Origin of the sequence: Hydrogenophaga sedimenti, from assembly GCF_051857515.1 — a bacterium.
Classification (GTDB): domain Bacteria; phylum Pseudomonadota; class Gammaproteobacteria; order Burkholderiales; family Burkholderiaceae_C; genus Hydrogenophaga.
In genome coordinates this window covers 109,352-193,561 of sequence record NZ_JBPZHA010000011.1, presented here as the reverse complement: position 1 = coordinate 193,561, position 84,210 = coordinate 109,352, and the positions used below count along the sequence as shown (strand labels likewise).

Here is an 84,210-nt window from a genome sequence, read left to right as displayed (position 1 = left end):
GAACAACGCCAACCCGACGGTGCAGCAGCTCGCTCCTGGCGAGACGCTGGCCGAGACGTACACGTACGTGCTGACGGACAAGGACGGTGACACCTCGACGGCCACGCTGACGATCACCATCACGGGCACGGACGACTTCCCGTCGGCCACGCCCAACACCAACAGCATCAACGAAGGTGCGGCGCAGGTTTCTGGCAACGTCAAGACCGATGGCACGGCCGACACCAACGGTGACGGCACCCCGGCGCAGAACACGACGGCCCTGACCGGCTCGGGCACGGGCAGCTACGGCACGGTGAGTCTGAACGCGGACGGGACGTACACGTACCAGCTGGACAACACCAACACGACGGTCAACCAGTTGCTGCCGGGCCAGACGCTGCAGGAGACCTACACCTACCGCCTGACGGACGAAGACGGTGACACCTCGACGGCCACGCTGACGATCACGATCGTGGGCACGGACAACGTGCCGATCGCGGTGGACGACACCAACACGATCGCCGAGGACACCCCGACGGTCAACGGCAACGTCAAGCTCAACGACACCAACGGTGACGGATCGCCAGTGCAGAACACGGTGGCCATCAGCGGCTCGCCCACGGGCAACTTCGGCACGGTGAGCCTGAACCCGGACGGCACCTACACCTACACGCTGAACAACGCCAACCCGACGGTGCAGCAGCTCGCTCCTGGCGAGACGCTGGCCGAGACGTACACGTACGTGCTCACGGACGGAGCGGGTGAGACGGAGTCGGCGACGCTGACGATCACGATCACGGGCACGGACGATCTGCCGGTGGCGGTCAATGACACGGCCACGATCGGGGAAGAGACGCCCACGGTCACGGGCGGTGTCAAGACCAACGACACCAATGGTGACGGCACCCCGGCGCAGAACACGACGGCGCTGAGCGGTTCGCCCACGGGCAGCTACGGCACGGTGAGTCTGAACCCGGACGGCACGTACACGTACACGCTGAACAACGCCAACCCGACGGTGCAGCAACTCGCCCCTGGCGAGACGCTGGCCGAGACGTACACGTACGTGCTCACGGACAAGGACGGCGACACCTCGACGGCGACGCTGACCATCACCATTACCGGGTCGGAAGACCTGCCGGTGGCGGTGAACGACACGGCCACGATCGGGGAAGAGACGCCCACGGTCAACGGCAGTGTCAAGACCAACGACACCAACGGTGACGGCACGCCGGTGCAGAACACCGTGGCGCTGCAAGGCTCCCCGACAGGCGGTTTCGGCACGGTGACGCTCAATGCCGATGGCACCTACAGCTACGCGCTCAACAACGCCGACCCGGCGGTGCAAGCGCTGGGCGTCGGCGAGACGCTGTCTGACACGTTCACCTATGTGCTGACGGACAAGGATGGTGACACCTCGACGGCCACGCTGACGGTCACCATCACCGGTACCAACGACCTGCCGGATGCCCGCAACGACGTCAAGACGACGTCGCAGGACATCAACGTGAGCGGCAACCTGATCACCGACAACACCGGCGACGGCGTCGACTCCGATGTGGACGGCGACACGCTGACGGTCAGCGGCTTCACGGTGGGGGGGACCCCCGGTTCCGTGGGCACGCCGCTCAACATTCCTGGTGTGGGTCAGCTCACCATCAACCCGAACGGCAGCTACACCTTCGATCCTGTGCCTGACTTCGTGGGCGACATTCCCACCGTGGTCTACACGATCTCCGACGGGCATGGCGGCACCGACTCGGCGACGCTGACGATCACCGTCGATCCGGTGAGCCTGACACCGTCCGTGGTGGACGATGGCGCGACCACGCCGGAAGGCACCCCGGTCACCATCGATGTGCTCAACAACGACGACCCGGGCAGCGAAGGACCGCTGACCATCACCGAAGTCAACGGACAGCCGATCGTCGTGGGTACGCCGGTTTCACTGACCGACCCGGTGACGGGCCTGCCGATCGGCGAGGTCAGCCTCAACAACGGCGGAACGCCGCTGGATCCGACCGACGACGTGCTGGTGTTCACGCCGGTGCCGGGCTTCACCGGTCCGGTGGACTTCACCTACACCGTGGAAGACCAGCTGGGCAATCCGCTGGACGGCACGGTGACCGTGGACGTGACACCGGTCAACGATCCTCCCGTGGCGACGAACGACTCGACCGTCACGCCGGCGGGCTCGCCTGTGACCGTGAATGTGGTGGGCAACGACAGCGATCCGGATGGCGATCCCCTCACCATCTCGGCGGTGGATGGTCAACCGATCACCGAAGGTGGTGCGCCGATTCCGGTGAATCACGGCACGGTGGCGCTGGTGGGCGGCCAACTGGTGTTCACACCGGAAACCGGTTACACGGGCCCCGCCGATTTCGACTACACGGTACGGGACCCGAGCGGCGAAACCGCTTCGGCCACGGTGACGGTCACGATTGGCGTGCCCAACCAGCCCCCGGTGGCGCAAAACGACACCAATGCCACCAGCGAAGACACCCCGTTGTCGGTGACGCCGGCCAATGGCGTGATCCAGAACGCAGGTGGCCTGGACAGCGATCCCAACGGTGACTCCCTGTCGGTCAGCGCCGTCGATGGCGCTGCGGGCGACGTGGGCCAGCCGGTGCTGGGAACCTATGGCACGCTGGTTCTCAACCAGGACGGCAGCTACAGCTACACGCCGACTTCCGGCGCCCAGGCACTCCAGCAGGGCGAGACGGCCGCCGACGTGTTCACCTACACGATCAGCGATCCAAGCGGTGCCACGGCAACGGCGACCCTGACCATCACGATCACCGGTGTCAACGATGCGCCGGTGGCCGAAGACAACAGCGTCATCACCCTGCCCAACACGCCGGTGAGCGGCAATCTGCTGACCGACGACGGCAACGGAACCACACCGGGCGGCGTGGACCGCGATCCCGACGGCGACCTGCTGACGGTGGACGGCTTCACCGTGGGTGGCGTTCCGGGCAGCGTTGGTGTGACCATGACCATCCCGAACGTGGGTGACCTGACCATCGGCGCCGACGGCTCCTACACCTTCGTTCCGGTTGCCGGCTTCGAAGGCCCGGTGCCGCCGATCGTCTACACCATCAGCGATCCGAGCGGAGCGACCGATACCGCGACGCTCAACATCCTGGTGGACGCGGTCAATGACCCGCCTGTGGCCCAGGACGACCGCGTGACGGGTCAGGAAGACCAGCCGGTCACGTTCAATCCGTTGACCAACGACAGCGATCCGGAAAGCGAGCCGCTGACGATCACCGAAATCAACGGCCAGCCGATCGTGCCGGGCACACCGGTGGACATCACCGATCCGGCCACCGGAGACGTGATCGGTCAACTGGTCCTGAACCCGAACGGCACCCTGACGTTCACGCCAGAGCCGGACTTCAACACCACCACGCCGATCCCGATCCACTACACGATCAGCGATCCGCATGGTGCGACCTCGTCGGCCACCATCGGGCTGGTGATCAACCCGGTCAATGACGCGCCGGTGGCCACGGACAACGGTCCTGTGCCGGTGGCGCCTGGCGCACCGGTGTCGGGCAACGTGCTGACCGACAACAGCGGCAGCGGCGTCGACAGCGATGTGGACGGCGACCCGCTGACCGTCACCGGGTTCACGCTGGACACCAATGGCGACGGAACGCCCGAGAGCTTCGTGGCAGGTCAGACGGCCACCATCACCGACAGCACCGGCCAACCGGTCGGCACGCTGGTGATCGGCCCGAACGGCAGCTTCACCTTCACGCCTGCACAGGGCTACGAGGGTCCGGTGCCGAGCGCGACCTACACCATCAGCGATGGCCATGGCGGTACCGACTCGGCCGTGCTGAGTTTCGGCGACGTGCCGAACCAGCCGCCGGTCGCGGTCGACGACGGCCCGACCCCGACCTCGGTGAACACCCCGGTGACGGGCAACGTGCTCACCAACGACTCGGACCCGAACGGCGATCCGCTGACGGTCACCGGTTTCACCGTGACGGGCGTGCCTGGCACGTTCAATCCGGGCGATACCGCGACCATCCCGGGCGTCGGTACGCTGGTGATCAATCCGGACGGCAGCTTCACGTTCACCCCGGTGACTGGCTACACGGGCCCCATCCCGAGTGCCACCTACATCGTCACCGACGGCACATCGACCAGCACCGCCGTGCTGTCGTTCGCGGCGATCCCGGCTCCGCCGGCGCCTCCGGCGGCTCCTGCGCCCGCTCCGGCTCCCGCGCCTGCACCGGCGGCCCCCGTGGACGAAACGCGGCCGACCTGGCCAGCGCCGACTCCGGCAGCACCGGCTCCCGTCAGCCCGCCGCCGCCGGAGCCGGCCGCTCTGCACGTGCTGTATGCCGTTGCCGATGCGCACAACGTCAGCGATCTGACCAGCTCGCCGCTGGGCATCGTGCAAGGTGGTGCACCGCTGATGGGCGAAGCCCAGTCCCAGCTGCCCGATAGCCTGCTGTTCGCCAACAACTCGCACGGCGAGCACATCGGTCTGATCAAGGAGCGTGCGTTCGGCCAGGTGCAGGAAGTGCGTCCGGACCTGTACGTGCAACTGGCGGTCCGCCACCAGCAGATCACGACCGATCCGAGCCTGTGGGTCCAGCACGCGGTGCGTTCGTCGCAGCTGGAATCGCAGCTGCGTGGCGCCAGCCTGGAAGCCAGCAACTCGGCCACGGCGGGTTACAGCAGCCTGATGGATCCGTTCGCGCTGGGTACGCCCCAGCCGGAAGGTTCTCCTGTCAAGGTGGCCGACGCCGGTACCGACCAGACCCGCCAGGAAACGGTGGCCAAGGTCGCACCGGAGCCGGTCGCGAAACCGGAAGTGGTGAAGGCCGTGAGCCACGCACCCGAGAAGGTGGTGGACAAGCCCCGTGCCGCCGCAGGATTGCGCAACCAGCTCCAGCATTTTGCGAAGGACCGCGCGTCCAGCGCTCGCCCCATTACCCGTTCCACTGTCAACAGCTGAACAACATTCTGAAAGAGGACCTCAAGATGAGCACACAAAAAACGACCTTCTCCGGCGCTGTTCAACTGTTGCCGCGCACCCTGGTGGCGCTGGCGGTCACGGCGGCGGTGGCGGGTTGCTCGGTCACGCCCAAGGCCATCACGGCCGACGAGGTGCGTGACCGGGTCAAGTCCGACACCGCCAAGATGTATGTCGATCAGGCGCCCATCAGCGCGCCGATCACCATGGAAGAGGCCGTGGCCCGGGCCCTGAAGTACAACCTGGACTACCGTCTCAAGAAGATGGAATCGGCACTGGCACTGGGCCTGACCGATTACGCCAGCTACGACATGCTGCCGCAGATGGTCGCTTCTGCCGGTTACCGCCACCGCAACAACGATTCGGGCGGCGTCAGCGTCGGCATCCTCGACGGCGAAATGTCGGAGCGCCCGACCACGTCGGACGAGCGCAGCCGCACGCTGCGTGGCATCGAGTTCTCCTGGAACGTGCTGGACTTCGGTGTCTCGTACTACCGTGCCCGCCAGCAGGGTGACCAGTTCCTGATCGCCGAAGAGCGCCGCCGCAAGGTGGTGCAGAACCTGCTGCAGGACGTGCGTGCCGCCTACTGGCGCGCCCTGGGTGCCCAGCGCCTGAACGCGCAAGCCGACGACATCCTGCAACGCGCCTCGCTGGCCATGAGCCGTTCGCGCGAAGCCGAAACCCAGAAGATCATCCCGCCGGGCCTGGCCCTGGCCTATCAGCGCGCCCTGCTGGACGCCACCACGCTGCTGAACCAGCGCCGCCAGGACCTCGAGTTCGCCAAGCGCGAACTGGCCGCCCTGATGAACGTGCCGCCGGGTGCCGACTTCAAGGTCGCCGAAGCCAACGAAACCGCGTTGCCCGGTGTGCCGCGCGATGTGACCAAGCTGGAAGAAATGGCTCTGCTGCAGCGCCCTGAACTGCGCGAGGAAGACTTCCGCAAGCGCATCACGGCCGATGAAGCCCGCAAGCAGATCCTGGGCGTGCTGCCCGGCATCACCCTCAACTACGGCCGCAAGTACGACTCCAACGTCTTCACCTACAACAACAACTGGTCCGAAGGCGGCGTGAGCCTGGCCTGGAACCTGATGCGCCTGGTGTCCCTGCCGGCCCTGCGCGATGCCCAGAAGTACCAGGAAGCCACCGACGAAGCCCGTCGCATGGCCCTGTCGATGGCCATCCTGACGCAGACCCGCGTGAGCGCCGAGCGCTACAAGATGGCGCTGGAGGACTTCCGCCTGGCCGATCAGGCCGCCCAGGTCGACACCCGTCTGGCCGCCTTCACCAAGGCCTCGGTCACCGCCAAGCTCGACAGCGAACTCGAAGCCATCCGCACCCAGGCCCGTGCCGTGCTGGGCCAGTACCAGCGCGCCAACGCGTATGCGAACGCCCACATCGCCTTCGGCCGCCTGTACAACACGCTGGGCTTCGACCCGATCGCCGACGACTTCGACGGCAACGACCTGGGCAAGCTGACCGAGCGCGTCAAGGGTCACCTGCAAGCCACCGAGAAGGACGCCTTCGCCCTGACGTCGAACCTGTTCGGCCGCGCCGCGACGGTGAACGTCAATCTGGCCGGCATCCAGGACCCGGTGCAACAGGTGCGCATGAAGGCGCTGGTCACCGAACTGCTGGGTCGCCACCACATCGCCACCGACGCCAAGGACGGCGTGCCGCTCAAGTTGGAGTTCGCTTCGGCCGAAAACAACGGTGTGGAAAAGGCCTCCTGGACGGTCAAACTGACCGATGAGTCGGGCAAGCCCCAGCAGGCCCGCTTTGCGACTACCATCCCGGCCAACGCCCGTTCGTCGGTCTACGAGTCCAGCCTGATGGCTGCACTCAATGCCAATCTTGGCGACATCAAATCCTGGCTGAATGTTGACTGATCTTTCTCTCCATCGTCCCCTGCGCGCCGCCGGCGCTGCACTGTTCCTCGGTGCGTGTGCCCTGAGCGCTTCTGCGCAGACTGGTCCTGCGGCAGCACCGGCCAAGGCGCCTGCGCCGGTCGTGGCTCCGAAGCCGGCCGTTGCGGCCCCGGCCGCTGCGGCGAGCGAGTCGGTGCGCGTGCTGGTGCTGCCGGCCGGTGAAACCGTGCTGGCCAGCCCGGTGCCGGGCCGCATCTCCAAGCTGCATGTGGGCCTGGGCATGGCCTTCCGGCAGGGCGAGGTGCTGGTCTCCATGGACTGCGACGAGCCGCAAGCCCGTCTGGCCATGGCCAAGGCCGATCAGGCTGCGGCGACCGACCAGTACGAGGCCAAGCTGCGCATGCAGGGCCTGGAACAGGCGAGCGACGTCGAGGTCGCGCTGGCCGCCAGCTCCGTGGCCAAGACCAAGGCCCAGGTCGAGCTCTACAAGTTCCAGATTTCCCAGTGCTCGATCCGGGCGCCCTGGGATGGCCGGACCGCCAAGCTGCATGTGCGCAGCTTCATGACCGTCAACGCCGGGCAGCCCCTGCTGGACCTGGTGCGCAGCGGCCTGTTGCTGATGAAGCTCAATGTGCCCTCGGCCTGGATTCCCTCGCTGAAGATGGGCCAGAAGTTTGACGTCACCATCGACGAAACCGGCCAGACCTACGCCGCGCAGGTGCACCGCATCAACGGCCGCGTCGACCCGGTGAGCCAGACCATCGAACTCGAAGCCACCATGACCAAGGCTTACCCGGACCTGCTGCCCGGCATGAGCGGAGTCGCGAAATTCACCGGCATGCGGTGAGCTGACCATGAGCGATTCGTCGGATCTGGGCATCCTGCTGCAGATCGAAACCAGGGCGCTGGAAGCGGCAACGCTGCCGGCGCTCCGTTTCACCATCGTCAATGAAACCCACGCGCTGACACCCTACCGTCAGGCCGCCATGTTCGAGCTTGAGGGCGAGAAAATGCGGCTGGTGGCGGCCTCGGGACTGGTCAGCGTGGCCACCGACTCGCCGTTCGCGGTCTGGCTCAGCCGTTTTGCGCAGCGCCTGCCGCGCGACGGCACCATCCACCGCCTGGACTTTGCCGATGCGTCGCCCGACGACGCGGCGGGCTGGGGCGAATGGCTCCCGGAACATCTGGTGCTGGTGCCGCTGCGCGACCGCAAGGGCGGCATGCAGGCCATGGTGCTGTACGCCGCAGAAACGCCCTGGAGCGACCAGGCCTGCGCACTGCTGGGGCGCTTGCACGCGACCTACGGTTACTGCTTTGCGGCCATGCAGCAGACGGTGCAGGACCGCTGGGGCTGGCTGCGGAAGCTGTTCAAGAAACGCAACCGCTGGCTGATCGCGGGCGCGCTGTTGCTGAGCCTGTTGCTGCCTGTGCGGTTGTCGGTGCTGGCTCCGGCCGAGGTGGTCGCGCTCAACGCCATGGCCGTGGCGGCACCGCAGGATGGTGTGGTGGGTTCTTTTGCCGTCACGCCCAATGCGCGGGTGAAAGCCGGTGACCTGCTGTTCTCGCTGGACGACTCGGCCCTGCTCAACCGACTGCAGGTGGCGCGCAAGTCGCTGGAGATCGCCCAGGCCGATGCCCACGTCGCCGAGCAGCGGGCCTTCGACGATGCCCGCAGCAAGGCCGATGTGGCGGTGGCCCAGGGCCGTGTGCGCGAGAAAGAGGCCGAACTGGCCTCGGTGCAGACGCAGGCGCAGCGCGTGGAAGTGCGTGCCGACCGCGACGGCATCGCGATCTTCTCCGACACCAACGACTGGATCGGCCGCCCGGTGCAGACCGGCGAGCGCGTGATGCAGCTGGCGCAGCCCGAAGACGGTGGCATCCAGGTCTGGCTGGCGGTGGCCGACGCGATCAATCTGGAACTGGACTCGCCCGTGCGGCTGTTCCTGCACACCGAACCCCTGAGCCCGCGTTCCGGGCGCCTGATCGAGGCCAGCTACCAGGCCACGCAGGGGCCCGAAGGCGTCGCGTCCTACAAGCTGCGCGCCCGGTTCGATGAGGGCACCGAGCTGCCGCGCATCGGCCTGCGTGGCACGGCGCGGATCTCCGGTGACTGGGTGTTGCTGGGCTACTACCTGTTCCGCCGCCCGCTGTCGCACCTGAGGGAATGGAGCGGGCTGTGACCGCCGGCGTTGCGGTGTCTGTCGGCGGGGCCGTGGTGCCCACCGCGCCGCCCCGCAAGATCCCGTTGCCGCCGATCCGCGACGAGTTGATCCTGTTCGCGGCGGCCCCCAACGAAGACGGCACGCCGGCCTGGATGATCCAGGACCCGGTGACCAACCGCTTCTACCGCATCGGCTGGCTGGACTTTGAGCTGCTGGTGCACTGGGCCGACAACGACGCCGCGTCGCTGGTCAATACCGTCAACGAGCAGACCCCGCTGAACGTGACGGAAGACGACGTCCGGGCGCTGGTGAAGTTCCTGGCCGACAACCAGCTGCTGAGGGCCACCAACAAGGCCGACGTCATGCGCATGCTCGGGCGTGCGCAGATGATGAAGCGCTCGCTGTTCGAGACGGTGCTGCACAACTACCTGTTTTTCCGCCTGCCGCTGCTGCGGCCGCAGGCCTGGCTGGCGGCGCTACGACCCTACCTGGCGCGGATCAACATGCCGCTGGTGGCGGCGCTGATCCTGGCGATCACGCTGGTGGGCGTCTATCTGGTGTCGCGGCAATGGGATGTGTTCACCCACACCCTGGTCGACAACATGACCTGGAAGGGCATGTTCGGCTACGGCTTCGCGCTGGTGTTCGCCAAGGCCATGCACGAGATGGGACATGCGCTGGCCGCGACACGCTACGGCGTGCGGGTGGCGCACATGGGGGTTGCCTTCCTGGTGATGTTCCCGATGCTCTACACCGACACCGGGGAGAGCTGGCGGCTGCGGGACTCGCGCCAGCGGCTGGCGATCGCCGCGGCCGGCATCGCGGTCGAGCTGGCGCTGGCGGGCATCGCCACGCTGGCCTGGACGCTGGCGCCGGAAGGGTCGTTCCGCAACGGCATGTTCTTCCTGGCGACCACCAGCTGGGTGATGACGGTGCTGATCAACGCCAGCCCGTTCATGCGCTTCGACGGCTATTTCATTGCCAGCGATGTGCTCGACCTGCCCAACCTGCACGAGCGCTCGGGCGCCCTGGCCAAGACCTGGATGCGGCGCACCCTGCTGGGGTTTGACGACAAGTGGCCCGAGGCCTTCGGCGACCACAAGCGCCGTGTGCTGATTGGCTTCGCGCTGTTCACCTGGGTGTACCGTCTGACCGTGATCACCGGGATCGCGATCACGGTGTATTTCTACTTCTTCAAGCTGCTGGGCATCGCGCTCATGCTGGTCGAAGTCATCTGGTTCATTGGAAAGCCCGTGATGCGCGAACTCGAGGTCTGGAAAAAACGCCGCACCGAAATCCATGCCAGCCGCAAGCGCTGGCTGGCCGGCATCGTGCTGGCGTTGCTGGTGCTCTTGCTGTTTCCGTTCAGCAGCCGGGTGTCCGGCCATGGCTGGTACCACGCCCAGGAGCAGCAGACGATCCACGCACCCTTTCCGGCACAGATCGTGGCCATGCCGGCGCAGAAGCAGTTCAAGGCGGGCGACGTGCTGTTCGTGCTGGACTCGTCCCAGCTGAGCATCGCCAGCGGCAAGTCGCGCCAGATGGCCAAGGCGCGCGAGGCGCAGATCGCCGGCCTGCTGGGCCTGCCCGACGGCGAGTCGCAGCGCCAGTCCCTCAACTCGCAGAAGGCCTATTACGAGGCCGAGGAAAAGATGAACGAGGACGAGCGTGGGCGGCTGACGCTGCGCGCGCCGTTCGACGGCGAACTGCGCGACATCGACCATGGCCTGGCGCCCGGCGTCTGGGTCAAGCCGCGCGAGCCGCTGGGCGTGCTGGTGGACCACGGCCAGTGGGTGATCGACGCCTACATCGCCGAAGCCGACATGGGCCGCCTGAAGGTCGGGCAGGAAGTGCGTGCCGGACTCATGGCCAATGCGCTGTCCTGGGCCAGCGGACGGATCGAGTCGATCGACGTGTCGCGCACGCAGGTGCTGCCCACCACCATGCTGGACGCGAACAACGGCGGTCCGATCCCGACGGTGACGGAAGCGACCAAGGAGGGCCAGGAGCGCACCCAGGTGGTCCGCGATGCCCTGTACCGCGTGCGCATCGCGCTCGACAAACCCTTGCCGACGCACCAGGCCTCGACCGTGCGGGTGGCGATCGAAGGCCGGGCCGAGTCGGTCGCGGCCGGGTTCTTCCGCCGGGTGGCCTCGATCTTCATCCGGGAGAGCGGGTTCTAGAAGAACAGGCTCATGCGATCATTCGCGCATGAGCCTGCTGCGCGTTGCCACCTACAACATCCACAAGGGCGTCCAGGGCCTGGGGCCGGCGCGCCGGCTGGAGATCCACAACCTGGCGCATGCGGTGGAGCAGTTCGACGCCGACATCGTCTGCCTGCAGGAAGTCCGGCGCCACCACCGCAAGCTGGAAAAGCATTTCACCCGCTGGCCCGACCTGGAGCAGGCCGATTACCTCTCGCCCGAGGGCTACGAGTCGGTCTACCGCACCAACGCGGTCACGCGCCACGGTGAACACGGCAACGCGCTGCTCTCGCGCTGGCCGGTGCTCGACACGCGGCATTCCGACGTTTCCGACCACCGCTTCGAACAGCGCGGCCTGCTGCACGTGCATCTGCTGGTCGACGGTCGCGAGCTGCATGTGGTGGTGGTGCACTTCGGGCTGATCCACGCCAGCCGCGAGCGCCAGGTGCAGCGCCTCGGGCGCTACGTGGCCAACGAGGTGCCGGCCGATGCGCCGCTGATCGTCGCGGGCGATTTCAACGACTGGGGCGCGCAGCTGCTCAAGCCGATGGCGGCGCTGGACCTGCGCACCTTCGACGGCATCCGCCTGCCGACCTACCCGGCGCGCCTGCCGATGCTGCACCTGGACCGCATCTACATGCGCGGACTCACACCGGTGAGCGCCCACGTGCCGCACGGCCGGGCCTGGACGCGCATGTCCGACCACCTGCCGCTGATCGCCGAGCTGGAGCTGTGATCCCCGAGGTCGACACCCAGCCGCCGCCGCTGCACCGCAACATCTCGGTGCCGCGGCCCGGGCACCAGCTGCTGCTGCTGGAAGGTGGCGATGCCTTGTTCCCGGCGCTGGTCGAGGCCATGGACGCGGCGCGGCGGGTGGTGCACCTGGAAACCTACATCTTCCATTTCGCGGGCTCGGCGCTGACCGTGGCCGAGGCGCTGGAGCGGGCCGCGCAGCGCGGCGTGCTGGTGCGCCTGGTGGTGGACGGCGTGGGCACGCCCAAGGTGCCGGTCGAATGGCAGCAACGTTTCACCAGGGCCGGCGTGCGCTGGCGCGTGTACGCCCCGATGGGCAGCCTGGGCCTGCTGATCCCCAGCCGCTGGCGCCGCCTGCACCGCAAGCTCTGCGTGGTCGACGGCATGGTGGGGTTCTGCGGCGGCATCAACATCATCGACGACCGCGACGACGTGGCCCTGGGCAGACTCAGCGCGCCGCGGCTGGACTTTTCGCTGCGCGTGGCCGGGCCGCTGGTGGACGACATGGTCGAGACCATGGAACAGCTCTGGTGGCGCCTGCAGGCGGTGCGCAAGGCACGCCAGCGCGAGTTCAAGGCGGCCTGGGAAGCGTTGCGCGAAACCCGGCCGATCGGCGACTTCACGCGGCTGCTGCGCAAGATCGAGATCTACACCGGCATGGGTTCGCGGGTGAACACCGACGCCGAAGACGACAAGGGTGTGCTGCAGGGTGACGGGCCGATGGGCGTCAACGATGCGCGGGCTTCGCTGCTGCTGCGCGACAACGTCAGCCACCGGCACGACATCGAGCGCGCCTACCTCAAGGCCCTGGGCATGGCCCGCCAGGACATCGTGATCGCCAACGCCTATTTCATCCCCGGCCGCAAGCTGCGGCGGGCGCTGACGATGGCGGCGGCGCGGGGCGTGCGGGTGCGCCTGATGATGCAGGGCCGCTACGAGAACTTTCTCCAGTACCGCGCGGCGCGGCCGGTCTACCAGAAGCTGGTGGACGCGGGCATCGACATCCGCGAGTACGCGCCCAGCGCGCTGCACGCCAAGGTCGCCGTGATCGACCGGGCCTGGGCCACGGTCGGCTCGACCAACCTGGACCCGCTGTCGATGCTGCTGGCGCGCGAGGCCAACGTGATGACCACCGACCGGCGATTCGCCGAACTGCTGCACCAGCGGCTCGATGCCCTGGTCGAACATGCCGGCCAGAAGCTGGACGCCCGCACCCTGGGCACCCGTCCCTGGCACCAGCGGGTGCTCGACCGGATCGCCTTCATGGCCATGCGCACGCTGCTGTTCCTGACCGGTCACCGCTACTGAAACCCCAGGGATGCACGAGTCTGGGGCACGGTGTTAGCATGGTTCAATGCTGATGAAATCCGGAACACCCATGAGCAAGCCCGAACAGCTCGACGACGGTGAAGGCACCCCCGTCTCGGTCAAGATCCGCGAGCGCCTGAAGGCCGCGCGCCACCGCTTCCACTCCAACGACAACATCGCCGAGTTCATCGAACCCGGCGAGCTGGAGCAGTTGCTGGACGAAGTGACCGTCAAGATGCAGGGCGTGCTCGACGCCATGGTGATCGACACCGAGAACGACCACAACACCGGCGACACCGCGCGCCGCGTGGCCAAGATGTACCTCAAGGAGGTCTTCAACGGCCGCTACGTCAAGGGCCCGAGCGTCACCGAGTTCCCCAACGCCGAGCACCTCAACGAGCTGATGATCGTCGGCCCGATCACGGTGCGCAGCGCCTGCAGCCACCACTTCTGCCCGGTGATCGGCCGCATCTGGATCGGCGTCATGCCCAACGAGCACACCAACGTGATCGGCCTGTCCAAGTACGCGCGCCTGGCCGAGTGGATCATGGGTCGCCCGCAGATCCAGGAAGAGGCGGTGGTCCAGCTGGCCGACCTGATCCAGGAAAAGACGCAGCCCGACGGCATGGCGATCGTGATGGAGGCCAGCCACTACTGCATGGCCTGGCGCGGCGTGAAGGACATGGACAGCAAGATGATCAACTCGGTCATGCGCGGCGTGTTCCTCAAAGACCCCAACCTGCGCCGCGAATTCCTCTCCCTCATCCCCCGCTAAATCCGAAGAACCCACCATGCTGGTACGTCTGCTGTATGTGAGCCGCGCCGTCGACCAGGACAGCGCCAAGGCCATCGAATCGATCCTGGAGACCTCCCGCGCGCACAACCTGCACCACGGCATCACCGGCGTGCTCTGCTATGGCGGCGGGGTGTTCCTGCAGGCCATCGAGGGTGGGCGCGAAGCGGTCAACACGCTCTACAACCACATCGTGCGCGACAAGCGCCACACCGACGTGGCCCTGCTGCACTACGAAGAAATCAGCGAGCGCCGCTTCGGCGGCTGGACCATGGGCACGGTCAACCTGGCCAAGCTCAACACCTCGATCGTGCTCAAGTACTCCGAACGGCCCGAGTTCGACCCGTACAAGGTCTCGGGCAAGGTCTCGCTGGCCCTGCTCGAAGAACTGATGGCCACGGCCTCGATCATCGGTCGGGCTTGAGGATCTCCCCCCTGCGCCGCTGTGCGGCATGTCGCTGACCGCCTTTGCGCTCATCGTGCTGGCCGGCCTGATCCATGCCGGCTGGAACATCGTCGCCAAGAAGACGGCGGGCGACTCGCGTTTCGCCTTCTTCACCGCCTTCATCATGATGCTGCTGTGGGCACCGCTGGGCTGGGTGCTCGGGCGCGACGTGGTGCCGACCTGGGGCCGCACCGAGTGGGCGCTGGTGGTCGCCAGCGGGGTGCTGCATGTCTTCTATTACGTGATCCTGCTGCGTGGCTACCGCAAGGCCGACCTGACCGTGGTCTATCCGCTGGCGCGTGGCAGCGGGCCGCTGCTGTCGTCGCTGGTGGCGATCGTGTTCCTCGGCGAACACATCTCGGCGCTCGGTGCAGCGGGCATCGCCGGGGTGGTACTGGGCGTGTTCCTGATCGCGGGAGGGCCGGGCCTGTGGCGCGCGGCGCACGATCCGGTGGCCCGCAAGCGGGTGCGCAAGGGCATGTTCTACGGCGTGCTGACCGGGGCCTTCATCGCGTCGTACACCGTGGTCGATGGTTACGCGGTCAAGTGGCTGCTGATGTCGCCGATCCTCATGGACTACATGGGCAACTTCGTGCGCGTGGCGCTGCTGGCGCCCAACGTGCTGCGCGACCGCGCCACGGCCTGGACGCTGTGGCAGAGGCAGTGGCGGCCGGCGCTGGCGGTCGCGGCCTTCAGCCCGGTGGCCTATGTGCTGGTGCTGTACGCGATGCAGCAGGCGCCGCTGTCGCACGTTGCGCCTGCGCGCGAGGTGTCGATGCTGTTCGCGGCCCTGATCGGTGGGCAGTTGCTGGGCGAAGGGGAGCGTGGTCTGCGCATCCTGGGCGCGGTGAGCATCGCAGGCGGCGTGGTCGCGCTGGGGCTGGGCTGAGGGCATGAGCACCGCTGCCACCGTCCTGCTGGGCTGCGATTTCACCAGTGCGCCCTCGAAGCGCAAGCCGGTCACGCTGGCCCTGGGCCGCAGCGACCGCGGTCGCGTGGTGCTGGACCGGATCGAGACCTTCGAGACGCTGGACGCCTGGCAGGCCCGGCTGGCGGAAACACCTGACGGTGGCTGGATCGGCGGCTTCGACCTGCCGTTCGGCCTGCCGCGCGAGCTGGTCGAGACGCTGGGCTGGCCGACCGGCTGGCGCGACTGCATGGCGCACTACGCGTCGCTCTCGCGCGAACAGATCCGCGACACCTTCGCCGCCTTCTGCGACGCCCGTCCGGTCGGCGGCAAGTTCGCCCACCGCGCGGCCGACGGTCCGGCCGGGTCGAGCCCGAGCATGAAGTGGGTCAACCCGCCGGTGGCCTTCATGCTGCACGCGGGCGTGCCGCGCCTGATCGAGGCTGGCGTCAGCCTGCCGGGCCTGCATGCCGCCGATCCGCAGCGGGTGGCGCTGGAGGCCTACCCGGGCCTGCTGGCGCGCAGCGTGCTCGGGACCACCAGCTACAAAAGCGACGACCGCGCAAAGCAGACGCCCGAGCGGCTGATCGCGCGCAAGACCCTGATCCACGCGCTCGAAAGCGGCGAGGCGCCGTTGCTGCGTGCGGCCGGCCTGCGCCTGAAGCTCAGCCACGCCCAGCGCGACGCCCTGGCCGACGACCCCAGCGGCGACGCGCTGGACGCGGTGCTGTGCCTGCTGCAGGCGGCCTGGGCGTTGCAGCAGCACACGTCGGGTCACCCCTGTTACGGTCTGCCACCGTTCGACCCGCTCGAAGGCTGGATCGTCGGAGCCTGACTTCCCGGACAATACCGGCACCCATGAGCACTTCCGCCCCATCCTCCCTTCCCACCGACCTCCGTTTCGCTTTCGTCGAAGCGGTCTGGCACGCCGACATCGTCCAGCAGGCGCGCGATGCCTTTTTTGCCCGCATGGCCGAGGCCGGCGTCGGCCCGGAGCGCATCGACCTGTTCGACGTGACGGGCGCGTTCGAGATTCCCCTGCACGCGCAGCGTCTGGCGCGCTCGGGCCGCTACGCCGCCGTGGTCGGCAGCGCGCTGGTGGTCGACGACGGCATCTACCGCTTTGACGCCCTGATGCAGACGGTGGTCAAGGCCATGATGGACGTGCAGCTGGACACGGGCGTGCCGGTGATCCTGGCGGTGCACACGCCGCACCATTTCCACGAACACGCCGAGCACCGCAAGTACTTCCTGCGCCACTTCGCGGTCAAGGGCACCGAGGCCGCCGAGGCCTGCCTGCGCACCGTGGCTGGCCTGCGCCAGCTCGATGCGCAACTGTCTGCCTGACCCGGAGCCCAGACCATGAAGAGCATTTCCCTTCTGGCCATGGCGTTGCTGGCGCAAGGTGCCTGGGCGGCCGACATCTGCGAGCCGCTGCGGGAACAGATCGAGGCCCAGATCGCGGCCACCGGCAAGTCGGGCTTTGCCGTGATGGTGGTGGACGTCGACGCCGAGGTGGCGGGCAAGGTGGTCGGCACCTGCGCCAAGGGCGCGCGCAAGCTGGTCTATGTGCAGTCGGCCGCCACAGGTGCGGGGACGGTGGCGTCCGCCAAGGTCGCCCGCCCCGCCGTGACGGCCCAGGCGCCCAGGACCAAGGGGCCGGTGGTCATCACCGAATGCCGCGACGGCTCGGTGGTGCAGGGCAGCGCGAGCTGCAAACCCTGAGCGCTCCGCCGGGCTGGCGCGTCAGCCCAGTTCCTTGAACGATTGCAGCGGCGACAGCGGCGTGAACTGTCCGGCGCGCTTTTCCTTCATCGCCGTGATCGACTCGCGCACGTGTGCGTTGCTCCAGACCGCGCCCTGCAGCCAGCCCATCTGGCGCAGGCTGTCTTCCACCGAGTGGTCGCGCGCGTAGGTCACGGCCTGCTTGGTGCCCCAGATCGCGATCGGCGGCTTGCTGGCTATTTCCTTCGCGCACTGCAGCGCAGCGGCCAGCATCGCCTCGGGCGTGTCGAACACCTCGTTGACCAGGCCGTAGGCCAGCGCCCGGTCGGCCGGCAGGCGGCGGCCGGTGTAGGCCATCTCCTTGACCACGGCGAACGGCACCAGCTTGGGCAGGCGCTGCAGCGTGCCCACGTCGGCCACCATGCCGATGTTGATTTCCTGGATGCAGAAGAAGGCGTCGGCCGTCGCGTAGCGGATGCAGCCGGTGGTGACCATGTCGACCGCGCCGCCGATGCAGCCGCCCTGGATCGCGAAGATCACTGGCACGCGCAGCGCCTCGATCCTGGTGAAGGTGGCCTGCATGTCGGTCAGCAGGTCGAAGATCGCGGCGCGGCCTTCGGGGCTCTGGTCGTCCATGCTGATCGCACCGGCGAAGGTCTCCAGCGCCATGCCGGCGGAGAAGTGCTTGCCGGTCGAGCTGATCACCAGCGCACGGGCCGTGCCTTCGCGGTGCAACTGCGTGACGATCTCGTCCAGCTCGCGCCAGAAGGTCGGGTGCATGGTGTTGAGCTGCTCGGGGCGGCTCAGGACCAGGTGGGCCACGCCTTCGGGCGTGTGGCTGAGGGAGAAGCAGGTGGGCGTCGTGTTCATCCGCCCACTGTAGATCAGGCCTGCGGCACCAGCCAGTCGCACCTGAGACGGTGCGCGGCGTGTGCCCGCTCGCGCCACTCGACGTAGAGCCGCGGCAGCACGATGCCCGCCACGCACAGCGGCAGCGCCCACAGGGCATGCATCGCCATGGCCGGCAGCCAGCCCATCCAGCCCATCACCCAGACCGTCAGCATCGCGTCCCACAGGTGGTATTCCAGCGGGTGGTCTTCGCGGTGGTCGACATGCCACTGCTTGATGCGCTGCAGCTCGGCGAGGTTCAGTCGGTGGATCATGGCGCTCTCCTGAACAGGGGTTCAATGTAAGACTGGCGTCAGGAATGGTCAATGATCCCGCGTCCCCCGAAAGAGGCAAAAGCGGCAGAAAGCCGGCTCAGAACAGCTGATCGGTCAGCGGTTCGGGGTCGGCCGCAGCGGCCGTCGACAGGGCGGCGGCCTCTTCGGCCTTGAGCAGGTTGCCCACCCGCACGCCCAGCAGCCGGAAGCGCCGCGAGAGGTCGACCCGCTTGAGGCACAGGCCGGCGTGGCGGCGGATCACCGTGGCGTCGGCGGTGTGGACCTCGATGGTCTGGTCGCGCGTGACCTTCTCGAAGTTGTCGAAGGTGATCTTGATGCCGATGGTCTTGCCCACGTAGCCCTTGCGCTGCAGGTCGCCCGCCACCTGCTCGCACAGCCTGGTGAGCACCGCGCCGGCCTCGGCTCGGTCGCGCACCGCGTGCAGGTCGCGGTCGAACGTCGTTTCCCGGCTCATGCTGACGGGTTCGCTCTCGGTCTCCACCGGCCGGTCGTCGCGCCCCCAGGCGGCCTCGTGCAGCCAGGCGCCGTAGCTCCTGCCGAAGGTCTCGACCAGCCAGGGCAGCGCGCGCGCGGCCAGCTCGCCGATGGTGTGGATGCCGTGGCTCTGCAGCCTGGCGTCGGCCTTGGGTCCGACGCCGTTGATCTTGCGGCAGGGCAGGGGCCAGACCAGCGTCTGCACGTCGTCGGGCCGCACGATGCTGATGCCGTTGGGCTTGTGGAACTCGCTGGCCATCTTGGCCAGCAGCTTGTTGGGCGCGACGCCGATCGAGCAGGTCAGGCCGGTGGCCTGCAGGATGCTTTTCTGGATCAGCCGCGCCAGCACCCGCCCGCCTTCGCGCTGGCCGCCGGGCACCTGGGTGAAGTCGATGTAGACCTCGTCCACGCCACGGTCCTGCATCACCGGCGCGATCTCCAGGATGGTGCTCTTGAACAGGCGCGAGAGCCGCTTGACCTCGTCGAAGTCCACCGGCAGCAGGATCGCCTCTGGACAGAGCTTGGCGGCCTTCATCAGGCCCATCGCCGAGCCGACGCCGAACTGCCGCGCCGCGTAGGTCGCGGTGGTCGCGACGCCGCGGCCGACGTAGTCCTTGAGGCGCGGAAAGAAGTCGACCGGAATGCGGTCCAGGGTGTCCGGCCCCCATTCGCGCTCGGGGTACACCTCCTGCAGCCGGGCGAACATCTCGGCCTCGCGCCGCCGCCCGCCGCCGATCACCATCGGCAGGCCCTTGAGCTGCGGGTAGCGCAGCAGCTCGACCGACGCGTAGAACGCGTCCATGTCCAGGTGCGCAATGCGGCGGGGCAGGGGGGCGGACTCGGTCACGGTGGTGGCGGGTGCGGCACCCGCCGGGGTCAGATCGCCTTCTGGACCAGCGCACCCTTGAACAGCCAGGGCAGGCGCGGGCCTTGCGCCTGCGGGACGCCGCCCCGGTTCTCGACGCTGATCGCCAGCTCGGTCATGCCGGTCAGCGCGGGCTCCTTGGCCGGCATCTGCAGGGTCTTGAGCTTGCTCTCGATCACGCCCAGCGACTGCGGCGGCTGGCCAGGCTTGATGGCCCACAGCTGCATGCTGTCTTCCGGGCTTTCCTTCACGTCGTTCAGGCGCTGCAGTTGCAGCACGCCCGAGGTCGGGTCCATGGTCACCAGCAGGGCCGGTGCCGCCTTGTCGTCGAGCAGCACGGCGATGTACTTCACCTGCGGCAGCTTCGCCAGTTTGGCCTGCAGGTGGGCGATCTGGGCCTTGGACTGCTCGAACAGGCTGGTGGTGGCCGCCCAGCCCAGCAGCAGGCCCAGCATCAGGAACACCGCCAGTCCGCGCCACCAGGAAGGGACGCGGCGGAAGGCGGGTTCGGGGGTGGCCGCGGTGGCTGGACTGGCCGGTGCGGCCGGGGGGATGTGGTTCATGCCCGAAGTATGCCTGCCCGGGGCTCGGGACTTGCCCTAGGATGAAACGCAGGCACGCAGTCGGTACACTGCGCCGCTTCGGAAAACCCGTCAAACGCTGGTCCATGTGGTGTTTGGTGCTATCGATCCGCTAGTAACTCACGACTGACCCACCCGACATGCAGGCCAACGAAATGGCGATCTGGTCGGCCATGGCGGGCGTCCTGCTGACCCTCGCGGTCGTGGCGACGGTCGACATGGCCTCGCGTCCCACGCTGGCGGCGGTGCGGGCCTGGGTGAGCATGCTGCTCACCGGCTGGATCTGCGTGCAGATGTCCGGCCTGCCGCCGGCGCTGTGGCCCTCCTGGCAGCTGATCGACTGGCTGCCCGTCAAGGCCACGCTCGGCCCGCTGTGCGGTGCGCTGGTCATGACCTACCTGGGCTACTGGTCCGGCCTGCGGCGCGAGGACCGGCTCGTGAAGCGGCTGATGGAGCCGGGTGCGGCGGTGCTGGTGACCGGCACCTTTGGTCTGCTGGGGCTGGTGGAGGCCGGTTTCGACGCCAGCACGGTGCTGCCGCTGACCGGGGCGCTCAACGGGCTGGCGGTGCTGATGGGCGTGCTGATCGCGGTGCGCAGCGTCACGCTGGGCGACGCGCTGGCGCGCTGGATGGTGATGGCCTGCCTCTGCCTGGCGCAGATGACCGCGGGTCTGTACGCCAAGGGCATGGACATGGACATGGGCAACGCCTACTGGGCGCTCACCGCCAGCGCGACCGTCGGCTATTTCGTCACCGTGGTGGTGCTGGTGCGCGGGCGCAACCGCGAGTACCGCCGCCTGCGCCGGCAGGCGACGGGCCAGTCGCCCACGGTGGACGCGCCGGCCCTTCCCTGCGGCGCGCAGCTGGTGCCGCGGATCGAAGACGCGCTGTGGCGCAGCATGCGCATGGAGCGGCCCTGCCTCGTCGCCGCGGTGTCGGTGTCCAACCTCTACGCCTACCGCGAGGCGGCGGTGCCCGATCCGGCGGGGGACATCCTGCTGGCCCTGGCCGCGCGCATCCGCCAGCTGGTGGGTTTTCGCAACGTGGTGGGGCTCTACCACCAGCGCTGCTTCGTGCTGGCGATCTCGGCGGTGCAGGACCCCAAGCGCGCCGGGCTGGTGGCCGACCGGTTGCTGCGCGAACTGCGCATGTCGGTGACCGTCGGCCCCGATCCGCTGGCCCTGCCGTTCCAGCCCGAGGTCGCCATCGGCGTGGTGGAGGTGCCGGCCGGCACCGGCGAGACCTCGGCGATCCGCATCATCCACCTGGCCGAGCAGCTGGCCCTGCAGGCGCTGGACGAGCCGGAGCGGGTGCTGCAGCGGTGCTGGACCGGGCAGCCGCCGACCCCGATGGCGGTCGTGCCCTGCCTGGCGGAAACCCGGCCGGCCCCGCTCTGAGCGTCGCGGCAGGCGCGGCGCGGCCGGGAAGACATTCTTCGGCTCAAGGGCTTCGGTGGAACATCCGATATGCCGGACAATCCCTGCTCGAAAAGACCGGGCCCGTCAGCGGCCCGGCGACAGGGAAGCCCACAAGAAAAGCAGCGTTTTCCCATGATCTCCTTTCAGCAGGACCCCGACAGCACGCACTGGCCGGACTCCGGCAGCGAGGTGTCCAGCCAGGACACCGGGCGCCTGATCTACGCCAGCATCAGCTCGGTCGATGTGCCCGTGCTTGACGAGATGCGCCGCATCCGCGACCACGCGGTGGTCCACAACCAGGAGTCCGGCCTGCGGGTGGCGCTGATGCACCGCTGCGGCTGGTTCGTCGAATGGATCGAGGGCCCGCCCGACGGCATACAGGACCTGCTCGCGCGCGTCTCGCTCGACCAGCGCCACCGCAGCCTCAAGATCGTCCACGAGAGCTTTGGCCGCCCGCGCCTGTTCAAGCCCTGGATCGGATCGATCGCCGAACCCACCGAGACCGCCGGCGAGTTCGCGCGCCGCGTGATGGCACTGCACGAGCGGCACCTGCGCAACAAGGGCTACGAGCCGGCCAGCGTCTGGCGCAGCCTGTGTTCGCCGCTGCCCGGTCATGTCGAGGTCGCGGCGGCGCGCGAGGGCAGCTACCAGCGGGTGATGCTGATGGCGGCCAAACACACCGGCTCCTTCGACCTGCTGCACTGGCTCTCGCGCGAGACCGACCGCCCGGTGGTGCACCGCCGCTTCGCCGGCGCGGCCCAGGACGCGCTGGACGTCGAGAGCGACTACATCGACCTGCCCGACCAGGCCAGACAGGGCCGCCGCCTGATCGCCAACGCCCGCAAGGGGCTGGCCATGGGCATGACCCACGCCTTCCTGCCCGACTACTCGGCCGTGGTGCTGATGCTGGACGCGGTGGCCGAGCGCAACGAACAGTTGCTCGAACGCATCCTCAAGGCCTGCCAGCAGGTGCACCACCAGCCCGCCATCGTCGGTCTGGGCGCCGACGGCTGGTTCAGCGACAGCCTGCGGTCCGCCGCCGAAGCGCGCGGCATGCGCTGGCACGAGGCCCGCACCGGCGCCCAGCCGCCCGACAAGGCCGAGCAGTGGTGGGCGCTGCGCCAGGTGCTGGACAGTCTCTAGCCCCCACGCTCCGCCGCTGCGCGGGTCGCTGCCCCCCAAGGGGGCTGATCCGGCTTGGGGCGGCCCGGCGCCGGATCGCCTGCCCCCACGCGCCGGCTCAGGCCGTCGGGAAGGTGCCCGGCAGCAGGATGTTGCGGTCGACGTTGCCGATCTGGGTGTGGCCGCAGAAGGCCATGGTCACGTCCAGTTCCTTGTGCAGGATCTGCAGCGCCTTGAGCACGCCTTCTTCGCCCATCGCGCCCAGGCCGTAGACCATCGCGCGGCCGATCATGGTGCCGCGCGCGCCCAGCGCCCAGGCCTTGAGCACGTCCTGCCCGCTGCGGATGCCGCCGTCCATCCACACCTCGATCTGGTCGCCCACCGCCGCGACGATCGCCGGCAGCGCCTCGATGCTGCTGGGCGCGCCGTCGAGCTGGCGGCCGCCGTGGTTGCTGACCACGATGGCGTCTGCGCCGCTCTGCACGGCCAGCTTCGCGTCCTCCACGTCCATGATGCCTTTGAGGATCAGCTTGCCGCCCCACTGCGCCTTGACCCAGGCCACGTCGGCCCAGGACAGCGTCGGGTCGAACTGCTCGTTGGTCCAGGAGGCCAGCGACTTCATGTCCGTCACCGCCTTCACGTGGCCGACCAGGTTGCCGAAGCTGTGGCGCTTCGTGCCCGCCATGCCCAGGCACCAGCGCGGCTTGGTCATGAGGTTGATGATGTTGGCGATGGTCGGCTTGGGGGGCGCGGTCAGGCCGTTCTTCAAATCCTTGTGGCGCTGGCCGATCACCTGCAGGTCCAGCGTCAGCACCAGCGCGCTGCACTTGGCGGCGCGGGCGCGTTCGATCATGCGGGCCATGGCTTCGCGGTCGCGCATCATGTAGAGTTGGAACCAGAACGGCGCGCTGGTGTGCTGCGCGATGTCCTCGATCGAGCAGATGCTCATGGTCGAGAGCGTGAAGGGGATGCCGAACTTCTCGGCCGCCTTGGCCGCCTTGATCTCGCCGTCGGCGCTCTGCATGCCGGTCAGGCCCACGGGCGCGATGCACACCGGCATCTTCACGTCCTGCCCGACCATCTTCGTGGCGGTGCTGCGGTTTTCCATGTTCACCGCCACGCGCTGGCGCAGCTTGATCTTCTGGAAGTCGTCGCTGTTGGCGCGGTAGGTGCTCTCGGTCCACGAGCCGGAATCGGCGTAGTCGTAGAACATGCGCGGCACGCGCTTTTCGGCCAGCACGCGCAGGTCTTCGATGTTGGTGATCACGGGCATGGGACGGTCTCCGGGTCTGAGGAATCAGGCGATGGTAGCCAGCCGCCCGGGGAATGGCTTGTGAAAGCGCGACAGACCGGTTTGAAATTTCTTGGTGCCCGGCATCCCGGAGCCCGAGCGCTCAGTCCGGCGCCGGCGCCGGCGCCAGGGCCGCGGGCAACACGGCCGTGATGGTGGTGCCCTGGCCGGGCGTGCTGTCGACCAGCAGGTGGCCGCCGTGGGCGTCGATGCGCACCCGCATACCCATCAGGCCGTGGCGGCTGTGCGGCACCGCTTGCGGGGCGAAGCCCTGTCCGTCGTCGCTCACCCGCAGGCGCACGTTGTCGGCGCTCTGGTCCAGCCGCACCTGCACCTGCGAGCAGCGGGCGTACTTGCCGGCGTTGGTCAGTGACTCCTGGGCGATGCGGTAGAGCGTCAGTTCGGCGTCGGGCGCGACCGAGACCGGCTGCAGGTCGGTCAGCACCGGCTTGCCCAGCGCGGCGGCCATGTCGTGGCACAGGATCTCCAGCGCCCGCACCAGCCCCAGCTGGTCCAGCGCCGAGGGGCGCAGGCTTTCGATGATGCGCCGCTTCAGGGCGATGCCTTCGTTGAGCCGGGCCTCGATGGCCGCCATGCGCTCGGCGACCACGCCGGGCAGCCCGGGCAGGCGCCGCAGCCGCGCGAAATCCAGCTTCATGGCGGTCAGCAGGCCGCCCAGCTCGTCGTGCAGTTCGCGCGCGATGATGGCGCGCTCGTCCTCGCGCGCGTGCACCAGGTGGGTGGCCATCTCGGTCAGTTCGGCGGTCCGTTCCTTCACGCGGGCGGCCAGCCGCGTCTGCTCGTCGGCCAGGTGCAGGTCGCTCTCGCGCAGCTGCCGGCGGAACAGGAACAGGCCCAGCATCGCGACCAGCGCCAGCAGGTGCACCGCGGTCCGGCTCATGGTCATGGCGTTGTAGAGCGAGAAGCGGGCCTCGTTCTGGCTGTCGGCCGCGGCGCGCAGCACGGCGGCCAGCTCATCTTTGAGTGCGTTGCCGCGTCCGTTGCTCTGGCTGCTGATCGCGGCGTCGCGGGCGCCGTCCGCGTCGCCCTGGCCGACCAGCTCGATCCAGTGGTCGGTCTCGCGGATGCGCTCGTCGATGTGCGTGTTGACCGCGGTCAGCGAGATGGCGGGGTTGAAGCGCTCGACCATGGTGACCGCCTGCTGCCGGCTTTCCGTCAGCAGGCGCACCCGTTCGCGGTAGCTGACCACCTCGTCGGGGGAGCCGGACAGCAGGTAGGACTTGGCGTGGCTTTCGGCGTCGGTGACCAGCTGCAGCATGGCGGCGGCGTGCAGGCGCGCGTCGGTCAGCGCGATGCCGTCGCGCAGCGTGTCGCGCGAGTGCTGGTAGGTCAGCTCGTTGATCGCCATGGCCGCGATGCCGGCGGCCAGCACCACGGGCATCAGGTAGCGCCCGCGCGCCACCGCTTCAATGGATCGCCGCATGCAGGGCCCTCTCAGTCGCCGGACAGGCTGTCACAGTACGCGAGCAGTTCGTCGATCTCGCCGGACTTGTCGAATACCCGGGTCGCGCCCAGTTCCATGCACCGGCGGCGCATCTCGGTCGTGGCGTAGTTGGTCAGCACCACCCGCTGTGCGGTCAGGGCATGGTCCTGCGCGAACTTGAGCACGCCCAGCCCGTTGCCGGCGTGCAGGAACAGGTCGACGATCACCAGGTCCAGCTGGCCCGAGAGCTTGCCGATGTCGCGCACGGCGTCGCGCTCGTTGCCGGCATGGGCAACCACCGTCACATCGGTCAGCTCTTCGAGCGTGGCGACCAGGTTGCTCAGGATGACGGGGTTGTCCTCAACGATGAAGGCTCTGAGTGGTTTCATGTCTGGCGGGTGGCCGGGAGGCGGGGCACCCCGTACGGATCGGAAGATAGTCCAAAACCGCCGGCCGCCGTGTAGGACGTGTCCGACGCACGGTGCGCCGTCGGCGGCCTGCGGGTTCGGACTCAGGGGCGGACGATGATGTCGTTGACCACGCGGTTCACGCCGTTGACGTCGCGCGCGATCGTCGCCGCCGCCTCGCGCTCCTGGTCGGACTTGGCGAAGCCGGCCAGCTGGACCACGCCCTTGAGCGTCTCGACCTGGATCGACAGCGCGCTGACCTTGGGGTCGTTGGCGAAGCGGGACTTGACCTGGGTGGTGATGGTGGTGTCGTCGATGTACGAGCCGACGCTCTGCTGGTCGCGGACCACGGCACAGCCGGTGAACAGGGCGCTGCCGGCCACGAGGGCGCTGGCGATGGTGATGGATCGGATCATGGGGGACTCCTCGAAAGGTGGAAGAGCTTTCACTGTAGGGAGCCGGGCGGTGCGGCGGTGTCGGCGCAGGCGGCTTGTGCGTGTAGGAGATGTCCGATGGTGGCCGCCAGTGGCCCGGGCTACAGTGGGCCGGTGCGCCCGCCGGGCGCCACCCACAGAGCACAGAGAGAGGGCCGACCATGATCCGTGTAGGCATCGTTGACGATCACGCCGTGGTCCGCGCCGGGCTGCGGCAGTTCCTGGCCGACCACGTGGACCTGCGCGTCAGCGGCGAGGCCGCCGACGGTGCGCAGGCGATGGAACTGGTGCGCCAGGGCGAGACCGATGTGCTGCTGATGGACCTCTCCATGCCCGACCAGAGCGGCGTCGACGCGATGCAGGCGATCAAGAAGCGTTACCCCGACCTGGCGGTGCTGATCCTCAGCGGCTTTCCCGAGGCGCACTACGCCGCCAACCTGCTGCGCCTGGGCGCCAGCGGTTACCTCAACAAGGAGTGCGAGCCCGAAGAGATCGTGCGCGCCATCCGGCAGGTGTCGCTGGGGCGCAAGTACATCAGCCAGGGTGTGGCGGCCCTGCTGGCCGAAGGCGTGGCCGGCGGGCTGGAGCGGCCGCCGCACGAGCTGCTGTCCGAGCGCGAGTTCCAGGTGTTCCTGCGGCTGGCCAAGGGCGAGACCGTGGGCGCGATGGCCGAGGCCATGTTCCTGAGCGTCAAGACGGTGAGCACCTACCGCACCCGCGTGCTGGAAAAACTCAAGCTGACCAGCAACAGCGACCTGACCTACTACGCGCTGACCAACGGCCTGATCCAGTAGGCCTTCAGGGCGCACCGTCCGGCGTGGGAGGCGGAGCCGGGGTGGGCGAGGGGGTGGATGATGCCGCCGTGTCCGGGCGGTTGTGCCGCTCCATCCAGGCGACCAGCGCACTGGCCAGCGCCACCTGCACCGAGGCCGAGCCCAGCGTGGCCCAGAGCGAGCCCACCAGCTGTTGCCGCAATGGCGCGGTGTGACGGCGCGTGCCGCGCAGCAGCCAGGGGCCGGCACCGACCAGCAGCGCGCCAGTCACGGCACCCGCCGCCAGCGCCGCCCAGGGATGGCGCCGCACCAGCGGCCGGGCCTGCCGCAGCACGGTGCCGGCCACCAGCTCGACCGGGCCGTGCCAGGTCTGCCGTTGCCACCAGCGCAGGGCCAGACGCCGCAGCGCGTCCCACGGGGCGTCCGCGCCCAGCGCGCTGGTCCAGTCGCTGGCCGGTGGGGCCGTCGATGCCGACGCGTTGGACGCCCGGGGCGCCTGGGCGTGTGCGGGATAGAAGGTGTGGATCAGCCGGGCGCGCGACGTCTCGATGCGCTGCCGTGCCGCGGCCAGCCGGGCGGTGTTCATTCCCGCTCCAGCAGGCGCAGTGTCGCCAGATCGATCGCCGCCTGTTCGCGCAGCGCGGCAAAGGGGGGCGGCAGGGTCGTGCGCCGCAGCCGCCAGGCCAGCCAGGCGCCCGGCACCAGCGGCAGCGCCGGAATCGCCCACAGCAGCCAGGGGTAGGGCATCGCCGACAGCGGCGTCGTGGCCACCATCAGGCCGGCTGCGCCCGCCAGCCCCAGCGCCACGATCAGCAGCAGCAGCGCGCCCGCGGCCATCAGGGCGCGCCGCTGCAGGCGCCCGCTCCAGTCCTGCGCCTCGACCGAGGCGAGCTCGGCATAGGCGCTGGCGTGCTCCAGGGCCAGCCCCGGATGCCGGGCCAGGTCAAGCAGCACGGGGTGGATCATGGCGCGGTGTCGTCAGCGCAGGATCGGTGCGGCAGATCAGCGCGGGGTCGAGCGCGAGCGCACGGCCCAGCCCACCAGCAGCGTGGCGGCGGCACCGGCCGCGGCGGCGAACAGCAGGGCCTTGCCCGGCTCGTCGCGCACGTAGTCGGTGGTGCGGCTGCAGGCGGCGCTGGCGCTGCGGCTCACCGCCTGGCTGCCGCTGCGCGCCTTGTCGATGCCGGCGCGGGCGAGGTCTTCGACCCTGGCCGCGGCCTGCGTCAGCGCGCCCGGCACGGCGTCGATCAGGCGCTCGGCCTGGTCGGCACCCGCGTCGACCATGTCCTGGGTGGCGTCCAGCATTTTCTTGGTGGTGGCTGTCATGGGAATCTCCTTGAGGAAAGGCAGTCGTTGGGAAGGGAAACCGGTGGTGCGTCCGTGTCGGGGTGCGCGTCAGCGACGCAGCAGCCCCACCAGGAAGGACACCGCGGCCATGATCAGGAACACCACGAACAGGATCTTGGCGATGCCGGCGGCGCTGGCGGCGAGGCCACCAAAACCGAGCACGGCCGCGATCAGGGCGACCACGAAAAACACGAGGGCGTAGTGCAGCATCGTTCTCTCCTGTGAGTGGTCGGCGAACATGGCCAACCGGGGACTGAAGGCATCGCAGACCGTTGCGGGATGCGATGGGTTCAGTGTAGGAACGGTGCGGCTCAGCGGCTGTCGGTCGGGCGCTCCACCGCGCGTAGGACGGCGCCGACAACGCTGGCCCGTTCGCCATCGGTCAGCGGCTCCAGCCAGCCGAACTGCTGCTCCAGCACCGCCAGCGTCGCCTCCGACGCGTCGGTGCCCGCGGCCTGCCGTGCGCCGATGCGCCGCCGCAGTTCGTCGGGCGGGGCCTCGCAGGCCAGGATGTGGAACGGGCAGCCCTCGGCCTGCGCCAGCTCGGCAAAAGCCTGGCGCTCGGCCTCGCGCAGAAAGGCCGCGTCCACGATCACCGACCAGCCGTCGTGCAGCAGCATGCGGGCGCGCTTGCGCAGCGAGGCGTAGGTCTCTTCGTGCGCCTGCGGGCGGTAGAGGCCTTCGTTCAGGCCCGAGCCGCTGGCCGCCAGCGGGCTCACGCCATGCAGCCGTTTGCGCTCCACGTCCGAACGCAGGCGGATCGCGCGGCCGCTGGCCTCGGCCTGCAGCCACTGGCCCGAGGCCCAGGTCTTGCCGCTGCCCGAGAGACCGTGCGTGATGACCAGTTGCGGCTGCGGCGGGTGTGCGATCCGGTCGGCCAGCGCGAGGTAACGCCGCGCTTCATCCAGGCTTTGATCCGCCTCCGGGGTGCCGGCCTGCTGTCCCGCACGGATGGCCGCCACCTTGGCCCGCACGCCAGCCCGGTAGCTGGCGAAGAAGCTCCAGACGCTGGGCGCCGACACGTCGCCGCTGGCGTCCAGCCACTCGCTGAACAAGCCGTTCGCCAGCCCCGGCCGGTCGTGGTCGAGCAGGTCCATCCAGGCAAACGCCATGTCGCTCGCGACGTCGATCCAGCGCAGCTCGTCGTTGAACTCGATGGCGTCGAACGGCAGCACCTCGTCTTCGATCAGCACGAGGTTGGCCAGGTGCAGGTCGCCGTGCCCCTCGCGCACACGGCCCTTCTGGCGCCGCCGCGAGAGCAGCGGCTCGATCGCGATGAAACGCTGCTCGGTCCAGTCGCTCAGCGCGCGCACCCGCGCCGCGTCGTCGGGCGCCTGCAGCAGCGAACGCAGCGTGGTGAAGTTGTCGCGCGGCCAGCGCATCGCCGCCGCCGCGTGGCCCCAGGGTTTGGCCTTGTCGGCCGCCGCAGCCCGCGCCTGGAACGCCGCCATGCGCCGCGCCAGCCCGCCGATGTGGTCCGCCGTCAGCGCGCCGCGCGCGCAGAGGTGGTCCAGCCGCGCGGCTTCGTCGAAGCGCCGCATCTGCACCGCGAACTCGATCGCCGGCTGGACAGCCCCATCGGTGCCGGCCTCGCCCCAGCGCGGGTCGTCCGGCGTGCCGACGATGGGCAACACGCCGAGATAGAGCTGGGTGGCCGGCTTGTCGTGCGACTGGAAGCGCCGGTTGACCCGGATCTCGGTCTCGCAGGCGTGGCGCCGCGCGCCCAGCGTGCCGAAGTCCATGAACGGAAAGCGCACCGGCTTCTTGATCTTGTAGGCGAACTCCCCCGCCAGCAGCACCCAGCCGCCGTGCGTCTGCATCAGCGCCACCCGCTCGACGGCGTGCGGGTACCGCGCCGGGTCCAGCAGGGCGGTGATCAGCGGGGGCAGGGTGTCGCTCATGCGAACCACTGTAAGGCCGTACACCTTCTGCCAGCCTGACGCGACAGCTTGCCCGTGCGCCGGCGCCGACAATGCGCCCACCCGCACCCCTTCCTTTAGAGGCCGCCCCATGAACCTCGCCCACCTGCTGCAGCGCAAGGCCCTCGAACACCCGGACCGCCCCGCGATCTTCAGCGGCACCCAGGTCGTCGCCACCCACGCCCAGTGGGCCGACCGCTCCGCGCGAGTGGGCGCTCACCTGAGAAAATCCGGTTTGCAGCCGGGCGAGCGCGTCGTGCTGTTCATGCGCAACCACCCGCGTTACCTGGAGCTGCTGTTCGGCGCCTGGTGGGCCGGGCTGGTGGCGGTGCCGGTGAACGCCAAGCTGCACCTCAAGGAAGTGCAGTGGATCGTGGAGAACGCGGGCGCGCGGCGGGCTTTCGTGACCTCGGACATCGTCCCCGACCCGGCCGAACTCACCGGGCTGGACGGCGTGACCGACGCCGACAGCGCCGAGTGCGACGCCTGGCTCCACGAAGGCGAAGGCCTCTTACATATAGAAGAACGAGCCCCCGGCGACACCGCCTGGCTGTTCTACACCAGCGGCACCACCGGCCGGCCCAAGGGCGTGATGATCACGCACCGCAACCTGCTCACCATGGGCCTGGGCTACTTCAACGATGTCGATCACGTCGATCCGGGCGACGCCATCGCCTACGCCGCGCCCATGTCGCACGGCGCCGGCCTCTACGCGATTCCGCACCTCATGGCCGGCGCGCGACACGTGGTGCCCGCCTCGGGCGGTTTCGACGCCGCCGAACTGTTCGAGCTGGGTCGCGCCCTCGGCCCGCTCTCGCTGTTCGCCGCCCCGACCATCGTCAAACGCATCGTCGACGAGGCCGAGGCGCAGGGCCTCACGCCCGAACAGTGCGGCCAGAGCGTCAAGACCATCGTCTACGGCGGCGCGCCCATGTACGCCGCCGACATCCGCCGCGCGCTGCGCACCATGGGCCCGCGCTTCGTGCAGATCTACGGCCAGGGCGAAAGCCCCATGACCGGCACCGCCCTCAGCCGCGCCCACCTGGCCGACACCGCGCACCCGCGGCACGAAGCGCGCATCGCCTCCGTCGGCGTGGCGCAGACGCGCGTGCGCATCCGCGTCGCGGGGCCGGACGGTCAGCCGCTGCCCGTGGGAGAGGTGGGTGAAGTGCTGATCCAGGGCGACAGCGTCATGAGCGGCTACTGGCAGAACCCCGAGGCCACCCAGGCGGCCATCCGCGACGGCTGGCTCTGGACCGGCGACATGGGCGCACTCGACGCCGACGGCTTCCTCACCCTCAAGGACCGCAGCAAGGACCTGATCATCAGCGGCGGCAGCAACATCTACCCGCGCGAGGTGGAAGAGGTGCTGCTGCACGCACCCGGCGTGGCCGAAGTCGCCGTGGTCGGCGCGCCCGACCCCGAATGGGGCGAAATCGTGGTGGCCTTCGTGGTGCCGCAGCCGGGCGCGGCGCTCGATTCAACGGTGCTCGACGCCTTCTGCCTGGACCAGATCGCCCGCTTCAAGCGGCCCAAGCGGTACGAGTTCGTCGAGGCGCTGCCGAAGAACAACTATGGGAAGGTGTTGAAGACGGTGTTGCGGGAGCTGCTCTGGCAACCGTAGAGGCGCCGGCCTATTGGAGCGTCTATTTAGTTGAGTTGCGAACTGTCCATTCTTGCGCGGCGCGCTCAATCATTAGGTTGTTAGGCGCTTGCGCCCCAGTGAAGCGATAGCCGCCCTACTCTCGCCTACTGTTGAATTTTGGTGGTCCGCATCGATGGCCCATCCTTGCAGCTTGCTCAAGCTTTTGGAAGCTGTGCCAAGGTTGATTTGAGCTAGGTCAGAAGCTAGTTGCACCTTAGGAGGGGCATCCATTGTTTTGAATTGAATTTTGCGGTTTGGCCCGCAATGACCGGGCTTAAGGTGCTATCTGTTCTCTGAAGTAAGCGCTTTTGTTTGTCGAGTTATTGCGATTCTTTGGATGCTCGTTGCTAGACGAAAGATGAAGTATGTTCTCGGTTGATCGTATGCTTTTGTTTCGATGTGGCCCATTGAGAATGAGTAAAAAGATATGTCAATTTGATTTTTGTTGGTCTTGAAGTGAATGTGTGTGTCTTCCGACTCAATGGTTTCTATACTAAGTGGTAGATAAAGAAGTATTCTTGATCCCTTGGAGTATCCCTTTAGCTCAGTAAATTGGCCGTATCTTGTTGCTCGTGGGCTGGCTATATAACGCCATCCATTTTTTTTCCAAGCTGCCTCCTCTTGTGCGCAGGTTGATGGCCCTGGAATTTCTTCTTCATAAAAAATAGTGCAGGGATGTTTACTCCAAGGTGGTCCAAGTTCATCAAAAAATACTCGACCGTCATAAGGAGACTTGTAAAAAAAGACGTTAGCGCCACAAACTGGACAAGAAGCGTTAGGGTTTAATAGATAGTGTCGTCCTTCTGATGGCGATGCGTTAATTGTTTTATTTGGTTTTTTGTTGGTTGTTCGGTTTTGAAATGCAACAAATTTCTGTTGTGGTAGCCAGCTTGACAGGGAAGGATTGTTTGTTCGATCTACAGTGTGTGGTCGAACCCAGGTCTTTTCGCCACTGGGGGCTGTGCGGAAGTGACCGCGTCTTGGGAAGGAGCTCACTTTTAGCGCCTTTTTGATGAGAGTCTTTGTTGATTCAGAATGTGTGTTCTGGATCAGTGTTGAAGTAGAAATCAGGCCCCTATGTCAGCGGATTGCAATGTGTTTCTTGGGTTGCTGCTGAATAGATTTCTGACGCCATAAACCGACTAAACGGATCCTCCCGGTAATCCGCAAACGGCCCACATTCCACAAACCCGAACCGCCGGTACATCGCGATCGCTGGTTCAAACGCTGGTGTGCTGCCGGTTTCCAGGCTGACGCGCGCGTAGCCGCGCTCGCGGGCGAGCCTGAGCAGTTCGGTGAGGATGGCTTGCGCGGCGCCCTGGCGCAGGTGGCGCGCGCTGGTGCGCATGGACTTGAGTTCGCCGTGGCCGCCTTCGGTGGCGGTGGTGGGCGTCAGTTCCTTGAGGGCGCCCATGGCGACCAGTTCGCCTTCGGCGCCGGCAGGGGTGTCGGGTGAGGCGCCCGCCGGCAGGCGCCAGGCGGTGAGGAAGGTGATCTCGGGTCGGCGCAGGCCGTCGAGGTCGAGCGCGAACACACATTCGGGCGGCGACTCGGCGCGCATGCCGGCGAGGTGTTCTTCGAGCAGGCTGATCACCTGCGGGTGCGTGAGTGCGCGGTCGATGCGGATGTCAACCGCTCCCTGTGAATTATTGGCCGTCATGTTCTATTCCCTCTTGACTCGTTTCGTCCCGGCAGAGCGACTTCGATGATCAGCCTCCTTCGTCGGCAAAGCCTGGATAGGTGACTTTCGTTCCCTCAATGACCACCACGTCCTGATGGACCAACTGCTCGACGACGTCTTCTGGGGCGACGGTCGTTTGTCCTTGAAGTATTGACTTGATGGTGCTGGCGAGCTTGGTTTTTCTCTTTGGACGGTCAGTGCCACGTCGTTTTAAGTTGTCCACGACCAAGTCTGTCGCTTGCTTCAACTCAGGAGAGAGGGTGGTTGCAATGCGGCTGGCTTCTTTAGATGCTTCTGAGCTGTTCTCCTTGCCAGCTGGACATCTCGGGACGCCGTCATAGTTCAGGACCACGCGGAATTTATCTTTGATGGACAGGTTGCCAAGGACCGCGTTGAATGCCTTGCAACAAACAACGCAGTTTGTGTCGTCCTTCAGCCCATCGTTGGACAAAGCGTTAAGGTGCTCAACACTTTCTTCGCCGGGAGGAATCGACCCCTTGCAGAAAAAGCATCTGTCGCCTTGTTGATGCAGAAGTCGCTCTAGTTGCTTCATAAGTTGTGCATTCTGGACATTCGTCAGCTCGCATGTGCCCGAAGCTGGACCCCCAGCGCCTTCGCCACCTTGAGCACGGTCGCAAAGCTTGGGTTCCCGTTCTCGTTCAGTGCCTTATACAGGCTCTCGCGGCTCAGACCGCTATCGCGGGCGACCTGGGTCATCCTTTGGCGAGGGCGATATCGCCCTTCGCTCGGGCGATTCCTGCTGCGTCGTCGGGTACATCGGTGCGCCAGGCGGTGAGGAAGGTGATCTCGGGCCGGCGCAGGCCGTCGAGGTCGAGCGCGAACACACATTCGGGCGGCGACTCGGCGCGCATGCCGGCGAGGTGTTCTTCGAGCAGGGCGATCACCTGCGGGTGCGTGAGTGCGCGGTCGATGCGGATGTCGAACCGGCGCGGCGGTGCCTCTGGATGCATGTCGCTCCCTCCCCGGGCGGCGTGTTTTCTGGCCGGAATGGCTCTGCGGCCATTGTGTTCGGTTTGTTACCAGGGAGGCAAGCCGGGCGGCTCAAGCGAACCGGGCGCTCGCCGATAAAGGCTGAACACCTTCAAAGGATTCGCCATGGACATCGAAATCTCCCCCGCTCTGCTCGTCGACCGCGTGGTCCAGTCCCGCCAGGGCTCGGTCGCCGAGGCGGCCCAGGTGCATGTGCTGAAGAAAGCGATGGACCTGCAGGAGTCGGCCTCGGCCACGCTGCTGAACTCGGTGGCGGGCAGCCTGCCGCTGGCCAGCGGCGGCTCGGTAGGGACGAAGGTCAACGCGATGGTGTGACGTCGAGTTCGAACCGGTAGGCGAAAGCGAACTTCAACGTGGCGCCCGCGCCGTTGCGCGTGATGGGGCTGAACTTCCATTGGGCGACCGCTTCGCGCGCAGCCGCCGAGAGCTCGTCGTTCGGATTTTCGACCACGGTCACGTTGCTCACGGAGCCGTCCGCCAGGACGTCGAACTGCAGCGCCACCTTGCCTTCAATCCTCTGCCGCAACGCCTTGATCGGGTATCCCGGCAACGCCGCGTTGAGCAGCTGAAGCGGTTTGTCCAGCGGCGGCTTGATCTGGTGTTCCAGCGTCTCGCGGATCAGTTCGCGCTGTGCATCCTGGCTGCTCAGGAACTCCGGGTTGTTCCCCACGCGGTAAGTGGTTCCGCCAAGGGGCTGGGCACAAGCACCCAGAAGAGTCAGGGTCACCAGTGCGGCGGTGAAGCGGGCTTGGGTGAATGGCATGGCAGGACCTGGCGATCTTTTGGTTCTGGCGTGCCCGTTGGCATCGCCTTTCAGAACAAGTCTTGCGGCTTGTCGTTGTAGCGGAACGTGTGGATCACCCATCCGCTCTTCCCTTGATAGCAGAAGAAGACCCAAGGCATGGCTTGGTTGTCGTACTTCTGAAGGTAGGTCAGTCGGACCATGGACTTGCCGACCCATTTCTCTTCGATGAACTCCTGACCAATAGGGTTGCCATATCGGGTGGCCACCGTGGGGAGGTAAGCGGCAGACTGCGCGAGCATCGAGTCGAACTCGGCCTTGGGGATGATCGTCAGATGACGGAAGCTCTTGAGGGCAGCGTCGATGTCGCCTTTGCCAGCGAGTTCCATGGCGGCATCCGTGACCTTTCGAATCTCCGGAAAGGTCGCCAGACCCTGAGCGAATGATGTCGCGCTGCAGATGGTCAGCGTTGCAGCGATCAGGATGCGTGAGAGTCGTCGTTTCATGTGGTGTTGTCCCTGTGTGAGTCGTCAAAACGCCCGGAGTCCCGTTTTAGCATGCGCGCCGCCAGCACACTGGCAAGCAGCACCAGTACGCTGCTGACCAGCGCCGTGAACTGCAGCGCATCGGTGAAGGCGGCCTGCGCGGCGCTCACCAGCGCCCGGGCCGCGTCGGGCGACAAGTGGTTGGCGGCTTCGAGGGCGCCGCCGAGCGTGCTTTGTGCCTGCGCCGGCACCTCGGCCAGCCCCGCGCCGCCCAGCTGGTGGCGGTAGATGAGCGTGCCCGCGCTGCCGAACAGCGCGATGCCCAGCGCGCCGCTGAACTCCGAGGCGGTCTCGGCGATGGACGAGGCCGCGCCCGCGCGCTCGGGCGGTGCCGCGGTGATGATCTGTTCGGTGCCGATCGCAAACACCGGCGCCATGCCCAGGCTGACCACGACCATGCCGGCCACCAGCACCCACAGCGCCCACGGACCGTCGGCCCCCACCATCAGCAGCATGCCCACGGCGGCCGCGGCCAGGCCCCAGACCATCACCGGGCCGGGGCCGTAGCGCGCGGCCATGCGCGGCGCCAGCACCATCGAGCCGAACACGAAGCCGCCCGCCCAGGGCACGGTGGCCCAGCCGGCCTGCAGCGGCGTGAGCATCAGCACCATCTGCAGGTACTGCGCGATGAAGATGTAGACACCGAACATGGCCAGGCACGACAGCGCATAGGCCACGATGGCGGTGCGAAAGGTCGGGATGGCGAACAGCCGCAGCTCCAGCAGCGGGTAGTCGATCACCCGCTGGCGCCGCACGAACACCCAGCCCACCGCCACGCCCGCGGCCAGCAGCGCCAGCCGCGCCGCGCTGGGGCCGGCCTCGGCCATGGCCTTGATGGCGTAGATGGTGCCGAGCACGGCGGCCAGCGAGAGCAGCACGCTGGCCGCGTCGATGCGGCCAGCGTCCTCGTCGCGGTACTCGGGCAGCAGTCGCGGCCCCAGCACCAGCAGCAGCACCATCACCGGCACCGCGGGCAGGAACACCGAGCCCCACCAGAAATGCTCCAGCAGCCAGCCGCCCACCAGCGGGCCGATGGCGCTGCCGACCGAGAACGCGGTGATCCACACGCCGATGGCGAACTGGCGCTGCGTTTCGTCGTGGAACATGTTGCGGATCAGCGAGAGCGTGGACGGCGCCAGCGTCGCGCCGGCAATGCCCAGCAGCGCGCGCAGCACGATCAGCTCGGCCGGCGTGCGCGCAAACGCGGCCAGCACCGAGGCAGCCGCGAAGAAGGTCGCGCCGATCAGCAGCAGGCGGCGGCGCCCGATGCGGTCGCCCAGCGTGCCCATGGTGATCAGAAAGCCGGAGACCAGAAAGCCATAGATGTCGATGATCCACAGCAGCTGCGAGGCGCTGGGCGCGAGTGCGCGGCTGAGCGCCGGCACCGCGAGGTTGAGCACCGTCAGGTCCATGGCATAGACCAGACAGGGCAGGGCGATCACGGCCAAGCCCCACCATTCGCGGGGGGTGGCTTTGGAGTGGGTGGTCATTCGATGTTCAAAAGGCTGCCGACCGACTGCTCCAGCAGCTCGACCAGCTCGGGGTCCATGTACTTGTACTCGTCGGGGATGTCGAGCACGTGAACGGGCTTGTCTGCCAGAAGGGCACCGAAGTCCGCGACCAGCCGGGACTTGTGTTTCTGCTCCATCACGATCACCACGTCGGCCCAGTCGATGTCGGCGTCCGCGACGGTGTGGCGCGCGCTGGGGCTGGTGCCACCCGAGCGCACGTTCAGGCGCGGGTGCCGGCGCCAGAGTTGCTCGGCCGTGGGGCTGCGCCACTGGTTGCGGCTGCAGACGAAGAGGACGTTCAGGCGCGGGGCGGACATCGCGAGATCGTACTTTCGATGCGCATGTCGGCGGCTCATGCGAACCTAGTTTGCGCATAAGCATCTGAGAAGTGGTTGGTTCTCCTGCGGCGGGGCGCTGTCCAGAATGGCTGGGCGGTCCCGGAAAGGGGCCGGCGCGTGCCTTCTTCATCCATCCACTCCACACAGGTCTCACATCATGTCCATCCTGCAATCCCCTGCTCTCGCGCCCCGCGTGCTGTCGGTGCTGCGCATCGTGTCCGCCTACCTGCTCCTGCAGCATGGCTCGGCCAAGCTGTTTGGCGTTCCCCACGTGGATCTCTTCAACGGGTTGCCGCTGTTTTCGCTGATCGGTGTGGCCGGCATCCTGGAGGTGGTTGGCGGCGCGCTGTTGCTGCTGGGCCTGTTCACGCGGCCGGTGGCTTTCGTGCTGTCCGGCCAGCTGGCCTTTGCCTATTTCCTCGGCCACGCACCGAGCGGCAATGTGCTGGTGCCGTTCCTGAACCAGGGCGAGGCCGCGGTGCTGTTCTCCTTCGTCTTTCTCTACCTGGCGGCGGCGGGTGGTGGTTCGTGGAGCCTGGACGCCTGGCGCGCCGGCCGCACGCCGTCGGGGGCGGGGACTGCCGGCGCCTGACGTCTTTCTTGAGGTAGGCTGCTCCCCATGAAATCCGCCTACCTTTTCCTCGCCGCGGCCATCGTGGCCGAGGTGATCGCGACCAGCATGCTCAAGGCCTCCGACGGCTTCACCCGCATGTGGCCCAGCGTGGCCACCGTGATCGGGTACGGGGTGTCGTTCTACTGTCTGGCGCAGACGCTGGGCAGCATGCCCACGGGCGTGGTCTACGCGATCTGGTCGGGCGTCGGGATCGTGCTGATCTCGCTGATCGGCTGGGTGGTGTTCAAGCAGTCGCTGGACGGCCCCGCGCTGGCCGGCATGGGGCTGATCATCGCGGGCGTGCTGGTGATCAACCTGTTCTCGCGCTCGGTCGCGCACTGATTTCCGGGCAATTCCGCACAGCCGTGCGCGCGGCGATTGTTTACACTTTGTTGCAGATGCGACGGGTGGGCCGGACGCACGGAGCCTCCCCATGAAGTCACTGGTCGTCATCGTCAACATCGTCGCGTCGCTGGCCCTGCTGCCGGCGCTGTACATGGCGCTGATGTCTCCCATGATGTTCGACTCCGGGGCGACCACCCGCACCTGGACGCTGTTCGGGACGGTGCTGGCGATCCCGGCTTCGATCGTCGTGACGCAGATCGCTTCCTGGGTGCTGTTCTACAAGGGTCTGTACCTGTGGGCGCTGGGCGTGGCCTGTGTGCCGCTGCTGTTCGTGGCCCTGCTGGTGGTGCTGTTCATGATGTCCAGCAGCCTGACCTGACGCATCGACATTTCATTTTCTCAACAGGCATACACAACATGGACAAGCGGTACGGCGGCTACAAGATCGGCAAGGTTCCTGAGGACGCCAAGCGCAGGGAACGCAACCACAGCAAGGCGCTGCCGCAGCGGGTGGATCTGCGCAAGTTCCTGACCTCGATCGAGAGCCAGGTGGGCAACAGCTGCGTGGCCAACGCGATGGCCGGCGCCTACGAGTACCTGGCCAAGCGGGAACTGGGCGATTCGGAAGACGTCAGCCGCCTCTACATCTACTACAACGCGCGCTACCTGGACGAGAGCCAGGACGAAGACGGTGGCTCCTACATGCACACCGCGATCAAGGGGCTGATGGAGTACGGTGCCTGCTCCGAGCAGATGTGGCCCAACGACGAGGACATGATCAACGACGAGCCGCACGAGGACGCCTACACGCAGGGCGGCGAGTTCTGCATCGTCGAGGCCGAGGCGGTGGACACCGACCTGCAGCTCTGGAAAGAAACGCTGGCGGCGGGTTTCCCGATCGCGTTCGCACTCAACACCTTCAAGAACTTCGACGACGCCAGCCGCAACAAGGGCCGGGTGCCGATGCCCAAGGACAACGCCGAGACCCGCAAGACGCACGGCTGGCACGCCATGTTGTGCGTGGGTTACTCGGACATCGACCGCGTGTTCATCGTGCGCAACTCCTGGGGCGAGGAGTGGGGCGACAAGGGCTACTGCTACATCCCGTACGACTACGTGATGCACGACAGCCACAACGCGCACGACAGCTGGGTGATCAAGTCGGTGCAGAACCTGGACTACAGCGAGGGTGTCGAGGTCGAAGGCGACGACTCGTATTTCTACGACGACGAGTACCTGCAGCTCTCTGACTACTACGTCTACACCGAAGACTCCGACGGGTTCCTGGAGCGGCTCGAAGCGCTGCTCGACGAGTGGGTCGAGTCGGAGGACGACTACTTCTTCGACTGGGAGGTCGACGAAGACAAGGACGGCAGCTTCATCCAATTCGGCGAGTTCTACCTGCTGGTCGAGGACCAGGCGGCGTTCCTGGAAGCACTCGACGCCTTGTCAGAGGAGTTCGCTGGCGAGGACGGCTACGACTACACCGTCGACGAGGGCGAGGAAGAGGGCGACGACGAAGAAGACGAAGAAGACGAAGAGGAAGAGGAAGAGGAAGAGGAAGAGGAAGAGGAAGAGGAAGAGGAAGAGGAAGAGGAAGAGCCGGGCCGCAAGAAAAAGAAGTGAGGGCGCCGGGCGCCCTCAGGCGGCGCTCACCAGCTCACTTCGCGGTCGGGCGTGGCGCTGATCTTGTGGATCGTCAGGTCGGCGCCTTCGTACTCTTCTTCCTGGTCGAGACGGATGCCCAGCGTGGCCTTGAGCACGCCGTAGACCACCGCGCCGCCCAGCAGCGCCCAGGTCACGCCCATGGCGGTGCCGATCAGCTGCGCGCCGAAGCTCACGCCGCCCAGGCCGCCGAGCGCCTTCTGGCCGAAGAGGCCGGCCGCAATGCCGCCCCAGGTGCCGCACAGACCGTGCAGCGGCCAGACGCCGAGCACGTCGTCGATCTTCCAGCGGTTCTGCGTCAGCGTGAACATCGAGACAAACAGCAGGCCGGCGACCACGCCGACGACCAGGGCGCCCAGCGGGTGCATCAGGTCCGAGCCGGCGCAGACGGCCACCAGGCCGGCCAGCGGGCCGTTGTGCACGAAGCCGGGGTCGTTCTTGCCGGCGATCAGCGCGGCCAGCGTGCCGCCGACCATCGCCATCAGCGAGTTGACCGCGACCAGACCGGAGATCTTGTCCAGCGTCTGTGCGCTCATCACGTTGAAGCCGAACCAGCCGACACACAGGATCCAGGCACCCAGCGCCAGGAAGGGGATGTTCGACGGCGGGTGGGCCGAAACGCCGCCGTCCTTGCGGTAGCGGTTGGCGCGGGCGCCCAGGAAGACCACCGCGGGCAGGGCGATCCAGCCGCCGACCGCGTGCACGACCACCGAGCCGGCGAAGTCGTGGAAGCTGGCGCCGGTCGTGGCCTCGATCCAGGCCTGCACGCCGAAGTGGCCGTTCCAGGCGATGCCTTCAAAAAACGGGTACACAACGCCGACGATGACGGCCGTTGCGATCAGTTGCGGCCAGAACTTGGCGCGTTCGGCGATGCCGCCGGAAATGATGGCCGGGATGGCGGCGGCGAAGGTCAGCAGGAAGAAGAACTTGACCAGCTCGTAGCCGTTCTTCTGGGCGAGTTGTTCGGCGCCGATGAAGAAATGCGTGCCGTAGGCAACACCATAGCCGACGATGAAGTACGCAATGGTCGAGACCGAGAAGTCGACCAGGATCTTGACCAGGGCGTTGACCTGGTTCTTCTTGCGGACCGTGCCGAGTTCAAGAAAGGCAAATCCGGCGTGCATCGCCAGGACCATGATGCCGCCCAACAGGATGAACAGGGCATCTGCGCCCTGTTTCAGTGCGTCCATGTGAAATCTCCGTGCAGAAAACTTGTTTTGGTGCGTGATTGGCGCCAAAACAGGGTCTGCATGGCGAATCGCACCACGATCTAGCAAAAACTACGCCAAATAAGCCAGGATGGTGCAGTGCATCCTGTCTTGGTGCGGTCAGTCTGGCCCGATGAGTGAGCGCACCATGCGCTGCGGGTCGCGCATGAAGGTCTGCATGACCTGGAAATGTTCGGTGTCTTCGTAGTCGACCCGCTGCACTCCCTCGCCATCGAAGCGGTAGATCCAGGCGTCGGGATAGGCCATCAGGATGGGCGAGTGGGTGGCAATGATGAACTGCGAACCGTCGCGCACCAGGTCGTGCAGGCGGGCGAGCGCGGCAAGCTGGCGCTGGGGCGAGAGGGCGGCTTCGGGTTCGTCCAGCAGGTACAGGCCCTGGCCGCCGAAGCGCTTCATCATCAGCGCCATGAACGACTCGCCGTGCGACTGCTCGTGCAGGGAGACGCCGCCGTAGCTGTTGATCACCGGTGGTGCGGGCGCCGGGTCGGCGTCCATCTGTTCGATGTTGGTGGTCACGTTGAAGAAGCTCTCGGCACGCAGGAAGAATCCGTCGCGCGGGCGCTTGTAGCCTTTGGCGATGCGCAGGTGGGCATGCAGCTCGGAGTGCGAGGGGCGGGTATCGAAGTGGAAGTTGCGCGAGCCGCCTTCGGGGTTGAAGCCCAGCGCGACCGCGATGGCTTCCAGCAGCGTCGATTTGCCGGAGCCGTTTTCACCGACAAAGAAGGTGACCTTCGGGTGCGGCTCCAGCACGTCGAGGTGACGCACGGCCTGCAGGTTGAACGGGTAGCGATCGAAGTGCTCGACCGTGTCGCGCCGCAGGGAGATGCGCTGGACGAAATGGCTGGCGAGCATGGCCGGCGGTTCAGGCAGCGGCGCGATCGGGCGCGCCGATGGCCCGCAGCACCGACGGAGCGATCAGCTTGTGCATGGGCTTGACCGGCAGCATGTACAGCCGCCCGAGCCGGTTCTTGGTATGCACGACCGTGGTGACGGTCACGCGCACCGGCTGGCCTTCCCTGCGCGCGCAATGCACCGAGAGCACCACGTCCAGGTGTTTGTCGCGGTCGCCCAGCAGGACTTCGTCGGGCGTGTTCTCGAACAACGTGAAGATGCCGACGCGGTCGCCGGGCCGGTAGTCGGCGGGTGCTTTGGCCGGGTCGATTTCCGAGAGCTCGCCCAGGTTCTTGAGGCCGACCAGCTGCACCGCGCGGTTGCGCAGGGTCATGCAGGTGTCGACCCAGCGCGGGGTGGCACGGACCGATTTGAGGAACTGGCCAAGCGCGCTGAGCGAGGGGTCGGCCGCGTCGATGCTCCAGGCGTCGTGAAAGTCGGCGCCCGCGATGCGGCTGGCGATGCGGCTGCCGTCGGGCGGCAGCGTGGCGGTGGGTGTGTTCATGGGGTGGTGTGTGTCAGGCCAGCAGCACGGCACGGGCCAGCAGCGACCAGATGCCGAGCAGCACGAAGTTGCTGGCCGCGAACGCGAGGAAGCGGTGCAGCACGTGGTTGTAGGTGACGTGGATCAGGCTGTGCACGATGCGCAGCGCGACATAGGCCCAGGCCAGGTTGACCAGCAGCGGTGTCGCGGTGGCGGTCGTGTGCGCCAGCAGCACCGCCACGTAGAACAGCAGCGGCAGCTCCAGCAGGTTCATGTAGTTGCGGTTGGGCAGCGACACGGGGGCCGTCACCCGGCCGGACTCGCCCAGGGCGTATTCGCGCGGCGAGACGCTGCCGTTGAAACCGGCCTGCAGGCGCCGGAACGCGATCAGCAGCAGGATGCAGAAGGTCCAGGCGGCCAGCGCGAAGACCGGGGCGAAGAGGGCGGCGGGGGTGGGCGGCGTCGGCATCCGCCCACTGTAGCGGGACTTGCTCAGGGCCGGCGGGCCGCCCTGTCAGGCCTCACGAGCAGCTGACGCTGCCGCAGCCGCTCATGGTGGCAGGGCGCACCCGGTCCGGGTCGGCCAGGGTCTCGGTCTTCGAGTCGAAGCCGACGTCCTTCATGTGCAGCGCCAGGCCGGCGTCCATGCTGGCGGCGTGCTGCGGGAACCACTCGACCAGCGCTTCGGCCAGGCGCGAAATGATCTCGGTGTCGCCCTGTTCGTAGTGTTCGACCACGGCATTCAGGGTTTCGAGGATGGTCGCGTGGTGCGAGGCGTGGCAGTTGTCGGGCGCGAAGCCGGTGGCGACCATCCAGCGCTCTTCCTGCGCGAAGTGTTCGACCGTGTGGGCGACGAACTCGCGGTAGAGCGGCAATTGCTGGTCCTGCGGGGTGGCGAGCAGGCGGTTGAGCATCTCCACGAATTCTTCGTGGGTGTCGTCCATGCGGCCGTCGCCGGTCTGCAGTTGCGGGTTCCAGTCGAGGCCGGCAATGGCCTGGGCGGGGGCTTCGTGGGTGGTGGTCGCGTCCATGGGGCGTCACTGTAGCCGCAAACCCGGTCGGCAGCGCTTGACCGGGGTCAAGCCAGCCCCGGTCGCTGGGCTATCATGAAATTCTCGTTCTGGAGGAGGTCAACATGAATTTTGTCGACGCGGTCAAGCTGTGTTTCACCAAATACGTGGGCTTCGAGGGCCGGGCCAGCCGCTCGGAGTACTGGTGGTGGGTGCTCTTCATCATCGTGGTGTCGATCGTGCTGGGTGCGGTCAGGGCCGGCATGCTGGGCAACCTGTTCTCACTGGCCACGCTGCTGCCGTCGCTGGCCGTGGGCGCCCGTCGCCTGCACGACATCGGCAAGAGCGGCTGGTGGCAGCTGGTGGCGCTGATCCCGCTGATCGGCTGGATTCTGCTGATCTACTGGGCTGTGCAGCCCAGCGAGGGCGATAACGCCCACGGCCCGGCGCCGTCGAACTGAGGCACAGGACCGTAGGGCAAGGGGTCAGGCCTCGGCCGTGACCCGGCCCAGCATCTGGTCGATCGCGGCATGCAGCTCGGGCAAGGCCAGGGCCTGGTCCAGCTTGGCCAGCGCCGGGTGGGCCAGGCTGGCGCGCAGGTGGTAGGTGTCCACGCCGCCGTCCTGCAGCGGGTTGTAGCCTTCGAGGCTGTCGAGCTGGCCCAGCGCCAGCCGCTCGCCCAGCCGGGCGCAGAGGTAGCCCAGCGCAAAGCGCGGCGCGCGTTTCGGGTCGGTCGACATGAAGGGGCTGACCAGCTGGCGGCCGACACCGCTGACGTCGTTGACCAGCTCTTCGGGCAGTTCCCAGGACTTCATCAGCAGGCCGCCGATTTCGGTCGCGCTCAGGCCGAGCAGCTCCTGCTCCAGGCGGGCGCGCTCCAGGCGGCCGCGTTCCAGCCACTTCTCCAGCCCGGACATCGGGATGAGGGAGGCGGTGGCCAGCTGGCCGACAAAGCTGAGCACGACCTGGGTCGAGAGCGTGCCCTGGTCGGGCAGGTTGAGCGCCTTGCCCAGCCGCACACAGAGTTCGCTGGCGATCGCGCTGGCCTTCCAGATCGCGTCGAAGCTGCGTTGTGCCTCGGCCAGCTTGGGCTTGAAGGCCTCGGCCAGCATGTACTGCAGGCAGATGCTGCGCACCGTGTTCATGCCCAGGAAGGTGACCGCCTGACCGATGTTGGTCACGGGCGTGTGCAGGCCGTAGATCGGGGAGTTGACGGTCGAGAGGATCTTGGCGGCGATCAGCGGCTCGCCCATCACCAGGTCGCTCAGCTCGGCCGAACCGGCCCTGGCCACGAAATCGGGCGAGAGCAGCTTCTGCATCGAGCGCGGGGGCTTCGGAATGCCGCGCACGGCGGTCAGCAGGGTGTCGCGGTGCACCGGGTCCATGTCCTGCGCGCCCAGCCACTGGAATTCCGACAGGCTGGCGGGCAGGGGTTCCGGCACGGGCGCGATGGCCTCGCGCAAGGTCGGGACCGGCGCCGGGGTGGTGCCCGGGGCTTTGGGCGCCGGGTGGCTGGCACGCTGGACGGCGGCGGCCGGGGACGTTGCGGTCACCGACGGCGCGGGACGCCGGAAAAACCACCAGGCCAGCGCCAGAGCCAGGACGCCAGCAATCCACATCATGAGAAGCGACACGACAAACCTCCGTCCAGGGATGTGGTCCGCGGACATTCCACGAACCTGTTTGTCGTCTAGATCGGCGTTTGGCCGCCGGTCTTGAGCGGGTTGCGTCGCTTACTTGCCGACGTTGATCAACGGTGTGGCGTTGCCGCCCAGCAACACGGTGTTGCCCGGCTTGCCGGCCAGCGCCAGGGCGGTGTCGCGCTGGATCTCGGCCAGCTTGATGTCCTTGAGCGCCGGCGTGAGCGAGGCACTGATGATTTCGTTGGCCTTGGCTTCGCCCTGGGCCTGCACGATCAGCCGTTCGGCCTCGGCCTTGGCCAGTTCGACTTCCTTGCGTTTCTTTTCGATCGCCTGATCGGTCTCGGCACGCGAGCGGATCGCCGCTTCGATGGCCGGGTCGGTGAGCAGGTTGCGCACGTTGACCGCGGTCACCACGAAGGCGCCCGGATCGTTCTTTTCGAGTTCCTCCTGCAACCGGGCGCGGACCATCTCAGACAGCTCGGTGCGCTTGGTGTGCATGGTGGTGGCGTCCAGCTCGGCGATGGCCTTGTAGATGGCTTCGCGGGCCTCGCGCGAGACGCGGCTGAACGCGACCACCAGGTCTTTGGTGCCGCCCTGCACGATCTGGTTGTGCTGCACCACATCGCCCTGGTACTTGATGTAGAGCGCCGGCACGGCCGCGGGCGTGGTCTTGTAGTAGACGTCGATGTCGACGTCCTTCATCGTCAGGTTGTCCCGGCTCTTGGGCGTCATGTCGTTGAGCTGGAAGCTGACTTCCTTGGTGGTGAACTCGTCGACGGTCTTGAACAGCGTGAAGTACACGCCGGGGTTCAGCGCCTCGGTGCCGACCTTGCCCAGCGTGCGCTCCACGCCGACATTGCCGGTGTCGATCTGGCTGCAGGCGGCCAGCAACAGGGCGGTGGCGGGAACGGCCAGTCGGCGCAGGGCGGAGACAGTCATGGTCAGAGCAGTTTGGTGGAAGGAACGAAGTAGGCGACGACCAGCAGGGCCAGCAGCACCAGGGCGACCGCGACCAGCCGCAGGCCGTGCCGCTTGATCGGCCCCAGCTGTTCGGGACGCACCAGCGGACGGGTGCCGACCCACAGGCCGTAGCCCGCAGCGATCGCGAAGAAGAGCAGCAGCAGTTGGCGCATGGGTCGTCCGTTGGCGGGCGTCTATTTCAGGGCCTGCGCGGCCCACGCCGGGAGTGCGCGGCGCAGCGGGTGCTGGGCACTGGCGTCGGTCCGGCCGGCCAGCCAGTATCCCAGCAGGTCCGCGGCAATTTCGTGGGGGTGGTAGAGGTTGCTCCGGTCGGGGAATGCGCCCGCATAGCCCGGCACCTCCAGCAGCGGCCCGGTCTGCGGGCGCCCGTCGGATTCCTGCAGGCGCCACTGGCCTTGTTCCAGGCGGAAGCGCACCGCCTGCATCTGGAAGTCGCGCGGCATGCTGGGCGTCTGCAAATTGCCCAGCTGCAGCCAGGGCAGCACCGCCTGGCCGGGCGCATCGGGCAGCGGGAAAACCCATTCGCTCACCGGCGCATCGGGATTGACCACGCCGCTGTCCAGCAGCGCCGGCACCTGCAGGGCCGGAACGCGCACAAAGCCCAGGAGCCGGGCGTTCAGGCCGTCAAAGAGCTCCGGGTGGCTGCGCTGCAGGACGTGCGTCTGCTCGTGGACCAGCAGGTAGCTCAGGAACACCTGGAGCCGGGCCAGATCCTGTGCGCGGTAGCCGGCGAGCAGGTTCTGCATGATTCCCGCGCCAAAGACGATGGTGTCTGCGCGCGTGTGGGGCAGGCCGCCTTCCACCCGGTCGCTGATCTTGGCGAATTTCCAGGGGGTGCGCGCATACAGCGGGGCCTTGTCGGCCAGCGTGGGCCACAAGGCATTCAGCGACCAGCGCAGCAGCGCCTGTTCGTCGGCCGAGAACTCCTGTGTCTCGGCGGCGTAGTGGGCTTTTGCGCGTTCGCGCGCCTCGGTCAGTGGCAGCCCCCGCAGGTCCTGGCGGGTCTTGGCCAGGAGCTCGGGGCCATGCATCGCATCAAAGTAGGCCTGCGCGCCCGGACCAGCCATCAAGGCGGCGGCTTCGCTGCGGTTCAGGAACTGCGGCGCCGGAGGTTCCGGTGCCCTGGTTTGCGCTTGCGCTGCGACCGCTCCCAGCCCCAGGCCGAGCAGCAGCGCCAGCCGCAGAACAGGTCGGCGCAGCATCGGGCTCAGGCCAGGCGGCTGCGGTGGCGCGCAATCTGCGCCTTGACCTGCACGGGCGCGGTGCCGCCCAGGGTGTTGCGGGCGTTGAGGCTGCCGCGCAGGCTCAGGCATTCGTAGACGTCCTTTTCGATCGACGCATTGAAGCCCTGCAGCACGGTCAGCGGCAGTTCGGACAGGTCGCAGTTGTGCGACGTGGCGGCCTTGACGGCGTGGGCCACGGTCTCGTGCGCATCGCGGAAGGGCAGCCCCTTCTTGACCAAGTAGTCGGCCAGGTCGGTGGCGGTGGCGTAGCCCTTGTTGGCGGCGGCTTCCATGGCCGCGGCGTTGACGGTGATGCCGCCTTCTTTGGCGCCGGTGGCCGGGTTCAGCTGGCCGCCCACCATCTCGCAGAAGATGCGCAGGGTGTCCTTGAGCGTGTCCACCGTGTCGAACAGCGGTTCCTTGTCTTCCTGGTTGTCCTTGTTGTAGGCCAGCGGCTGGCCTTTCATCAGGGTGATCAGGCCCATCAGGTGGCCGACCACGCGGCCGGTCTTGCCGCGCGCCAGTTCGGGCACGTCGGGGTTCTTCTTCTGCGGCATGATCGACGAGCCGGTGGTGAAGCGGTCGGCGATCTTCACGAAGCCAAAGTTCTGGCTCATCCACAGGATCAGCTCTTCCGAGAAGCGGCTGATGTGGACCATGCACAGGCTGGCGGCGGCGGTGAATTCAATGGCGAAGTCGCGGTCGCTCACGCCGTCCAGGCTGTTCTGGCACACGCCTTCCATGCCGAGCGTGTTGGCGACGCGCTCGCGGTCCAGCGGGTAGGTGGTGCCGGCCAGCGCGGCGCTGCCCAGCGGCAGGCGGTTGGTGCGGCGGCGCACGTCGGCCATGCGTTCGGCGTCGCGGCTGAACATTTCCACATAGGCCAGCAGGTGGTGCGCGAAGCTCACCGGCTGGGCCACCTGCAGGTGGGTGAAGCCGGGCAGGATCACTTCCACATTCTTTTCGGCCACATCCACCAGCGCGACCTGAAGCTCTTTCAGCAGGTCGGAGATCAGGTCGATCTCGTCGCGCAGCCACAGGCGCACGTCGGTGGCGACCTGGTCGTTGCGGCTGCGGCCGGTGTGCAGGCGCTTGCCCGCGTCGCCCACCAGCTGGGTCAGGCGCGCCTCGATGTTCAGGTGCACGTCTTCCAGATCCAGCTTCCATTCAAAGCCGCCGGCCTCGATTTCCGAGCGGATCTGTGCCATGCCGCGCTGGATGTCGGCCAGGTCGCTGGCGCCGATGATCTTCTGTGCGGCCAGCATCTCGGCGTGGGCCAGGCTGCCGGTGATGTCGGCCAGCCAGAGGCGCTTGTCGAAAAACACGCTGGCGGTGTAGCGCTTGACCAGCTCGCTCATGGGCTCCGAGAATAGGGCGGACCAGGCTTCGGATTTCTTGTCGAGTTGGTTGGTGGACATGGTGGTGCCAGCGGCGAGAGAGGGGATCGGAGGGTGGCGTGTGCGCCCGGCAGGGGTGGACCGGGCGCGCTGACTCAAAAACGGTTGTCGGCGACGACCTATAGTGCGAGCCATGCAGGACTCCCGAATTTTATCGACCTTCCACGACCCGGCCTCGAAGTTGCCGCTGTCGCAGATGCCGGAACACCGGCAGGCGGGCGAACTGCTGTTCGAGACCTGCCAGCTGGGCATCGTGCTGCGCGCGGTGCTGTTCGTGCAGGCCATCATGTGGGTGGCGGCGCTCTATGGCGCGCAGGGGCTGGTGGCCTGGCTGGAGCGGCTGGCCATCCTCACGGCCGCCGCCTTGCCCTCGGTGCTGATCTGGCTGCTGGTGACCTGCATGCTCAAGCGGGTGATCGGCCGCCTGCCCGCGGCGGGCCAGTGGACCTGCGGTATCGCGCTGGGCGCGGTGTCCGCCATCTATGGTTGCGGCATGCTGTCGTGGACGCATCTGGTGGCGCCCGCGCCGTGGGTGGCCAGCGCCGCGACCGGTGCTCTGGTGGCGGCGGTGATGGTCGCGGGCCTGGTCTGGCGCTCGCGCGCCAAGGAGCCTGCCGGTACGACGGCCCGCCTGGCCGAACTGCAGGCCCGCATCCGGCCGCATTTCCTGTTCAACACGCTCAACAGTGCGATCGCCCTGGTGCGCGCCGAGCCGGCCAAGGCCGAGACGCTGCTCGAAGACCTGAGCGAGCTGTTCCGCCACGCGCTGGCCGACACCAAGGAAGATGTGCCTCTGCGGCAGGAGCTGGAGCTGGCCGAACACTACCTGGCGATCGAGCAGATCCGGTTCGGTGACCGCCTGAGGGTCGAGTGGAATCTGGACGACAAGGCCTCGGCCGCCCGTTTGCCGCCACTGATCCTGCAGCCGCTGGTCGAGAATGCGGTCAAGCACGGGGTGGAGCCCAGCCCGACCGGCGCCACGGTGCGCATCACGACCAAGCGCCGCGGCTCGACCGTGATCATCAAGGTGACCAACACCGTGCCGGCAGGCAGTGGGTCGCCGGGCAACGGGCTGGCGCTGGACAACGTGCGCCAGCGGCTGGAGCTGCTGCACGACGTCGAAGGCCGGTTCCAGTCGGCGCTGGTCGACGGGGTGTATCAGGTGCGGCTTGAAATACCGATATAAGTCGGGGTTGGACGCGGGTCCTCAACGGAGCGTGACATGGCACTGAAGGTTCTGATCGTGGACGACGAAGCGCTGGCGCGGTCGCGGCTGCGCACGCTGCTGGGTGATTGCACCGACCCGCGCGCCGAGGTGGTGGGCGAAGCGGCGAACGCGGTGGCGGCCATGGAGCAGTTTCAGCGCACGCCCTGCGACCTGGTGCTGCTGGACATCCACATGCCGGGTGTCGATGGCATGGCGCTGGCGGCGAACCTGCGCAGCATGGCGCCGCCGCCCAAGGTGGTGTTCGTGACGGCGCACGCCGACTACGCGCTGAGCGCCTTCGAGCTGGACGCGGTGGACTACCTGACCAAGCCGGTGCGGCTGGAGCGGCTGGAGCAGGCCTTGCAGAAGGTGCAGCGCCTGCAGGTCGCGTCGGACCTCAACGATCAACCGGGCGCGACCGAGAGCCTGCTGATCCAGGAGCGTGGCCGCAGCGAGCGGGTGGCGCTGGCGGATGTGATCTACCTGAAGGCGGAACTGAAGTACATCACGGTGCGCACGGCGGAGAAGGAGCACATCTACGACGGGGCGCTGAGCGAGCTGGAGCAGAAGTACGCGCACCTGTTCGTGCGGGTGCACCGCAATGCGCTGGTGGCGAGGCGCTGTGTGCGCGCGGTGGAGAAGCACCACGATCCGGTGGAGGGCGAGGGCTGGACGGTGCGGCTGGACGGCTGCGAGGAGCGTCTGGCGGTGTCGCGCCGGCAGCTGTCGGCGGTGCGTGAGTCGTTGATGGGCTGACTTTTGTTCGTTGTCGGGGCTGCGGTCGTCGGCGACCGGGGTGGCCGGCTCCGCGCATGTCACCCTGCAGAGCGAAGTAAAGGAGGAGACGGCCGTCGGGGGACATGAGCGGCGCAGGGTGCCATGCCCTCGCCAGCGACGCGAGGTGCCACGCCAAACAGTCAGACCTCAGCCGCCTCGATCAGAAAGCGGACCCGGCGTTGCCCCTGCCACTCGTCCGCATCCAGGCGAAAAGCGATCTTGACGGTCGAAGGCAAAGGCTCCGTGTGGCCGAACCAGATCCCGTCCACCGGATCGCCCTGGTGCTTGAGCTTCACCGACAGGTGCTTCTCGCCCACCAGCCGCTGACTCACCACCTGCACCTCCTCGCAGAACACCGGCGGCGCAAAACCCTGGCCCCAGACCTCGGCGTGCAGCGTGTCCACCAGGTCCGTGCGCCGGTACTGCTTGTCCAGCGCGCCGTCGGCCTCCAGCCGGCGCTGCAGCGTCGCCGCGTCCAGCCACTCGTGCGCCACCTGCGCGAACGCCTGCTCGAACACGTCCAGGTGTTCCTCCTCGATGGTGCAACCGGCCGCCATCGCATGGCCGCCGAAACGCAGCAGCACGCCCGGGTGCCGCTTGGCGACCAGGTCCAGCGCGTCGCGCAGATGGAAACCCGGGATCGAACGGCCCGAGCCCTTGAGCTCGTGCTCCTTGCCCTCGGCGCCGCTGGCCGCGAACACGAAGGTCGGGCGGTGCAGCTTGTCCTTCAGGCGCGAGGCGACGATGCCGACCACGCCTTCGTGGAAATCGGGGTCGAACACGGTGAGCGCGGGCGGCGGTTCTTCGGAGTCGTCGAACAGCTCCTCGGCCAGCGTCAGCGCCTGCTCGCGCATCTCGCCCTCGATCGCCTTGCGCTCGCGGTTGATGCCGTCGAGCGTGCGCGCCAGTTCGTCGGCGCGGCCCGCGTCGTCGGTCAGCAGGCACTCGATGCCCAGCGTCATGTCCGACAGGCGCCCGGCCGCGTTCAGGCGCGGCCCGAGCGCAAAGCCGAAATCGAAGGCGGTGGCTTTCTGCGGCTGGCGCGCCGCGACAGTGAACAGCGCGGCCATGCCCGGCGGCATCGCGCCAGCGCGCACGCGCTTGAGGCCTTGCGCCACGAGGCGGCGGTTGTTGGCGTCGAGCTTGACCACATCGGCCACGGTGCCGAGCGCCACGAGGGGCAGCAGCGTGTCGATCTTCGGTTGGGTCTTCGCGTCGAACACACCCCGCTCGCGCAGTTCCGCGCGCAGCGCCAGCAGCACGTAGAACATCACCCCGACGCCCGCGATCGACTTGCTCTCGAAGCCGCAGCCGGGCTGGTTGGGGTTGACGATGGTGCAGTCCTGCGGCAGCGTGGTCACACCGTCGATCACGGCGGGCAGGTGGTGGTCGGTCACCAGCACCTGCAGGCCCGCGTCGCGCGCGGCGCGCACACCGTCCACGCTCGCGATGCCGTTGTCCACGGTCACCAGCCAGTTGGCGCCGCGTTGCTGGACGCGCCTTGAGATGGAGGGGGTGAGGCCGTAGCCGTCGGTGACGCGGTCGGGCACCAGGTATTCGACCCGGTCCCAGCCCAGCGGCGCGCCCAGCAGCTTGAGCCCGCGCACGGCGACAGCGCAGGCGGTGGCGCCGTCGCAGTCGTAGTCGGCCACGATGCACAGGCGCTGGCCGGCGGCCATGGCGTCGGCCAGTTGCTTCGCGGCGGTGGTCGCATTCAGCATCTGCGGCGGCGGGATCAGCAGGGCCAGCGCATCGTCCAGTTGCTCTTTGGCGGTGATGCCGCGGGCGGCGAACAGGCGGGCCAGCAGGGGGTGCAGGCCGGCCTGCTCCAGCGCCCAGGCGGCACGCGGCGGCACGTCGCGGGTGATGATTTTCATAGGTCTTTCAGGGTCCCGGCGACCGGAGCGGTGCCGAACAGGTGTTTGATCGTGCGGCCCAGGCGCGCGAAGGCGCCGGCCGGGGCGGTGGTCCAAGTGCGGGCATGGCGTTCACCGCAGAGCGTGAGCGTGACCGGCTCGCCGCGCCGGGCGGCGTCGAGCAGGGCGGCGATCTCGCCCGCATCCAGCGCCTCCCAGGCGGTTTTCCAGGCGGCCCAGTCGTTGCGCAGCGCGGCCTGGCGCAGGGCGTCTGGCATGGCCGGCGCTTCGGCGAGGTCGGGTACCGGATCGAGCGCGCCCGCGCCGTGCACCCAGAAGCCGTTGACCGGCAGCAGGCCGCGCCCGGTGCGCGCATCGTGCACCGGGTGGGTATAGAACAGCATCTGCGCCTCGCTCTGCAGCCGCTTGAGCAGGCGCGAGCCGGTCGGGTTGGCGGGGCTCTCGGCCAGCCAGATGTCGACCATGCGGCCGCTCACCCGGTCCAGGCTGCCGCTGGCGATGCCGCGCAGCGGTTCGCCGCTGGCGTGCCACTCGGTCGGGCTGTCCCAGCGGAGGGTGATGCCGTCCTCCAGGCACAGCGGCGCAAAGGCGTCGAACAGGGCGCGCGAATCCGCCGCGTCCAGGCCCAGTTGCGCCCCCGGCAGCAGCGAGACCTGTTCCATGCCGACCTGGTAGTGGCAGAGGCTGAACCAGGCCTGGGGCTGCGTGGGGGTGTCGCTCTGCGCCGCCGCCCAGGGCGTCAGCCCGTCGGTCGCCGGCAATCCCAGCGCACGCGCCAACGCGCGTTCGTGCGGAGGGCTCAGGCTGTGGTCGTCGCCACGGTCGGCCGGCTGCTCGCGCAGCAGCGGCAGCAGCGCCTTCAGATGGGGCAGCGCCAGCGACGGCAGCAGCGCCTGGCACTCGGGAGCGCTGGCGGCGGCAAAGGGGATGAGCAGGTGGTGGGGCACGGGGGGGCGAAGGGGACGGCGGGTTACGGCAGGGATTGTCGGGGATGCCACAATCGCCGCTGGATTTCACCGATGCAAACCCCTTACGAACTCATTCTTGGCTGGCGCTACACCCGCGCCGGCCGCGCCACCCGGCGCAACGGCTTCATCTCCTTCATCTCGGGCGTGTCCATGCTGGGCATCGCGCTGGGCGTGGCCGCACTGATCGTGGTGCTGTCGGTGATGAACGGTTTCCAGAAAGAGGTGCGCGACCGCATGCTCGGCGTGCTTTCGCACATCGAGCTGTATGCGCCCGGCGGCGAGGCGATTCCCGACCTCGCGTCGGTGATGGCGACGGTCCGCAAGCACCCCGAAGTGATCGGCGTCGCGCCTTTCGTGGGCGCACAGGCGCTGCTGGCGCGCGGCGAAGACATGAAGGGTGCGCTGGTGCGGGGCATCGACCCGGCGCAGGAACCGCAGGTCACCGATCTGGCCAAGGAGCTGGCGCAGACCTCGCTGCCACAGCTGGTGCCGGGCGCCTTCAACGTGATCCTGGGCGGCGAGCTGGCGCGCAACCTGGGCGTGGTCACCGGCGACACTGTGACCCTGATCGCCCCCAGCGGCCAGGTGACGCCGGCCGGCGTGGTGCCGCGCGTGCGCCAGATGACGGTGGTCGGCACCTTCGACTCAGGCCACTACGAATACGACTCGGCGCTGGCCCTGCTGCACCAGGACGACGCCGCGCGCATCTTCCGCGTCGAAGGTCCGACGGGCGTGCGCATCAAGATCCAGGACCTGCACCGGGCGCGCGAGGTGGCGCTGGAGCTGGCGCCGACGCTGCCCGACGGCCTGCTGATCAAGGACTGGACGCGCCAGAACCGCTCCTGGTTCGCGGCGGTGCAGCTGGAAAAACGCATGATGTTCATCATCCTCACGCTGATCGTCGCGGTCGCGGCCTTCAACCTCGTGTCCACGCTGGTGATGACGGTGACCGACAAGCGCGCCGACATCGCGATCCTGCGCACCCTGGGTGCGAGCCCGAAAAGCATCATGGGCATCTTCATGGTTCAGGGCGCGATGGTCGGTGTGATCGGCACTGGCGTTGGTCTGCTGCTGGGCCTGGGCGTTGCCTTCAACATCGACACCATCGTGCCGGCGATCGAGCACGCGCTGGGCGCCAGCTTCCTGCCCAAGGATGTCTACCTGATCAGCCAGATGCCCAGCGATCCGCAGCGTGCCGACATCCTGCCGGTGGCGGTGATCTCGCTGGTGCTGTCGTTCGTGGCAACCGTCTACCCGAGCTGGCGCGCCAGCCGCGTGAATCCCGCCGAAGCGCTCCGATATGAATGACGTTGTTCTGCAGGCCAACGGCCTGACCAAACGCTTCTCCGAAGGCAGGCTGGACGTGACCGTGCTGCAGGGCGTGGACCTCACGGTGCGTGCGGGCGAGACGGTGGCCATCGTCGGTGCCTCGGGCTCGGGCAAGAGCACCTTGCTGCACCTGCTGGGCGGGCTGGACGCACCGACCGCCGGCAGCGTGACGCTGATGGGGCAGTCGCTGGCCGGCCTGAGCGCCGCGCAGCAGGGCGAGCTGCGCAACCAGTACCTGGGCTTCGTCTACCAGTTCCACCACCTGCTGCCCGAATTCAGCGCGCTCGACAACGTGGCGATGCCGCTGTGGATCCGGCGCATGGACCGGGCCGCGGCCGGCGAGCAGGCCGCACAGGTGCTGGCAAAGGTGGGTTTGTCGGAACGGCTGCTGCACCGCCCGGCCGAGCTTTCCGGCGGCGAGCGCCAGCGCGTCGCCATCGCGCGCGCCCTGGTGGCGAAGCCGGCCTGTGTGCTGGCCGACGAACCGACCGGCAACCTCGACCGCAACACGGCCGACGGCGTGTTCGAGCTGATGATGCAGCTGGCCCGCGACCAGGGCACGGCCTTTGTCGTCGTGACGCACGACGAGACGCTGGCCGCGCGCTGCGGCCGCGTGCTGCGCCTCAAGACCGGGGTGCTGTCCTGACGAAGCGCAGCGGCTGGTCCATGCCCTGCGCGTGGATCAGCAGCGTGTCGCCCTGGACTTCGTAGCGCTGGGCTTTCTGCAGCGCACCCAGGTAACGCGATTCCTGTTCGCCCGCGCCGCCCATGCAGGCCATCTTGGTCGAGGCCAGCGGGCCGAACTTCAGGCGGTCGCGCTCGATCTCGACCGGGCCGAAGAAACGGTTGCACGAACCGTGGCCGGCTACCTGGCCGCTCTGCGGAAACGCCAGTGTGGCCGCGGGTTGCGGCAGCACCGCCTGTCCGCCGATGTCCTGCAGCCGCCACTCGCTGCCCCACAGTGGCTGGGGCGCGGCGGCGGGGGTGGAAGACCCTCCGGCCGCGCAGGCACCCAGCGTGCCGGTGATGGACAGAACGGCGAGAGACAGGAAACGGTTCAGGCGCGGTGACATGGGCATTCCTCCGTGGTGAAAACCTGCCGCGGTGGCAGGGGCACAATCTTCCGTGGAGTTATACCCCGATGTGGATCGACACCCATTGCCATCTGGACACCCCGGAGTTCGGCCCTGACCATGGCCTGGCCCTGCAGGCGCGCGCACTCGCAGCCCAGCGTGGCGTGGGGCTGTGCGTGATTCCGGCGGTGATGCGGCAGAACCTCGACACGGTGCGGCTGCTGGCCCACCGGATGGGCGACGCCTACGCGCTGGGCATCCACCCGCTGTATGTGCCCAGGGCGGCCGACGAAGACCTTGAGGTGCTGGACGCGGCGCTGACCGCACACCGGGACGATCCGCGCCTGGTGGCGGTGGGGGAGATCGGCCTCGACTTCTTCGTGCCGGCGCTGTGCGAGCCGGCGATGCGCGAGCGGCAGGCGTTTTTCTACCGCGCGCAGCTGCGGCTGGCGCGCAAACACGGCCTGCCGGTGATCCTGCATGTGAGGCGCAGCGCCGACGCCTTGCTCAAGCACCTGCGTGAGCTGCCGACCGGTGGCGGCATCGCGCACGCCTTCAACGGCAGCCCCGATCAGGCGCGTGCCTTCCTCGGCCTGGGCTTTGCGCTGGGTTTCGGCGGAGCGGCGACCTTCGAACCCGCGAAGCGCCTGCGCGCGCTGGCGGCAGAGTTGCCCCTGTCGGCGCTGGTGCTGGAAACCGATGCGCCGGACATTCCGCCGCAGTGGCTCTACGCGACCGCCGCCGAACGCGAGGGCGGCAAGGCGCAGGGGCTGAACACGCCGGCCGAGCTGCCGCGCATCGGCGAGGTGATCGCCGGGCTGCGTGGTCTGGCACCGGAAGCCTTGGCGTCGGCGACCACCGCCAACGCGCTTCGCGTGCTGCCGCGCCTGGCCGCACTGCGCGCCGTGGTGCCATGACGCGGCTGGTGGGTCTGCCGCCGGTGATCGGCCCGGACACGCGGCTGCTGGTGCTGGGCAGTTTTCCGGGTGTGGCGTCGCTGCGTGCGCAGCAGTATTACGGGCATCCGCAGAACCAGTTCTGGAAAATCCTTTCGGCGCTGTGGGAGGCCGATCTGGCGGGTCTGGCCTACGAAGACCGGTTGGATGCGGTGCGCGCGCGCGGTCTGGGCATCTGGGACGTGTACGGCGCCTGCGAGCGCGAGGGCAGCCTCGACACGGCGATCCGCCACGCCGAGCTCAACGATTTCGAATGGGTCCTGCGCGAGTGTCCGAAGTTGCAGGCGATTGCCCACAACGGGGGCGAGAGCTTCCGCCATGCGAAGCACACACAGGCGCTCGGCCTGCCGGTGCACAGGTTGCCCTCCACCAGCCCCGCCAACGCCAGCTGGAGCTTCGAGAGGAAGCTCCAGGCCTGGCGGGAGGTGTTTGCGGCCAGCGGTCTGCTGGCCTGAACGCTCACACCGTCCGGTGAACGACGGGGGTTTCCGGCACCGGGTAGCCGGCCGCGCCGAAGGTGGTGACGATGGCCTTGTGGGTGTCGAAGTAGACCTGCCAGTAGCTGTCGTTGTGGGTGTACGGGCGCACGCACAGCAGCGGGCCTTCGGGCGTGAACTGCAGGATCTCGATGTCCGGCGCCGGCGAGTCCTTCACGTTGGCGATGGCGGCGATGGCCGGGCGCAGTCGGGCGATGGCGTCCATCACGTCCACGCTGTTGGCGACCTTGGCCACGCAGTCGACGCGGCGGAACGGCTCCGCGCTGAAGTTCTGCACGTTGTCCGAGAACACCTTGTTGTTGCCGACCACGGTCATCACGTTGTCGGGCGTGAGGATGGTGGTGGCGAACAGGCCGAGTTCCTTGACCGTGCCCAGCGTGCCGCCGGCGTTGATGAAGTCGCCGACCTTGTAGGGCCGCAGCACCTGCAGGAACAGGCCGGCCGCGAAGTTGCCCAGCATGCCGCTCCAGGCCGCACCGATCGCCAGGCCCGCACCGGCCAGCAGGGCGGCGAACGAGGTGGTCTTGATGCCGAAGATGTCCAGGATCGCCAGCACCAGCACCAGCGTCAGCAGCACCGAGATGATGGACTTGAGGTATTGCGTGAGGGTGGCATCGATCTTCTTGCCCTTTTCCAGCCCGGAGCCGATCAGCCGCACCGCCAGCGAGATCAGCCAGCGCCCGATGACCCAGGCAGCGATCGCACCCAGGATCTTCAGACCGAAGTCCGCGCCCTGTGTGCTGAGGAAATTCCAGACCACTTCCATGTTCATAATGAATCCTTTCTTCTGGAACACCTTGTCCCGATGCGATCTTTGTTCGCCCCAACGAATCCCCCGCGACATGCGCTGCAGCCGAATGCGGTCGGCGTGTCTTTTGTGATGTGCCTGTGGTTTTCCGGCGCGCGAGGGGGCTTCGCATGAGGACTCCGTCACGTGCGGCCAAGGCCGAGCTGCCCGAAGTGACGCTGTCGGAAGACGGTGAGGTGCGTTTCCTGCATCTGGGCACGGAGTGGATCCAGGGCTCGATGATCATCGACGACCCGTTCGCCATCGAGCTGGACTATGTGCAGCGCATGATGGCCTGGCTGCTGTTCGTCGAACCCGATTCGGTCGGCAAGCGCCGCGCGATGCAACTGGGCCTGGGGTCCGCCGCCCTGACCAAGTTCCATTACAAAAAGTTACGCATGGACACGACGGCCGTGGAAATCAATCCGCAGGTGGTCGCCGCCTGCCGGGGCTGGTTCAAGCTGCCACCCGACGGACCGCGTCTGCGGGTGCTGCTGGCCGATGCCGGCACCGAGATCCGCCAGGCGGTGCACCACGGCGTGGTCGACGCCCTGCAGGTCGATCTGTACGACCACGAGGCGGCCGCACCCGTGCTCGACAGCCCGGATTTTTATGCCGACTGCCGCGCCCTGCTGACCGACGAGGGCGCCATGACGGTCAACCTGTTCGGGCGCGACGCGAGCTACGAGCGTTCGCTGGACAGCATCTGCGCGGCCTTCGGGCGCGACGCGGTGTGGGCCTTCAAACCGACCCGCGAAGGCAATACGATTGTGCTGGCGCAGCGCACGGCCTCGCGGCCCACGCGCATGCAGCTGCTGGCGCGGGCCGAAGAGATCCGCTCGCGCTGGGACCTGCCTGCCGTCAAATGGCTGCGCATCTTCAAACCGGTGGAATGAAACACGCATGAAAACCTCGCTCAAGTCCGCGCCGCCCAAGCACGACGAGTCCGGTCCGCTGGACTGGCGCAAGCTGGTCAGCTGGTTGCGCGAAGACGGCGTGATCTCGTCCGACGAGGCGGCGCGCACCGTGGCCCGCTGTGCGTCGGCGCACAGTTCGCAGCACCCGCTGCAGCGGCTGGCGGTGGTGGGCATGGCGCGCCAGTCCGACGGTCAGGTTCTCGACGTCGAGATGCTGACCCAGTGGCTGGCCGGGCGCAGTGGCCTGGAGTATTTCCGCATCGACCCGCTCAAGGTCGACGTGGGCAAGGTGGGAGAGGTGATGAGCGCGGCCTACGCCGAGCGCCACAAGGTGCTGCCGGTGCAGGTCGGTCCGGCCGAGGTGGTGGTGGCGACGCCCGAACCCTTCGTGCGCGACTGGATTCCAGAGGTCGAACGCCAGACGCGCAAGAGCGTGCGCGTGGTGGTCGCGACACCGCAGGATGTGGCCCGCTACACCGGCGAGTTCTTCGCCCTGGCCCGATCGGTGCGCGCGGCCAGCAAGATGGGGAACCAGGCCAACCCCTTCGGCACCTTCGAACAGCTGGTCGAACTCGGCAAGGCCAACAAGCTGGACGCCAACGACCAGCACGTGGTGCAGGTGGTCGACTGGCTCTGGCAATACGCTTTCGACCAGCGCGCCAGCGACATCCACCTGGAGCCGCGCCGCGAGCAGGGTGTGATCCGCTTCCGCATCGACGGCGTGCTGCATCCGGTCTACCAGATGCCGATGACCGTGATGAACGCGATGATTGCGCGCATCAAGCTGCTGGGCCGCATGGACGTGGTCGAGCGGCGGCGCCCGCAGGACGGCCGCATCAAGACGCTGCGCCCCGGTGCCGGGCAGAGCAAGGGCGACGAGGTCGAAATGCGTCTGTCGACGCTGCCGACTGCCTTCGGCGAGAAGCTGGTGATGCGGATCTTTGATCCGGACGCGACCGTCAAGGACCTGGCCGCGCTGGGCTTCTCGTCCGTCGACGCGCCGCGCTGGGAGTCGCTGACCAAGCGGCCGCACGGCATCATCCTGGTGACCGGTCCGACCGGCTCGGGCAAGACCACCACGCTGTACGCCACGCTCAAGCGGCTGGCGACCGAAGAGGTCAACGTCAGCACGGTCGAAGACCCGATCGAAATGATCGAGCCAGCCTTCAACCAGACCCAGGTGCAGACGCACCTCGACCTGGACTTCGCGCAGGGCCTGCGCGCCCTGATGCGGCAGGACCCGGACATCATCATGGTGGGCGAAATCCGCGACCTGCCGACCGCCGAGATGGCGGTGCAGGCCGCGCTGACGGGCCACCTGGTGCTCTCGACCCTGCACACCAACGACGCGCCCAGCGCGATCATGCGGCTGATGGAGCTGGGCGTGCCGCCCTACCTGATCAACGCGACGGTGCTGGGTGTGCTGGCGCAGCGGCTGGTGCGCACGCTCTGCCCGTCCTGCAAGATCCGCGAAGACGATGCGACCACGGCCACCTCGCTGACTGCGCTGGCCGACGTGGTCAAGCCCTGGCAGATCAGCGGCTCCTACCGGCCCTACCAGCCGGTCGGTTGTGTCGAGTGCCGCATGACCGGCTACCGCGGACGCACCGGCCTGTACGAACTGCTCACGGTCAGCGAAGCCTTCAAGGACAAGGTCAACCACGAGCCCAGGATGGAATCGCTGCGCCGCCAGGGCGTGACCGACGGCATGCGGCCGCTGCGTCTGGCCGGCGCGGCCCGGGTGGCCGAAGGCCTGACCACACTGGACGAGGTGCTGGCGAGCACGCCGCCGGTGAACGGATGAGGCCTGGCGCGTGATTCCCATCAAGACCGAATCGGCCTGGCGCGGCACGGCGGACTGCCGTGCCTGCGGCATCCGCGAGGAGATGCTGTTCGCCGACCTGCACGACGAAGACTTCGACCTGATCCACACGCCGATCGACGACCTGGAGTACGCACCCGGGCAGCCGCTGGTGCGCGCCGGCGACACGGCGACCTCGCTGTTCGCGGTGCGCTCGGGCATGGTCAAGCTGGTGCGCAACACGCTGGACGGCCGCCAGCGCATCGTGCGCGTCATGCGCAGTGGCGATGTGATCGGGCTCGAAGCGCTGCTGGGGCCGGTGTACGAGTCCGATGCGATCGCGCTGACCAGCGTCAAGGTCTGTCGCCTGCCGCTGCAGGTGATCCAGCGCCTGAACCGCGAGACGCCGCGGCTGCACCAGCGGCTGCTGGAGCGCTGGCACCGCAGTCTCAAGGAGGCGGACGACTGGCTGGCCGAACTCAACTTCGGCAACGCACGCCAGCGCCTGGCCGGCCTGATCCTCAAGATGCGTTCTGACACCGAACCCGAGCTCTCGACCCTGTTCTCGCGCGAGGACATGGGCGCGATGCTCGACCTCAAGCTGGAGACCGTCAGCCGCACGCTGAACGCCTTCGCCCGCGAAGGCCTGATCGAATCCATGGACAGGATCGGCCGCCTCTACCGCATCGTCGACGCGACCCGCCTGGCCTCGCCCAAAGACTGACGGCGAAGGCGCCCATCGCCAAGTGCGACAGCCCGCGCGCCGGGCGCTGCCGATAATCGACCGGATGACGGTTTCCGCTTCCCGACCTCCGCACCTCGCCGCCGGCCTGATCCTGGCCAGCGCCGGCTCGATCGCCTTCAGCGGCAAGGCCATCATCGTCAAGCTGGCCTACCGCCACGGCGTCGATGCGGTGACGCTGATCATGTACCGCATGCTGTTTGCGCTGCCCATGTTCCTGGCGCTGGCCTGGTGGGCCACCTACCGGCAGGGCGGCGGTGCCCGCCACCCGCTGACCCGCAAGGACTGGCTGGGCATTCTCGGCCTGGGGGTGACGGGCTACTACCTCGCGAGCTTTCTCGACTTCTGGGGCCTGAGCTACATCAGTGCCAGCCTGGAGCGGCTGATCCTGTACCTCAATCCCACGCTGGTGCTGCTGCTGGGCTGGCTGCTCTACGGGCGGCGCATCACCGGGCTGCAGGCGGTCGCGATGGCGGTGAGCTACGCGGGCGTGCTGCTGGTGTTCGGCCACGAAGCCAACTTCGCCGGTCAGGGCGCGGTGCTGGGCGCCGTGCTGGTGTTCGGCAGTGCGATCAGCTACGCGATCTATCTGGTCTACAGCGGCGAGATGGTCAAGCGGCTGGGTTCGATGCGCCTGGTGGGGCTCGCGACCAGCGTGGCCTGTCTGCTGTGCCTGGCGCAGTTCGCGCTGTTGCGGCCGATGAGCGCGGCGCAGGTGGCGCCCGAGGTGATCTGGCTGTCGGTGCTCAACGCGACCGCCTGCACCTTCGCGCCGGTGATCATGGTGATGATGGCGATCGAGCGCATTGGCGCCGGGCTGGCGGCGCAGACCGGCATGATCGGCCCGATGTCGACCATCGCCATGGGCGTGCTGATCCTGGACGAACCCTTCACCGGCTGGATCGTCGCCGGCACCGTGCTGGTGGTGTCCGGTGTGTTCATCGTCACGCGTTTCGGACGTTCGACGGCCGAAGTCAAACCGTAAACCGCCGTCAGGCGGATGGAGCAGAAAGCATGGATCTGGGCATTGCAGACCGGTGGGCGCTGGTGTGTGGCGCGAGCAAGGGCCTCGGGCTGGGTTGCGCGCAGGCGCTGGCCGCCGAAGGCGTGAACGTGGTCATGGTGGCACGCGGTGCCGAGGTGCTGCAGGCTTCTGCGGCACGGCTGCGCGAGGCCTTCCCGGGCGTGCAGGTCATCGCCGTGGCGGCCGACATCACGGCGCCCGAAGGCCGTGCGGCGGCGTTTTCGGCGCCGGGCGGTCCGGGCACGGCGTTCGACATCGTGGTCACCAATGCGGGCGGCCCGCCGACGGGCGACTTCCGCCACTGGGACCGGGAGGCCTGGATCAAGGCCGTGGATGCCAACATGCTCACACCCATCGAGCTCATCAAGGCCACGGTCGACGGCATGGCGGCGCGCGGCTTCGGCCGCATCGTCAACATCACCAGCAGCGCGGTGAAGGCGCCGATCGACATCCTGGGCCTGTCCAATGGCGCGCGCAGCGGCCTGACGGGTTTTGTGGCCGGCGTGGCGCGCAGCGGTCTCGCGGCGCAGGGCGTGACGATCAACAACCTGCTGCCCGGCAAGTTCGACACCGACCGCCTGCAGGGCACGCTGGCGGGCGCGGCAAACAAATCGGGAAAAAGCCTGGACGAGGTGCGTGCGGCCCAGATGGCGCAGATTCCGGCCCGGCGGTTCGGCACACCCGACGAGTTCGGCGCGATCTGCGCCTTCCTCTGCAGCCGCCAGGCGGCATACATCAACGGCCAGAACATCCTGCCCGATGGCGGGGCGTTTCCGGGCACGTTCTGACGCTCAGCGCCGTGAGCTGACCAGAATCCCTCCCACGATCAGCACGAAGCCGGCCAGGTGGTACAGGTGTGGCGGCTCGCCCAGCAGGGTGGCCGACATCAGCGCGGCAAACAGCGGCGTGAGGTTGCTGAAGAAGCCGGCGGTGGTCGGGCCGACACGCGCCACGCCGGCGCCCCAGGCGCGGTAGGCGAGCAGTGAAGGGCCGACGGCGACATAGAGCAGCGCCAGCGCCAGCGGCCAGCCCCAGCGCAGGTGGTGTCCGCCCTCGGGCAGCGTTGGCAGCAGGGCCCATTCGCCGGCCGTCATCACGCTCGACGACAGCAGGCCGAAGGCGACCTGTGCCAGCAGGAAGGCCGCCCAGTCGCGCCGCACCTCGGCCGGTTCGCTGTCTGGTGCGGGCCTGGCCAGCATCCAGCTGTAGCCGGCCCAGGTGATGGACGCGGCCACCATCCACGCGTCGCCGGGCACCAGCTGGAGCGCGCGCAGCTGGTGCCAGTCGCCGCGGGTGAGCACGACCACCACGCCGGCCAGCGAGAACAGCGCACCCAGCGCGGCGCGGCGCGTCACCGCCACGCCATAGAACACGCGGCCCAGCAGCAGCATCCACACCGGCATGCTGGCAGCGACCAGGGTCACGTTGATCGGCGTCGAGGTCTTGAGCGCCATGTACTGCAGCGCGTTGTACAGGGCCACGCTCAGCAGGCCCAGCAGGGCAAAACGCCGCCAGTGGGCCCAGATGGGGCTGCGTGGTCCGATCGCCCAGGCGCCCAGCGGCAGCAGCAGGACGAAGGCCAGCAGCCAGCGCAGGAAGTTGAAGGTGACCGGCGGGATGCTGCCCTGCATCAGCCGGCCGACGATGGCGTTGCCGGCCCACAGCAGGGGTGGGACCAGCAGCAGGGCGGCGGTGGCGGGTGTGAGACGGGCGGTCGTGTCGGACATGCCGGCACTGTACCGAGTCGGTGATGCCCCGCGCTGGCGGGGGGCCTGTCGCCGGCACCGCAGGCGAGCGTGCCAAATCGTGGCAGCATGTGCGTCGAGTCCAACCTGAGGAGACCTGCATGACCCAGACCAGCCGCGCCGTGCGCATCCACGCCCATGGCGGCCCCGAACAGCTTGTTGTCGATACCGTGGAGGTGGGCGAGCCCGGCCCGGGCGAGATCCGCATCCGCCACCACGCCATCGGCCTGAACTTCATCGACGTCTACCAGCGCACCGGCCTGTACCCCAACCCGATGCCGCTGGCGCTGGGCATGGAAGGCGCCGGCGTGATCGAAGCGGTGGGCGAGGGGGTGACCCACCTCCAGGCCGGCGACCGGGCGGCCTATGCGGCTGGCAAGCCCGGGAGCTACTGCGACGTGCGGGTGATGCCGGCGATGAACGTTTGCAAGCTGCCCGACGGCATCTCGTTCGAGACCGGTGCGGCCATGATGCTCAAGGGCCTGACCGCGCAGTACCTGCTCAAGCGCTGCAAGCCGGTCGAAGGACTGGAGGCCGGCGACTTCGTGCTGTTCCACGCGGCGGCCGGCGGTGTGGGCCTGATCGCCTGCCAGTGGGCGAAAGCGCTGGGCCTGCGCCTGATCGGCACCGCGGGCAGCGACGAGAAGTGCGCGCTGGCGCGCGAGCACGGCGCCGAGTTCACGATCAACTACCGCACCGAAGACTTTGCCGCGCGGATCAAGGAAATCACCGGCGGCCAGGGCGTGAAGGTGGTCTACGACTCGGTCGGCAAGGACACCTTCGACAAGTCGCTCGACTGCCTGCGTCCCTTCGGCCTGATGGTCAGTTTCGGCAACGCCAGCGGCCCGGTGGCGCCGTTCGCGCCCGGCATCCTCGGACCCAAGGGATCGATCTACGTCACGCGCCAGACCCTGTTCACCCACATCAGCAACCGCGAGCGCACGCAGGCCATGGCGGACGACCTGTTCGCGGTGGTGGGCAGCGGCGCGGTCAAGATCCGCATCGACCAGCGTTTTGCACTGACCGATGTGCGTCAGGCCCACGAGAGCCTGGAAGCCCGTGCCACCACGGGCTGCACCGTGCTGCTGCCCTGAGCGTCAGAAGCGGAAGCCGACGCCGGCGGTGACGCCGCCGAGCATCTTGCTGTCCTTGTCCTGGTAGCGGGTGTAGTCGAGGTTGAGGTAGGTGGTCTTGCTCAGGTCGTAGGTCGCACCCGCACCATAGGCCAGGCCTGTGCTGGTTTCGGACGAGCCGTTGAACTTGAGGCTGGTGCGGGCCACGCCGACGCGACCGTAGAGCTTGAACGCGTCGCTCACCGGCAGTTGCGCCTTGCCGAACACGCCGATGGTGTTGTCGAGCTTGAGCGTGCTGCCCGAGACGGTGTCCGACTTCGCGTTCAGACCGAGCACGCCTTCCACGGCGAGCTGCGGCGTGAACTCATAGCCGATCAGGCCACGGACCATGCCAGGGCTGGCCTTGAGGCCCGAGGCCTTGTAGTCCAGGCCGGTGTAGCCCACCTCGCCGTACATGTTCTGTGCCTGCGCGGCCGAGGCCAGCAGGGCGAAGCCCAGGGTGGTGGTGAGGGTAGCGATTCGAGTCATGTGATCTCCAGAAAGATGGCAGGTGTGCGCAGGGATTGCGCACACCCTCATCGTGGAGATCTCACATGGCTGCGGCGTATCGGCCGTTTATCGCCTGCGTGAAGACGTGTGAACGCATGTTGCATGCGCCCACGCGATGTGTCTGCGGTGTCAGGCGGGCACGGCGGCCGGTGCGACGGTGGCAAGCGCCGTGCGCAGGTGGCTCACGGTGTGGTTCACGTCGTGCCACTTGTCCAGCCCGAACAGGCCGATTCCCAAGTAGGAGGGCCGCGCGAAAAGCGGATTCAGATGATTCGGACAACGTCGCGCAAACGAGGTCACGAAGCACAGGTCGTGCGCTGGGCATGGCACCTGTGTCCACTTCTGCCGCCCTCAGCAGGACGGTTTGAATGCGGTCGGTACAAATGAAAAAGGGGCACTTGCATGCCCCTTTGTTTCGACTTCAGAAATCCTCAGAAAGAGAACTTCAAGCCTACTGCGACACCCCCCTCGAGGTCGCCGAAATTCATGTAGTCCACGTTGACGGACATGTTGGGCGACAGGTAGTAGCTGGCACCGACACCGTACGACACGTCGCTGCCGGAGTCGGACACCTTGGCGGAGTATTTGCCCGCCGAAGCGGATGCCGTGGCCTTGTAGTTGACGTAACCCAGGCGACCATACAGCTCGAAGGAGTCGTTGACCTTGAAGCTGGACTTGGCGTAGATGCCGGCCAGGCGGTCCAGTTTCACCTTGGCGGTGGCGCCCATGGATGCGTCCTTGCCATCGCGAACACCTGCGCCGAGCATGCCTTCGACCGACAGATTCGGGTTGAACTTGTATCCCACGATGCCGCGAACTGCGGCGGGGTCCGTGGTCAGATCGGTGTCAAACATCTGGTAGGCCACATCGGCGTACACGGATTGCGCCTGGGCGGAGACAGCGGCCAGCCCCAGCAGGGAGACGAGGACGAGTTTTTTCATGGTGATTCCCTTGATGAATTGCTTGTGAATATGATGTTGGTTTGTAACCAAAATCGGCAGCAGTGTAACGGCACCGGTCGAGACCTCCCGCCACCGCCCCGATCGGAACGGCGAACATGTCGAAAACAGCACACCCCGTCGGCTGTCTTCTTCTCAAAAGTGGGTGGTGCCCAAGAAAAAAGGAGTCCGTGTCCGGACTCCTTTTTTGGCGGGAAGGCTGCGCAGTTATTGGCCGGGATTGACCGTCGTCAGCGCCAGTTGCAGGTGGGCGAGCGTGCCCGCCACATCGTGCCACTTGTCCAGCCCGAACAGGCCGATGCGGAAGGTCTTGAAGTCCGCACCTTCGTCGCATTGCAATGGCACACCCGCGGCGGTCTGAAGGCCGGCGGCGAGGAATTTCTTGCTGTTCTGGATGTCGGGGTCGGTGGTGTAGCTGACCACCACGCCCGGGGCCTGGAAGCCGGCCGCCGCCACGCTGGCGAAACCATTCGCTTCGAGCAGGGCGCGCACTTCGCGGCCGAGCGCGATCTGTTCATCGCGCACCTTCGCAAAACCGTAGGCCTGGGTTTCCTTCATGGTGTCGCACAGGCGTTGCAGCGCGTCGGTCGGCAGGGTGGTGTGGTACGCGTGGCCGCCGCCTTCGTAGGTTTCCATGATCTGCAGCCACTTCTTGAGGTCCATCGCAAACGTGGTGCTTTGCGTGGTGTCGATGGCTTGTCGCGCACGCTCGCTGAGCATGACCATGGCGCAGCAGGGCGAACTGCTCCAGCCTTTCTGCGGCGCCGAGATCAGGATGTCGACACCCGTGGCCTGCATGTCGACCCACATTGCCCCGGAGGCGATGCAGTCCAGCACGAACAGGCCGCCCACGGCGTGCACCGCCTCGGCCACCGCCTTCAGGTAGTCGTCGGGCAGCATCATGCCGGCGGCGGTTTCGACGTGCGGCGCGAACACCAGCGCCGGCTTCTCTTTCGCGATCGCGGCCTTCACCTCATCGATCGGCGCGGGCGTCCAGGGCGATTGCGCGCCGGGCGCCACCTGCCGCGCCTTGAGCACGGTGTGGCTGGCCGGGATCGCACCCATGTCGAAGATCTGGGTCCAGCGGTAGCTGAACCAGCCGTTGCGGATCACCATCACGTGCTTGCCGTGCGCGAACTGGCGCGCGACCGACTCCATGCCGAAGGTGCCGCTGCCGGGCACCAGCACCGCCGAGTGCGCACCGTAGACCTGCTTGAGCATGGCCGAGATGTCGGTCATCACGCCCTGGAAGCGCCTGGACATGTGGTTGAGGGCACGGTCGGTGTAGACGACCGAAAATTCCAGCAGTCCGTCGGGATCGATGTTGGGCAGCAGTCCGGGCATGGCGTGTCTCCTGTGGCGGGTCAAAAATTCAGATTAGCACAGCGCCCAGCCCTTTCATCGCAGGGCCGCCCCAAGATGAAAGTGGCCTCTCGGGGGGCAGCGACCCGCGCAGCGGCGGAAGCGTGGGGCCGATGTTCAGTGGCGGTCGGACGGGGCTTCCAGGCCCTGCAACCGGCTGTCCCGCAGGCGGCTGGGCGCGAGGGCGCCGGCCGAGTCGAGGATCGGGTAGGCGATCGAGCAGATGTGCGAGTTGATGCGCTTGAGATCGCTGATCAGGTCGATGTGCAGCGAGCTGCTTTCCATGCTGGGTGCGCTGCGGTCGGCCAGCCGTTCGAGGTGGCTGCTGGCGTATTCGCGCTCCATCTCGCGAAAGCGCACCTTCTCTTCCAGCAGGCGTTGCGCGTCGCGCACATTGCCGTCCAGGAACACGCTCATGCCCAGCCGCAGGTTGTCCAGCAGGCGCGCGTGCATGGCGCAGATCTCGGTCATGCCGGCTTCCGAGAACTCGCGGCCCTTGCGGATCTTCTTGTCCTCGATGTCCAGCAGCACGCGCTCGACCGTGTCACCGATCTGCTCCATGTTGATGGTGAAGCTGATGATGTCGGTCCAGCGGCGGCTTTCCTTGTCGTTGAGCTGCTCGCGCGAGATCTTGGTCAGGTAGTACTTGATGGCCGAATACAGGCCGTCGACCGTGTCGTCCATCTTGCGCAGATCCTGCGCCAGCTGCAGGTCGTTGGTCTTGATGACCGTCATCACGCCGCGCAGCATGGTCTCGACCACATCGGCCTGGTGCAGGGCTTCGCGCGCGGCACACGAGATGGCCAGCGACGGGGTGGCCAGCGCGGACGGGTCGAGGTGGTTGGGCCGGTCGAGCGCGCTGCCGGCGTCCTGCAGCGGCAGCAGCTTTTCGACCCAGCCGGCGACCACCTGGGTCAGGCCGATGAAGACCAGTCCGACCATCAGGTTGAAGCTCAGGTGGAACAGCACGGTCTGCACCGCCGGGTCGGGCACCAGCGGCCGGACCGCCTTCAGCCAGAACGGAATGAGCGCCGGGGCGATCGCCACGCCGAGCAGCTTGAACAGCAGGTTGCCCAGCGGCACCTGGCGCGTGGCGCGGTTGGACTTTGCGGTGGTCAGCACGGCCAGCAGGCCGCTGCCCAGATTGGCACCCAGCACCAGGCCGAGCGCGACGTCGATGCCCACCACATTGATCGCCAGTGTCGCGGTCAGCAGCACCACGGCCAGGCTCGAATACGACAGCACCGCCAGGGTCGCGCCGACCAGGATCTCCAGCACCCGGTCGCTGGTGAGGGATTCCAGCATCAGCTGCACCGCCGGGTTGCTGGTGAGCACATGGGTCGCCTGGCCGACCAGCTGCAGCGCCAGCAGCATCAGGCCCAGGCCGTTGAGCACCCGCCCCACGTCACCCACCGGCGTGCCCTGCCGCAGGATGAACAGGGTGACACCGACGAAGATGAACAGCGGCGAGAGCCAGGAGAGATCGAACGAGAACACCACGGCCATCACGCTGGTGCCGACGTCGGCACCCAGCATCACGGCGAGCGCGGCGGGCAGGGTGATCAGCCCTCGGCCGACGAAGGACGCGGTGATGAGGGCGGTGGCGGTGCTCGATTGCACCAGGGCGGTGACGCCCAGGCCCGAGAGCGCAGCGGTGAAGCGGTTGGACAGGCTGGCAGACAGGAACTGCCGCAACCTGCTGCCCATCACCCGCAGCACGCCGGTGCGGACCAGATGGGTTCCCCAGACCAGCAGCGCGATGGCGGCCAGCAGATTCAGCAACGGTTTCATGAGCCTCCCACTATACGCGCGGGGCTCGGGCGGAATGGGCCGAAAAGCCGGGCAACCCCGGCCGTGCCGGGGTTGGGGTCAGCGGCTTTTGCGCACCCGCAGGATCTCGTCAAGGATCAGCGCGATGGCCCCGATGGTGATGCCCGCGTCGGCGATGTTGAAGGCCGGGAAGTGGCCACCGGGGAAGATGCCGGCGAGGAATCGCCAGTGGAAGTCGAAGAAGTCGACCACATAGCCGTGCACCACGCGGTCGATCAGGTTGTTGCCGATCGCTCCGGCCAGGATGCTGGCCAGCGCGAAGGAGAACAGCTTCTGGTTGGCGTGTGCGTGCAGCATCCAGACGATGAAGCCGGCCACGGCGGTGCTCAGGCCGATGAAGAACCAGCGCTGCCAGCCGCCGGCCGAGGCCAGGAAGTTGAAGGCGGCGCCGGTGTTGTGCACCCGCACGATGTTGAAAAAGCTGGTGACGGGCGTGCTGTCGCCCAGCTGGTACTGGCCGAGGATCAGCCACTTGGTCAGCTGGTCGAGCAGCACGATGCCCAGGGCCAGCGCGAGCCAGGGCCAGAGGGAGGCTTTGCGTTTGGCCATCAGGCGATCTTTCGGGTTTCACCGGCGCCGGTGCCGGCCGCTTCGGCCAGGTTGCCCACGCAGCGGCCGCACAGGGTCGGGTGCGCCGCGTGGCTGCCCACGTCGTCGGCGTAGTGCCAGCAGCGCTCGCACTTGGTGGCGCTGCTCGGCGTCACGGTCACGGCCAGTTCGGTGCCGTCCACCACGGCCACGGCCGAGGTGATGGTCACGAACTTCAGGTCCACACCCAGCGAGCGCAGCAGGGCCGCGTCGTCGGGGCCGGCGGTGATCGTCAGCGTGGCTTGCAGCGAGGCGCCGACCTGACCCGCGGTGCGCAGGTCTTCGATCGCCTTGTTGGCGGTGTCGCGGATCTCGCGCAGGCGCGACCACTTGGCCAGCAGCGCTTCGTTGGCCGAGGGCAGGGGCGAGAAAGTCTCGAAGAAGATCGAACCCTTGGTCGAGTCCTTGGCGAACACGGCCCAGGCCTCCTCGGCGGTGAAGCTGAGGATGGGCGCCATCCAGCGCAGCATGGCGTGGGTGATCTGGTGCAGCGCGGTCTGGGCGCTGCGACGCGCCAGCGATTTGGGCGCGGTGGTGTACAGCCTGTCCTTGAGCACGTCCAGGTAGAACGCGCCCAGGTCTTCCGAGCAATACACCTGCAGCTTGCTGACCACCGGGTGGAATTCGTAGACGTCGAAGTGCGCCAGGATCTGGGCCTGCAGCTCGCTGGCGCGGGCCAGGGCGTAGCGGTCGATCTCCAGCATCTGGTCCAGCGGCACGGCATCGGTGGCCGGGTCGAAGTCGACCGTGTTGGCCATCAGGAAGCGCAGCGTGTTGCGGATGCGGCGGTAGGCGTCGACCACGCGGGCCAGGATCTTGTCGTCGATGTTCAGGTCGCCCGAGTAGTCGGTCGCACCCACCCACAGGCGCACGATCTCGGCGCCGAGCTTGCTGGTCACCGACTGCGGTTCGACCGTGTTGCCCAGGCTCTTGCTCATCTTGCGGCCCTGGCCGTCGGTGGCGAAGCCGTGGGTCAGCAGGCCACGGTACGGCGCGCGGTCGTAGATGGCGCAGCCCAGCAGCAGCGAGCTGTGGAACCAGCCGCGGTGCTGGTCGTGGCCTTCGAGGTAGAGATCGGCCTCGGGGCCTTGCGCGTGGCTGGCGCCGTTCGGATACGCCCTCGCATGCGACCCGCGCAGCACGTGCCAGAAGGTCGAACCCGAGTCGAACCAGACCTCCAGGATGTCGGTGCTCTTGGTGTACTGCGGCGCGTCCGCACCCAGGATGTCCTCGGCCGTCACGCGGCTCCAGGCCTCGATGCCGCCCTTTTCGACGATGTCGGCCGCCTGGTCGAGGATGGCCATGGTGTTGGGGTGCAGCTCACCCGAATCCTTGTGGAGGAAGAAGGGCACCGGCACGCCCCACGAACGCTGGCGCGAGATGCACCAGTCGGGCCGGTTGGCGATCATGTCGCGCAGGCGGGCCTTGCCGTTCTCGGGGTAGAAGCTGGTGTGGTCGATGGCGTCCAGCGCCAGCTGGCGCAGGGTCTTGGGCGCCTTGTCTTTCGTGAAGACGCCTTCGCCCTCGTCCATGCGCACGAACCACTGCGCCGCGGCGCGGTAGATGACGGGCGTCTTGTGGCGCCAGCAGTGCGGGTAGCTGTGGGTGATGGCCTGCGTGGCCATCAGGCGGCCGTGCTCGCGCAGCGTGTCGATCACGTTGGCGCAGGCCTTCCAGATGTGTTGTCCGCCGAACAGGGGCAGCTCTTCGGCGTAGACGCCGTTGCCTAGCACCGGGTTCAGGATCTGGTCGTACTTCAGGCCGTGGGCCACGCAGCTGTTGAAGTCGTCCACACCGTAGGCGGGCGCCGAGTGCACGATGCCGGTGCCGTCGCCGTCGCTCACGTAATCGGCCAGGTACAGCGGCGAAAGACGTTTGTAGCTGTATTCGCCGCTGCCGCTGTCCAGGTCGTACAGCGGGTGGCGGAACACCTGGCCGCGCAGGGCCTCGCCCCGGGCGGTGGCCAGCACGTTGCCGGTCAGGCCGAAGCGCTCCAGGCACTTCTCGACCAGGCTGGCGCCCAGCAGCAACACGCCCTTGGGCGTGTCGACCAGGGCGTATTCCAGCTCGGGGTGGGCGTTGAGCGCCTGGTTGGCCGGGATGGTCCAGGCGGTGGTGGTCCAGATGACGGCGAAGGCCTGCTTGCCTGCCGGCAGGGCGCTCAGGCCGAAGGCCTTGGCCAGACCGGCCGCATCGTTGGACTCGAAGGCCACGTCCAGCGTGTCGCTCTTCTTGTCGGCGTATTCGATCTCGAACTCGGCCAGCGAGCTGCCGCAGTCGAAGCACCAGTACACGGGCTTCAAGCCGCGGTAGACGAAGCCGCGCTCGATCACGCGCTTGAAGGCGCGGATCTGGCCGGCCTCGTTGGCCGGGTCCATGGTGCGGTAGGGGCGCTCCCAGTCACCGAGTACGCCCAGGCGCTTGAAGTCCTCGCGCTGCTGGTTGATCTGCTCGGTGGCGTAGGCGCGGCTCTTGGCCTGCATGTCGTCGCGGCCGAGGTTGCGGCCGTGCAGCTTCTCGATCGCGTTCTCGATCGGCAGGCCGTGGCAGTCCCAGCCGGGGATGTACTGCGCGTCGAAGCCGGCCAACTGGCGGCTCTTGACGATCATGTCCTTGAGCACCTTGTTCAGCGCGTGGCCGATGTGCAGCTTGCCGTTGGCGTAGGGCGGGCCGTCGTGCAGCACGAACAGCGGGGCGCCCTGGCGGGCGTCGCGCAGGCGCTTGTACAGGCCGCCCTCGTTCCATTCGCCGACCCAGGCCGGCTCGCGCTTGGGCAGATCGCCGCGCATCGGGAACGGCGTGTCGGGCATGTTCAGCGTGGCGCGGTAGGCGCCACCGCTGGCTTCGGGCTTGGCCTCTTTTTTCGGGGCAGCGGATTGGTCGGACATGGTGTTTCGGCTTTCGAATTCGGGAACGGCAAGGGCAGGCTCGGTGGTGCGGCGGGGCGCACGGGAAGGGGGCGGGTCGCCCCGAGCCAGTCAGAGGGCGCGCAGCCCGGGGTGTGTACCCCGGCAGCGGCGTCAAATTCGGTCGCGCGTGGTCTGGCGGTGCGTCTGGGTGTGCAGCGAGGCAAAAAATGCGCGCGCGTCGTCGCAGTCCTTGGCAATGCCCTTGGTCAGGGCGTCCAGGCTGTCGTACTTGAGCTCGTCGTGCAGTTTGTGCAGCAGTTCCACCCGGATGATTTTACCGTAGGCCTCCCCGCCGGGCAGGCTGGCGGCCAGCGCGGCCGGCCAGTCGAAGCAATGGGTTTCCAGCAGCACCCGTCCGCCGTTGACGTCGTTGGGGTCCAGCGAGGGGCGCACGCCCAGGTTGGCCACGCCGGTCAGGGGCTGCCCCGCCGGGGTCAGGCCGTGCACGTGGACCGCGAAAATGCCGCTGGCCGCGGGCTTCCAGTGCGAAAAGCGCAAGTTCAGGGTGCGAAAGCCATCGCCTTTGCCGGGTGCTGACTCGGACAGTTGCCTGCCCAGCTTGCGCCCGTGCACCACGTGACCGCTGATGGCGTAGGGCCGGCCCAGCAGGGCTGCGACACGCTCCATGTCTCCGGCCGCCAGGGCCTCGCGCACGGCCGAACTGCTGACGCGGGTGCCGTGCACCTCGTAACTCTGCATGCGCGCGACATCGAAACCCAGGGTCGAGCCGGCCGCGTCGAGCAGGCGGTAGTCGCCCGCGCGCTGGGCGCCGAAGCGGAAGTCGTCACCCACGAGCACGTACTTCACCCCCAGCGCCTTGACCAGGATGTCTTCGATGAAGGCCTGGGGCGCCAGCGAGGCCAGCCGCTGGTTGAACGGCAGCACGACGCACTGGTCGACGCCGCAGCGCTCCAGCTCTTCCAGCTTGTCGCGCAGGGTGGCGATGCGGGCGGGGGCGAGTTCGGGCTTGCGGTGCACGGCGGCGAAGAAGTCGCGCGGGTGCGGCTCGAAGGTCATGGCACAGGTCGGCACGCCGCGGTGGCGGGCCTCGTTGCGCAGCAGCGCGAGCATGGCCTGGTGGCCGCGGTGCACGCCATCGAAATTGCCGATGGTCAGGGCACAGCCGGTGGCGGCGGGGGCGCGGTTCCAGAGGCCTCGGAGGATTTTCATGAATGGTGCCGACAGGGCGTTCTGCCCCGCGTCGGGTGTCTGTCACACAAGCGCGTTATATTGACACATGCGCGGATGCCCCCGGGGGCAGGCTGGCGCGGCAAAGACAGATGTTCCGGTTGTGTTTCAACATGGAGGTGGTCTTGAAGGTCTTGAAGCTCTCTGCCCAGGGGCTGCCGCAGTCGTGGATCAGCCTGGAAGAAGCGGTCCTGCACTACGCCGCGGACGAGGTGCGCTGGGAAATGGGCGCCGAAATCGCCGTGTTCCACGGCGGGCACAACGCCATCACCGGCCGGCAGTCGATCGTGGCGGTGAACTCGATCATCGGCACCAAGGGCGTGCCCAACATCAATCCCTTTGACCTGCGTCCCTCGCTGACCAACGCCAAGCTGTTCTCCCGCGACCGCAACCTCTGCGCCTACTGCGGCCAGCATTTCCACGACGACGTGCTCACCCGCGAACACATCGTGCCCATGGCCCAGCAGGGGCGGGACCACTGGATGAACGTGGTGACCGCCTGCAAGGCCTGCAACCACCGCAAGGCCAACCGCACCCCCGAACAGGCGCACATGGCGCTGCTCTACGCTCCCTACGTGCCCAGCCTGTGGGAAGACTTCATCCTGCGCAACCGCCGCATCCTGGCGGACCAGATGGAGTTCCTGATGTCGCACCTGCCCCGGAATTCGCGGCTGCACGCCTGAGGCCGTGGTCCTGGCCCGGTGGCGGGCCACCTGCAAGCCGGTTTTCCCCCGTTTTTCCGGCGATTGCCCGGCAGGCCCCGCCGATAGCATGGGGACATGGCTTCTCCGCGTCCGCTTCGCCTGCTGGTCACCGACGACGACCCCATCCAGCTGCGGGCCGCCGCACGCCTGCTCAAGACCCTCGGACACACCGGCGCACTGGCCACGCAGGGCCAGATGGCGCTGGACCTGCTGGAGCGCCAGAGCTTTGACCTGATGCTGCTGGACCTGCGCATGCCGGTGCTGGACGGGCTGGAAACCCTGGAGCGCCTGCGGCCCAGGCACCCGACGCTGCCGGTGGTGCTGGTCAGCGGGGACGACCTGGGCGTCAACTGGTCCTTCTACCGCGATGCCGGCGCCGACGCCTACCTGGTCAAGCCGCTGGACATCGACGTCCTGTCGGCGCTGCTCCAGCGCCGGCTGCGCTGACATGGGTCCCGGCATCTTTCGCCACCAGCGCCAGCTGACCATCGCCCTGATGGTCATCGGGGGGCTGCTGACCGTGGCGGGGCTGCCGCTGGTGCACGGCCGGTGGTGGCACAGCGACTACAGCCTGGGCGCGGGCGTGGCCCTGCTGCTCACGGGCGCCTGGCATTGGTCCTCGCTGGCCAGGGCCCGTGTCCTGTTCGGTGAGCTGACCGGCAAGCTGACGATGATGGCGCGCGTGGCGCAGCACACCGGCAGCCCGGTGCTGGTGATCGACGGAGGGCTCAAGGCGGTCTGGTGCAACGAGGCGTTCGAGCGCTGCACCGGTTTTTCGCTGGCGGAAATCCGGGGCCACCGCGTGGGGCCCCGCCTGCGTTCGCCCAACGCCGATCCCGTGGCGATCGAGCGCATCCGGGACGCGCTGCGCAGCCGCACCGACATCGACATCGAACTGCTGCACCGCTACCGCGACGGCCGCGACCGCTGGGTGCGGGTCATCCTGTCTTCGCAGCGCGACGATGCGGGCCAGTTCTCGGGCTTCGTGTCGGTGATGGTCGACATCGACGCGCAGTGGCGCATCCGCGAAGACCACCGCAAGTCGCTGCGGGATCTCAGCGCGCTGATGAGCACGCTGGAGCGCTATGTCATCGTGGCCGAGACCGACGCCGAGGGGCGGCTGACGCGGGTCAACCGCCGGTTCCTCGACATCAGCGGCTACGCCGAGGCCGAGCTGCTGGGCCAGCGTTTCTCGCACATCTCTTCGGGCTGGCACAACAAGGCGTTCTGGGAAGAGATGTGGTCGCGCATCGGCCGCGGCCTGCCGTGGCAGGGCGAGATCTGCAACCGCAGCAAGGAGGGCCGGCTGTACTGGGTGCAGACGCTGATCGCCCCGTTTGTCGGCCCGCGTGGAGTGATCGAAAAGTTCGTCGCTTTCCAGACCGACATCTCCGAACACCGGCTGGCCCGGATCGAGCTGAGCAAGAGCCAGACGCTGCTGACGCGCACCAACCAGCTCGCCGGCGTCGGGGGCTGGTACGCGATGCTGCCGGGCGGCATCCTGACCATGACGCCGGAGTGCCGCCAGGTGCTGGGTGTGCGCGAAGGTGAGGCCGGTTCGGTGCAGGAGCTCTGGCGCCTGTTCCAGCCGGGGGCGCGTCTGGTGGTGCGCCGGCAGCTGGACGATCTGGTGCAGCGCCGCTGCCAGGAGGTCAGCTTCCTGGCGCCGCTGCGCAGTCTGCCCGACGGCGCGCCCGGCGAGTCCACGCGCTGGGTGAAGCTGGTGGCCAGCTTTGGCGAGACGGATGGGGGCGGCGCCGCTCGCCAGCACGCCCGGATCGTCGGCGCGGTGCAGGACTACACGCCGCAGGTGCGCGCGCAGGAACGCATCCGCGGCGAGCAGCGGCTGCTGCACAGCGCGATGGATTCGATCGGCGAGGCGTTTGCGCTGTACGACCCGGACCGCCGGCTGGTGTACTTCAACGACGAGTACGCCGCCTGGATGCCGTCCGGCGATTCGCTGCGCCTGGGCATGCGGCATGAGGATGTGCTGCAGCTGAGCCTGAAGCACCACCCGTTCAAGGACGCCACGGGGCGGGAAGCGGAGTGGATGCAGGAGGTGCTCCGCGCGCCGCGCTCGAACGAATCCGACCGCATCCGCCAGACCGCCGACGGGCGCTGGATCCGCTTCGTGGACCGCATCACGGCCGATGGCTATCAGGTGGTGTTCCGCTACGACGTGACCGAGCTGCAGAACGCCCTGATCCAGGCCGATGCGGCCGCGGTGAGCAAGGGGCAGTTCCTGGCCAACATGAGCCACGAGATCCGCACGCCGATCAACGCGATCATGGGCATGCTGCAATTGCTGGGCTACACCGCGCTGGACGGCAAGCAGACGGACATGGTGGACAAGTCGCTGGGGGCGACGCGTTCGCTGCTGGAAATCATCAACGAGATCCTGGACTTCTCCAAGATCGAGGCCGGCATGATGCGGCTGCACCTGAGCAGCTTCCGCCTGTCGGACCTGCACCGCGAGATCGAGGTGATCCTCTCCGGCGCCCTGGGCAGCAAGCCGGTGGCGCTGGTCTACGACATCGATCCGGCGCTGCCCGAGGTGGTGGTGGGTGACCCGGTGCGGCTGCGGCAGGTGCTCATCAATCTCGGTGGCAATGCGATCAAGTTCACACCGGACGGCAGCGTGACCATGCGCTGGCGTCTGCTGCAGCGCGAGGCGGGCCATGCGCGCATCCGTTTCGCCGTGGAAGACACCGGCATCGGCATCGCCGCCGACCAGCAGGCCAGCGTCTTCGAGAGTTTTTCGCAGGGTGAATCGTCGACCAACCGCCGTTTCGGCGGATCGGGCCTGGGGCTGACCATCAGCCAGCATCTGGTGAACTGCATGGGCGGGCGCATCGCGCTCACGAGCGCCCCCGGCCAGGGCAGCGCGTTTTTCTTCGAGATCGATCTGCCCGAAGGGGTGGCGGCCGATCTGCCGCCGGGCGACGGGCTTGCACCGAGGCCGCAGGGCGGACGCCTGCAAGGCATCCGCCTGCTGCTGGCCGAGGACAACGCCCTCAACCAGGAGGTGGCCACCGAGATGCTGCAGCGGGAAGGGGCGAGCATCGCGCTGGCCGAAAACGGCCTGCAGGCGGTGGATGCCCTGCGCGCGGCGCCGGAAGGCTTCGATGCGGTGCTGATGGACATGCAGATGCCCGAACTCGACGGCCTGCGCGCCACCGAGCGCATCCGCGACGGGCTGGGCCTGCGCGAGTTGCCGATCATTGCCATGACGGCCAACGCGATGCCGGCCGACCGGGACCGTTGCCTGCAGGCGGGCATGAACGCCCACATCGGCAAGCCGTTCGACATCCATGAGGTGATCCGCGTGGTGCGCCGGTTCACCGGCCGGCACGACGTCACCGACGAGCCGGCCCCCGCCACCCGTCCGGCGGAACTGCATGGTGCGGCCGACCAGCCCCTGCTGCGCGGCGACGAGGCGGCCCTGCGGCGGCTGGGCGGCAACCGGGTGCTGCTGGCCCAGCTGCGGGCCCGTTTCACGCACTCTTCGGAAGAGCTGCTGCGGCAGGCGCAGGCCTGTGCCGCCCGCAGCGACTGGACCGGCGCGGCCGATGCCGTGCACCAGCTCAAGGGCAGCGCCAGCGTGGTCGGCGCCGAGCGGCTGGCGCAGGAGGCCGCCAGCGCAGAACGCATGTTGCGGCCCGATTCTGCCGACACCGCGCCGCGCGGCCACAGCGCGCGGATCCAGTCGCTGGTGCCGTTGCTCGGCGATTTCCTGCGGTCGCTGGCCGACGAGGCCGGTCCGGCACCGGTGTCGCCGGGACCGGCATGGGCGCCGGACGGCGACCCCGACGCGGATGCCGCCTGTCTCGACGCCCTGCGGCCGATCAAGTTGTTGCTCGACGATGCCGATATGTCTGCCATCGACGCGTTCGACGGGTGGCTGGAGAAACACCCCGCCGCCCACGGGGCGCGTTACCAGCCGCTGCGGGCGGCGATGGACCTCATGGACCTCCAGGCCGCCGGTGAAGCCTGCGCCCGCCTGCTGCCGGTGATCGAGGGGGTTGATCTGGAAATCGAATAAAGGCCCGGTATTCACCGACTTATGAAGCCATCGAGACAGGTCCTGCCTCGGGACAATGAGAAAAACTTCCGGTGCGTGCCGCCCATGGCGCCATCCCGGTCCGTCATCCTTCCACTTCAACAGGCCCGAGCATGAGGAAGAACTTACCCGTCAGCCAGAAGCAGTACGACTTCCCGGCCGACCAGACCCTGATCTCGGTGACCGACCTGAAGGGGCGGATCACCTACTGCAACTCGAATTTCGTGTCGGTCAGCGGTTATGCGCGCCCGGAGCTGATGGGGCAGCCGCACAGCATCGTGCGCCACCCCGACATGCCCGAAGAGGCCTTCCGCGACCTGTGGGCCACCATCGAAAGCGGCCACCCGTGGACCGGCCTCGTCAAGAACCGCCGCAAGAACGGCGACCACTACTGGGTGCGCGCCAACGCCACGCCGGTGCGCAACGGCGAACGGATCGTCGGCTACCTCTCGGTCCGCTCCAAGCCGGCCCAGGAAGAAGTCGAGGCCGCCGAACAGCTCTACGCGACCATGATCGCGGAAGCCGAGGCCGGCAAGCTGGTGCACCGCCTGCATCGGGGGGAAGTGGTCCGGTCCGGTCCGATCGGCTGGCTGCAGCGCCTGCGCTCGCCCAGCCTGCACGTGCAGCTGTCCCTGCTGACGGCCTGGGCCGCGCTGGCTCCGGTGCTGTGCGCGTTCTTCGATGCGCCGCTGCCGGTGACGCTCGGGGCGGCGGTGCTGTCGATCGGCAGCGCCTCGTTCCTGTGTTCGCGTGTGGCGCTCAAGCCGCTGACCGATCTGGTCGGGATGGCCAACCTGATCGCCAGCGGTGACCTGACCCACTCGGTGACGGTCAACGGCCGGGGTGAGATCCGCCAGCTGCAGCTGGCGCTGGCGCAGCTCGTGGTGTCGGTGCGGACCGTGGTGCGCGATGTGCGGCACGAGGTCGCCAACCTGCGCGGCGCGACCCAGGAAATCGCCGCCGGCAACCAGGACATGTCGGTGCGCACCGAATCGCAGGCGGCGAACCTCGAACAGACCGCCTCGTCGATGGAAGAGATCAACGGCACCACCCAGCACACCAGCCAGCTGTCGCAGGACGGTGCCCAGGTGGCGCGTGAAACTTCGGGCGCTGCGCGGCGCAGCAACGAGGCGGTGGTCGCGGTGGCGGACACCATGCAGGGCATCGCCGATTCGTCCAAACGCATCGGCGACATCATTCAGGTGATCGAGGGTGTGGCCTTCCAGACCAACATCCTCGCGCTCAACGCGGCGGTCGAAGCGGCCCGCGCGGGCGAGCAGGGGCGTGGCTTTGCGGTGGTGGCGGCCGAGGTGCGGGCGCTGGCGCAGCGCACCTCCGCAGCGTCGCGCGAGATCCGCGACCTGATCGAGGAGTCCGGCCAGCGGGTGGAGGTCGGCGCGAAGCGCACGGCCGACGCGCGCACGCGCATGGACGAAGCCATGCACTCGGTGGACCGTGTGGCCTCGGTGCTCGAAGAGATCAGCCACGCGACCCAGGAGCAGACCACCGGCGTCTCCCGCGTCAGCACGGCACTGATGGACATGGACGGCATCACGCAGCAGAACGCGGCCATGGTCGAAGAGCTCGCGGCCGCGGCCAAGTCGCTCAACCACCAGGTCGAGCAGGTGCACGACTCGATCCGCGTGTTCCGCCTGACCGACCGCGACATCACCCTGGCCGAGACCGATGCGGTCGCCCTGCGGCGGGCCGGCAAGAAGGCCAGTCCGGCGACCGACGGCACGGTCGATCTGGAGGACGTGATGCAGGAACACCAGAAATGCGTGGTCGACCTGCGCAATGCCATGCTGCGCAAGCTGCAGATCGACGCCGGCGCCATGCGCCGCGACGACTGCTGCCACCTCGGCCAATGGCTGTCGGCCGGCGGCGCGCGCCATGGCCATGCACCGGTGTTCCGCGAACTGGTGCGCCAGCACAAGGCGCTGCACGAAGACCTCGGTCGCGCGGCCGAAGGCGTGAACCAGGGGCGTTTCCCCGAGGTGCGCGCCATGCTCGAGCCCGGCCAGAAGCTCCAGCAAAGCTCGCGCGCCATGATGGGTGCGCTCAAGGGCCTGCTGGAGCAGTACGCGCCGGTGGCCGAAGCCGAGCCGGCGGACTACTGAAGCCGGCCGCCGCGGTCAGGCGAACACGCCGGCCGTGTCTTCCATGCGCGCCGACACCTCGCCCAGGTGGTGCAGGGTGTCGCCGAAGCTCATCTCCAGCTGGGTCAGCTTCTTGAAGTAGTGGCTGACGATGTATTCGTCGGTCACCCCGATGCCGCCGTGCAACTGCACCGCCTGCTGGCCCACGTAACGCATCGACTGTCCCAGCTGCACCTTGGCGCGCGAGAGCGCTCGGCGGCGTTCGTCGGCCGGTGCGTTGAGCTTGAGGGTGGCGTAGAAGCTCATCGAGCGCGCGAGCTCCAGCTGCATCTTCATGTCGGCGATGCGGTGGCGCAGCGCCTGGAAGCTGGCGATGGCGACACCGAACTGCTTGCGCGTGTTCAGGTACTCGGCCGTCACCGCCACCGTCTTGTCCATCACGCCGACGGCTTCGGCGCAGGCCGCCGCGATGCCGATGTCCACCGCGTGTTCCAGCGCGGCCAGGCCGTCGGCCGTGACCAGCGTCGCGGGCGCGTTCTGCAGCGTCACTTCGGCCGCGCGGCCGCCGTCCTGCGTGCCGTAGCCCTGGGTGCTCACACCGCTGGCGCTGCGCTCCACGACGAACAGCGCGGTCTGGCCGTTGGCCACCGCGGGCACGAGGAAGGCATCGGCCTGGTCACCGGCGGGCACCACGCTCTTGGCTCCGCTGACCGTCCAGCCGCCGCCGGCCTGGGTGGCGGCGGTCTTGCAGACGTCCAGCCGGTAGCGCGCACCGCGCTCCTGCTGCGCCAGCACCACCAGCGCCTCGCCCGATGCGATCCTGGGCAGCCAGGCGGCCTTCACGTCGGCGCCACCGTAGGCACCGATCACGCCGCCGGTGATCAGGGTCTGCGTCAGCGGCTCCAGCACGATGCCGCGTCCCAGCTCTTCCATCACGACCATGCCCTCGACCGGGCCCATGCCCAGGCCACCGTCGTCTTCGCTGATGTACAGGCCCGCCAGGCCGAGTTCGGCCAGCTCGTTGTAGGCCGCACGGTCAAAGCCGCCGGCCTTGACGATGCCGCGGCGGCGCTCGAAGTCATAGCCCTTGTCGACCCACTTGCGCACCGCGTCGCGCAGCTGTTCCTGGTCGTCGCTGAAATCGAAATCCATGTCTGTCTCCTTAGCCGAGGACCGTCTGGGCGACGATGTTGCGCTGCACTTCGTTGGAACCGCCGTAGATGGTGGTCTTGCGCATGTTGAAGTAGGTCGAGGCCAGCGGCGCGTTGGCCACCACCCCGCCCGGGAAGTTGCCCTGCCAGCCGGCTTCCATCGCTTCTTCGATGAAGGGCGTGGCGAACGGGCCGGCGGCCAGCATCATCAGTTCGGCGTACCGCTGCTGGATCTCGCTGCCCTTGATCTTGAGCAGGCCGGCGATGTCCAGCGACTGCTTGCCCGACTTCTCGGCGCTCAGCACGCGCAGCACCAGCATCTCCAGCGCCACGATGTCGACCTCGAGCAGCGCGATCTGGTCGCGGAAACGGACGTCGTCCCACACGCCTTCGGCCTTGGCGATGCGCTTGAGGCGCTCCAGCTCGCGCTTGGCGCGGTTGACGTCGGCGATGTTGGTGCGCTCGTGCGAGAGCAGGTGCTTGGCGTAGGTCCAGCCCTTGTTCTCCTCGCCGATCAGGTTCTCGGCCGGCACCTTGACGTTGTCGAAGAAGACCTCGTTGACCTCGCACTCGCCGTCCAGCAGCTTGATCGGGCGCACGGTCACGCCGGGCGACTTCATGTCGAGCAGCAGGAACGAGATGCCGGTCTGCGGCTTGCCTTCGGTGCTGGTGCGCACCAGGTTGA

Annotated in this window: 83 protein-coding genes and 1 pseudogene (1 of these 84 running past the window's edge); 39 read left to right on the top strand and 45 right to left on the bottom strand. The window is 67.7% G+C overall.

Going from position 1 to position 84,210, the window contains the following annotated elements; translation table 11 throughout:
- The 13 genes from ACS5NL_RS18195 to ACS5NL_RS18135 form a co-directional block, all read left to right on the top strand.
- Nucleotides 1-4,960, top strand: a 4,960-nt coding sequence (locus tag ACS5NL_RS18195; RefSeq protein ID WP_439355349.1) for a beta strand repeat-containing protein, incomplete at its 5' end; no start/stop codon positions are given.
- A 26-nt stretch (nt 4,961-4,986) separates the two neighbouring features.
- The gene (locus tag ACS5NL_RS18190; RefSeq protein WP_439355347.1) at nt 4,987-6,864 is read left to right on the top strand and encodes a TolC family protein; all 1,878 of its coding nucleotides are present in this window, start codon (nt 4,987-4,989) and stop codon (nt 6,862-6,864) included.
- Complete coding sequence (locus ACS5NL_RS18185) at nt 6,854-7,690, top strand: efflux RND transporter periplasmic adaptor subunit (RefSeq protein WP_439355345.1); 837 nt, start codon at nt 6,854-6,856, stop codon at nt 7,688-7,690. Before ACS5NL_RS18190 ends, ACS5NL_RS18185 begins: the two co-directional genes overlap by 11 nt.
- A gap of 7 nt (nt 7,691-7,697) precedes the next feature.
- Complete coding sequence (locus ACS5NL_RS18180; RefSeq protein ID WP_439355342.1) at nt 7,698-9,023, top strand: efflux RND transporter periplasmic adaptor subunit; 1,326 nt, start codon at nt 7,698-7,700, stop codon at nt 9,021-9,023.
- On the top strand, nt 9,020-11,188 hold the full coding sequence (locus ACS5NL_RS18175) for a site-2 protease family protein (RefSeq protein WP_439355339.1): 2,169 nt from the start codon (nt 9,020-9,022) through the stop codon (nt 11,186-11,188). Before ACS5NL_RS18180 ends, ACS5NL_RS18175 begins: the two co-directional genes overlap by 4 nt.
- A 28-nt stretch (nt 11,189-11,216) precedes the next feature.
- A complete protein-coding gene (locus ACS5NL_RS18170) occupies nt 11,217-11,945 on the top strand; it encodes an endonuclease/exonuclease/phosphatase family protein (RefSeq protein ID WP_439355338.1) in 729 nt (242 codons plus the stop codon).
- Complete coding sequence (clsB, locus tag ACS5NL_RS18165; protein ID WP_439355336.1) at nt 11,942-13,270, top strand: cardiolipin synthase ClsB; 1,329 nt, start codon at nt 11,942-11,944, stop codon at nt 13,268-13,270. Before ACS5NL_RS18170 ends, clsB begins: the two co-directional genes overlap by 4 nt.
- Before the next feature lie 46 nt (nt 13,271-13,316).
- A complete protein-coding gene (gene folE, locus ACS5NL_RS18160; RefSeq protein WP_439355334.1) occupies nt 13,317-14,045 on the top strand; it encodes a GTP cyclohydrolase I in 729 nt (242 codons plus the stop codon).
- A gap of 16 nt (nt 14,046-14,061) precedes the next feature.
- Nucleotides 14,062-14,487: a BLUF domain-containing protein gene (locus ACS5NL_RS18155; protein WP_439355332.1), complete on the top strand. Its 426-nt coding sequence runs from the start codon at nt 14,062-14,064 to the stop codon at nt 14,485-14,487.
- Between the two features lie 28 nt (nt 14,488-14,515).
- On the top strand, nt 14,516-15,397 hold the full coding sequence (locus ACS5NL_RS18150) for an EamA family transporter (RefSeq protein WP_439355331.1): 882 nt from the start codon (nt 14,516-14,518) through the stop codon (nt 15,395-15,397).
- A 4-nt stretch (nt 15,398-15,401) separates the two neighbouring features.
- Nucleotides 15,402-16,250 carry a DUF429 domain-containing protein gene (locus tag ACS5NL_RS18145; RefSeq protein ID WP_439355330.1) on the top strand — a complete coding sequence of 283 codons (849 nt, stop codon included), beginning with the start codon at nt 15,402-15,404 and terminating at the stop codon, nt 16,248-16,250.
- A 23-nt stretch (nt 16,251-16,273) separates the two neighbouring features.
- Entirely contained in the window at nt 16,274-16,762 is a 489-nt protein-coding gene (locus ACS5NL_RS18140) for a 6,7-dimethyl-8-ribityllumazine synthase (RefSeq protein WP_439355328.1), read from the top strand.
- 15 nt (nt 16,763-16,777) lie between these two features.
- The gene (locus ACS5NL_RS18135) at nt 16,778-17,140 is read left to right on the top strand and encodes a DUF1161 domain-containing protein (protein WP_439355326.1); all 363 of its coding nucleotides are present in this window, start codon (nt 16,778-16,780) and stop codon (nt 17,138-17,140) included.
- A 21-nt stretch (nt 17,141-17,161) separates the two neighbouring features.
- Here the strand turns inward: ACS5NL_RS18135 and ACS5NL_RS18130 are convergent, their stop codons facing one another.
- The 4 genes from ACS5NL_RS18130 to ACS5NL_RS18115 form a co-directional block, all read right to left on the bottom strand.
- The gene (locus ACS5NL_RS18130; protein WP_439355324.1) at nt 17,162-18,010 is read right to left on the bottom strand and encodes an enoyl-CoA hydratase-related protein; all 849 of its coding nucleotides are present in this window, start codon (nt 18,008-18,010) and stop codon (nt 17,162-17,164) included.
- Nucleotides 18,011-18,024: 14 nt separating this feature from the next.
- Nucleotides 18,025-18,303, bottom strand: a complete 279-nt coding sequence (locus tag ACS5NL_RS18125; RefSeq protein ID WP_439355322.1) for a hypothetical protein — start codon at nt 18,301-18,303, stop codon at nt 18,025-18,027.
- Nucleotides 18,304-18,400: 97 nt separating this feature from the next.
- Nucleotides 18,401-19,600: a Y-family DNA polymerase gene (locus tag ACS5NL_RS18120; RefSeq protein ID WP_439355359.1), complete on the bottom strand. Its 1,200-nt coding sequence runs from the start codon at nt 19,598-19,600 to the stop codon at nt 18,401-18,403.
- A gap of 74 nt (nt 19,601-19,674) precedes the next feature.
- Nucleotides 19,675-20,226 (bottom strand): anti-sigma factor domain-containing protein, encoded by a 552-nt coding sequence (locus ACS5NL_RS18115; RefSeq protein WP_439355321.1) that lies wholly within the window; start codon nt 20,224-20,226, stop codon nt 19,675-19,677.
- A gap of 158 nt (nt 20,227-20,384) precedes the next feature.
- Between ACS5NL_RS18115 and ACS5NL_RS18110 the strand changes: the two genes are divergently transcribed.
- Both ACS5NL_RS18110 and ACS5NL_RS18105 read left to right on the top strand, forming a co-directional pair.
- Nucleotides 20,385-21,641, top strand: a complete 1,257-nt coding sequence (locus ACS5NL_RS18110) for a hypothetical protein (protein ID WP_439355319.1) — start codon at nt 20,385-20,387, stop codon at nt 21,639-21,641.
- A gap of 153 nt (nt 21,642-21,794) precedes the next feature.
- Complete coding sequence (locus ACS5NL_RS18105) at nt 21,795-22,805, top strand: BLUF domain-containing protein (RefSeq protein WP_439355318.1); 1,011 nt, start codon at nt 21,795-21,797, stop codon at nt 22,803-22,805.
- 97 nt (nt 22,806-22,902) lie between these two features.
- Here ACS5NL_RS18105 and ACS5NL_RS18100 read toward each other — a convergent pair whose 3' ends face one another.
- From ACS5NL_RS18100 to ACS5NL_RS18085, 4 genes are all read right to left on the bottom strand, one after another.
- Nucleotides 22,903-24,057 (bottom strand): alpha-hydroxy acid oxidase, encoded by a 1,155-nt coding sequence (locus ACS5NL_RS18100; RefSeq protein WP_439355316.1) that lies wholly within the window; start codon nt 24,055-24,057, stop codon nt 22,903-22,905.
- Between the two features lie 121 nt (nt 24,058-24,178).
- Nucleotides 24,179-25,519 carry a sensor histidine kinase gene (locus ACS5NL_RS18095; protein WP_439355314.1) on the bottom strand — a complete coding sequence of 447 codons (1,341 nt, stop codon included), beginning with the start codon at nt 25,517-25,519 and terminating at the stop codon, nt 24,179-24,181.
- 11 nt (nt 25,520-25,530) lie between these two features.
- A complete protein-coding gene (locus ACS5NL_RS18090) occupies nt 25,531-25,908 on the bottom strand; it encodes a response regulator transcription factor (RefSeq protein WP_439355312.1) in 378 nt (125 codons plus the stop codon).
- Nucleotides 25,909-26,030: 122 nt separating this feature from the next.
- Entirely contained in the window at nt 26,031-26,342 is a 312-nt protein-coding gene (locus ACS5NL_RS18085) for a BON domain-containing protein (RefSeq protein ID WP_439355310.1), read from the bottom strand.
- 179 nt (nt 26,343-26,521) lie between these two features.
- Between ACS5NL_RS18085 and ACS5NL_RS18080 the strand changes: the two genes are divergently transcribed.
- A complete protein-coding gene (locus ACS5NL_RS18080; RefSeq protein WP_439355308.1) occupies nt 26,522-27,154 on the top strand; it encodes a response regulator in 633 nt (210 codons plus the stop codon).
- Nucleotides 27,155-27,158: 4 nt separating this feature from the next.
- On the opposite strand, the gene ACS5NL_RS18075 is transcribed toward ACS5NL_RS18080, so the two are convergent.
- From ACS5NL_RS18075 to ACS5NL_RS18055, 5 genes are all read right to left on the bottom strand, one after another.
- Nucleotides 27,159-27,719 (bottom strand): hypothetical protein, encoded by a 561-nt coding sequence (locus ACS5NL_RS18075; protein ID WP_439355306.1) that lies wholly within the window; start codon nt 27,717-27,719, stop codon nt 27,159-27,161.
- On the bottom strand, nt 27,716-28,099 hold the full coding sequence (locus ACS5NL_RS18070) for a hypothetical protein (protein ID WP_439355304.1): 384 nt from the start codon (nt 28,097-28,099) through the stop codon (nt 27,716-27,718). The genes ACS5NL_RS18075 and ACS5NL_RS18070 overlap by 4 nt, the downstream gene beginning before the upstream one ends.
- A gap of 36 nt (nt 28,100-28,135) precedes the next feature.
- Complete coding sequence (locus tag ACS5NL_RS18065) at nt 28,136-28,459, bottom strand: hypothetical protein (protein WP_439355302.1); 324 nt, start codon at nt 28,457-28,459, stop codon at nt 28,136-28,138.
- A 69-nt stretch (nt 28,460-28,528) separates the two neighbouring features.
- Nucleotides 28,529-28,690 carry a DUF1328 domain-containing protein gene (locus ACS5NL_RS18060; RefSeq protein ID WP_439355300.1) on the bottom strand — a complete coding sequence of 54 codons (162 nt, stop codon included), beginning with the start codon at nt 28,688-28,690 and terminating at the stop codon, nt 28,529-28,531.
- 101 nt (nt 28,691-28,791) lie between these two features.
- The gene (locus tag ACS5NL_RS18055) at nt 28,792-30,381 is read right to left on the bottom strand and encodes a bifunctional aminoglycoside phosphotransferase/ATP-binding protein (RefSeq protein ID WP_439355298.1); all 1,590 of its coding nucleotides are present in this window, start codon (nt 30,379-30,381) and stop codon (nt 28,792-28,794) included.
- Between the two features lie 109 nt (nt 30,382-30,490).
- On the opposite strand from ACS5NL_RS18055, the gene ACS5NL_RS18050 reads away from it, so the two are divergent.
- Nucleotides 30,491-32,023, top strand: coding sequence for a class I adenylate-forming enzyme family protein (locus ACS5NL_RS18050; RefSeq protein ID WP_439355296.1), 1,533 nt, complete (start codon nt 30,491-30,493; stop codon nt 32,021-32,023).
- A 303-nt stretch (nt 32,024-32,326) separates the two neighbouring features.
- On the opposite strand, the gene ACS5NL_RS18045 is transcribed toward ACS5NL_RS18050, so the two are convergent.
- From ACS5NL_RS18045 to ACS5NL_RS18030, 4 genes and pseudogenes are all read right to left on the bottom strand, one after another.
- Complete coding sequence (locus tag ACS5NL_RS18045) at nt 32,327-33,040, bottom strand: hypothetical protein (RefSeq protein ID WP_439355294.1); 714 nt, start codon at nt 33,038-33,040, stop codon at nt 32,327-32,329.
- 79 nt (nt 33,041-33,119) lie between these two features.
- Entirely contained in the window at nt 33,120-33,704 is a 585-nt protein-coding gene (locus ACS5NL_RS18040; protein ID WP_439355293.1) for a GNAT family N-acetyltransferase, read from the bottom strand.
- Nucleotides 33,705-33,753: 49 nt separating this feature from the next.
- Nucleotides 33,754-34,278, bottom strand: coding sequence for an HNH endonuclease (locus tag ACS5NL_RS18035; protein ID WP_439355291.1), 525 nt, complete (start codon nt 34,276-34,278; stop codon nt 33,754-33,756).
- Between the two features lie 23 nt (nt 34,279-34,301).
- Nucleotides 34,302-34,597, bottom strand: a pseudogene (locus tag ACS5NL_RS18030) (addiction module antidote protein).
- A 244-nt stretch (nt 34,598-34,841) separates the two neighbouring features.
- Here ACS5NL_RS18030 and ACS5NL_RS18025 point away from each other — a divergent pair.
- A complete protein-coding gene (locus ACS5NL_RS18025; RefSeq protein WP_439355289.1) occupies nt 34,842-35,051 on the top strand; it encodes a putative motility protein in 210 nt (69 codons plus the stop codon).
- Here the strand turns inward: ACS5NL_RS18025 and ACS5NL_RS18020 are convergent.
- From ACS5NL_RS18020 to ACS5NL_RS18005, 4 genes are read right to left on the bottom strand one after another with little or no spacing between them, the layout of a single operon-like run.
- Entirely contained in the window at nt 35,035-35,499 is a 465-nt protein-coding gene (locus ACS5NL_RS18020; protein WP_439355287.1) for an energy transducer TonB, read from the bottom strand. The genes ACS5NL_RS18025 and ACS5NL_RS18020 overlap by 17 nt on opposite strands.
- A 50-nt stretch (nt 35,500-35,549) precedes the next feature.
- A complete protein-coding gene (locus tag ACS5NL_RS18015; RefSeq protein ID WP_439355286.1) occupies nt 35,550-35,984 on the bottom strand; it encodes a hypothetical protein in 435 nt (144 codons plus the stop codon).
- Nucleotides 35,981-37,513: an MFS transporter gene (locus ACS5NL_RS18010; RefSeq protein WP_439355285.1), complete on the bottom strand. Its 1,533-nt coding sequence runs from the start codon at nt 37,511-37,513 to the stop codon at nt 35,981-35,983. Before ACS5NL_RS18010 ends, ACS5NL_RS18015 begins: the two co-directional genes overlap by 4 nt.
- Nucleotides 37,510-37,851, bottom strand: coding sequence for a low molecular weight protein tyrosine phosphatase family protein (locus tag ACS5NL_RS18005; protein WP_439355282.1), 342 nt, complete (start codon nt 37,849-37,851; stop codon nt 37,510-37,512). The genes ACS5NL_RS18010 and ACS5NL_RS18005 overlap by 4 nt, the downstream gene beginning before the upstream one ends.
- A gap of 178 nt (nt 37,852-38,029) precedes the next feature.
- Here ACS5NL_RS18005 and ACS5NL_RS18000 point away from each other — a divergent pair, with 178 nt between their 5' ends.
- The 4 genes from ACS5NL_RS18000 to ACS5NL_RS17985 all read left to right on the top strand — a co-directional run bounded on the left by ACS5NL_RS18000 (nt 38,030) and on the right by ACS5NL_RS17985 (nt 40,456).
- The gene (locus tag ACS5NL_RS18000; RefSeq protein ID WP_439355280.1) at nt 38,030-38,464 is read left to right on the top strand and encodes a DoxX family protein; all 435 of its coding nucleotides are present in this window, start codon (nt 38,030-38,032) and stop codon (nt 38,462-38,464) included.
- 27 nt (nt 38,465-38,491) lie between these two features.
- On the top strand, nt 38,492-38,827 hold the full coding sequence (locus ACS5NL_RS17995; protein ID WP_439355278.1) for an SMR family transporter: 336 nt from the start codon (nt 38,492-38,494) through the stop codon (nt 38,825-38,827).
- Nucleotides 38,828-38,918: 91 nt separating this feature from the next.
- Nucleotides 38,919-39,209, top strand: coding sequence for a hypothetical protein (locus ACS5NL_RS17990; RefSeq protein ID WP_439355276.1), 291 nt, complete (start codon nt 38,919-38,921; stop codon nt 39,207-39,209).
- Nucleotides 39,210-39,247: 38 nt separating this feature from the next.
- Nucleotides 39,248-40,456, top strand: coding sequence for a C1 family peptidase (locus ACS5NL_RS17985; protein WP_439355274.1), 1,209 nt, complete (start codon nt 39,248-39,250; stop codon nt 40,454-40,456).
- Between the two features lie 26 nt (nt 40,457-40,482).
- Here ACS5NL_RS17985 and ACS5NL_RS17980 read toward each other — a convergent pair whose 3' ends face one another.
- From ACS5NL_RS17980 to ACS5NL_RS17960, 5 genes are all read right to left on the bottom strand, one after another.
- Nucleotides 40,483-41,685 carry an ammonium transporter gene (locus tag ACS5NL_RS17980; RefSeq protein WP_439355272.1) on the bottom strand — a complete coding sequence of 401 codons (1,203 nt, stop codon included), beginning with the start codon at nt 41,683-41,685 and terminating at the stop codon, nt 40,483-40,485.
- A 138-nt stretch (nt 41,686-41,823) separates the two neighbouring features.
- Nucleotides 41,824-42,576: an AAA family ATPase gene (locus tag ACS5NL_RS17975; protein WP_439355270.1), complete on the bottom strand. Its 753-nt coding sequence runs from the start codon at nt 42,574-42,576 to the stop codon at nt 41,824-41,826.
- Between the two features lie 10 nt (nt 42,577-42,586).
- Nucleotides 42,587-43,120: a DUF2867 domain-containing protein gene (locus ACS5NL_RS17970; protein ID WP_439355268.1), complete on the bottom strand. Its 534-nt coding sequence runs from the start codon at nt 43,118-43,120 to the stop codon at nt 42,587-42,589.
- A gap of 13 nt (nt 43,121-43,133) precedes the next feature.
- Nucleotides 43,134-43,568 (bottom strand): MAPEG family protein, encoded by a 435-nt coding sequence (locus ACS5NL_RS17965; protein WP_439355267.1) that lies wholly within the window; start codon nt 43,566-43,568, stop codon nt 43,134-43,136.
- Nucleotides 43,569-43,620: 52 nt separating this feature from the next.
- A complete protein-coding gene (locus ACS5NL_RS17960) occupies nt 43,621-44,130 on the bottom strand; it encodes a bacteriohemerythrin (protein ID WP_439355266.1) in 510 nt (169 codons plus the stop codon).
- Between the two features lie 104 nt (nt 44,131-44,234).
- Here ACS5NL_RS17960 and ACS5NL_RS17955 point away from each other — a divergent pair, with 104 nt between their 5' ends.
- Nucleotides 44,235-44,570 carry a DUF805 domain-containing protein gene (locus tag ACS5NL_RS17955; RefSeq protein ID WP_439355265.1) on the top strand — a complete coding sequence of 112 codons (336 nt, stop codon included), beginning with the start codon at nt 44,235-44,237 and terminating at the stop codon, nt 44,568-44,570.
- 24 nt (nt 44,571-44,594) lie between these two features.
- On the opposite strand, the gene ACS5NL_RS17950 is transcribed toward ACS5NL_RS17955, so the two are convergent.
- The 5 genes from ACS5NL_RS17950 to argH form a co-directional block, all read right to left on the bottom strand.
- The gene (locus tag ACS5NL_RS17950) at nt 44,595-45,743 is read right to left on the bottom strand and encodes an HDOD domain-containing protein (protein WP_439355264.1); all 1,149 of its coding nucleotides are present in this window, start codon (nt 45,741-45,743) and stop codon (nt 44,595-44,597) included.
- Between the two features lie 99 nt (nt 45,744-45,842).
- Nucleotides 45,843-46,691, bottom strand: a complete 849-nt coding sequence (locus ACS5NL_RS17945; protein ID WP_439355263.1) for an SPFH domain-containing protein — start codon at nt 46,689-46,691, stop codon at nt 45,843-45,845.
- A 2-nt stretch (nt 46,692-46,693) separates the two neighbouring features.
- The gene (locus ACS5NL_RS17940; protein WP_439355262.1) at nt 46,694-46,885 is read right to left on the bottom strand and encodes a hypothetical protein; all 192 of its coding nucleotides are present in this window, start codon (nt 46,883-46,885) and stop codon (nt 46,694-46,696) included.
- A gap of 21 nt (nt 46,886-46,906) precedes the next feature.
- Nucleotides 46,907-47,935, bottom strand: coding sequence for a hypothetical protein (locus ACS5NL_RS17935; RefSeq protein ID WP_439355261.1), 1,029 nt, complete (start codon nt 47,933-47,935; stop codon nt 46,907-46,909).
- 5 nt (nt 47,936-47,940) lie between these two features.
- Nucleotides 47,941-49,374: an argininosuccinate lyase gene (argH, locus tag ACS5NL_RS17930; protein ID WP_439355260.1), complete on the bottom strand. Its 1,434-nt coding sequence runs from the start codon at nt 49,372-49,374 to the stop codon at nt 47,941-47,943.
- A 112-nt stretch (nt 49,375-49,486) separates the two neighbouring features.
- On the opposite strand from argH, the gene ACS5NL_RS17925 reads away from it, so the two are divergent.
- Together ACS5NL_RS17925 and ACS5NL_RS17920 are read left to right on the top strand one after the other, a co-directional pair.
- Nucleotides 49,487-50,539: a sensor histidine kinase gene (locus ACS5NL_RS17925; protein ID WP_439355259.1), complete on the top strand. Its 1,053-nt coding sequence runs from the start codon at nt 49,487-49,489 to the stop codon at nt 50,537-50,539.
- 36 nt (nt 50,540-50,575) lie between these two features.
- Entirely contained in the window at nt 50,576-51,316 is a 741-nt protein-coding gene (locus tag ACS5NL_RS17920) for a LytR/AlgR family response regulator transcription factor (RefSeq protein WP_439355258.1), read from the top strand.
- Nucleotides 51,317-51,477: 161 nt separating this feature from the next.
- Here ACS5NL_RS17920 and recJ read toward each other — a convergent pair whose 3' ends face one another.
- Complete coding sequence (recJ, locus tag ACS5NL_RS17915) at nt 51,478-53,214, bottom strand: single-stranded-DNA-specific exonuclease RecJ (protein WP_439355257.1); 1,737 nt, start codon at nt 53,212-53,214, stop codon at nt 51,478-51,480.
- A complete protein-coding gene (locus ACS5NL_RS17910) occupies nt 53,211-54,161 on the bottom strand; it encodes a phosphoglycerate mutase (protein WP_439355256.1) in 951 nt (316 codons plus the stop codon). Before ACS5NL_RS17910 ends, recJ begins: the two co-directional genes overlap by 4 nt.
- 72 nt (nt 54,162-54,233) lie before the next feature.
- Here ACS5NL_RS17910 and ACS5NL_RS17905 point away from each other — a divergent pair, with 72 nt between their 5' ends.
- A complete protein-coding gene (locus ACS5NL_RS17905; RefSeq protein ID WP_439355255.1) occupies nt 54,234-55,490 on the top strand; it encodes a lipoprotein-releasing ABC transporter permease subunit in 1,257 nt (418 codons plus the stop codon).
- A complete protein-coding gene (gene lolD / locus ACS5NL_RS17900; protein WP_439355254.1) occupies nt 55,483-56,157 on the top strand; it encodes a lipoprotein-releasing ABC transporter ATP-binding protein LolD in 675 nt (224 codons plus the stop codon). The genes ACS5NL_RS17905 and lolD overlap by 8 nt, the downstream gene beginning before the upstream one ends.
- Here the strand turns inward: lolD and ACS5NL_RS17895 are convergent.
- Nucleotides 56,135-56,584 (bottom strand): META domain-containing protein, encoded by a 450-nt coding sequence (locus ACS5NL_RS17895; protein WP_439355253.1) that lies wholly within the window; start codon nt 56,582-56,584, stop codon nt 56,135-56,137. The two genes, lolD and ACS5NL_RS17895, sit on opposite strands and share 23 nt — an antisense overlap.
- Before the next feature lie 68 nt (nt 56,585-56,652).
- On the opposite strand from ACS5NL_RS17895, the gene ACS5NL_RS17890 reads away from it, so the two are divergent.
- Nucleotides 56,653-57,501, top strand: coding sequence for a TatD family hydrolase (locus ACS5NL_RS17890; protein ID WP_439355252.1), 849 nt, complete (start codon nt 56,653-56,655; stop codon nt 57,499-57,501).
- Complete coding sequence (locus ACS5NL_RS17885) at nt 57,498-57,995, top strand: DNA-deoxyinosine glycosylase (protein ID WP_439355251.1); 498 nt, start codon at nt 57,498-57,500, stop codon at nt 57,993-57,995. Before ACS5NL_RS17890 ends, ACS5NL_RS17885 begins: the two co-directional genes overlap by 4 nt.
- Nucleotides 57,996-57,999: 4 nt before the next feature.
- Here the strand turns inward: ACS5NL_RS17885 and ACS5NL_RS17880 are convergent, their stop codons facing one another.
- Complete coding sequence (locus ACS5NL_RS17880; protein ID WP_439355250.1) at nt 58,000-58,809, bottom strand: mechanosensitive ion channel family protein; 810 nt, start codon at nt 58,807-58,809, stop codon at nt 58,000-58,002.
- 146 nt (nt 58,810-58,955) lie between these two features.
- Here ACS5NL_RS17880 and ACS5NL_RS17875 point away from each other — a divergent pair, with 146 nt between their 5' ends.
- From ACS5NL_RS17875 to ACS5NL_RS17855, 5 genes are all read left to right on the top strand, one after another.
- Nucleotides 58,956-59,720 (top strand): class I SAM-dependent methyltransferase, encoded by a 765-nt coding sequence (locus ACS5NL_RS17875; RefSeq protein WP_439355249.1) that lies wholly within the window; start codon nt 58,956-58,958, stop codon nt 59,718-59,720.
- A 7-nt stretch (nt 59,721-59,727) separates the two neighbouring features.
- Nucleotides 59,728-61,545 carry a type IV pilus assembly ATPase TfpB gene (gene tfpB / locus ACS5NL_RS17870; RefSeq protein ID WP_439355247.1) on the top strand — a complete coding sequence of 606 codons (1,818 nt, stop codon included), beginning with the start codon at nt 59,728-59,730 and terminating at the stop codon, nt 61,543-61,545.
- 10 nt (nt 61,546-61,555) lie between these two features.
- Nucleotides 61,556-62,266 carry a Crp/Fnr family transcriptional regulator gene (locus ACS5NL_RS17865; RefSeq protein ID WP_439355245.1) on the top strand — a complete coding sequence of 237 codons (711 nt, stop codon included), beginning with the start codon at nt 61,556-61,558 and terminating at the stop codon, nt 62,264-62,266.
- Nucleotides 62,267-62,330: 64 nt separating this feature from the next.
- A complete protein-coding gene (locus ACS5NL_RS17860) occupies nt 62,331-63,269 on the top strand; it encodes a DMT family transporter (protein ID WP_439355244.1) in 939 nt (312 codons plus the stop codon).
- Between the two features lie 29 nt (nt 63,270-63,298).
- Nucleotides 63,299-64,096 (top strand): SDR family oxidoreductase, encoded by a 798-nt coding sequence (locus tag ACS5NL_RS17855; protein ID WP_439355243.1) that lies wholly within the window; start codon nt 63,299-63,301, stop codon nt 64,094-64,096.
- A gap of 3 nt (nt 64,097-64,099) precedes the next feature.
- On the opposite strand, the gene ACS5NL_RS17850 is transcribed toward ACS5NL_RS17855, so the two are convergent.
- On the bottom strand, nt 64,100-65,035 hold the full coding sequence (locus ACS5NL_RS17850) for a DMT family transporter (RefSeq protein WP_439355242.1): 936 nt from the start codon (nt 65,033-65,035) through the stop codon (nt 64,100-64,102).
- Between the two features lie 119 nt (nt 65,036-65,154).
- Between ACS5NL_RS17850 and ACS5NL_RS17845 the strand changes: the two genes are divergently transcribed.
- Nucleotides 65,155-66,147, top strand: a complete 993-nt coding sequence (locus ACS5NL_RS17845) for a quinone oxidoreductase family protein (RefSeq protein WP_439355241.1) — start codon at nt 65,155-65,157, stop codon at nt 66,145-66,147.
- Nucleotides 66,148-66,150: 3 nt separating this feature from the next.
- Here the strand turns inward: ACS5NL_RS17845 and ACS5NL_RS17840 are convergent, their stop codons facing one another.
- The 7 genes from ACS5NL_RS17840 to ACS5NL_RS17810 all read right to left on the bottom strand — a co-directional run bounded on the left by ACS5NL_RS17840 (nt 66,151) and on the right by ACS5NL_RS17810 (nt 75,493).
- Nucleotides 66,151-66,654 carry a porin family protein gene (locus tag ACS5NL_RS17840; protein WP_439355240.1) on the bottom strand — a complete coding sequence of 168 codons (504 nt, stop codon included), beginning with the start codon at nt 66,652-66,654 and terminating at the stop codon, nt 66,151-66,153.
- 452 nt (nt 66,655-67,106) lie between these two features.
- Entirely contained in the window at nt 67,107-67,616 is a 510-nt protein-coding gene (locus tag ACS5NL_RS17835) for a porin family protein (protein ID WP_439355239.1), read from the bottom strand.
- Between the two features lie 225 nt (nt 67,617-67,841).
- Nucleotides 67,842-68,978, bottom strand: a complete 1,137-nt coding sequence (locus ACS5NL_RS17830; RefSeq protein ID WP_439355238.1) for an aminotransferase class V-fold PLP-dependent enzyme — start codon at nt 68,976-68,978, stop codon at nt 67,842-67,844.
- 135 nt (nt 68,979-69,113) lie between these two features.
- Entirely contained in the window at nt 69,114-70,787 is a 1,674-nt protein-coding gene (locus ACS5NL_RS17825) for a Na/Pi cotransporter family protein (protein ID WP_439355237.1), read from the bottom strand.
- Nucleotides 70,788-70,865: 78 nt separating this feature from the next.
- The gene (lspA, locus tag ACS5NL_RS17820) at nt 70,866-71,375 is read right to left on the bottom strand and encodes a signal peptidase II (protein WP_439355236.1); all 510 of its coding nucleotides are present in this window, start codon (nt 71,373-71,375) and stop codon (nt 70,866-70,868) included.
- Nucleotides 71,375-74,302, bottom strand: a complete 2,928-nt coding sequence (ileS, locus tag ACS5NL_RS17815; RefSeq protein WP_439355235.1) for an isoleucine--tRNA ligase — start codon at nt 74,300-74,302, stop codon at nt 71,375-71,377. Before ileS ends, lspA begins: the two co-directional genes overlap by 1 nt.
- A 132-nt stretch (nt 74,303-74,434) precedes the next feature.
- Nucleotides 74,435-75,493: a bifunctional riboflavin kinase/FAD synthetase gene (locus ACS5NL_RS17810; protein WP_439355234.1), complete on the bottom strand. Its 1,059-nt coding sequence runs from the start codon at nt 75,491-75,493 to the stop codon at nt 74,435-74,437.
- Nucleotides 75,494-75,636: 143 nt separating this feature from the next.
- On the opposite strand from ACS5NL_RS17810, the gene ACS5NL_RS17805 reads away from it, so the two are divergent.
- The 4 genes from ACS5NL_RS17805 (at nt 75,637) to ACS5NL_RS17790 (ending at nt 82,395) form a co-directional block, all read left to right on the top strand.
- Nucleotides 75,637-76,194 carry an HNH endonuclease gene (locus ACS5NL_RS17805; RefSeq protein ID WP_439355233.1) on the top strand — a complete coding sequence of 186 codons (558 nt, stop codon included), beginning with the start codon at nt 75,637-75,639 and terminating at the stop codon, nt 76,192-76,194.
- Between the two features lie 96 nt (nt 76,195-76,290).
- Complete coding sequence (locus ACS5NL_RS17800; RefSeq protein WP_439355232.1) at nt 76,291-76,662, top strand: response regulator; 372 nt, start codon at nt 76,291-76,293, stop codon at nt 76,660-76,662.
- Nucleotide 76,663: 1 nt separating this feature from the next.
- Nucleotides 76,664-80,257, top strand: a complete 3,594-nt coding sequence (locus tag ACS5NL_RS17795; protein WP_439355231.1) for a PAS domain S-box protein — start codon at nt 76,664-76,666, stop codon at nt 80,255-80,257.
- A 131-nt stretch (nt 80,258-80,388) separates the two neighbouring features.
- The gene (locus tag ACS5NL_RS17790; RefSeq protein WP_439355230.1) at nt 80,389-82,395 is read left to right on the top strand and encodes a methyl-accepting chemotaxis protein; all 2,007 of its coding nucleotides are present in this window, start codon (nt 80,389-80,391) and stop codon (nt 82,393-82,395) included.
- A 15-nt stretch (nt 82,396-82,410) separates the two neighbouring features.
- On the opposite strand, the gene ACS5NL_RS17785 is transcribed toward ACS5NL_RS17790, so the two are convergent.
- Nucleotides 82,411-83,526 carry an acyl-CoA dehydrogenase family protein gene (locus tag ACS5NL_RS17785; RefSeq protein WP_439355229.1) on the bottom strand — a complete coding sequence of 372 codons (1,116 nt, stop codon included), beginning with the start codon at nt 83,524-83,526 and terminating at the stop codon, nt 82,411-82,413.
- A 10-nt stretch (nt 83,527-83,536) separates the two neighbouring features.
- Nucleotides 83,537-84,210 carry the 3' portion of an acyl-CoA dehydrogenase family protein gene (locus ACS5NL_RS17780; RefSeq protein WP_439355228.1) on the bottom strand. The gene runs 508 nt beyond the window's last position, so only the last 674 of its 1,182 coding nucleotides appear in the window; its start codon lies beyond the right edge, outside the window; the stop codon is at nt 83,537-83,539.

Bases quoted from the DNA above. Each gene is read 5' to 3' on its own strand.
- ACS5NL_RS18065 (WP_439355302.1), bottom strand. From the start codon at position 28,459: ATGACAGCCACCACCAAGAAAATGCTGGACGCCACCCAGGACATGGTC.
- ACS5NL_RS17990 (WP_439355276.1), top strand. From the start codon at position 38,919: ATGAAGTCACTGGTCGTCATCGTCAACATCGTCGCGTCGCTGGCCCTG.
- ACS5NL_RS18185 (WP_439355345.1), top strand. From the start codon at position 6,854: ATGTTGACTGATCTTTCTCTCCATCGTCCCCTGCGCGCCGCCGGCGCT.
- ACS5NL_RS17995 (WP_439355278.1), top strand. From the start codon at position 38,492: ATGAAATCCGCCTACCTTTTCCTCGCCGCGGCCATCGTGGCCGAGGTG.
- ACS5NL_RS17965 (WP_439355267.1), bottom strand. From the start codon at position 43,568: ATGCCGACGCCGCCCACCCCCGCCGCCCTCTTCGCCCCGGTCTTCGCG.
- ACS5NL_RS17835 (WP_439355239.1), bottom strand. From the start codon at position 67,616: ATGAAAAAACTCGTCCTCGTCTCCCTGCTGGGGCTGGCCGCTGTCTCC.
- ACS5NL_RS18020 (WP_439355287.1), bottom strand. From the start codon at position 35,499: ATGCCATTCACCCAAGCCCGCTTCACCGCCGCACTGGTGACCCTGACT.
- ACS5NL_RS18150 (WP_439355331.1), top strand. From the start codon at position 14,516: ATGTCGCTGACCGCCTTTGCGCTCATCGTGCTGGCCGGCCTGATCCAT.
- ACS5NL_RS17885 (WP_439355251.1), top strand. From the start codon at position 57,498: ATGACGCGGCTGGTGGGTCTGCCGCCGGTGATCGGCCCGGACACGCGG.
- ACS5NL_RS18135 (WP_439355326.1), top strand. From the start codon at position 16,778: ATGAAGAGCATTTCCCTTCTGGCCATGGCGTTGCTGGCGCAAGGTGCC.
- ACS5NL_RS18035 (WP_439355291.1), bottom strand. From the start codon at position 34,278: ATGAAGCAACTAGAGCGACTTCTGCATCAACAAGGCGACAGATGCTTT.
- ACS5NL_RS18110 (WP_439355319.1), top strand. From the start codon at position 20,385: ATGCAGGCCAACGAAATGGCGATCTGGTCGGCCATGGCGGGCGTCCTG.
- ACS5NL_RS18115 (WP_439355321.1), bottom strand. From the start codon at position 20,226: ATGAACCACATCCCCCCGGCCGCACCGGCCAGTCCAGCCACCGCGGCC.
- ACS5NL_RS18140 (WP_439355328.1), top strand. From the start codon at position 16,274: ATGAGCACTTCCGCCCCATCCTCCCTTCCCACCGACCTCCGTTTCGCT.
- ACS5NL_RS18095 (WP_439355314.1), bottom strand. From the start codon at position 25,519: ATGCGGCGATCCATTGAAGCGGTGGCGCGCGGGCGCTACCTGATGCCC.
- ACS5NL_RS18105 (WP_439355318.1), top strand. From the start codon at position 21,795: ATGATCTCCTTTCAGCAGGACCCCGACAGCACGCACTGGCCGGACTCC.
- ACS5NL_RS18010 (WP_439355285.1), bottom strand. From the start codon at position 37,513: ATGACCACCCACTCCAAAGCCACCCCCCGCGAATGGTGGGGCTTGGCC.
- ACS5NL_RS18190 (WP_439355347.1), top strand. From the start codon at position 4,987: ATGAGCACACAAAAAACGACCTTCTCCGGCGCTGTTCAACTGTTGCCG.
- ACS5NL_RS17905 (WP_439355255.1), top strand. From the start codon at position 54,234: ATGCAAACCCCTTACGAACTCATTCTTGGCTGGCGCTACACCCGCGCC.
- ACS5NL_RS18025 (WP_439355289.1), top strand. From the start codon at position 34,842: ATGGACATCGAAATCTCCCCCGCTCTGCTCGTCGACCGCGTGGTCCAG.
- ACS5NL_RS17790 (WP_439355230.1), top strand. From the start codon at position 80,389: ATGAGGAAGAACTTACCCGTCAGCCAGAAGCAGTACGACTTCCCGGCC.
- ACS5NL_RS18050 (WP_439355296.1), top strand. From the start codon at position 30,491: ATGAACCTCGCCCACCTGCTGCAGCGCAAGGCCCTCGAACACCCGGAC.
- ACS5NL_RS17840 (WP_439355240.1), bottom strand. From the start codon at position 66,654: ATGACTCGAATCGCTACCCTCACCACCACCCTGGGCTTCGCCCTGCTG.
- ACS5NL_RS17875 (WP_439355249.1), top strand. From the start codon at position 58,956: ATGAGGACTCCGTCACGTGCGGCCAAGGCCGAGCTGCCCGAAGTGACG.
- ACS5NL_RS18085 (WP_439355310.1), bottom strand. From the start codon at position 26,342: ATGATCCGATCCATCACCATCGCCAGCGCCCTCGTGGCCGGCAGCGCC.
- ACS5NL_RS18060 (WP_439355300.1), bottom strand. From the start codon at position 28,690: ATGCTGCACTACGCCCTCGTGTTTTTCGTGGTCGCCCTGATCGCGGCC.
- ACS5NL_RS18015 (WP_439355286.1), bottom strand. From the start codon at position 35,984: ATGAAACGACGACTCTCACGCATCCTGATCGCTGCAACGCTGACCATC.
- ACS5NL_RS18180 (WP_439355342.1), top strand. From the start codon at position 7,698: ATGAGCGATTCGTCGGATCTGGGCATCCTGCTGCAGATCGAAACCAGG.
- lolD (WP_439355254.1), top strand. From the start codon at position 55,483: ATGAATGACGTTGTTCTGCAGGCCAACGGCCTGACCAAACGCTTCTCC.
- ACS5NL_RS17880 (WP_439355250.1), bottom strand. From the start codon at position 58,809: ATGAACATGGAAGTGGTCTGGAATTTCCTCAGCACACAGGGCGCGGAC.
- ACS5NL_RS17940 (WP_439355262.1), bottom strand. From the start codon at position 46,885: ATGCGCCAACTGCTGCTGCTCTTCTTCGCGATCGCTGCGGGCTACGGC.
- ACS5NL_RS18055 (WP_439355298.1), bottom strand. From the start codon at position 30,381: ATGAGCGACACCCTGCCCCCGCTGATCACCGCCCTGCTGGACCCGGCG.
- ACS5NL_RS17975 (WP_439355270.1), bottom strand. From the start codon at position 42,576: ATGCTCGCCAGCCATTTCGTCCAGCGCATCTCCCTGCGGCGCGACACG.
- ACS5NL_RS18080 (WP_439355308.1), top strand. From the start codon at position 26,522: ATGATCCGTGTAGGCATCGTTGACGATCACGCCGTGGTCCGCGCCGGG.
- tfpB (WP_439355247.1), top strand. From the start codon at position 59,728: ATGAAAACCTCGCTCAAGTCCGCGCCGCCCAAGCACGACGAGTCCGGT.
- ACS5NL_RS18130 (WP_439355324.1), bottom strand. From the start codon at position 18,010: ATGAACACGACGCCCACCTGCTTCTCCCTCAGCCACACGCCCGAAGGC.
- ACS5NL_RS17830 (WP_439355238.1), bottom strand. From the start codon at position 68,978: ATGCCCGGACTGCTGCCCAACATCGATCCCGACGGACTGCTGGAATTT.
- recJ (WP_439355257.1), bottom strand. From the start codon at position 53,214: ATGAAAATCATCACCCGCGACGTGCCGCCGCGTGCCGCCTGGGCGCTG.
- ACS5NL_RS17845 (WP_439355241.1), top strand. From the start codon at position 65,155: ATGACCCAGACCAGCCGCGCCGTGCGCATCCACGCCCATGGCGGCCCC.
- ACS5NL_RS18005 (WP_439355282.1), bottom strand. From the start codon at position 37,851: ATGTCCGCCCCGCGCCTGAACGTCCTCTTCGTCTGCAGCCGCAACCAG.
- ACS5NL_RS17810 (WP_439355234.1), bottom strand. From the start codon at position 75,493: ATGAAAATCCTCCGAGGCCTCTGGAACCGCGCCCCCGCCGCCACCGGC.
- ACS5NL_RS18145 (WP_439355330.1), top strand. From the start codon at position 15,402: ATGAGCACCGCTGCCACCGTCCTGCTGGGCTGCGATTTCACCAGTGCG.
- ACS5NL_RS17985 (WP_439355274.1), top strand. From the start codon at position 39,248: ATGGACAAGCGGTACGGCGGCTACAAGATCGGCAAGGTTCCTGAGGAC.
- ACS5NL_RS17925 (WP_439355259.1), top strand. From the start codon at position 49,487: ATGCAGGACTCCCGAATTTTATCGACCTTCCACGACCCGGCCTCGAAG.
- ACS5NL_RS17825 (WP_439355237.1), bottom strand. From the start codon at position 70,787: ATGAAACCGTTGCTGAATCTGCTGGCCGCCATCGCGCTGCTGGTCTGG.
- ACS5NL_RS17895 (WP_439355253.1), bottom strand. From the start codon at position 56,584: ATGTCACCGCGCCTGAACCGTTTCCTGTCTCTCGCCGTTCTGTCCATC.
- ACS5NL_RS18170 (WP_439355338.1), top strand. From the start codon at position 11,217: ATGAGCCTGCTGCGCGTTGCCACCTACAACATCCACAAGGGCGTCCAG.
- ACS5NL_RS17970 (WP_439355268.1), bottom strand. From the start codon at position 43,120: ATGAACACACCCACCGCCACGCTGCCGCCCGACGGCAGCCGCATCGCC.
- ACS5NL_RS17890 (WP_439355252.1), top strand. From the start codon at position 56,653: ATGTGGATCGACACCCATTGCCATCTGGACACCCCGGAGTTCGGCCCT.
- ACS5NL_RS17945 (WP_439355263.1), bottom strand. From the start codon at position 46,691: ATGACTGTCTCCGCCCTGCGCCGACTGGCCGTTCCCGCCACCGCCCTG.
- ACS5NL_RS17850 (WP_439355242.1), bottom strand. From the start codon at position 65,035: ATGTCCGACACGACCGCCCGTCTCACACCCGCCACCGCCGCCCTGCTG.
- ACS5NL_RS17800 (WP_439355232.1), top strand. From the start codon at position 76,291: ATGGCTTCTCCGCGTCCGCTTCGCCTGCTGGTCACCGACGACGACCCC.
- ACS5NL_RS17795 (WP_439355231.1), top strand. From the start codon at position 76,664: ATGGGTCCCGGCATCTTTCGCCACCAGCGCCAGCTGACCATCGCCCTG.
- ACS5NL_RS17920 (WP_439355258.1), top strand. From the start codon at position 50,576: ATGGCACTGAAGGTTCTGATCGTGGACGACGAAGCGCTGGCGCGGTCG.
- ACS5NL_RS17960 (WP_439355266.1), bottom strand. From the start codon at position 44,130: ATGGACGCGACCACCACCCACGAAGCCCCCGCCCAGGCCATTGCCGGC.
- ACS5NL_RS18075 (WP_439355306.1), bottom strand. From the start codon at position 27,719: ATGAACACCGCCCGGCTGGCCGCGGCACGGCAGCGCATCGAGACGTCG.
- ACS5NL_RS17955 (WP_439355265.1), top strand. From the start codon at position 44,235: ATGAATTTTGTCGACGCGGTCAAGCTGTGTTTCACCAAATACGTGGGC.
- folE (WP_439355334.1), top strand. From the start codon at position 13,317: ATGCTGATGAAATCCGGAACACCCATGAGCAAGCCCGAACAGCTCGAC.
- ACS5NL_RS18090 (WP_439355312.1), bottom strand. From the start codon at position 25,908: ATGAAACCACTCAGAGCCTTCATCGTTGAGGACAACCCCGTCATCCTG.
- ACS5NL_RS17935 (WP_439355261.1), bottom strand. From the start codon at position 47,935: ATGCTGCGCCGACCTGTTCTGCGGCTGGCGCTGCTGCTCGGCCTGGGG.
- ACS5NL_RS18125 (WP_439355322.1), bottom strand. From the start codon at position 18,303: ATGATCCACCGACTGAACCTCGCCGAGCTGCAGCGCATCAAGCAGTGG.
- ACS5NL_RS18100 (WP_439355316.1), bottom strand. From the start codon at position 24,057: ATGCCCGTGATCACCAACATCGAAGACCTGCGCGTGCTGGCCGAAAAG.
- ACS5NL_RS18155 (WP_439355332.1), top strand. From the start codon at position 14,062: ATGCTGGTACGTCTGCTGTATGTGAGCCGCGCCGTCGACCAGGACAGC.
- ileS (WP_439355235.1), bottom strand. From the start codon at position 74,302: ATGTCCGACCAATCCGCTGCCCCGAAAAAAGAGGCCAAGCCCGAAGCC.
- ACS5NL_RS18040 (WP_439355293.1), bottom strand. From the start codon at position 33,704: ATGACGGCCAATAATTCACAGGGAGCGGTTGACATCCGCATCGACCGC.
- ACS5NL_RS18070 (WP_439355304.1), bottom strand. From the start codon at position 28,099: ATGATCCACCCCGTGCTGCTTGACCTGGCCCGGCATCCGGGGCTGGCC.
- ACS5NL_RS18120 (WP_439355359.1), bottom strand. From the start codon at position 19,600: ATGGACGCGTTCTACGCGTCGGTCGAGCTGCTGCGCTACCCGCAGCTC.
- ACS5NL_RS17860 (WP_439355244.1), top strand. From the start codon at position 62,331: ATGACGGTTTCCGCTTCCCGACCTCCGCACCTCGCCGCCGGCCTGATC.
- lspA (WP_439355236.1), bottom strand. From the start codon at position 71,375: ATGGCCAAACGCAAAGCCTCCCTCTGGCCCTGGCTCGCGCTGGCCCTG.
- ACS5NL_RS17855 (WP_439355243.1), top strand. From the start codon at position 63,299: ATGGATCTGGGCATTGCAGACCGGTGGGCGCTGGTGTGTGGCGCGAGC.
- argH (WP_439355260.1), bottom strand. From the start codon at position 49,374: ATGTCCACCAACCAACTCGACAAGAAATCCGAAGCCTGGTCCGCCCTA.
- ACS5NL_RS18000 (WP_439355280.1), top strand. From the start codon at position 38,030: ATGTCCATCCTGCAATCCCCTGCTCTCGCGCCCCGCGTGCTGTCGGTG.
- ACS5NL_RS17785 (WP_439355229.1), bottom strand. From the start codon at position 83,526: ATGGATTTCGATTTCAGCGACGACCAGGAACAGCTGCGCGACGCGGTG.
- ACS5NL_RS17980 (WP_439355272.1), bottom strand. From the start codon at position 41,685: ATGGACGCACTGAAACAGGGCGCAGATGCCCTGTTCATCCTGTTGGGC.